Here is a 111183-nt window from a genome sequence, read left to right on the forward strand (position 1 = left end):
TACCGAACGCCATACTTCTTCGTCGACATCAACACTCCGATCAATCAGAGCGTTGCAACGACCATATGACTCTGCCGTCGACGAAGCGGCCACTTTCCGCACCTCGGTGCGTCACGCGACCAGCGCATCAGCGTGAGAGCAGGGCCTCGAGGCCCCAGGCGGCGGCATCCAGCGAGCGGATCGCCGCGATCGTCGCGCCGATCGCGGGTACCCCGGCCGAGCCCTGCGCCGTGACGAGGTGCACCGTGCGGTAGTCGGCAGCCGCCGGCGGCCTGGTCGTGACCCCCGAGGGCAGGGGCGTGGCGGACAGGGCGAGCGACGGCAGCAGCGCCACGCCGAGGCCCGCCGCGACCATGGCCAGCACGGCCTGCACGTTGTCGGTCTCGTAGCCGAGCGCGGGGGTGAATCCGGATGCCTCGCACAGCTCGATCAGGTGCCCGCGGCACCGCGGGCAGCCGGCGATCCAGCCGGCGTCGGCGAGACCCGCCAGCTCGATCGCGCCGTCGCCGAGGCCCGGCGCATCCGGAACCACGAGCAGCATCTGCTCGCGCCAGAGCGGCACGGTGGCGAGGCCCGTGGCGCTCGCCCGGTGCGGATCGTCGGGGTCGCCCGGGTAGCTGAAGGTGAGGGCGATGTCGGCCGCGTGGTCGCGAACGGCCTGCACGGCCTCGGGCGGTTCGGCCTCGAGGTAGCTGAAGCGCACGCCCGGATGCCGGCGAGTGATGTCGCCGAGCAGCCTCGGCACGACGGTCGACGACGCCGACGGGAACGCCGCGATGCGCACCAGCCCGGAGCGCAGCCCCGAGAGCTCCGACAGCTCGTCTGCCGCCGAGTCGATGGCCCGCAGCACTGTGGCCGCGTGCCGCGCGAGCACCTCGCCGGCCTCGGTGAGCTCGACGCCGCGCGCGACCCGGGTGAGCACGGGCATGCCGAGCTTCTCCTCGAGCCGCCGGATGCTCTGACTGAGCGCGGGCTGGCTGTAGCCGAGCGAGGCCGCGGCCGCCGTGATCGAGCCCCTGTCGGCAACGGCCCTGATCACGCGCAGGGTCTGCGAGTCGAGATCGGCGGCCAGGCTCGATCGGGCGGGGGGAGTGAGGGTCATGCCACGATCATAACTTCGGCTTATGTCAGCGATGCTCAAGCTGCCGTTGTTGAATGGGTGGCAAGGGCTCACGCTGGATGCATGACCACACTCGCCGAGGCCCGTGCCCAGTTCGTCGGAGGCCGACGATACCTCGGCGCATGCTCGCTGGGCCTGGCGACGTCGTCGACGCTCGAGGCCATGCGCGCCGACCAGGCGGACTGGGCTGCCGGACGCTGTTCGCCGGCCAGATACGACGCCGTGATCGACCGCACCCGCGCATCCTTCGCCCGTCTCATGGGCGTCGACGCGGGTCGCGTGGCGATCGGGTCTCAGACCTCGGCGATGGTCAGCGTGCTGGCCGCCGCGGTGCCGGCCGGCCGCGAGGTTCTGTGCGTCGACGGGGATTTCAGCTCGATGGTGTTCCCGTTCGTGGTGGCCGAGAGCCGTGGCGTCGTGGTGCGGCATGTCGCGCTCGAGGCGCTCGCGGCATCCATCACCCCGGCCACGCACCTCGTGGCGTTCTCTCTCGTGCAGTCGTCGTCGGGCAGGGTCGCCGACGTCGATGCGATCGTGGCGGCGGCCCGTGCGAACGGTGCGTTCACCCTGTGCGACACCACGCAGGCGGCGGGTGCGATGCCCGTCGACGCCTCCCTCTTCGATGCCACGGTCTGCCACGCCTACAAGTGGCTGTGCGCCCCGCGCGGCGCGGCATTCATGACCCTCGCGGAGGGCTACCAGCAGACGCTCGCTCCACTTCAGGCGAACTGGTACGCCGGCGAAGACATCTGGGGATCGTGCTACGGCCCGAATATGAGCCTCGCCGCGGATGCTCGAAGCTTCGACGTGTCTCCGGCCTGGCCCGTGTGGGTGGGCGCCCAGCCCGCGATCGAGCTCTTCGCGTCGCTCGACCTCGCCGAGGTGCACGCGCACAATGTGGCGCTGGGCGACGCGCTCTGCGACGGGCTCGGCATTCCGCGGCGCGGTCAGGCGATCGTCACGTGGCCGGATGCCGATGGTCGGCACCTCGAGGCGCTGGTAGCCGCCGGCATCGTCGCGTCGGGCAGGGCCGGATGCGCCCGCGTGGCATTCCACCTGTGGAACGACGAGCGCGACGTGGCCGACGTGCTCGCGGCGCTCGCCCTCGCCGCCTGAGCCGGCCTGCCAGCCCGCTCCCTGAGCCGGCGTGCCCGCCCGCTCCCTGAGCCGGCGTGCCCGCCCGCTCCCTGAGCCTGTCGAAGGGCATCCATCCGTCAGCGGATGCAATGATGCCGGCCGATACGAGCATCGACTGACGGATGGATCGCGCTACCCGTCGACCCGTCGCCGAATGTGCACCACCGCGGCCCCGAGCGCCCACCCCAGCACGGTGCCCGTGGTGTTCGTGATGAGGTCGTTGATGTCGGATGTGCGACCGACCTGCACGACGAACTGGCTCAGCTCGATCGTGACCGAGAGCAGCAGTCCGATGAGCAGCGCGACGGGAAACCGGATGGCCGCCGCCGCGAGCAGCAGTCCGAGCGGTACGAAGACGCCCACGTTGAGCACGGCGTCGACCACGGCGCCCGGACCTTCGAAGCTCAGGGGAACGAGGTTGAGCAGCGACCCCCTGCCCGAGCTTGGGCGCAGAGTCATGAAGAGCAGTCCGGCGAGCCACGCGGCGAGGAAGACGACGATCGCGACGCGGTCGCCGCGGGGGCTGCGAGAGCTGCGAGAGCTGTCGCGGCCGCGAGAGCCTCGGCTCGGTCGGGAGCCGCGCACCGCGAAGACGATGCCCGCGACGCCGGTCACGGCGAGCAGCGCCGCGTAGGCGAGCTCGAAGGAGAATCCGCTCACGCCGTGATGCGCAGGCTCACACGCTTCTTCTGACCTTTTTTGCCGAGGCGTTCGATGAACATGAAGATGCGGTACTCGAGGCGGTACTTGGCGAGAAAGATGCGCTCCTGGCTCGCGCGGGCCTCGTCTGAGTCGACGATCTCTGCGCGAGCGCCCACGGTCGGGGCGTCGTCGGCCACCTTGCCCATGCGATCGCAGGGGCGCAGCTCGACGCGGTCGTCGTTGCGCAGCCGCTTCACCTTGCCCGTTCCATCGGGCGTCGTCACGATGAGGGCATCGCCGTCGCGGGCGATCCACACGGGAGTCGAGACTCCCTCTCCCGTCTTGCGAAATGTGGTGAGCGACACGAACCGTTCGTCGGCGATCGAGGCGAGCCCGGCATCCAGAGTCATGCCTGAACAGTAGCCGACTCGCGGGAACGGGCGGCCCTTCGACAGGCTCAGGGAACGGGCCGGCCCTTCGACAGGCTCAGGGAGCGGGGAGGGAGTCAGTCGATCAGATTCAAGGAGGCCAGGCGCGTGAGGGTCTCGCGGCCGGCCGGAGGGCAGCGGTCGGCGTCGAGGGTCGTCACCCAGTGCACGGCGTCGACCTCGGCGGATGCGACGGGCTCGTCGGGCGTGGACGCCTGGAACACGCGCATCTCGACCAGTCGGCCCTCGGGTTCGCCGTGCGCCTGCACGGTCACGGTGAAGAGTTCGGTCACGGAGGCGCGGTCGAGGTCGACCGAGATCTCTTCGCGAGCCTCCCGGATGGCTGCATCGAACGCGGTCTCGCCGGCGTCGATCTTGCCGCCGGGCATGTAGACGACGTCGCGCCCCCGTGCGGTGACCATGAGAACGCGGCGGTCGCGCACGAGTGCCACCGCGGCGACGAGGATCGTGGGCAGCTCAGCCATCGAGCGCGTTCCGGGCGTTCCACTCCACGTCGAGGATCGCGTAGACGGCGAGGTCTCCCCACTCTCCCTTGAAGATCTCGCTGTGCACGAAGTGCCCCTCGAGACGCATGCCGAGCCGGTAGCAGAGCGCGGCCGAGGCCGTGTTGCGGGGATCGAGCTCGGCGATGACGCGGTGCGAGTGGAGCTCGTCGAAGGCCAGCGTGAGAACTCGGGATGCGGCCTCCGCCGCGTAGCCCTTGCCCTGGTACTCCGGGTTCAGCACCCAGCCGATCGTGGCCTGTCTGTGCTCGACACTCGAGAGAACCAGAGTCATGTCTCCGATGATGCGCGGTCGCGACTCCGGGTCGCCCGGGGTCGCGGGCAGCTCGACGCCGAGCACGATCACGTCGCCGTCGGAGGCGAGCGTGGTGTTCAGCCGCCTCGCCAGGTGTTCGGCCACCTCGTCACGATTTCGCCGGGGCCACGGCAGGTACCGGATGACGTCGTCGCGCCCGGCGTAGGCGAAGACGTCGTCGAGGTCGTCGAGGGTGAGCGTGCGCAGCACGAGGCGTTCGGTGCGGATGGGGTCTGTCACACGCAGCAGGGCCTCGTCGCTCACTCAGCCTCCGTGGGTGCGGTGGGTGAGAGGAAGGGTGGAGGCGACGACGGCCTCGATGGCTCCGGATGCGCCGGACGCATCGGCGGGGGAGGCCTGCAGGCCGAAGAGTGCCTCGACGGCCGCGAACACGGTCTCGGTGCCGCCCGTGCGAGCCAGCTCGCGGGCCCGCACAGAGGGAGTGTGCAGAATCACGCCGACCAGGTGCCGCAGCGCGCGCTCGGTCTCGTCCGACGAGTCGCCGCGCGAACGCGCCCGCGCGATCTCCGCGTCGAGCAGATCGAAGAGGTGCGAACGCAGCGCGACGACGGCCGGGGTGACTTCGGCCTCGGCGCGGGATGCGCGGTACTCGGCCGCGGCCTCTCCCACGAGCGCACGTGCGTCTGACTCGGCGTTCAGCTCGTCGAGCGGCGCGTGCAGGCTGACGGTCTCGAGGTCGAGCAGCTCGGTGCCCGCGACCGCCGAGACGGCGGGGTCGACGTTGCGCGGCAGGCCGAGGTCGATGACCAGACGACGCTCGACGGCCCCGGGCAGCTCGCCGGCCGCGGCGAGCTGGGCCGCCGTGAGAACGACGGTGGGCGCGGTGCTGCAGGTGACGATCACATCGGATGCCGCGATCGCCGCGACCAGCTCGGCCTTCGCAACGGCCTGCAGCTCATGCGACGCGGCGAAGTTCGCGGCACGGCCCGACGGAGAGTAGACCCGCACGTTCGTGACGCCGCGATCGCGGAGGGCGGCGAGGCTGGCGCGGGCGTAGCGCCCGGTGCCCACGAGGAGGACGGTGGTGCCGGCCCAGTCGGTGACGCGGCTCTCGGCCAGGTCGAGGGCGAGGCGCACGAGGCTGCGGCCCGCGCCGCCCAGACCCGTCTTGGTCTTGACGCCCCGCGAGGTCTTCGACGCCCGCTGGAACAGACGCTCGAGGTCGCTCGAGGTGGTGTGCTCGACGCGGGCGGTGGTGAGGGCCCGGCGAACCTGGCCGGCGATCTCGTCTTCGCCGATGGCGACAGACTCGAGCCCGCTCGACACCGAGAAGAGGTGCTCGGCCACGGTGTCGCCGCAGAGAACGGTGAGGGTGCTGCGCACGTCTTCGACGTCCACGATGGATGCCTCGGCCAGCACCTCCATGGCCTGCTCGGCCGCGAGGGCTGCCGCTGCGGTGAGGGGCTCGTCGACATCGAGGTAGGCCTCGAAGCGGTTGCAGGTGGCGAGAACCACGGCGCCCTGTATGAAGTCGCTGTCGGTGACGAGCGATGTCGCGAGGGAGGGTGCGCCGATCGACAGCTTCTCGAGAAGATCGAAGCTGGCGTTGCGATGGTTCGCAGTCAGGCAGAGCAGCACCCGCCAAGTCTACGTCGTGTAGAAGACCGCTCAGGCAGCGCAGGTAAAATCGCCCGGTGACTTCGACAACCGCCGCACCCGCCCTGCCCGCCGAGCATCCCCTGGTCGACGGGCGCACGGCATCCAGCGCCCTCGTCACCACCTACAGGGGCCGGCGTGGCGACGTCACCCCCGTGTGGTTCATGCGCCAGGCCGGACGATCGCTTCCCGAGTACCGCGAGCTGCGCGTGGGAACGCAGATGCTCGACGCCTGCCTCGACCCCGAACTCTCGAGCGAGATCACGCTGCAGCCGGTGCGTCGCCACGGTGTCGATGCGGGCATCTTCTTCAGCGACATCGTCATCCCCCTCAAGCTGGCCGGCGTCGACGTCGACATCGTTCCCGGCCGCGGTCCCGTGCTCGGCAAGCCGGTTCGCACCGCCGATGACGTGGCCGCGCTGCCGGCCCTCGACCAGGCCGCGCTCGCGCCGATCTCGGCCGGCGTCGCCCGCACGGTCGCCCAGCTCGGCGGCACCCCGCTCATCGGATTCGCCGGGGCCCCCTTCACGCTCGCCGCCTACCTCGTCGAGGGCGGTCCGTCGAAGGACCACCTGCGGGCGCGCACCCTGATGCACTCCGACCCGGATGCCTGGGCCGGCCTGCTCGACTGGGCCGCGACGGTCACGGGCCAGTTCCTGCGGGCCCAGGTTCTCGCGGGGGCCTCGGCGGCGCAGCTGTTCGACTCGTGGGTGGGATCGCTGTCGCTCGCCGACTACACCGCACACGTGCAGCGGCACTCCGCTAAGGCGCTGTCGGCAGTCGCCGACCTCGGAGTGCCCACGGTGCACTTCGGTGTGGGCAGCGGCGAGGTGCTCTCGGCCATGCACGACATCGGGGCCGACGTCATGGGCGTCGACTGGCGCATCCCGCTCGCCGAGGCCAGCCGTCGCCTCGGCGGCGGCGTTCCCCTGCAGGGCAACATCGACCCCGCCCTGCTGTCGGCGCCCTGGCCGGTGCTCGAGAAGCACGTGCTTGGCGTTCTCGAGAGCGGAAAGGCAGCCCCGGCCCACGTTCTCAACCTCGGTCATGGCGTTCCACCCGAGACAGACCCCGCCGTGCTCACCCGCATCGTCGAACTCGTGCACTCTCGATGAGCACCTCGGCTGCGACTTCGGTACTAAGTCAGCACGAATCGCTCAACACGCCGGCTGACGGCGCGAATGAGCGGCGTGGCGACACGAACGTGCTGACCTGGAGCTTCGAGTGACCGAGATAGATCCGGTCGACACCGATGTCGTGGTGATCGGAGCGGGCGTCGCGGGGCTCGTCGCGGCCCGGGAGTGCGCTCGCAAGGGCCTGCGCGTCACCGTGCTCGACGCGGCCGAGACCCCGGGGGGATTCGTCGCCACGCACACGGTCGACGGCATCCGGCTCGACAGCGGGGCGGAGAGCTTCGCGACCCGCGGCGGCGAGAAGGGCAAGCCGGGCCCCGTCGCATCGCTGATCGCCGACCTCGGCCTGGGCGACGCCATCGTCACCCCGAACCCCCGTGGCGCCTGGGTGCAGCTTCCCGACGGAGCCGCGCCGCTGCCGAAGCTCAGCCTGCTCGGAATTCCTGGCGCCCCGCTCGCCGACGACGTGCGCCGCATTCTCGGGTGGAGGGGCTCGCTGCGGGCCCAGCTCGACCGCTACATCCCCCTGCTGCGCGTGCGCCCCGAGACCGACCTCGGCGGTATCGTGCGCCGACGCATGGGCCAGGCCGTTCTCGATCGTCTCGTCACACCCATCGTCGGGGGAGTCCATTCGGCCTCGCCGACCGTCATCGACGTGCACGCCGTCGCCCCCGGCCTCACGAAGGCCATGACCAATCAGGGCTCACTGTCGGGCGCCGTGCTGGCGCTCCTCGAGGAGCGCGGGTCGAAGGTGGCCGCAGGCTCGGCCGTCGGCGGCATCGACGGCGGCATGTTCCGGCTGGTCGAGGCGCTCGTCGCGGACTGCGAGAAGTTCGGCGTCGAGTTCCGCATGTCGACGGCGGTGCAGAGCACGGGACCTTTCCCGCTCCCTGAGCCTGTCGAAGGGAACCGCCCTTCGACGAGCTCAGGGAACGGCAGCCGCTGGGTCACGACCGCGGCCGTCGACGACGAGCCCGTGCAGATCACGTCGCAGGCCGTCGTCGTGGCCACGTCGTTCCGCACGGGACTCGCGCTGCTCGGCGGCCTCGGCCTCGACACCGGCGCTCCGGAGTCGTGGCCGGAGCCCGCGTCGGTCGAGCTCGCCACCCTCGTCGTCGACGACTCCCGGCTCGACGCGGCCCCGCGCGGAACCGGCGTGCTCGTCGCGACCGGTGTTCCGGGCATCCAGGCCAAGGCGCTGACCCACGCGACCGCCAAATGGAACTGGCTGGCAGAGGCCGCCGGCCCCGGGCGCCACGTGCTGCGCCTCTCCTACGACCGCGACGTCGTCGCGCAGTCGCCGACCCGGGCCCAGGCGCTGGCCGACGCCGGCGCTCTGCTCGGGCTCGCCCTCGAGGAGAGTTCGGTGCGCGGGTTCGACGTCACCCGCTGGAACGACTCCCTGGCCTTCGCCACCGTCGGCCACCGCGCCCGGGTCGAGGCCGTGCGCGCGCAGGTTGATGCCGTTCCCGGCCTGCTGGTCGTCGGGGCCTGGATGGCGGGCACCGGGCTGGCCGCGACAATCGCGCAGTCGCGGCCCGCCGCATCCGATTTCGCTTTCGAGCTGCGCACGGGCGCGCGCTGACTGAACTGCCGAAAGCGATGGGGCGAGCAGACAAGATCTCTGATGCGCAGATCTATGCCGAGTTGTTCAAGCGCGAGGGAATCTGGCGTCTGGCCCGTGGCACGGAGTCTCCGCTCGACTACTACGTTCACGATCTGCGACCGTCGAACGGGGAGATCGACCTGGCGATCGAGCAGAGGGACGGCAAGAGGGCTCGCCTGGTCGTCGCCCTACCATCATCGGAGAGGCCTCAGTATTGGCTCTGGAGGATCCCGGAAGACGCGAATGACTGGGTAGGGCAGTTCCTCATCACGTGCTTGGATGAGGAGGTCTACACGGGCGGGCTCGGCCAGAGCCGGGCCAGGACACAGCGCGACGGCGAGAGCTACGTATCCATCGTGAACTACGGCTGGCAAGTGTCGGATGCGGAGAGACACAGGCATCTCAGTTTGTCTGCCGGCCCCCTCGGCTGGTACGACGGAGGCATGGTCTGAAATTCATCCCTCGGTTGCCGCAGGTGACGCGCCCGCGTGACGGGCCTCTAACACACTGCGGCCCGCGAAATCAGCCCGCTCGACGTTCAAGCCGCAAGGTCTACGCTTATAGCTCACGCCAACTCTTGAATGGATCGGAGTCGTTATGCGCGGCAAATTGATTTTGGTGGTCGGTCTGGCCACAGGCTACGTTCTCGGCTCGCGTGCCGGTCGGCCGCGGTACGAGCAGATCAAGGCGGGTGCGGACAAGGTCTGGAACCTCGCTCCCGTTCAGCAGGTGGCCGGAGCCGTCAGGGAGTTCGCCGGCCAGCGCGTCGACACGGTGCAGCTCAAGGCGGGCAACGCCACGAAGAAGGCCGTGCGCTCGCTGCTGCACCTCGACGACACCCCCGCGAAGTCGGCGGGCCCGGCGAAGAAGAAGTCGACCTCTGGTGCGAAGTCCTCGGCCGGCACGTCGTCGAGCACGAAGATGACTCCGGCGACCCCGGCGCCCGCCACCGCGGCGACCGACACCGACGAGTAGGCCGGTTCCATGACGAACATTACCAACCCGGCTCGCAAGAAGTCGCTCGGAGAGCTTCTCGGCGAACTGCCCGGCCAGCTCGTGACGCTCGTCAAAGACGAGATCGAAGGCCTGAAGCGCGAGATCACCTCGAGGCTCGCGAAGCTCGGGGTCGGCGCGGCCCTCTTCGTCGTGGCGGCTCTGCTCGGCTTCTTCGCCCTCGCCGTGCTCATCGCTGCGGCAGTCCTCGGACTCGCCACGGTGTTCGCGCCGTGGCTCGCCGCCCTGATCGTCGCCGGCGCGCTTCTCGTCATCGTCGCGATCCTCGTGCTCGTCGGCGTGAGAAGCATCAAGAAGGGCATTCCGCCCGTTCCCGAGGAGTCGGTCGACTCTCTCAAGAAAGACGTCAACGCGATCAAGGGACTCGGCCGATGAGCACCGACAAGACGAGTATCGACAAGAAGGCCGCTCCTGTGGACGGCGCCGCCGTTCGTGCGACCACCCAGCTCGCGAAGACCGCTCTCCAGAGCGACGACAAGCCCGAGCCCCCCAAGCGCAGTTCGGCCGAACTCTCGGCAGACATCGTGAAGAACCGCGAGGCTCTCGCCGCCACGCTCGACGCCATCGAGTACAAGCTCAACGTGCCGAAGCAGGCCAAGCTCGCGGCCGCAGACATCTCCAACAAGATCCGCGTGCTGCGCGACGAGAACCCGGTGGCCCTGGCCGCGGGCGTCGGCGGACTCGCGGTCGCCGTGGGCGGGGCCGTGTTCCTCGCCGTGCGGCTCCTCGCCCGGCGCTGACGCGTCGAGCTCATCACGGGTGCTCTGCGCCCGTGCGAACAACCCGAACCAGATGAATGAGGATCATGACTGACCCGACAGTCGACCAGACCGCCACGCCAGCCGAGGAGGTCATCGGCTACACGTTGTGGGCGGTCCTTCGACGCAACCCGGAGCGCCCCACCGCGCTCGATGGACATGATGTGGCCAACGCCGTCGGCACGCTCGACGATGCCATCGCGATCGTCGAGGCCGAGGGCGTCGTCGTTCGCGGCATCTACGACGTTTCGGGCCTGCGGGCGGATGCCGACCTGATGTTCTGGCTGCACGGCGCCGTTCCCGAGACCCTCCAGTGGGCGCTTCGCGAGCTGCGGCGCACCGGCCTGCTCGAACCCCTCCTCCCCACGTGGAACGCCCTCGGTGTGCACCGTGACGCCGAGTTCTCGTCGAACCACCTGCCCGCGTTCATGCGCGGCAAGGAGCCGGCCGCCTGGCTCACCGTCTACCCGTTCGTGCGCAGCTACGAGTGGTACCTGCTGCCCGAGGAGGAGCGTCGCGCCATGCTCGGCGAGCACGGCCGCAAGGGCAGCCAGTTCCGCAGTGTTCTCGCCAACACGGTCGCCTCGTTCGCGCTCGGCGACTACGAGTGGATCCTCGCCCTCGAAGACGACGACCTGCTGAACCTGGTCGATCTCATGCGCGACCTGCGCCAGACGGATGCCCGTCGGCACGTGCGCGAGGAGGTTCCGTTCTTCACGGGTCGCCGCATCACCACCGCCGAACTCGTCGAGGTTCTCCAGTGAGCACCTTGGTCCGCAACGCGACGCCGGCAGCGGCCGACGGCCCCGAGCACGTCACCCAGCCCACACAGTACGACGCCATCCTGCTCGCCTCGTTCGGCGGTCCGGAGGGGCAGGACGACGTCATCCCCTTCCTGCGCAATGTCACGCGCGGCCGAGGAATCCCCGAGGAGCGCCTCGAAGAGGTGGCCCACCACTATCGTGCGTTCGACGGCATCAGCCCGATCAACGCGCAGAACCGCGCCCTGCAGATCGCGTTGCAGGCCGAGATCGATCGCCGCGGCATCGACCTTCCGGTCATCTGGGGCAACCGCAACTGGGACCCGTACCTCGCCGACGCGCTGCGCGAGGCATCCGCTGCGGGTCACCGCAAGCTGATCGCCATCGCGACCAGCGCCTACAGCTCGTACTCGAGCTGCCGGCAGTACCGCGAGGACTTCGCGATCGCGCTCGAGGAGACGGGCCTCGGCGACGAGCTCGAGATCGACAAGGTGCGCCAGTTCTTCGACCACCCCGGCTTCGTCGAACCGTTCATCGAGGGGGTGCGCGAGGCGTTCGTCTCGCTCGCGGCCGAGCAGCCCGATCTCGACCTCGAGACCGAGGTCGAGGTCCTGTTCTCGACGCACTCGATTCCGTCGACGGATGCCGCCCGCTCGGGCCCGGAGGCCCGTGGCTTCGGCGAGGGCGGCGCGTACAAGGCCCAGCACCTCGCGGTCGCCGAGGCCGTGATGCTCGCAGCAGAATCGAGCGCACCCTGGCAGCTCGTGTTCCAGTCGCGCAGCGGCCCGCCCTCGATGCCGTGGCTCGAGCCCGACATCAACGATGCGATCGCCGAATTGCCGGCCCGCGGCATCCGTGCCGTCATCATCGTGCCGCTCGGATTCGTCAGCGACCACATGGAGGTGAAGTGGGACCTCGACAACGAGGCGCTCGCTTCCGCCGCCGAAGCCGGCCTCGCGGCCGTGCGGGTGCCGACCCCCGGCATCCACCCCGCGTATGTCTCGGGCCTCGTCGATCTCGTTCTCGAGCGGGCGCAGGCGACCCCCGTCGACGAGCGTCCGGCGGTGACCGAACTCGGCCCCTGGTACGACGTGTGCCGACCGGGATGCTGCGAGAACGTACGCTTGGGGTTCAAGCCCGCGATCTCCGGACTCGCCCCCTGAGCGCATCTGGCTCATCGAGTACACCCGTTTCATTCTGAAAGCATTTCTGCTGTGACCCGAACTCTTCGCATCGCCACTCGTGGCAGCGCGCTCGCGCGCGCGCAGACGGGCATGGTCGCCGAGCAGATCACGGCGGCGACCGGCGTTCCGATCGAGCTCGTGATCATCAAGACCGAGGGTGACACCTCGCGCGAATCGCTGGCGTCGCTGGGCGGAACGGGTGTCTTCGCGAGCGCGTTGCGGGAGGCGCTGGTGCGCGGCGAGGTCGACCTGATCGTGCACTCGCTCAAAGATCTGCCCACCGCGACCTACCCCGGGCTCGTCATCGGCGGGGTTCCCGAGAGGGAGGATGCGCGCGACGTGCTGTGCACGGCGGGCGGCGTCTCGCTCGCCGATCTGCCCGAGGGTGCGCGTGTGGGAACGGGTTCTCCGCGTCGGCGAGCGCAATTGTTATCACTTCGTCCTGATCTGGAGGTCGTGGATATTCGAGGGAATGTCGACACACGACTACGATCGGTTGAACGGGGAGACCTTCACGGCGTCGTGTTGGCCGCGGCAGGGCTCGAACGACTGGGTCGGCTGGCGGAGGCGTCGGAGTTCTTTGATCTTGAGCTGTGGCCGACCGCACCCGGCCAAGGCGCTCTCGCCATCGAGGCGCGAGAAGGAGACGACATCACTGAGCTGTTGAGCATCGAACACGGTCAGACACGCACCGCCGTTCGAGCCGAACGATCCGTTCTCGCCACCCTCGAAGCCGGATGCGCCGCACCGATCGGCGCGCACGCCACGATCGACGGCGATCTTCTTGTTCTCACCGCCGTGGTCTACGACCCGTCGGGCGATGCCGAACTCGGATGCACGCGCCAGGCGACACTCACCGGCATCGACGACGATGTTCTCGCGGAGGCGCTCGGCGCAGCGGTCGCCGCGCAGCTGCTCGAAGACGGGGCCGCAGATCTTGCTCCCCTCGGAGGGGCCGCATGATGACACCCTGGAGCAATAGACCGCTCGGCGGCTGGCGCGTACTGGTTCCGCGAGGCGGCCCCTGGGGCCACGGCGTGGCATCCGATCTCCGCGCCGCCGGAGCGACGCCCGTCGTCGCCCCCATGATCAACTTCGCTCCCGCCGCCGACGACGAGGCCCTGAATGTTGCCCTCGCGTCGCTCGCCTCGGGCGCGTTCGACTGGCTGACGGTCACGAGCGCCACCACGGTCGACGTGCTCTCGGCGCACCAGGCCACGGTTCCCTCGTCGACGCACATCGCCGCCGTCGGAGAGACCACCGCCGCGGCGCTCACTGCGGCCGGCTACCAGGTCGATCTCGTTCCGCCGGAGGACAACTCGGCCAAGGGTCTCTTGCGCGAGCTCGCCCAGTTCGAGCAGTACGGCGCCGAGCTGCGCATCCTCACCCTGCGCAGCGACATCGCCAAGCCCGTGCTCACCGAGGGTCTCATCGCCCGCGGCCACACCGTCGAGTCGGTCGTCGCCTACCGCACCATCGGCGTTCCCGTCGACGAGGCGATCGTGCGCGACATCCAGGCCGGAGCGTTCAAGGCGGTTCTCGTCACGTCCGGAAGCGTCGCGGAGCAGATCCAGCTGCAGTTCGGTCCTCTGCCCGAGACCATGATCGTGGCCGCGATCGGCCCGCAGACGGCCCGCGACGCGGAGGCCTACGGAGTTCGCGTCGACCTCGTGGCCAAGGAGCGCAGCGCGATATCGCTGATCGACGCGATCGTCGACGTGGCCAAGGCCCAGAAGTCCGACGACTAGCAGCCCGCTACTGGCTCTCGGCCTCGAGCACCAGGTCGAGCAGGCCGCCTGCGGCCGTATCGAGACCACCCCACCCCGTTCAACAGGACATTCTCGAATCCGCACGGCGTTTCGTCGACAGAGCGACGGCGCGTCGCCAATCCATCCTGTTGAACGGCAAACGGGGAAACATCGGCGCCCGGGTTCAGTGTCCGTTTTCCTCGAGCACGAGATCGAGCAGGCCGGGGAACCGGCGATCGAGTTCGTCTCTGCGCAGCCAGTTGCGGTGCCGGGTCCCGTGAGCCTCCTGCCTGATGATGCCCGACTCGCGGAGCACGCGCCAGTGTCGGGTCAACGCGGACTTGGTGACGCCGAAGTCTCTGTTGCCGCATCCCGTTCCCGGCTCGGCCGCGATGAACCCGACGATTGCGCGCCGCGTCGGATCGGTCAGCGCCGACATGACCTCGAACAGGTCGATGTCCTTCTCGTCGGGGATCGTGAGTGGAGTCGCCAATCTGCTGGCCATCTTGCTCCTCTCGCTGGCTCGAACTCATCGCATATGTACGCGTGAACGTGTACATGATGTACCGTCTATGTACACGTAAAAGTGTACAAGAGTACAAGCACAGGGAGACAGATGACGACCATCGGTTTGATCGGAAGCGGAAATATCGGCAGCGGCCTCGCCCGCCTGGCCGTCGCGGCGGGCTACGACGTGATCGTGAGCAACAGCCGTGGCCCCGAGACGCTCGGCGACCTCGTCGCAGAGCTCGGTCCCCGGGCTCGAGCGGCCACATCCGCCCAGGCGGCCGCCGACTCCGACCTCGCCATCGTCACGATCCCCCTGAAGGCGTACCCGCACGTGCCGGTCGCCGAGCTTCGAGGCAAGACGGTGATCGACACGAACAACTACTATCCCGAGCGCGACGGCCACATCGCAGAACTCGATGACGAGAGCACGACCACGACCGAGCTCCTGCAGAGGCACGCGCCCGACTCCCGAGTCGTGAAGGCGTTCAACAGCATCTACTTCCCGCACCTCACCTCGCTCGCGCGACCGAGTGGGTCGGCGGACCGTTCGGTGCTCCCGATCGCCGGCGACGACCCTGTGGCCAAGCAGACGGTCGCGGAGTTCCTCGACCGCATCGGCTACGACACGCTCGATGCCGGCCCGCTGTCAGAGGGGTGGCGGTTCCAGCGGGACACCCCCGCATACACGCGCCCGTACTTCAGCGGAGAGGATCCGGACCTGGGGCGGCCTGTCTCCCGTGACGAACTCGCGACGAAGCTCGCCGAGGCTCGACGCTACCGCGACATGTGAAGAGACCGGCGCGGGTGTTCACGCCGAGCGCTGTGGTTCGACCACCGCGCCGCGCGTGAACACCCGCGTTCGCGTCAGTCGGCGTGGGCGGCTTCGGCGACCTTCGCCGTGTCGACGAACTGCTCGAACCGCACGATGAGTCCGCCGCGAACAATGAAGTGGTGGGCTACCCGCACATTGATCGCCTTGCCGGTCGCCTTGTTGGTGGCGGTGTAGCGGGCGAGCACCACGACGTTCTCGCCGTCGACCACGTAGCTGTCGTCGTGCGCGGTCCATGCTGCCCAGTCCCGACCGAGGATCTCCATTACACCGGATGTGACGCCCTCGGGTGTTCGGTAGGTTCCGGCCAGAGGGAACCCGGCCATCTCGGTCCATTCGACATCGGGTGCCAGGGTCGCCCGCAGCGCATCGAGATCGCCGGCCGCGGATGCCAGATACTGGCGGCGCACGACGTCGCGAGGCGTTGTCGAAACGCTGAAGTCCTCGAGTGTCAGCCCCATGTCATCTCACCCTTCGCAACCTTCGGTCCGAGCTGGGCCGCGATGAGCATCCCCGAGTTCGGGTATGCCTCGACCAGGGCCGCAGTCGCCGACGCACCGTCTTCGGAGCGCTCGAGCACCCTCTCGAACTCTTCGAGGTACGAGCGGGTGTAGTCGATGCCCGAAGCATCGTTGGGCGTGCCGGGAAGGCGGTGCCCCGCGACCACGAACTCGGGGCGGAGAGCCGACATCTGGTCGAGGAGAGTGATCCAGTCCGCACGCTGCTCGGGTCGGGCCGTGTCCGCGGTCCACACGTGCTCCTGCTGAAAGACGAGGACCCCGCCGATGATCGCCTTCGCGTCAGGGGCCCACAGGTAGTGGCGGTCGGGCAGAAGAGTGGATGCGCCGCGCAGCTCGAGCTTGTGGCCATCGACGTCGAGATGGTCGGCGCTCAGGGGGCGGATGTCGACGAGACGCGTGGGCAGGTTGGTTCCGAGGGCGGCCCACGCCTTCAGCTTGCCTTCGAAGGAGGCCCTGATGTGATCGATCACGATGGGCGTCGCGAGAATCTGCGCGTCGGGGAATGCGTCGGCGACGACTTCGAGCCCGAAGTAGAAGTCGGGGTCGGCGTGGCTGACGAATACGGTGGTCAGCGTCTTGCCGGAGTCGAGTACGGCCGCGACGAGTCGGTGGCCGTCGGCGAGGGTGAAGCCCGCGTCGACGAGAAGCGCCTCCGTCTCGCCGGTGACGAGCGTCGCCGACTTGTTGGGGGAGCCGGCGGGGAAGTCGAGGTCGAAGACCTCAAAGGAGAGTGACATGGTGATGGTGGTTCCTTGTCTCTGGGCGCTCGGGGTGGCCGAGGCGGCAGCGCGGTGCTGCCATCGAGTGGAACAATAGCTGACTAGTCAGCTATTCCCATCATGAGGAAAGTGATCGCGACTCGGATCAGGGCATCACCGGAAGCTCGGCCGCCGCATTCTTGCTGAGCGTGCGGATGGCCTCGGCGAAGCTGCGCGCCTGGTCGGCGGGAAGGACGTCGACGAGGTAGCGCTCGATGTTGCGAACGTGGAGTTCGCTGGCCTCGAGGAGCCTCTGCTCGCCCAGGTCTGTGAGCTCCACGAGCTGCACGCGGCCGTCGGTCTGCGAGGGACGTCGTCGGATGAGGCCGAGTTCGACCGCGCGGTTCACGAGTCGGGTCGCCCCGCCCGACGTCACCACCCTCGACTGTGCGACATCCCGCACGGGAACCCCGTCGCCCCCGGCCCGCCCTACGACCAGAAGAAGCTCGTAGATGGAATGGGTGAGGCCGGTGGACTCTTCGAGCGCGTGCCCCAGAATGTACTCGAGTCGATTCGCTGCACCGAGGAGGCGCCCGAAGACCAGGATCCTCGGATCGTCGGCCGCCTGTTTCGCCGTGGTGAAAATCATCGTTCGCTCACGAGTCCACCTTAGGTCGGGGCATCCCCCGGCTCCCGCCCAGTTCACACGATTAGGCTGGAACCCATGACTTCCGGCTTTCCTGTCGTGCGCGCGCGCCGTCTTCGCGCCACTCCCGCCCTTCGACGACAGGTGGCCGAGACCCGGCTCCACCCCGCCGATCTCGTCCTCCCCCTCTTCGTGCGCGAGGGCGACGAGCCCCGCCCCCTGGGCTCCATGCCCGGAGTCGTGCAGCACACACTCGACTCGGTCAGAGGCGTCGTCGCCGAGGCCGCCGCCGCGGGAATCGGGGGAGTCATGCTCTTCGGCGTCCCCGAGCACCGTGACGCCACCGGCACCGGCGCGACCGATCCCGACGGCATCCTGAACCAGGCCACCCGCGTGATCGCATCCGAGGTCGGCGACGAGCTGGTCGTGCAGACCGACCTGTGCCTCGACGAGTTCACCGATCACGGCCACTGCGGGGTTCTGGATGCCGACGGCCGGGTCGACAACGACGCCACGCTCCTGCGATACCGCGACATGGCGCTGGCGCAGGCCGATGCGGGCTCCGCGCTGCTCGGCCTCTCGGGCATGATGGACGGCCAGGTCGCCGCCGTGCGCGATGCCCTCGACACCGCCGGCCGCAGCGACGTGGCCGTGCTCGCCTACTCCGCGAAGTATGCGAGCGCCTACTACGGACCGTTCCGCGAGGCCGTCGAGTCGACGCTCACGGGCAACCGGCGTAGCTACCAGCTCGATCCGGCCAACCGCCGCGAGGGCCTGCGCGAGGCGCAGCTCGACGTGGAGGAGGGCGCCGACATCGTGATGGTGAAGCCCGCCGGCAGCTACCTCGACGTGCTCGCCGACGTCTCGGCCTGGTCGCCGGTTCCCGTGTGGGCCTACCAGGTCTCGGGCGAGTACGCCATGATCGAGGCCGCCGCGGCCAACGGCTGGATCGACCGCGACCGGGCGATCCTCGAGTCGGTCCTCAGCATCAAGAGGGCCGGAGCCGATACCGTTCTCACCTACTGGGCGACCGAGCTCGCCACCACCCTGTCCTGATTTCCCCGTTCCCTGAGCAAGGCGTAAGGGAACTCGACGCAACTTTCCCCGTTCCCTGAGCTTGTCGAAGGGAAGTCCGCGTAACCTTCCCTTCGACAAGCTCAGGGAACGAATCTGGAGTACCCCCCATGACCCGCAACGACGAACTCTTCGACAGGGCGCGCATCTCCATTCCCGGCGGCGTCAACTCGCCGGTGCGCGCCTACCGCTCGGTCGGCGGAACGCCGCGCTTCCTCACCTCGGCGAAGGGCGCCTACGTCACCGACTCCGACGGCACGCAGTACGTCGACCTCGTCTCGAGCTGGGGTCCTGCGATTCTCGGCCACGCGCATCCCGAGGTCGTCGCGGCCGTGCGGGATGCCGCCGGTCGCGGCCTCTCGTTCGGTGCGTCGACCCCCGGCGAGACCGAGCTCGCCGAGCTCGTGCGCGCCCGGGTCACCAGCGGCGGAGCGTCGCCGATCGAGAAGATCCGCCTCGTCTCCACCGGAACCGAGGCCACGATGACGGCCATCCGCCTCGCCCGCGGGTTCACCGGGCGCGACGTGCTCATCAAGTTCGCCGGCCACTACCACGGGCACTCCGACTCGCTGCTGGCCGAGGCCGGCTCGGGTCTCGCCACGCTGGGACTGCCCGCATCCGCCGGCGTGCCCGCGGCCACCGCCGCGCTCACCCTCGTGCTGCCCTACAACGATCTCGACGCTGTGCGCGAGGCCTTCGCGCTGCATCCGGGTCGCATCGCCGCGATCATCACCGAGGCCGCGGCCGCCAATATGGGCGTCGTGGCGCCGGATGCCGGATTCAACGCCGCCCTGTCGGCAATCGCACACGAGAACGGCGCGCTGCTCATCATCGACGAGGTGCTGACCGGGTTCCGGGTGCACCCGGCGGGGTACTGGGCCCTCGAGTCCGAGGCGCAGGCCGCAGCAGGGTCGGATGCGTACAGCCCGGACCTCGTGACGTACGGCAAGGTCATCGGCGGCGGAATGCCCCTCGCAGCACTCGGCGGTAGGGCGGATGTCATGGACTTCCTCGCGCCCCTCGGCCCGGTGTACCAGGCGGGCACGCTGTCGGGAAATCCCGTGGCCGTCGCCGCCGGCATCGCCACGCTGACGCTGGCCGACGCATCCGTCTACGCGCGCCTCGACGCGACGGCCGAGCTGCTGAGCGCATCCGTGTCGGAGGCGCTCGCCGACGTGGGCGTCGCGCACTCCGTGCAGCGCGCCGGAAACCTGTTCAGCTTCGTGTTCGGCGACTACTCGCCGTCGGCCGGGGGCGCCCCGCGCACCTACGCCGACGTGCAACGGCAAGACGCGTTCCGGTATCCGGCTTTCTTCCACTCGATGCTCGACTCGGGAGTCTCGCTTCCGCCGTCGGTCTTCGAGGCGTGGTTCGTGTCGGCCGCCCACGACGACGAGGCGATCGGCCGCATCCTCGACGCGCTCCCGGCGGCGGCCCGCGCAGCGGCATCCGCGTCGCCCACGCTGGCGGTCTAGCTGCGCGTCAGCGCTTCCAGAAGCCCGAGAACGTGATGCGGCTCTTCGGCAGTCCGAGCGAGTGCAGGTGGCGGCGGCCGCCGGTGGCGAGGGCGGACTCGCCCACCACGAAACCGTAGCCGCGCGGGTCGACCGTGTTGCGCCTGCGCAGCGCATCCAGGGCCTTGCTGCCCGCGACCGCGTGCGCGTCGTCGCGGATCACCCAGGAGAGCGTCACACCGTCCGGCTTCGAGAGCTCGCGGGTATCGTGCGCCGTCGGCACCTCTTGAATGACATGGCCGACCGTGTCGCTCGGAAGCGACTTGAGGATGCCTGCGACAGCGGGCAGGCCGCTCTCGTCGGCCACGATCACCACCTCGGTCGCGTCGTCGGGCCGGTCGAACAGGATGCCCTGGTCGAGCAGCGCGAGCTGGTCGCCCGGGCGGGCGCTGCAGGCCCAGATCGCGGCCGCGCCCTCGAGCTCGCCGCCCGGGCCGCGGTGGATGACGAAATCGATGTCGATCTCGCGCTGCTCTGCGCGGTAGTCGGCCACGGTGTAGTTCGAGCAGTGCGGCCGGGTGTCCTCGGGAATCTCGAGGTATTCCTTCCACCATGTGGCGCCCGCGAGCTCGGGCATGGCGAACTCTTTCTGGTGCGGGCGGCGCATGAAGAGGCGGAACCAGTGGTCGTAGCCCATCCAGTCGAACTCGGCGAGGCCGTCACCCGTGATCGTGACGCGTTGCATGCTCGGCGTCACGGGTGCACTCGACACGACGTGCGCTCTGAAGAGCTGGGGATCGGCGGGTGCGGTGCGCGTGGCTCTCTTCGACATAAGGCAAGCCTAAGCTCGCCTCATGGGAGCCCGCGCACCGGCCGAGACTACTGAACGCGAGCTTCGGCCTCGTCGGTGTTGTCGTCGTCGGAGGCGATGTGCACGTCGACGATGGTCACGTTGACCTCGGTGACCTGCATGCCGACGAGGGTCTCGACGGCGGAGATGATCGACGTGCGAACCCCGTCGGCGACCTGCTGCAGCGGTGCCGGGTACTCGGCGACGATGGTCACGTCGACGGCGACCTGGGTCTCGCCGACCTCGACGCTGATGCCCTGCGACAGGTCGGTGCTGTTCATGGCTCCGCGGATGGCGCCGAGCGCACGGGCCGCACCGCCTCCGAGGGCGAAGACGCCGGCGACCTCGCGTGCAGCGATGCCCGCCACCTTCGACACGACGCCGTCGTTGATCACGGTCTTGCCGAGGGCGGTCTGCAGGTTGGTCGGGGTGCTTACACTGGCGGGAGTCGTGCTGGCCATGGGGTGTCTCCTTTTTCGGTGTGGAATAGTCTCGTTGATAGGTCGTATCCACTCGGCGGATCGTCACGGATCTGCCGAAAAGAAATTTTTCAGACGCTGAACAGGGGAGTTCGATGGACGCAGTTCCCTATCGCTTCTCACTCGACGAGGCCGACGACCGCACGCTCGCGGGTCGCGCGGCAGACGGCGACACCCGGGCGTTCGAGGTGCTGGCCCGGCGTTACGGGCCTTTGCTGCGTGCGTACGCCCGCCGCATCCTGGGTGCGAGCGACGAGGTCGACGACGTCGTGCAGGAGACCCTGATCACAGCATGGCGGGACCTGCCGTCGCTCAACGACGGCTCGGTGGTCAAGAGCTGGCTCATGCGCATCGCGAGCCACAAGAGCATCGACCGCATCCGAGCCCGCAAGAACCACCTCGACGTCGACGATGTCGATGCGGCCCAGCCCGAGCGGCTGTCGCCCCACGCCGTCAGCCAGGCGACGTCGCTGCACGAGGCGGTGTCGCAGGCACTGGCCACGCTGCCGATCGAGCAGCAGCGCTGCTGGGTGCTGCGCGAGGTCGGCGAACAGAGTTACGAGGAGATCGCCGAGCAGATGGGGATCCCCGCCAGTACCGTGCGCGGGCTGCTCTCGCGCGCCCGACGCAATCTCATGACCGAAATGGAGGCCTGGCGATGACCGATCTCGACAACGAGCGCGACGACCTCGACGGCCACACGATCGACGAGCTCAGCGACTATCTCGACCGCGGGCGCACGCCGCTCGACCCGTCTATCGAGGGGTCGCCGGGATGCCGCATCGCGCTCGGCTCGCTCGAGCGTCTGCGGCAGATCTCGCAGTCGCTCGTCGAGGTGGATGCCGCGGACGAAGCCCCGCGCAACGACGACTGGTTGGGCGGGATCCTCGAGAGCATCGGCCGCGAGGCGCGGGCCGGACGGGACATCCCGCTGCTGCCGCCGTCGCCCCGGGCCACCCTCTCGGTGACCGAAGGGGCGGTGCGCGGACTGATCCGAGCCGCGGGAGACCGCGCCGGTGGACTGATCATCGGGCGCTGCCGGCTCGACGGAGACGTCACCGTGCCGGGCACGCCGATCACCGTGTCGATCGACGCATCCGTGTTCTGGGGCGAGCGCATCGTCGAGACCGTCGATCGCGCCCGCGAGGCCATCTACTCGGCGCTGCTCAAGCACACCGAGCTCACGATCGCGAGCATCGACATCACGGTGCACGACGTGTACTTCGCGCAGGTCGCGGAGCCTGAGGCTTCTGCCTCGACCGATGCCCCGGAGCCCGACGCTTCGACTTCGACCGAAGGGGATGCGCTGTGACCGACGAGATGAGTGCCGCCGCCCTGACGATCGACGAGGTGGTGCGGGCGGTTCCCGGCGTCACGAGCGTCTACCCGCAGCTGCCCGAGATCCTCGGACTGCCCGCCCCCGTCGCCGACCTGGCACGCGGGGTCGCGGCGCACATCGGGGAGCCGACCCTGCGCATCCGGATCGGCATCGCCGATGTCGAGTCGTCGCGCGCCGTGTGCGAGCGGGTGCACGCGGCGGTGCTGGAGCACCTGCTGCGGCAGTCGGCGGCGAATGCCGACATCGCGGGCGTGGCCGTGCCTCCGCCGCTGATCGCCGTGAGCGTCGTCGCGATCGGCTGAGTGGGCGCGATCGGTTCAGCGGACCGAGTTCTGAGTAACCAATTCAGGAGGAGCGCGCGGCCGCCGCCACTATCCACGCGGCTACTCTCTCCTCCTGAATTGGTAGCGGCATCGCCCGTCGTAGTCAGATCGTAACGACGAGCATCCGGTGATTTACGCATATCATCAGCTATCGCGGGCAGGATAGACGCATGGCTGTTCTTCTCGTGCACACCGACCGACTCGAGATACGCCTGACCCGTGCAGAGAAGATCCTGTCGCTGCGCCGAACGAACATCGACATTCCGCTGGAGCGCATCCGCTCGGCCGTCATCACGGAGGATCCGTGGGTGTGGGTGCGTGGCATCCGGGCGCCCGGCTCGGCTATTCCGTTGACTCTGGCCATCGGCACCTGGAAGGTGCACGACGGAAAAGACTTCCTCCTCATCAAGGGCACGCGCACCTCGGTGGTCATCGACATCGATGGAGACGGCTCGGAGTTCATGCGCGTGATCCTGACCACCACGCACGCGCTCGAGCTGCTGCGTGCGCTGCGCCTGCCGCCGGCAATCGAGGATCCGGCGAAAGAGATCATCACCGACTGAGGGGCTCACCGTGACCGACGACACTGCCGTCCGCTACGCCGCCCACGAGCAGTACTTCTGCGAAGAGGCCTGGGGGCTGATCGCTCCCGGGTTCACGTCTCTCGACGAGGTGCTCGAGGTGATGATCGAACTGGTCGAGTACGACGACGACAACCCCATGACGGTGGAGCGCGCCGAGCAGATCGTGCGGCACTACTGGGCTCACCGGCAGGCCGAACTGGATGCGCCCGGCCCCCGGAAACCCAGCGACGACGAGCGGGTCACGGCCGCCTTCGCAGCGATCGCGGCGCAGGGGATCGTGGCCGAGATGAACGCCGGGTACACCACCGATGAGGCGATCACCGAGTGTGAGAGTGTCGTTGCGGCCACGGGGTCCGGGCCGGGCTTCGTGTTCTTCCATGGGCAGGATGCGGCGCGCCTCGCCTACCCCGGCGCCACCCTGTTCATCGGCTACGGAGCGGTCGTCGCGCCCGGCCCCGGCTGGGTCGAGGTCGCCGAGAAGGTTGCGAATGCGGCCGTCGCCGCGTTCCGCGAGCAGGGTCTGGATGCGCAGTGGGACGGCGAAGTCGACCACCGCATCGAGCTGCAGAACGTGGTCTGGCGCAAGCCGCTGCCGGCGTAGACAGATGTTGTATGTGTGCTCTTAAGTAGGGGTTGATCCTTAGGAGCTGGATTGACCCCCAGTTCAGGGGTCAGGCATCGCCTGCTTCCGCGTGATTCCGCGGGGGAGATATTCTCAGCTTTTTGAGGGTTAGTTTGCGGGTTGTGCTCATGTGCCGTCGTCGGTACTTTGGGCCCGAGCCTTCGGGGGAATGGCTTCCATCCCTTTCTCCTGGTCTCGAAGGCTTGCCATGTCTGTGCTCTTCCGCGCGCTCCGCGCCGTGTTCGCTCTGCTCGTTCTCGTCGGGCTGGCGCTGGTCGCTGCTCCTGCGCAGGCGGCGACTGCCGCTCCTGCTGCTTCTTATGCCGTTCCGTCGGAGTTGGGTACGGATTGCGAGGTCGAGTCGGATGCCGCGAATTGCGATATCGACAGGGATCGCATCCCCGATGTGGTCGAGCAGGTCGTCGCGGGCAGCCTGACCGGTGCCACGGGCACCGAAGATCACGATGGCGACGGCATCCCGTCGTGGACCGAGGTGCTCGCCTGCGGCACGGTCACGTGCGCGGATTCCCGCGCAGACGCAGATGACGACGGCATCCCGGACTACGCCGAGCAGTTGGCGTGCGGGTCGGAGACGTGCTCGAACAGCAAGGAAGACGCTGACGGCGACAAGGTGAGCGACTGGATCGAGTTCGTCATCTGCGGTGACCGCACCTGCGCCACGGGGCTTGAGGACTTCGACTCCAACGGGGTGGCAGATGCGGCGGAGCTGCAGGCCTGTGTGAAAGACACGTCGGGTCTGGCGCTGACCGGGTTCGGTATCGCCGGCATCCTGGCCGTCATCGCCGCGGCGCTTGTCGGGCTGGGTGTGCTGCTGCGCATCCGCCGCCGCAACGCCGCTGCCGCCACCGCGGACGCCGCGGCGGCTGCTGGTGAGGCCGAGCTGGTCGGTTCGAACCTGTGACCGGCCGCATCCGCCCCGCCATCACGGCCGGGCTCACCACGCTGACCCACAAACTCACCCGAACACCATCCACCTGGATGCGCCGCCACGGCAGAACCCTCGCACGGGGCGTCGTCACGACGACCGCTGTTATCGCCCTGACCCTCACGGTCGGCGTCACCCCGTCGATCGCATCGCCCGCCCTCGTTGCGCAGCGTCAGGCGGAGAAGACCCTCGCCGAGGTGCGCGACGCGGCCGCGAAGACCCAGCTCGCCCCCACCGAACCCGCCCCCGCCGCAGACCCCGCCGGTGAGGGGACAATCACTCCCGACCAGTCCTCCACGATCACGGCGCAGGACCCGAATGTTGAGGTCACCTTCTCGGGCCACGAGATCGACGAGAAGCTCGACGTCGACATCACGCCCCTGCCCGACGCCGCTGCGAAGTCTGCCGAGACGGAGACCGGCGGTACCGCTGTGGGAACTCCCGTCGACATCACCGCGACGACCGATGCCGGCGGTGAGGTCACGACGTTCCCGGCCGACGCGACGATCACCGACCAGGCCGATGGCACGCAGGTGGCAACGGACGTGGTTCCCGGTGTCGCGCTGGAGATGGCCGTCACCGACAAGCAGATCAAAGACCTCGACCCGTCGTCGCTGCAGATCTACACCCGCGAGAACGCGGGCGACCCGTGGGTGGCGCTGCCGTCGGTTTACGACGCGGATGCCGGCGTCGTGCGTGGCGAGTCGGGTCACCTGTCGCAGATGGTCGTGATCGGTATTCCGTTCATCGCGCCGCCCGGCCCGAAGATCGTGCTCGATCCAGACGACGATCTGGCCTATGTGACGCAGCCGGCACCCGAACTGCATGAGCTGCCCCTGAACATCCAGCTGGCACAGCAGGTGAAGCAGCGCCTCGAGACGAACTGCCGCGCCGACGTGACGATCACCAGGGAAGACCCGAACACGCCGATCGTCTCGACGCAGCTGCGGGCCGACCGTGCCGCTGCAGCCAATCCCGACGCCACGATCACTCTCGCCTTCGACGCCATCCACACCGACGAAGCCTGGGATGCCGACGGCACCGAATCGGGTGGACGCGTCTACTACCGCAGCAACCCGCAGGATCAAGCCCTGGGCGACACAGTGCTGTCGACGATGCCGGCCTATGTGCAGCGCCCGTTCAAGGCGGGAAACCTGCCCTACCTGCCCGCTCCGGAGTTCGACAATGTGCCGGGCGCGTACACGCACTTCGAGACGCTGTTTCTCGACAGCAACTACGACCGCGCCTACATCGACGATCCCGAAGGTTTCGCGTTCATCTCCGCCGGAGTGACGGCGTCGCTGAGCGTCTACCTCGCCGACCGCTTCAACTGCATCGACCCGGCCACGGGTGGTCTTCCCGGGCGTCCGACGCAGGCGCAGCTGGATCACTGGCGTGACCTCGGCTACCAGAACTACGAGATGTACGGCGCCGAGCCGGTGTCGTTCTCGACCGGAAACCTCATCGAGGCCGCGCCGCTGTTCAAGCTCTCCGGTCCGGGCAACTCCGACCTCGACCTCAACCTGATCTACAACTCGCTCGACGGCAGGGACTCACGCATCGGTGCGGGCTGGTCGTTCGCGTTCGGTGCCCGGGCGCAACGCTACGAAGACGGCTCGGTGCTGGTGGTGCGCAACGACGGGGCCACCTTCGACTTCGCCTCTGACGGGTCGGGTGGCTACATCGGCGAGCCGGGCCTGTTCCAGACGCTGACCAACGACGGCAACAACCAGCTCACGGTGACCGCCGTCGACGGCGAGTCCTGGGTGTTCGACGCCGCCGACATCGATGGAGTCGGCGAGCTCGTGAAGCACACCGACCAGCAGGGCAATGCGACGACCCTCACATACGGCGCGACCGACTGGCGGGTGAACAAGTTCGCCCCGCTGCAGTCGATCACCGACGCCGCGGGCCAGACCATAACGGTCGGGTCGGATGCCGTGGGTCGGCTCACGTCGTTCACCCACCCCGACGGCCGCACCTGGAGCCTCGGCTACGACGCGAACGCCAACCTCACCGCGATCACCAACCCCGACGGCCGGGTCCGCTCCTATTCCTACGACGACGCTCACCGCATGGTCACGGCTACCGATGCGCTCGGAGTCACCTACCTGACGAACGAGTTCGACGCCGAGGGGCGGGTCTCCAAGCAGACCGACGCCGATGGCAACGTGCGCTCGCTGAGCTACGACACCGCCGCGGGCACAACGACCTACACCGACAACGAGGGCACCGAGACGGTCTTCTCGTACGACGCGCAGCACCGCATCACGGGCAAGACGGATGCGGCGGGCAACTCCATCGCCTACGTCTACAACGACCTCGACCAGGTCACGTCGTACACCGACGAGGCCGGCCACGAGTGGGCCTACACGTACGACGCGACCGGCAACGTCGCATCCACCGTTCTGCCCGACGACACCACGACCACGTTCACCTACACGCCGACCGGCGAACTCGCATCCCAGACCGACGAAGGCGGGCCCGATGGGGCCGAGCGCACGACCAGCTACCAGGTCGACCCGCTCGGCCTGGTCACCGGCATCACCCAGGCCGACGGCACCGAACTGGCCCGCACGTATGACGGCCAGGGAAACCTCACGTCGAGCACGACTCCGTCGGGCGCCACCACGACGTATGCCTATGACAACCGGGGCAACGTCACCACGTTGATCGACCCGAACGGCAACGCCACCACCTTCGTGTACGACGGTGCCAACCGAGTCACGTCGACGACGGACCCGATGGGTGCGACGACGACGCTCGCGTGGGATGCCGGAGACCGGCTGGTGTCGAAAACGGATGCGATGGGCGGGGTCACGTCGTACACCTACGACGCAGACGACAACCTCACCAGCTCAACGGATGCGACCGGCGCCGTGACCTCGTATGCCTGGAACAACGCGTTCAACCTCGTGGCGGTCACCGCTCCCGACGGCGGAACGACGAACTACGAATACAACACCGAAGACGAACTGACGAAGACCACCGACCCGCTCGGCAACGTGACGGCGTTCGTCCTCGACGACCTCTACCGTCCCGTCACTGTGGTCGACCCGAAGGGTGGGCAGTGGGATCGCGAGTACGACGAGGTCGGCAACCTGGTCAGTCAGACCGACCCGTCGGGGGCGGAAACCGCCTACGAATACGACGAGCTGAGCCGGGCGACGAAGGTCACCGGGCCGACTGGCATTACTCAGTCGACCTCGTACGACTCGGTTGGGCGCGTGGCGAAGTCGACCGATGCGGACGGCAACAGCGTCTCCTACGTCTATGAGCTCCTCGACCGCATCACGCAGGTCACCGACCAGCAGGGCGAGACGTCCACGTTCACCTATGACGTGGACTCGAACCTCGTGGCTTCCACGGATCGGCGTGGCACCGAGACCACCCTCACCTATGACGCGAACGGGCAATTGACCGGGTCGGTCGACTCGACCGGTGCGGCAACTCAGCTCGTCTACGACCCGGCGGGTCGAGTGCAGGAGCAGATCGACGCCCTCGGGCGATCGAGCACGGTCTCGTATGACCCGCTCGGACGGGTGACGGCATCATCGAACCCGCTCGGCGACACCACGTCGTACGAGTACGACGCGGTCAGCAGGTTGACGTCGATCACAGACGCGAACGGCAACACGACAACCACCGCATACAACCCGACCGGAACCGTCGCATCGACGACGAACGCCGTCGGCTCGACCACCGCCTACGGCTATAACCTGAACGGCCAGCAAACGAACATGGTCGACGCGAACGGCAACGAGACCCGCTACTCCTACGACCCCGCCGGCCAACTCGCGAAGGTTATCGAAGGCTTCGACGCCGCCGTGGATGCGGCGGCGACGGGCACCTCGGATGTGAACGTCACGACGGTGTACGACTGGACCGAGACCGGCAACCTGGCCTCGATCCTCGACCCGAACGGCAACAAGACGCTCTTCGACTACAACGACGCTGGACAGGTGACGTCGGAGACGAACCCGCTCGGTAAGTCGTGGGACTACAGCTACGACTCCCTGGGTCGTCTGTCGTCGCAGATCGATGGCAACAGGCAGACCACGAGCTACTCCTACACGTCCCGCTCCGATCTGGCGCAGGTGTCGTACCCGGGGTCGAGTGTGTCGTTTGAGTACGACGCGAACCAGCGGCCCATCGCGATGACCGACTCTCTCGGTGTGACCGGGTGGAAGTACGACGCGAACGGGCTGATGACCGAGCAGATCGACGCCAACGGGTCATCCCTCGGCTACACCTACGACGCCGCCCAGCAGCTGACCGCGTTGACGATGCCGACCGGCGAGCAGATCGGGTATGAATACGACGACGCCGGCCGCCCGGTCGCGCAGACCTCCCCGTGGGGCAACATCGCTTACGAGTGGGACCCTGCTGGGAACCTGACGACCATGCTCCGCTCTACCGGCGTCGCTACGGACTACGCCTATGACGCGGCGAACCGGGTCACCCAGATCCAGCACGTTGCCCCGGCCAGCCCCAGCGACCCGAAGGCTGCCCCTGCGGCAACGGTCGCACCGGAGGCGGTCGCTACGAAACCGGTCACCACCGAGGTGAAGCAGTGCGTCACGGCCGCCGGGTACCTCGACAACCGGGCGATCCCCGCCGCAGGCACGACCTCGCACGAGTGTGTGAAGACGGGTGACTACCTCGACCGTCGCACCGTTCCCGCCCTGCCGAACCCGGTCGAGAACGTCGACACCATCACCTTCGACTACACCTACGACCCCGCCGGAAACGTCTCGAACGCGACTCGCACTCTCGGCGCCCTCGATGACCCGGCCATGCCCGGTGAAGGCACGGCACCGGATGCGGGAACCGTGCCGTCGGTGACGGCACCGGATCCGACACCCACATTCCCGTCGGTGCTCGAGACCCCGGATGTCGACTCCCGTGACTACGTATACGACAGCCTGAACCGGCTCATCGGAAGCGGTACCAGCAAGGGCAACACGGCCGAGTACTCGTACGACCCTGCCGGGAATCGTGTTCAAGCCACCACGACCACGGATGCGGGCACGACGGATGTGACCGCGTCGTTCAATGAGGCCAACCAGCTCACCGGCAGCACCAGCAACGGTGCATCCTCGAGCTACGCGTACGACGGAAACGGAAACCGCACCACCCAGAACGAGAACGGTGTCACCACCGACTTCACCTACCAAACCGACAACCGCCTCACTGGCGTCACCCGTAACGGGCGTTCGAGTAACTATGCGTACGACGGACTCGGCCGGCAGCTGAGCACCACCGAGACCTCGGGTCTGGGTTCGCAGACAAAGAAGAGTGTGTGGAACGGTACCTCGGTCGTGCAGCAGTCGAATCCGGCATCCGGAACCAGCACTCTGATGCGCGACGCCTTCGGTGAAGTCGCGCTGCAGACCGCAGACGGGAAAGACGCCTCCTGGGCGCTCCTCGATGGGCTCGGCACCACCGCTGCTCAGGCCGTAGGCGGTTCAGTGGCTCAGTTGTCGACGTTCGATGACTGGGGCACCCAGTCCTTCGACACCATCGGCTGGAACTCCGCTGTCAACTACACCGGCGAAACCACCGATGCGGGGTACGGGGTGAACAACTACTACTCCCGCACCTACGACCCCACCACCGGATCATGGATGTCGCAAGACTCTTGGCGCGGACTCCTAACAGAACCGCAGACCGCAGCGCGTTACGGCTACGTGACGAACTCGCCTACAACGTTTAGTGACTACCTCGGCCATTGTGCAGGCGGCGGCGGACGTGTTCCAATGTGCCCGAATCCCCGAGGCGGGCACAGCCAAGGAACCGGTGCCAGCGGGCAGATGCACTCCGTCCCCACTGCGCAGATGATCTCGCGGAACGATGATCTCGAATCGGTGAGCTGGAACAGTCCGTCCGATGACTGGACTCAAGACCCGTCAAATGATTACGAGGCCGTCCCCGTGCGCCACGTTCAAGGCTTTGACGAAGGCTTCCCGGGCTACCTGCCTGCGATCCCTGAATTCGAAGGCGGCTTCGGATCAGGCGTCAAGGGGCCTCCAGACGGGTTTGAACCGCTCGACCAGAATTCGGTCATTCGGGTCTATTTGGCGAAGCAGCCTGGCGCGCTCGGCGTGCAAATTCCGGTATTTCTCCTGCAGGGAAATCTGCGAGAGGGATGGATTCACATTCAGTCTGGACATGGAAGTGAAGACTGGGATCTAGTTTGGGCAACGCTCGAAGCTGGCGAGAGCGATCAGTATCCGACCGAAAGCATGATGATTATGGACGTCATTGGGAGCACTCTGCTAAGGCCTGACCACGTCTACAGGAAAGACAACAAGGACAGTACCGTCTACGAATCTGCGTTCAGTTACTACGACCATCGCATCGAAGTCAAGAAGACGGGTAACGTCTGCGTTATTGTCGGATCCCGTGGTCAGGTCGTCTCTGCGTACTTCAAAGATGAATGGAGAAAGGAATGTTAGGGATTACACCGGAGCAGCAGAAACTACTGGATAGCGTGCTTGAGTTTGCCGCCCTGGATCCGGATAAGACTGCGTTTCAGTCATCAACTGAGGCCGGCGTATTCGTTGAAACCGGTCGCGGGTACGTGAAGTGCATTATGGATCCGGTCGCGCTTGAGCGTGCCTTACGTGAAGTGCAGGGGCCAGACAAGGACAACCCTTGGCGCACGATGCGCGAATTCCTGGCATTGACGTCCATTCATCTCGACGAAGCGGTTGCGATCTGGCGCGGCCCAGTACTCGTGATGGAAGCGAATGGCGCTTTCTATCGTCTGCCGTCAAACGGCTAGGCGAAATGCTGATGAGGCGCCAACAAGATCTGTCCCGAGTGAGTCCAACCGACCTCTCGCTCAGACCTCGCCGAATGACGTCCTCGGAGGGTTTTCAACGATCACTCAGGCAATCAAGTGGATGATTTCGAAATCGTCGCAATTTGCAATGGGCCCTCAATTTGGGGGCTCAGGTGGTGGAGGTTTTGACTACGGAAGCTTGAACGGGTCAATCTCGGTGCCCAATGCGCGATTGTGGCCGGACCGATTGGCATCTACGGGGAAGGCGGCATTTCTGGCTCTGACACGACGTATCAGCCATATTGGTCTGCTGGCGCTGCTGGTGGTGCTGAACTTGGGTGCTCCGCTGTGGTTGGACTAACGTGGTGAGCGCATCATGCAGGTCAGGGCGCTATCAGACAAGAACGGTGCCTGCGATAAAGATGTGTAGAAGTGTCTGGTGACGCGTGGGTGAGTCTCACAATCGCTGTCGCTCTAACGGCCGCCGGCTTCTTGATATTCAGATTTCGAACGCCTTTATACGCAAAAATTGTGGAGAAGCAGCGCATGACTTTTGGCGCGAGAGTGGACAAAGTGTCGGCCTTCTCAAGCCCAAATTCGCTTATTATCCCAGCCGCCTTTGCGTGGATTTTGGCGGCCATAAATGTCGTTTCACTGATTGTTGAACTTGCAGCTGGGCCGTAGATCTGTATGGGCCTATGACGTTGGCGGGAGCACCAATAGCAAGCCAGTCGCGACGTCAGGATTCAATTGCCGCCGACACCAATCTCTTTGCCATTACTGGCAATGATGGGTCTACTTACACTCTGATCCAAGCACCGGCGAATGTGAATGGCGTTGCGGGTCGGTTCGAATGGCTGATTAGTGGCGCGGGAGAGATGACACACAGGGCATTCATCGCAGGCGGGCCAATCAACGGACGGGTGAATGCCAGATGATTTCGCTTCGCTTTGATGCCCTACGTCGTGCAGATCTAAGCATCGAAATATCCGTCGATACGGTGCCCGACAGACTTCGGCCCAATCTCTCGGAATTGAGGAGAGCGCGCGCGGGTGGCTATATTTCACAATCTGACGTCGTCGAGTTTGCATTGCGTCAATATGGATCGACGAATCAACCATCGAATTTAGACCAAATAGCTCTCTTGCTATCCGACGAGGTCAATCGCGTAGATGAACTCTTGTTCGACGGCGAAACGTCAGACAATGCAGCTGATGAGTCCAAAAAGACTCGACGCGCTTGGCTCGACCGCCGCACAAGCAGTGGGCGGATCCGTGACCCAACTGTCGAACTTTGACGATTGGGGAAATTAGTCCTTCGAAACCATCGGTTGGAGTTCTGTCGAGAACTTCACAGGCCAAAGAAGCGATCCTGGCTACTCGTTGAACAACTTCTTTGCTCGCACATACGACCCATCAACTGGATCATGGATGTCGCAAGACTCCTGGCGAGGCATGATCACGCAGCCTCAAACGGTGGCTCGCTATGCGTACGTCATAAATAGCCCAACGACCATGATCGACCACCTCGGTAACGAGCCCTACAGGCCGAGTCAGTACACCAACTCAAAACCCGGAAAGGTGAAAGGAGGGCCACCCCCGAAAACGGCTCCTGCAACCCCCGAACCAATCGCCGGTCAGATGAAGCCAACGGCTCCCGGGTCCCCAACCTGCAAGACAAACCAGCCGTGCTCGCAGCTAGACCTCATGGTCGACTGGCACCTCGTCAACTCGTTCTGGAGCCGAATATCGGCGATCAAACAAAATCCACTTATCGTTATCGGCGGGGGCCTTGCCATCCTCCTAGCCTTACTGGAAGTTGCACTCGTTGCACTCGCCGCATTCTTGATAGTCGCCGCCATCGTCTATGCAATTCAGCAGCTGATCGCATGGATTCGGGACATCAGCCGTGACATCCCGATCCACGACAAACCAATACCTACCCCAGGACCCAGCCCGGTTCCCGCACCCAGCGGCGGAGGCGGACAGCCTCCGAAAATCCCTGGTCCTCCAGCACCGGTCCTGCCGGGCGATCCCGAGGACGACGGAGGTGATATTCCCAATAAGGGAGACCTGAAAAGGGTTAACGATAAGGACTTCGAGCGCGTCATGGACGAGACTGCCCATGCGTTTAAGGATGATTTGATGGGTAAGGGAAGCAACTCGAGATTCGATATATATCAAAATGGGAAGTGGATCTATCTCGTGGAGAAGAGCACCGGAAGGGTCATTCCCACCTACACGCATTGGCTGGGATAGAAAAATGACATTGGATGCGCTGCAAGAGACCGTTGACGGTTGGCAAGACGTCTACCTCACAGTTCTGAATGACACTCTTACGCGGCCAGAGTTGGCGTCCGCGTTGCAGATGATCCCAGATGTGTCGGTCGAGGTTGGGGAGCCCACCAACAGCAAGGGGCCTCGTAAGGTCGAGGCGTTCACGAGCTGGATTGTTCACGCGAAGTCCAATCGAAATCAGATGGTCGACCTCCAGTTGGCGATGCTGTGGACAGTCGTGGGTCACCTTGCGCCTGCGATTGCCGCTCTTCCGGGTGAGACTCGGTGCTATTTGAACGTTCACCACATTATGAACGGAGGAGAGTTTCAGGGCCACGGCATCAATCTCTCATCCGAATGGATCGGCTTTCTTGCCCAGGTGCACGGAGAGTTTGACGTCGACCAGTACGTCGTCGAGGCGGAACGATTCCGGATGAAATACGTCGTTCCAGGACGCTTGGGAGATCGTTCGACGACAGGTCCGAATCTCGGGTGACGTTTACGACATCGGGTCGGGCAGGCGGTTCTTTCGTGCCAAAACAGAAGGTGAGTTCTGAGATATTGGATTTGAACTATATGGAACTTCGAGATTGGGCTGCAGTTGTCGTCGACGTTGTCGCCATTACTTGCGGCGTTCTGCTTGTGCGGCATCGTAGGTCCGCTGCGAAATTCAACGAAGAGGCGATTCGCAGCCGCGGTGGAAGGCTGAATACCAAAGTCGCGGACAGTTCAACACCGTCAATGGCAGGTTTTGCCGGCGTCGTTCTCGTGGAAATCGTTGTGGCTCCTGCGCTTCCGGGTGGCGCCCGCTTGTTCGGTCTTCGGGCGGACGTATCGACACGATTCGGATCGCGGCCGAAGTCCGTGGGGCTGTACTGATGGGGGAATCAAGGCGGAGAACGCTGCGCCGACCGTACTTGCGGTCGATGATGCTTGTCGGCACTATTCTCGGCACCGTCGCGGCAATCGGTTTCCAGTTCATTTATGTTCCGATCGCGACCGGAGTGGACCTCACCGTGGCGTTCGTCTGGGGAATCTTCTTTCTCGTATTCGAAGTGCCTGTCGGGGTAGTTATGGGGGCTTGCATCGCCGCAGTGGTCGTCGGGGTAGATGCTGTTCTCCCGGCGAAGACGCAGGCCCACTTCCGTGCCGTCGCTGCGGGAGTGGTTTCCTCAGTGACGTTCACGGTCGTCATCTGCGCGATCGAACTCATCGTTCCGGGGCCGGATGGATTCACGCTTGCCTTCTATGCATCCGTGGCGGCCACTCTCGGTGCCGTCTTCGGAATCTTTGCGTGGCAGTACTTTCGGAAGTCCGGTGAGCCGGGCTCGTGCTCGCAGGAACGGGCACAGAACTGATGAGCACACCATCCCAAACGAAGCCCACGAACGTTCTTGCCGTCGTCGCATTGAGTGTGGCTCGGTAGCGTTCTGTCTCGGCCTGACTGCGACGGGCATCCTTTTACTGTGTCGGTTACGACGTCTGTCCTGAATGGATTGCCACGACTCCCAGATTCTTCTAGACCTGACCCTTCACCAGTAATGGAGACGAGTGATGATTACCGATAGGCATGCTGAACTCCTTAGACAGTTGCAAGTTGCGGACCATCCCACCTGGGGTGAGAGGGTACTACTTACGGCTTTGGCTGACTTGGCCCTCAGCCTTGCGGACCGTGAAACATTCGGCATCGTCGATGCTTGGGCCGACGCGGATGATGCAGTTCGTTTTGTCTATCGTCCCTCTTGGGGCGACGATACCTCGGTTGGCCTCTTACGAGTTCGTCGAGATGCCCCGCTGCCGTACTACCTATACGAGGACGAAGACACACAAACTCCCGAAGAATACGGGGAGAATATTGCGCTGCTTGATCTTGGGCCGCCACTCGGTCGCACTCGAACTCGTCTGGTCTTCGATGACGAGGGCATCGGTTGGTGGGGCGATGGGTATACAGACCCTCTCGAATAACCCCAGGTACCTGCACTTTCCTGAGCGCACACTATCAAAAGGAAAGTGCGCTCGTAGGGTGGCGGCACAATGCACGAAGGTTGAGAAAAGGGCGGCAGACGAAGCGGTCGTTCTTCAGATTCGATCCCCGGAAGGAATGAATAATGCGCTTCAGCGGGTCTTCGGGTCGAGAGGGCCCGATGAGTTGCTTCGCCCGTGGCAGGTGAATCCTGTACTCGTCGCAGATGGGTCCGGCATCGAATTCTGGAACGCGGGGAAGGCTCGAGTTCAGATCGGGTGGGACTTCATCGAGCGTATTGAGATCGGAGTGGCGAGTGAGCTTGGGCGACGACGCCCCGGCCTCCTTCCTTCGAGTGATCGTCAATCCGACGGTGAAGCAGAAGCGGCAGCTGAGAAATGATGATGCTGAGGCGTGTGTGCTCGTCGCCCACCGACATCCGTCGACAGAAGAGGTTGTGGACTTCCTCGGCGCCTCGGCTCCCCGGCGTGTTCTCGGTGAACCGCTTCCAATGTACTTCTCGATCGTCGCAGATGGGGCAGGTCTTCGCCTGCTCTCGCCTCGGGATGGCGGCTCGCCCCATCTGACAGTGCCGTGGGCAGAAGTCGTAGGTATCGCTCGAGGCTCCGTCGCCATTCGCGGCGGCACCGTCGCGGCGCTGAACGTCATCGGGGAGCGGGCGTCGCGGAGCTACGAACTTTAGCTGGTGATCGGCAGCCGTCACGGCTGGGGAACCTACCCGCTTGGTACTCGCGGCGTCGACGACCTCGTCGACACCTTAAGAGTGCTGCAGTCGACGCGGGATTGAGCTCTTTGCCGCCTCACCGCGTGCACTATCGTCGAGATGTTGGGGGAAATGATCGGCAGGGGTCACCTCAATGCTCTCAACGTCTGGTTCGCTGACGCCGTTCTGGCATGGTCCGCACCTCCTGCTGTTAGCGGTGACGGTCGCAGCATGACCGAGTCCCCTCCACGTCGGCTGCGTGTGGCGTTGATCTCCTTCATGACCGCAGCGAGCGGTGCCGGCTTGCTGATCTGGGCCATGATCGGCACGGCCTACGACAGCGGTGCGACCTACATCAATCTTTATCTCGGCTTTGCCTACTTGTTGTTCCTCCCGTCGTTGTTCGCGGGAATGGTCGCAGCTCTGGGAGCCACCGCTGCCATGAATAGGACTTCTCGCTGCGGGTGGGTTTCAGAGACGGTGCGCGCGGGCCTCGGCGCGTTCGTCGCCTACACGGCGATCTCCCTTGCTGTGATGTGGGGTCTGACCCAAGGACTCTTTCCGGCGTGGATCACGCTGGTGTCGGCCTTCGTTCTCGGATCGGTCGCGAGCGCCATCGTCTACGTGTGGCGACGCAACGAAGGGAAACAGTTCGATGGGGCTCCGAACGGAAACGCACCTGTGCCCGATGGTGGTCTGGACTCGTGAGCGCATCCGTCAGTATGCCGCATCGGGTCAAGGGAGTCGTGACCGGGTGGGGTACGACGTTGCATCAGCGCAGGGGCGAGACCGACGGCGGACGAATCACGAATTCCTCATGTGGGACAGAAGCGTCCCGATGATCGCCGTCTTCGCACTCATTTTCACTGTGCCATCCATGGACGCCCTCGTCTGGCTCATCCTGCTTGTCGCGAGCCCGGACGTTCTCCGGCAGAAGTGGATCTACATCGCATCGCTTCGGGTGGGTCTCATTTGCGGCGTGGCCGTAGCAATTTGCATCTACTCGCCAGGATGGTCCCTCGTGCTCGGATCTGAGGCCGACGAGTGGCGAGGCTTCTATGGCTACATTCTCGCGTTCAACGCGATCGGCGGCACCGCGGTCACGCTCGGAGCATGGGCGGTGTCGACTCTTCTCGGACGGCCAGCTCGCGTTCCCGGAGGGCCGCCCAACCTGGTGAATCGTATTACAGGGTGGATTGAGGACCCGCCGTGGATTCCACGACGAAACGCCGACGGCGGCGCAGTTCATCCTGTTGAAGAACAACGCCACGCCGCCCACACAACTGCCGCGCCCTACAGCGTCGGGTAGTCCGTGTACCCGACCGGTCCGGCTCCGTAGAACGTCTTCGCGTCGGGCTCGTTGAGCTCCGCCTCGTCACGCCAGCGGCGCACCAGGTCGGGGTTCGCTAGCAGCGCGCGGCCCACGACGACCGCGTCGGCGAGTCCGTCGTTCACCAGGCCGCGGGCCTCCTCGCGGGTGGTCGGAGTCGTGAATCCGTTGTTCAGAATAACCGAGCCGCCGAAGCGTCCGCGCAGGTCCTGCACCAGCGACGACGCAGGAGAAGGGTGCAGGATGCTCAGGTACGCGAGGCCGAGCGGCGCGATCGCGTCGACGAGCGCCTCGTAGGTGAGGCGGGTCTCCTCGGCGTCCTTCTCGAAGACGTCCTGGATGTTGCGCTCGGGTGAGATGCGCACGCCCACCCGGTCGGCTCCGATCTCGCGGGCGACGGCGGCGATGACCTGGGCGCCGAAACGGGCGCGATTCTCGGGGGAGCCGCCGTACGCATCCGTTCGGGTGTTGCTCGTGGGCGACAGGAACTGGTGCAGCAGGTACCCGTTGGCGGAGTGCACCTCGACGCCGTCGAGCCCGGCCTCGACGGCACGGCGGGCCGCGGCCACGTGCTCCTCGATGATGCGCTGCAGCTCGTCCGGGGTGGCGGCGGTGGGCACGGGGTAGGGGAACGCGCCGTCGGGGGTGCGCACCTCGCCCTCGATGGCGGTCGCGCTGGGCGCGTAGATCGTGAGCCCGCTGTTGATGAGCGGATGCGTGACCCGGCCCGCGTGCATCAGCTGCATCACGATCAGGCCGTCTTCATCGTGCACGGCGGCGGCGACGCGACCCCAGCCCTCTGCCTGCTCCTCGGTCTCGATGCCCGGCTGGCCGGGGTAGGCCTGGGCGCCGGCCGACGTGAACGTTCCCTCGGTGATCAGCAGTCCGGCTGTGGCGCGCTGCGCGTAGTGCAGGGCGATGAGCTCGCCGGGAACGCCGTGCTCCTCGGCACGCAGGCGCGTGAGCGGTGCCATGACGACGCGGTTGTCGAGGTCGAGCGAGCCGAGCGAGACGGGGGAGAAGAGCTGCACGAGATGCTTCTTTCGGTCGAGAACGTGTGAATCCGAGGCTAGAGCGCCTCTCTGGCAAACACGTCTGTGTGACGAATTCATTCCGCATGACCAGAAAGGGGGCCCGTGTTCGCACGGATGTGCAAACACGGGCCCCTCAGTCAGCGGCGGTCGACGCTAGTCGCGCGTCAACGCCTGCGCCCTGCGCCGATACATCACGAACAGGATGCCTCCGGCCAGCAGCACAGACGCGGCCAGCGCCCAGCCGGTCACCTGCAGGCCGGTGGCCGCCAGGTCGCCGGATGTCGCATCCCGGGTCGAGCCGGAGCCCGCCGGCACCGAGGTGCCGCCGTCGCCCGAGCCCGAGCCCGAACCGGTGCCCGGAGTTCCGGGGTCTGTACCGGGCGTCCCGGGGTCGGTGCCCGGATCGGTCGGGGTGACCGGAGCATCCGGATCGAGCACCTCGAAGGCGGCGGCGAGCGTACGCGCCGAGCCGTAGCCCGTGGCGGTGTACTCGTGGGCGCCGAACTCGGCATTCGCGGGAACCACCGTCTCGAACGTGACCGTTCCGTCGGCGCTCACGAGCTGGCCGAGGGCGACCGGCTCGGAGTGGAACACGAAGTCGACCGCTTCGCCGGCGCGGAAGCCCGCTCCGGTGACGACGACCGGGGTGCCGGGAACCGCGGAGGCCGGCGTGACCGTGAGCGTTCCGGTGCCCGAGAGGGCCTCGGCGCACGCGTCGCCCTGCGTTCCGACGGGCGGCACCGAGTCGGCGGGGAGGCCCGCCGAGGTGACCACGCCATCGTCCTCACGAACGATGATCTTGCCGAACGAGTCGCCGATCGTGACGCCCTGCTGCGTGTTCGTCACGTTCGTGATGAACGAGGTCGTGGCGCTGCGGCTGGCGGCCGAATCGCCCTGCACGGGAACGCTGACGACCTTGCACTGCTCGCCGGGCGCGAAGTCGACCTTCTGCATGGTCGGCAGCACCTGGTTGGCGGCGCGCACTCCGATCGCGGAGACGTAGACCGACGAGGCCTCCTCTGCGGCGCGGGACAGAACGACGGGCAGGTCGACCGAGCCGACACCCGCACCCTCTTCCACCTTCACGTCGGGGATGGATGCGACGGGTCGGGTCGACAGCTCGGGCGTGCCGACCGTGGCCGCATCCTGCAGCGTGAGGTCGGAGAGCAGAACGCCGCCGGTCTCCCGGGGCGCCGTGAAGCGCACCTGGCGGATGTCGGCGAGGTCTGCGCCCACGAACGACTCCACGGGGATCGCGATCTGCTGCAGCAGCACCTTGCGCAGCGGGTCGGTCGACCCCGGCAGCACGGTGAGCGCGTCGCCGAACTGCGAGGCGGTGACCGATGCGGATCCGCCGGATCCGTCGACGATCGTCACCGTGAGCTCGGTGCTTCCCGCCACCGGAACGGAGTCGTCGGGCGAGACGCGGAACGACAGGCTCTCGTGCGTCGAGAAGTCCGCAGCGTCAGTCGGAACGACGACCCGCAGCTCACCCGCGGCGGCGGTGTTCGATGCCGGCGCCGTGTAGGTGAAGTGCATCGACGGCGTCGACGGCACGGATGTGGCCCGACCGTTTCCGTACGGCGCACTCAGGAAGCCGTAGTCCGGGGCCTGCGCGAATCCGAGTTTCGTCACGCAGTAGGGCAGCGTGGCCGGCACCTCGAGCGGGCTCATGCTCTCGCAGGTCGCGTAGGTTCCCGCTCCGACGACCTGAACCGTGGTGTCGGTCGTGTCGAAGTTCGTGATGTCGACGCGGTTGGATGCGGGAAGGGTCGCCGAGACGCGGACGTCGGCACGACCGGCCGAGGTGGGCTTCGCGTCGGATCCGTCGAACATCGGCAGGAACTGCTGCTCGTCGCCGAGGGTGAGGCGGAAGAATCCGGCGATGTAGGCGTTTCCGGCCGCGTACTGCTCGTCGGCGTTCAGCCGCGTCGGGGCGCTCGCCCCACACGTGGGATCGGTCTGGTTGCGGTCCATGGCCGACCAGTCGTCGCTGGTGGCGACGGGGTACTTGCCCGGCGTCCACGCCGTGTTGAAGTAGTTGTGGTTCGTTCCCATGATCAGAACAGAGGAGCGGAGCACGTCGTCGTCGTAGGCGTGGCGTGAGTCGTCGATGTACTTCTGGCCCATCTGGTCTTCGACGTCGCCGTCGCAGTAGGGCAGAACGACGGCGGTCGTGACGCCGGGAACCGTCATGCGCGTGTAGTCGGTCGGCGCGAGCGGAAGGACGCTCGTGATGCCGAACGGCTCGCCCTGCTCGGCGTTCAGCAGCGCGGCGCGCATCACGCCCTCGCCTCCGCGCGAGTGGCCCATGAGACCCACGTTGTCGAGGTCGAGCTTCCCGGTCAGCGACGCGCTGAGACCCACCGCGGTTCCGGCGTTGGCCTGGCGCAGCAGCGACAGGTGGTCCATCACGAGCTGGGCGCGGGCGGCCGCGCCGGTGTCGTCGGCGAGCGAGCCGTCGAGCGCGTTGATGGCGTTGGCCGAGATCGAGATCACGGCATAACCCTGGGAGGCCAGCATGGTGGCGGCGTCGTTGTAGCCGAGGTAGCTCTCGACGTCGACCTGGCCGGCGTAGCCCGTTGCCGGGTCGGCGGGGTAGCACGGCCAGGCGCGGGCGACCGCCCCCTGCGGAATCGCGCCGGCGCACGAGGTGTGCCGACCGTGCAGGAAGATGACGACGGGGCGCTCGCCCGTGGCGCCGACAGGCATGAACACGGCCGCGCGGATCTCGCCCTTGCGGTTGAAGTCGCGCAGGTCGACGGCCTCGTCGCCGAGGTTGTAGTCGTCGCGCTCCACGGCGTAGGGTCCGGATGCCGTGGGGTCGGCATCGAGCACGGGTGCGACCGTCGGGGCGACCAGGCTGTTGACCTGGCGGGATGCGGCGCCCGAGCGGTCTGCGGCCGAGTCGTCGGCGGCGGGGTCGCCCGATCCGGACCAGCCCTGACTGACCGAGGTGGCCGCCAGCACGCTGTCGTCGGCGGTCGTGACCGTGAGGGTCAGGCCGTCGAGCGAGGTGGTGGCCATGCCGAGTTCGACGCCGTCGGCCCAGAGGGTCGGGTAGTCGCTGCGGATCTCGATGGGCTCGGCGAGGGTCTTGGTGACCTCGTAGCCGCCGGGAACCTCGGTGATGGTCCAGTCGTCACCGCTGATGGCGACAGGGGCGACGTCCTGCGTCACTCCGGCCGCGAATGCGGGAACGCTGGCGAAGGCGGGTGTTGCTGCGATGAAGAACGCCGTGGCTATGGCCACGGCTCTCCACGGGCGCGCTGAGATGGACAAGCTGCTCCTGAGGTGAGAGGGGTCGGGTGACCCTCCTCACGCTCCGATGCGCAGTTCCCCCGGTGCGGAGCGAGCAATCGGCCCGCCGGTGGGTCGACCACACACTATCCGGCAGATTCACAGCAAAAAGCGCGTGAAATCAGATCGAAACACGAAGTTAACGAGAGGCTCGATCAGGGAGCGCCCCCGAGGTCAGAGACGGGGGCCGTCGCCCTCGAGCACCTCGGGGTCTTCGTCGTCGTCGACCTCGACACGCTCGTCCGGATCGATGGTCGTCGGCACGTCGAGCTCGTCGACCTCGAGGTCGACCTCCCGCTCGTCATCGGGGTCGGGCTCGAACAGGGGATCAGTCGTGCTGCTCACGGTGAGCTCCTCTCGTCGGTGCTTCCATCCTGCGCGCGCCGCCCCGAACCTCGCAAGAGGGCCGAACTGCGAGTGTGCAAGGCTGGATGCATCGATCGGCCGACTCGGAGAAGGAGACCAGACATGTATGACCCGCTCACATGGATTCTCATCGGACTCGTCGCGGTAGTCGTGATCGCGATCGTGGTGCTCGCGTCGATCCGCGTTTCGCGGCGTCGTCGCCTCGCGAGAGAACTGGGCGAGAGCGAGACGCTCGGGGAGTCGGAGCCCGACACCAGCGTGATCGGCGATCGCAGCGACATCCTGCACCGCGCCAGGCGTCGATTCTGATCGCACGCCAGCGAACGCGGGAGTTCGCGTCGAGCGCGCCGGTGAAACCACCGCGCAGGGCGCGAAGTACCGCGCTCGACACTCGACGACGCCGAGAGTCGGTCAGGTGACGTCGCGGCGCCAGCTCGTGAACCAGCCGAGCACGCTCACCAGAACGGCGATGCCGAGAAGCACGAGGCCTCCTTGCCACCACTCGAGCATCAGAGGATCGGCCCCGGCCAGCTGGTATGCGCTCTGCCCCACGAGCGCGTCGCTTGCGGCGCCGGGAAGGAAGCGGCCGACCTGAGCGGTCCAGTCGGTGATGCCCGAGGCCAGGCGCAGAAGCGGCTCGACGAACTGGGTGAACGCCAGCACGATCACGATGGCGGCGACCTGGCTGGGCACGAGCACGCCGAGGGCGACGCCGATGGTGGACCAGAGTGCCATGGCGATGATCGAGCGGCCGATCAGCTGCCAGGTCGCCGGATCGGCGAGCAGCGGATCGATGCCGAAGATCGCCAGCACGGCTCCGCCCGCTCCGACCGACGCGACGAGCGCGAGCACGCCGTAGAGAGCGCCGGCGCCGGTGAGAGCAAGCAGCTTGGCGACGAGAACCCTGCCCCGACGCGGGGTGGCGAGGAAGGTCGGTGTGAGCGTCTGGTGCCGGAACTCGTTCGTGGTGGCCAGCGCCCCGAGCAGAACGGCGAACACATAGCCGAGCGACGGCCCGAAGCTGTAGACGAGCCGCACGAGCGCGTCGTTGGCCAGGGGTGTGCTCGTGGGAGTTCCGAGCGAGCCGAACAGCGCCGCGAGTCCGCCCGCGCACACGGCGATGTAGGCGACCATGATGATGGCGAGGATCCACCACAGGCGAGTGGACGTGATCTTGGTGACCTCCGAGCTGAGGGCTCCGCCGAAACTGCTCACAGCGCGCCCTCCTCTCCGACGAGGTGCAGGAAGCTCTCTTCGAGACCCACCCGCTTCTGCGACAGGGCCGTCACGGCGATGCCTGCGGCGAAGGCGATGCGCCCCACCTCGGCGGCCTCCGCGTCGGCCACGAGAACGCCGCCGCGCAGCGGGCTCACGGTGTAGCCGGCCGCCTCGAGTGCCGCGGCCAGGACCTGGCGATCCGTCGCATCCACGATGACCTGCTTCTGCTCGCTCTGATCGAGGCTGGCGAGCGAACCCCGGTGGATGAGCTTGCCGTGCGACACGATGACGACCTCGTCGACGCTCTGCTGCACCTCGCTGAGCAGGTGCGACGAGATGAGCACGGTGCGCCCCTCGTCGGCGAGTTCGCGAAGGAGCAGGCGGATCCACTTGATGCCCTCTGGATCGAGGCCGTTGATGGGCTCGTCGAGTACGAGAACGCGGGGGTCGCCGAGCAGCGCGAACGCGAGCCCGAGTCGCTGACGCATGCCGAGCGAGTAGCCGCCGACGCGGCGATCGCCGTAGGCGCCGAGGCCTACCCTGTGCAGAACGAGCTGCACGCGCTCGCGGTCGATTCCCGCGGCCTGGGCGTAGGTGCGCAGGTGATTCGCGGCGCTGCGCCCGGGATGGAAGCTGGCCGCCTCGAGTGCGGAACCGACGGTGGCCAGGGGCGACGGCAGGTCGCGGTACGCGGTTCCGCCGAAGGTCGCAGAGCCCGACGTCGGCCGCACGAGACCCAGCAGCATGCGCAGGGTCGTGGTCTTGCCCGCGCCGTTCGGGCCGAGGAAACCGGTGACCTGCCCCGGCTCGACCGTGAACGACAGATCGGAGACCGCCTGCACCTGCCCGAAGGTCTTCGTGAGGCTGGTGAACTCGATCGTCACGCCCGTGGTCATAGTCGGACTTCTGCGCGCGGGCGTGGATCGAATAGTCGAGGCATCGACACCACCCTATTCGGGTGCGCGTGAGAAGTCACCGGTAATAGAGTGTGCATCCAGAGGCTTGTCGAACGAGAAGGTGCACGCGATGGTGGATGCGACGGGTTCCGTTGTGGTGATCGGCGACGCTCTCATAGACGAGTTCCGCACGCCCGAGGGCTCCGAGGATTTCGTCGGCGGCGCGGCCCTGAACGTGGCCGTCGGACTGGCCCGTCTGGGCGTCGCGACAACGCTCGTGGCGATGGTCGGAGACGACTCCGACGGCGAGAAGATCCGTACCTTCCTGAGCGAGTACGGCGTCGAACTCATCGCCACGCCGAGCCCACGCGGCACGGCCCGCGCCATCTCGGACCGAACAGACGGGGAGCCCCGCTACAGCTTCAACGAGGCATCGGTCGAGCGCTTCATCGAGTTCGACGGCCGGGTGCGCCTCGCGATCGATGCGGCGCCGTTCGTGGTCGTGAGCTGCCTGCGCTTCGACTCGGCCGAGCAGGTCGAGCTGCTCTTCAGCGCCGTCTCGGATCCGCAGACCCGGCTGCTGATCGACCCCAATCCGCGAGAGGGCATGCTGCACTCCGCCCACGACTTCGTGGCCAATTTCGAGCGCGTCGCGTCGACGGCCCTGCTCGTGAAGGTCGGCGACGAAGACGCGGCGCTGCTCTACAACGCGTCGCTTCCGATGCTCACAGAGGGGCTCATGGCGACCGGCTCGCAGACGGTGCTGTCGACGGCGGGGCGCGACGGCGCATCCATCGCCACCGCGTCGGGAATCCTGGTGCACCAGCCCATCACGCTGATGTCGGAGCCGGTGGTCGACACGATGGGCGCAGGCGACTCCACCCTGGCGAGCGTCGCGGCCAGTCTCGTCGAGGCGCGCGCTCAGGGCGGGCTGCCCGAGACCGTCGACGAGTGGCAGGCGGTTCTCGAGCGCGCCATGGCCGTGGCGGCCGCGACCTGCCGCACGAAAGGCGCGCTGCTGCAGCTGCCTCCGTCTGCAACGCTCCCGGTGTAGCCGTGTCGACGCCGCTCGACGAGCTCGAGGCCGACGAGCCCGACGCGCATCCGGATGCCGTGCGCCAGCGCATCGGCGTCGTGCGCCTGGTCGACCGTGCCTTCTTCGTGTTCGGCACCGTGGCGACCGGATGGCTCGGCTACCTGCTCGTGACCGAGTCGTTCACCCGCGGCTGGCAGAACCTCTGGTTCATCGTGATCTTCTGGGCCGTGCTGGCCTACCTGCTGCTGCCGCGCATCCACACCCTGCTCACCGTGATCTACGTGCCCGACTACTTCATCGGCCGGGCCCGCACCCGCGAGGGCCTGCTCGGCGACCCCGTGAACCTGTCGCTGTTCGGCAGCGCCGAGCAGGTGCACGCCGCGATGGAGGCGGCCGGCTGGACGCGCGCCGACGAGGTGAGCCTGACCTCCGGCTGGCGCATCGTGATGTCGACGATCATGCGCCGCAGCTACTCGGATGCGCCGGTGAGCCCGCTCTACCTGTTCGGCAACATCCAGGACTTCACCTACCAGCAGGAGGTCGCGGGCAATCCTGCGCAGCGGCACCACGTGCGCTTCTGGCGGGCACCGGAGGGCTGGCTGCTGCCAGGTGGAATCCCGACGCAGTGGCTGGCGGCCGGCACCTACGACCGCAGTGTGGGCCTGTCTCTGTTCACCCTGCAGGTCACGCACAAGATCGACGCCGACACCGACGTGGAACGCGACCACATCGTGTCGACCGTCACGGCGGCCAACCCTGCCGCGGTCGTGACCGTCATCCGCAATTTCTCGACCGGGTACCACGCCGTGAACGGCGGGGGCGACGCCATCGCGACGGATGGCGACCTTCCGCAGATCGACCTGCGGGCGCTGCCCGTCACGCCGGCGGGGGCCGCGTCGTGAAGCGGCCCATCTCGATCTATCTCGGCGTGCTGATGATCCTGCTGCGCACGGTGACGACCGTGGTCACGGCCGTGAACATCGCCCTCGACTGGAAGCAGGTCGACATCTCGCTCGACGCGGGCACCAGCGCCGACATGGCCGCCCTGTCGGGAGCCCTGCTCGTGGCTCTGATGATCTTCTTCGGCGTGGCCGTGGTCATCGACCTGTCGGTCGCGGCACTGATCTTCAGGGGGAGCAACCGCGCCCGGTTCGTGGCGATGATCCTGGCCACCGTGCTCGTGCTGGGCTCGGCCGTCGACTTCTTCGCAGACGGCACGTCGTTCACGCTCGAGAACGGAGGCCTCGTGGGCCTCTCGCTCGACATCCTCGTTCTGGTCGCCCTCTCCGATTCGGATGCGCGCGACTTCACGACCGGCAACTCCAACACGCGCAGCGACGCCCGACGCGCCAGACGAACGCTGCGTCGACGAACGGCGAAACGAGCGGCAAAACAGGTAGTCGCTACTCACGCGGCCGCGCCCTCCCCGGGAGATTCTTGACTCATGAACACGATGTACGAGCAGATCGGCGGCCACGAGACACTCCGGGTGGTGGTGGCCGTCTTCTACAAACGGGTGCTGCGTGACCCGCTGCTCGCGCCGCTGTTCGAGGGGTACGACCTCGACAGGCTTCGCGCCCACCAGGCGGCTTTTCTCGCCACGGTGCTCGATGGCCCGGATGTCTTCACCGGCCGCTCGCTGAACGTCGCGCACGCGGGCCTCGGCATCACCGACGCCGCATTCGACGCGCTGATCGCCATCCTGGCCGAGTCGCTCTCCGATGCGGGAGTCGACGCGGAGGCGGCCTCGCGCCTCACGGACTCCGCCGCCTCCTTCCGCGGCGCCATCGTGGGCGCCTGAGGTCTGCGTCGCCTCCGGCCTGGGTAGTGGGCCCTACGCCCCCTGCTTGCGCAGCTCCCGTCGACCGGAGATGCCGAGCTTGCCGTAGCTCGACTGCAGGTGGTTGTCGACCGTTCGGGCAGACAGGAAGAGCGCGGTGGCGATCTCCTGACTTGTGAGCCCCTCTGACGCGAGTTCGACGATCTCGCGCTCGCGTTTGGTGAGCACGTCTTCGACCTGAGCGCGCTGCAGCACCGGCGTGTGCGCCCCGACGCAGTTCGTGGCCAGGGCTGTGGAGCGGTGGAACAGGGCGAGCGAGGCCTGATTGTTGCCGGCGGAGCGGGCGGCGGCGCCGGCCTGGGCGAACGCCTCGGCGGCGAAGAGCTCGGCCCCGAGGCGGAGCCACTCCTCCGCCGCCTCGGCGAGGGCATCCGACGAGTTGCGGGCCAGGGCGCGGGCGTAGCGCGCTCGCGTGTGGAACAGCGTGCTGTCACCCCGCGCGGCCAACGCCTCGAGTCGTGGCGCCGCGGCATCCGCCCCGCCGATGCGCGCGACGTGGTGCAGAACGGCCGAGGCGAGATAGAGGGTGCCGCTCGATTCGTAGTGGTCGGCCAGGCGGCTGAGCGAGCGGATCGCCGCCTTCTCGTCGCCGCGGGCCGCGAGGATGAGACCCCGCGCGACCTGTGCGTGCAGATTGCCCTCGGAGCTGCTGTCGACCAGAGTGCGGAGTATCGAGTCGGCCTCGTCGAGGCGGCCGGCGTACACCAGGGCCACGGCCAGGCTGCCCCGGCTCACGCGCAGCAGATTGCGCGGGCCGAGCGCCTCGGCGCCGCCGACCGCGTCGCTGATCCAGCGGATGGCGGAGTCGATCTGCCCCAGCTCGAGCAGGGCGTGCCCGAGCAGGAGCTCGGCGTAGCGGGTCGAGATCTCGTCGTCGTGCTGGATCGACTCGTACAGCGCCCCGATCGCGTACTCGTGGGCGAGGGTTCCCGAGCCGGCCACGATGGTGGCGGATGCCGCCGTGAACAGCGCGAAGGCGCGGTCGAGACCCGACGGGATGGCGGCGAGGATCGCATCGACCTCGCGCTGCGAATCGGTGAGGCGGCCGACGGCTGCGAGCGGCATGGCCGCAGCCATCGCGAGCTGCACCCGCTGGGCCGGGTCGTGTGCGGGCACGCCGAGATGCGGCTCCACGATGGCGAGCGCGTCGCCCGCGCGTTCGATGGTGAAGAGGATCATCGCCCGGCGGAGCGCCAGCATGTCGGCGAAGGCCGGAAGCTGCGACTCGGCCTGCTGCAGCAGACTCATGGCCTCGTCGGTTCCCCCGGGCCGGTCGTGGCGGATCAGCGCGCGCGTCATGACGATCTGGGCGGTCAACAGCTCGTTCGTCGGGGTCTCCGCGTCGACCACGGCGGCCCGCTCGGCGGTGCTGAACGCCTGCTCCGCCTGGCCCATGCGCCTCTGCGCGTCGGCAAGGATGAGATAGGGCGCCGCCCCCGCGTATCCGGCGGCGATCGCTGCGCGCGACAGCGTCGCCGCCTGCGCATGGTCATGCGTGAGCTGGGCGAGGCGCGCGCCGTCGGCCAGCAGCTCGGGCTCCGACGGATGCCCGGCGCCGAGTCGCCAGACGGCGACCCGCAGGGCGTCTTCGGGGCCGTGCGAGGCGAGTTCGGCGATGTCGGCCTGCTCGAGCAGGATGTCTTCGACGCGCAGCAGAGACAACGATGCCTTCGTGAGCAGCTCGTACTGCGGCAGGGCGAGAGCCGCCACCAGAACGCCTCGCTCGTCGCGCACGACGATCAGGCCGTCGGCCTCGAGCCCGCGCAGCGCGTCGCGGGCGCCGGGCATGGTGAGCTCGCTAACGGGAAGAACGACGCACACCGCGAGCCTCTCGACCACATCGCGCTGCACCGCGGTCAGCCCCGCGAGGCGTTGCCCGATCAGCTGCTGGAGGGCATCGGTGCCCACGGCTTCGCCGAGCAGTTGCCAGACGCCCCCGACGACGACGAGCGACGAGGCGGCGACCGCCCCGCGCGTCAGCTCTCGCAGAACGAGCGGGTTGCCGCCGGCGGCACGGGCCAACGATTCGACGGAGCGGCGGGCCACCGGTCCGCCGACGAGGTCGGAGATGATCGTGCCGCAGTCGTCGGCCGACAGGGGTGCGAGATCGACCCGACGCGCCGTGTCCTGGCTCCACATCTGCAGCAGCGCATCCGGAACCGGCGCGCCCTCGCCGACCGTCGCCAGCAGTTTGGCGACGCCCGAATCGACCAGCTGGCTCACCACCGAGACCGACAACGCGTCCATCGACGAGATGTCGTCGATCACCAGCAGGATGCGGCCGGACCCCGTGAGCGAGCGTAGGCGTGCCGTCGCGAAGTTGAGAAGGGCGATCGGGTCGCCCGATACGGCGAGGAAGTTGGCGTTCTGGCCCGCGAACAGCGGCGCCAGGCCGCCGAGCGGGAGGCTCGACAGGCTGGAGCGGGCCGCGAGCCTCACCGTGGACCAGGCCTGGCCGTCGAGCGCTCTGGCGATCTCTGCGGCGAGGCTGGTCTTGCCCACACCGGATGGACCGTGCACCGTGACGGCCCGGAGCTCGGTGGCGGCCAGGGCGGCGACGACGGAGTCGACGAGCGCGTCGCGACCCCGCAGCTGCAGTCCCTCCATCTTTCCCCCGAACCCCGCACAGTGACGTCCGTCGACCACACGACGGCTCCGTTCGAACACAGTGTAGGGCTTGCCGTCCACGACGGGAATAGACCGGCGCAGCGCTGCTACTTACCCGCGGCAGGGCGGGCTCGATCACGAGCTGAGTAATCGGTACCCATGCCGCAGGAGCGCCGGGTCGGCAGAGTCGGTCGAGTCGCAATCACGACTCCACACTCCCTCTCGTAGAAAGCAGTTCTCGACATGTCCACCTCCCGCTCTCGGCTGCGTCCCCCGTCGCTCGCCGTCGTCGCGCTGGCCGCGACGCTCGCTCTCCTCGTTCCCGGTGCGCTCGTCGCCCATGCCGACGATCTCGAGACCCCGTCCGACGCGGCCGCCGTCGCCGTCGCATCCGGCGAGCCCGGGGGCGACCTCGTCGAGGCGGCGGAGCCCGCCGAGGTCACGGACCCGGTCGAGGCTGGGGCGCCGGTCGAGGCTGCTGAGCCCGCCAAGCCCGCCGAGCCCGCAGGCATCGCCGAGCCCGTAGACATCGCTGACCCCGCTGACGAGGTCGTCGACGAGGGGCCGGCGGAACCGGCCACCGAGCTGATCGACGAGGCGATCGACGAGCCGGCCGGTGAGCCCGTCGTGCCGCCGGTCGCAGAGAACGACCCTGCCTCGGCAGACGAGCAGGCACCCGCGGCTGCCCTGTCGCTGGTGGCGGAGAACCTGCCCGTCGTGACGCAGGACGACTACTACGTCATCGCGCCCGGAGCGACGCTCGCCATCGGGGCGCCGGGCATCCTGGGCAATGACAGCGACCCCGAGGACGATCCGTTCGTCGCGCAGCAGGGCAGCTTCACCACCTGGCTCGGCAACACCGGCTACATCGGCCCGAACGGGGAGTTCGGCTTCACGGCGGCCGCCGGTTTCACAGGCACCGACACCATCACCTACTTCACGCAGGACGCCGGCCACGGCGGAACAGAGGGAACCATCTACGTCACCGTGCAGGAACAGGTCGACCCCACCGAGAACCACTGGGTGAGCCCTGCCGACGACTACTACACGACGCCCAAGAACGAGACGCTGGTCATCCCATCGCACCTGGGCGTTCTTGCCAACGACATCGATGACGACGGCGATGTCATCACCACGCAGGCCAAGATCGGGATGCCGACCAACGAGGGCGGTTCGGTGTGGATCGACGCCGACGGTTCGTTCGGCTACACGCCGCCGATGGGCTTCACGGGGACCGACTGGTTCTCCTACATCGCCTACGACACCTTCGGCGGAGCCAGCTGGGCGTCCGTTCAGATCGGCGTCACCGGCACGGGGACAGTTCCCGGGGGTCCGAATCTGCCCCCGGTGGCCGGTGAGGACCACTATGTGATCGCCGACGGACACACCCTCGTCGTCGATGCCGCGCACGGCCTGCTGCTGAACGACAGCGACCCCGACGGGGGCTACGTGACCCTGCTGCCCGAAACCACGACGACGCAGATCGGGGTGTCGGTCGACGTCGCCGCCGACGGGAGCTTCGCCTACACTCCCAAACCCGGCACCTGGGGCGACGACTACTTCTCCTACACGATCACCGACGAGGCGGGTCTGACAACGTTGGGATTCGCCTCGTTCGAGGTGGCCCCGTTCGTTCCGGTGGAGGAGCCGCCGACGACCGACCCCGGCACCGTCGTGCCGATCGTCGGCGGCGGCACCGGTCCGTCGCTGCCATCGCCGCCGTCTCCCGAGGATCCCGCGCCGACCACGATCGCGACCGGATCCGCGACGTCGACCCGCGACGAGAACGACGACACCGGCCTTGCCTCGACGGGCTTCGGAACCACGGCTCCGTTGGCCGGAGGCCTGGGGCTGCTTCTGCTGGGCGCCGTCGGACTCGTGCTGGCCGTCAGGCGCCGCGCGGGCCGTTCCTGAGACCGCGCCGCGACGGCCCACCCCACACGACAGGAGATGACAGACATGTTCGGAAAGCATTGGCAGAGAGCCGAGGGCATCGTGCTCGCCCGTGACGTCGCATCCGTGACCGACGGATCGATCACCTACCGCTACATCGTGGAAGTGCGGGCCGACGGCCTCGAGCCGTTCCGCGCCATCGCGAAGCCGCCCATCATCGCGGTCGACTTCTGGCCACCCGACGTCGGACAGGCGGTCGGCGTGCTGTTCGACGCGAGGTCGCACAGGGTGCGCTTCGATCGGCACGACACGCGGCTGAGCGCTCGTGCCCACGACCGCGACAGGCGCCTGCGGTTCGACGCCACCCTGCGGGAGCATCCGCGCTCTCGACGCGCGACCGACGCCGACCGCCTCGAGCTACTCAGCTTCTGACGCCCATTACTCAATTCGAGGATTCCCCTCTGCCCGCGCTGCGAGCCCGCCCATAGGCTCACGAGCATCGGGCGAGGGGAAGCCCGATCACCTCTCACCGAGACCCAGGAGAACCATGTCCAAGACACTCATCACCCGTGCCGCCGCGATCGCCGCCGCAACGGCGATCGCCGCCACCGGCATCCTGATAGCCGCGCCGGCCAACGCCGCCGGCGAATCCATCGTGCTGGCGAACGACAGCATCCACTTCACCGAGAACGACTGGGGCGCCGGAATCTCGCTCACGGGAACCGGCTTCGGCGTGGCCGACGGAGGCGTCGCCCAGGTCGACGTGGGAACTCTCGACGGCCCCGTCTTCACGGCGTGGAACAGCACCCCGCTCGACACTCCTGTCGAGTCGGGCGGAACCGTCGCGGTGACCGGCTGGGTTCCCGACGCGCTGCCGCAGCTGCCGGCATCCGGCCTCACGCCCGCCGTGCGGGTGAGCTACGAACTCTGCGAGGGCACGAGCTGCGAGTTCTCGGACACGACGTACGTCTACGCGAACCTCGTGATCGACCCGTTCGTGCCAGGCGACCCAGGCATCACCATCACTCCCGGCTGCAACACCGTCGAGCAGATCCAGACAGACGGGTACTCCATCGTGGTCACGGGCCTCGACCAGTTCGAATCGGTCGGCGACTACGTCACCGGGCCCGATGGTGAGCAGTTCGGCGACAGCGCTCAGTTGCAGGCCGATGTCACGGGAACCGCGACCGGCGACTTCACGTTGAGTGGCGACATCCAGCTCGGCATCTACACCGAGCACGTCGTGCGATTCGGGGGTGATGCGGTCGATTTCGTCTCCGGCACCTTCGAGGTGGGAACCTGCGTGGCCCCGACGCCGACCCCGACCCCGGCTGCCGTTGTTCCCGCCGCACCGCAGCTGGCCGAGACCGGCACCTCCGACGCAGGCCTGCTCACCGGCGGAGCGCTGACGCTGCTCGTGGCCGGGGCCGTGCTGGCCCTCGCTCGTCGACGCTCGCGATCGGCTTAGCGCAGACAGTCAAGTCCCTACCGGACATCCGGGTGGAGGCGTAGTGTCCATGACACAACAGTCCATCTCCACGTCGTCTCCCCCGGACCCGGGATGCGCCGCACCAGGCCCTGGAAGGCCCGGCCGCCGCACGTTCCACCGAGGGAAGTCCCATGCAGATCGTTCAGGCCCGAATAGACGGGCAGACTTTCGTGGTCGCCGGCGGCGAGGATCTCGACGACGTCAAGGGACGCATCCTCGAGGCGGCGCGTGCTGGGGCCGGCTTCGTCGACATCGAATCGGTGGATGGCCGCCGGTTCTCGGTCCTGGTCACTCCGGCGATTCCCGTTCGCTTCGAGATCTTCGAGATCGACGACGACGGCATCACCGACCTGGGGCAGACGTTCTCGTCGTTCGACCTCGCCGACCAGTTCGAGCTCTTCGACTACGCCGACGTCGAGTCCTGAGAGACCGCCGCGGCCTCCCGGGCGAGGAGGGCGCGCTTCACGGGGATGCCCCAGGCGAATCCGGCGAGACCGCCGGCCGTGTTGACCACGCGGTGGCAGGGAACGAAGAGCGCGGGCGCGTTGCGGGCGCAGGCGCTCGCCGCGGCCCGCACGGCCCGGGCGTTGCCGGAGCGGGCAGCGAGCTCGGTGTAGGTGATGGGCGCGCCGGGAGCGATACGGCGGAGCTCCGTCCACGAGACGGTCTGCAGCGGCGTTCCGAATTGCCGCACGGCGACGGCGTCGATCGCCCGCACGTCGCCCGAGTAGAAGGCGTCGACCGCGTGACCGTTGCGGGATCGCCCGGTCCGCGCATCCGGCCGGTTCTTCGGAGCGAGGCGTGCGAGCAGCGCCTCGGCCGAGTCCGTCCAGCCCGATGAGAGCACCCGACCCTCGTCGTCTTCGAGGATCATGAACGGTCCATCGGGGGTGTCGATGGTGTCGATGATGGCTGTCGTGGTCATGGGGTCTCCTCAGGAGTAGGGGCGGGAACAGGGGTCGGGGCGGACGCCGGAGTGCCGGCTGCCGCACGCCAGAGGTGCATGCTCAGGTAGCTGCGCCACGGCGCGAAGGCGGCGGATTCGGCGACGAGCGCGGCGTCGGATTGCGCGAAGCCGAGCGCGCGCGCACCCGATCTGATCGCGACATCGCGACGCACGAACACATCGGGGTGTCCGAGCACGCGCATCGCCACATAGTCCGCCGTCCACGGCCCGATGCCGCGGATCGCGGTGAGTCTGGCCGTCGCGTCGTCGCGGGTGTCGGAGAGGTCGATCGCGAGCGACCCGTCGGCGAGTGCCGCTGCGACCCGTCGCACGGTGTCGGTTCGGGCTGCGGGTCCGCGGAGGACCTCGTGCGCGTGCTCGGCGATCGCGGCCGGGGTGGGGAAGAGGCGGGCCGCGTCCGGGCCGCTGTCGTCGCGAGCATGCGCGATCGAGAGCGGCAGCGGCTCGCCGAGCGCATCCACAAGCCTCGACAACTGCGTGCGTGCGGCCGCGACCGTGATCTGCTGGCCGATCAGCGCGCGCATGAGCATCTCGCCGGCATCGAGAGCGCCGGGCACCCGGATGCCGGGCACTCGCGCGACCTGCGCCGCGAGACGTCCGTCGTGCGAGAGCGTCGCATCCACAGCCTGCGGATCCGCGTCGAGGTCGAGCAGTCGCCGAACGCGACCGAGGAGGGCGGGCAGGTCTGCGAGGTTCTCGAAGCGCACGACGGCGTCTATGCGAGGGCGCCCGGGGGCCCGGTCGGGCGCGCTGAGGTCGACGTGTGCAGAGCCCCGCGGGAGCCGCACCGTGCGGGCGTAACGGCGCGCGCCGACGGACTCCATCGTCGGAACCGCACGCGGGGCGAACCAGCCGAAGAGGCCCTCGACGTCGAGCGGTTCGCGGTAGGGGAGGGCGAGGTGGATCGTTCCGGCGGCGTCGGCCGTTCCCGGCGCCGAGACCTGATGCGACCGGGAGCGCAGGGCCGACGGGGTGAGATCGAACACCTCGTTCACGGTGTCGTTGAATTGGCGGATGCTGGAGAAGCCCGATGCGAATGCCACGTCGGCCATCGGCATCGTCGTGCCCGTGATCAACGCGCGGGCGTTCTGCGCCCGGTGGGCACGGGCGAGCGCGATGGGCCCGGCGCCGAGCTCGGCCACGAGGATGCGGTTGAGCTGTCGCGTGGAGTACCCGATGCGCCGCGAGAGTCCGGCGACGCCGTCGCGCTCCACCACTCCGTCGGCGATGAGGCGCATGGCCCGGGCTGCGATGTCCTCACGCAGATTCCATTCGGGGCTGCCGGGCGTCGCCTCCGGCAGGCAGCGCTTGCACGCCCGATAGCCCGCGAGGTGGGCGGCCGCGCTCGTGGCGTAGAAGGTGACGTTCGACTGTTTCGGCGTGCGGGCGGGGCAGCTCGGCCGGCAGTAGATGCCGGTGGTGCGCACGGCGGTCACGAAGCGGCCGTCGAATCGCGCGTCTCGCGACTCGATCACGCGATACCGCTCTCCGAAGTCCATGCCTCAACCCTGCCGCATGGCCGAGGCGCTCGCTAGCGGAAATCGGACACGGCGGTGGACGCTCCCTATCCGCGCCCGTTCGGCGCATCCGCTGCCACTCGACTGACGGCGGATGCGCCTGGCGGGCGCGGATGCGTCTGTCAGTTCAGCGGCTGCGTTCCCTCGGGCAGGTGGCCGCCGGCAAGCAGCTCGCGGGCGGATGCCTGCAGTGCGGTGAGCGCGACGCGCTGGGTCCACGGTCCGTACGAGATGCGCGCCACGCCCAGCTGCTCGAGTCGGGCGGGGGTCAGCGAGCCGGGCACGTTGATGACGCTCACGCGGTGCTCGCCGATGCCCTCGACCAGGCGGATGACCGTCTGCTCGTCGAGCAGGCCGGGAACGAAGATGCAGGCGGCACCCGCGTCGAGGTAGGCGCGGCCGCGCTCGATGGCGTCGGCGATCACGTCGTCGAGCGGGCGATCCCCGGCCTTGACGAACGCGTCGGTGCGGGCATTGAGAACGAAGCCCACCTCCTCCTTCTCTGCGGCCCGGGTCACCTCGGCGACGTTCTCCACCGACTCGATGAGCGGCTTCATCTGGTCTTCGAGGTTCGCGCCCACGATTCCCACGCCGATGGCCCGGCGAACGGTCTCGCCCGGGTCGCCGTATCCGGCCTCGAGGTCTGCCGAGACCGGCAGGTCGGTCGAGGCCGCGATGCGGCCGACCATGTCGAGCATCAGCTCGAGCGGGATGTTCTCGCCGTCGTCGTACCCGAAGGTCGCGGCGATGCTGTGGCTGGCCGTGGCCAGGGCGGTGGCGCCGGGGAGGTCGGCGACCACCCGGGCGCTCGCCACGTCCCAGACGTTGACGACCTGGAGGATCGCGCGCTGCTCGTGGAGGTGAAGAAGCTGATGAGCCTTGTCTTTGGTGTTCATGCCGCGAGCCTAGGACGAAAACCCTGTGGATAACTCTGTGGAAACTATCCCGCTATCATGCCGACGTGCTCGGGGCATTCCGGCGCTGCGGCCGCCGCGCAGTCGGCGCAGACCACGAGCTGGGTGCGACACGACACCTCGTGGCAGTTCTGCATGCGGTTCGTGGATGCGCCGCAGCGGTGGCACTGGCCGATCACGGCGGCGTCGGGTGTGAAGTCGATCGAGACGCGGTTGTCGAAGACGTAGAGCGACCCGTCCCACAGGCCGGAGTCGCCGAAGGTCTCGCCGTAGCGCACGATTCCGCCGTCGAGCTGGTAGACCTCGCCGAAGCCCCGCGATGTCATGAGACTCGACAGTACTTCGCACCGGATTCCGCCTGTGCAGTAGGTAACTACTGGCTTTCCCTTGAGATGGTCGTAGACGCCAGAGTCGAGAACGGCCGCGAATTCGCGGGTGTTCGACACATCGGGCACCACCGCCCCCGCGAATCTGCCGATCTCGGCCTCGAAGGAGTTGCGGCCGTCGAAGAACACGACGTCGTCGCCCTTCTCGGCCACGAGTTCGTGCAGTTGGGCGGGGGTGAGCCTGGTTCCGCCGCCGAGGACGCCGGCCTCGTCGACGCGCAGTTCATCGGGAGCGCCGAAACTCACGATCTCGTCGCGCACCTTCACCACGAGCCGCGGAAAGTCGAGACTGACCCCGTGCGGAGCCTGTGGATAACTCTGTGAGGAATCGAGGCCCGATCCTTCGCTCCATTTGACGTCGAGCTGCTTGAATGCCGGGTAGTCCCGCGTTTTGCGCAGGTACTTCTTCACGGCGTCGAGCTCGCCGCCGACGGTTCCATTGATGCCGTGCTTCGAGATGAGGATGCGCCCGCGCAGCCCGAGCGACTCGCAGAGGTCGCGCTGCCACAGTCGAATGGCGTCGGGGTCGGCGAGCGGGGTGAACGCGTAATAGAGGACGACCTTCGAGACTGCCACCCGCCGATTTTACGCGGCTGCGGATCTCGATGGCTCTTCGAGAGTTTTGTGCCCGAATGCCTTCATTCTGCGCCGGCCGCGTCGCACAAATGGAGGCATTGGGGCACAGTCGTGCAGAACGCGTCCCGACAGGAGTAATAAAGCTGTCAGTTGTCGTAACAATCGCTGGATGCGGCGGGGGACTCCCTAGGCTTGAGAGGCAGCCCCTTTGCTCGTCGACGAGCTCCCTCGTTCAGATTAAGGATTCGCCATGCCCAGCATCTACAACGACATCACCGAGGTCTTCGGAAACACTCCGCTGGTTCGCCTCAACCGCGTCACCGAGGGGCTCGGGGCCACCGTGCTCGCCAAGCTCGAGTTCTACAACCCGTCGGCGAGCGTCAAAGACCGTCTCGGCGTTGCGATCGTCGATGCGGCCGAGGCATCGGGCGAGCTGCCGCCTGGCGGAACCATCGTCGAGGGCACCTCGGGCAACACCGGCATCGCGCTCGCCATGGTCGGCGCCGCCCGACGCTACAAGGTGATCCTCACCATGCCCGAGTCCATGTCGAAGGAGCGCCGGACCCTGCTCCGCGCCTATGGCGCCGAGCTCGTGCTCACCCCCGGCCCGGAGGGCATGCGCGGGGCCGTCGAGAAGGCGGCCGAGATCGTCGCCAACACCCCCGGTGCCGTGCTGGCCAAGCAATTCGCCAACGCGGCCAACCCGGCCATCCATCGCGCCACCACGGGCCCTGAGATCTGGAACGCCACCGACGGCGCCGTCGACATCTTCGTCGCCGGCATCGGGACCGGTGGAACCATCACGGGCGCCGGCAACTACCTCAAGGAGCAGAAGCCCGGGCTGCAGGTCGTAGCCGTCGAGCCGGCCGAGTCGCCGATCCTCAACGGGGGAGCCCCCGGCCCGCACAAGATCCAGGGAATCGGCGCCAACTTCGTGCCCGAGATCCTCGACCGCGAGGTCTACGACGAGGTCATCGACGTGAACATCACGCAGTCGGTCTCGATGGCCCGCCGCCTGGCCGCAGAAGAGGGAATCCTCGCCGGCATCTCGTCGGGCGCGACCGTCACCGCCGCCCTCGAGCTCGCCGGCCGCCCCGAGAACGCGGGCAAGACCATCGTGGTCGTCGTCGCCAGCTACGGTGAGCGCTACCTGTCGACGGTTCTGTACGAAGACCTGCAGGACTGACCGCGTGCCGAGGGGCGCGTCCGGGGCTTTCGCGCGCGCCCGGGAGGACATCGCGACCGCCCGCAGGCGTGATCCCGCGTCTCGCTCGAGACTCGAGGTGCTGCTGAGCTACTCCGGGCTTCATGCGGTGTGGGGCTATCGCCTCGCCCACAGGCTCTGGATGCGCGGTCTGCGTCTGCCCGCACGGCTCGTCTCTCAGTACGTGCGATTTCTGACCGGTGTCGAGATCCACCCCGGCGCGCGCATCGGGCGCCGCTTCTTCATCGACCACGGCATGGGCGTGGTCATCGGAGAGACGGCCGAGATCGGCGACGACGTGATGCTGTATCACGGGGTCACGCTCGGCGGGCGCAGCACGGCGCGCGAGAAGCGGCATCCGACCCTCGGCAACGACGTGACCGTCGGAGCGGGCGCCGTGCTGCTCGGCGACGTGGTGATCGGGGCGCACTCCGTGGTGGGCGCGCAGGCCGTGGTGGTCAACGACGCGCCCGCCTACTCGGTGATCACGGGCATCCCGGCCGTCGCGAGGAGGCGCGCGCACGCCGCGGAGCCGACGGCCGAGGCGTTCTACACCGACCCGGCGATCTACATCTGACGCCGAGCCGCGCGTCTAGCTGAGGCGCACGCCGCGAAGAACGCGACAGCCAGCGCCCCGCTGTGACGCGACCCGATAAGGCTTTCATCGGAGCCCGTCGATGCGCACGCTCGAATCTCGAAACCCCCGAGGGTGGCCCAGATATTTTCTCTGAGTTCTTCCCCGAGCACTGGGAGAAGGACTATTACTCATGTATGGAAGATGCAGAGGTGCTCTGCGACGTTTGCGTACGAACCTTGGCGCTGGATTGCTTGCAAGCGATTCAGTCGTCGGGTGGGCTCGAAGATTAATTCGGCCGCGCACGCCAGCGCGACCGGGTTCCGCATCATGGGGTGCTGGATATGTGGCGAACCGATTAGTGATGACCTATTCGGGAGGGTGGCCGAGGTGCCCGAGATCCTCTGTGCCTACGACCAGTGCTGGACAGGGCACCGAGATCCCCGAGAGGCATCAAGCGCACCAGATCTGCTCGACTCGCCCCGGCCCATCGTGCCGAGATCATCTACCGATCAGAATGTCGAGTGCAGCCAGATGGACCTAATGAGACATATGGCACATTAATCGTCGTCATCGACTGAGAGTTGTCGCAGAAAACGTGCCCCGTGGTGCTGTTCTCAGGTTGCTCAGAAACTGCTCCGAGGGATTGACGCGATCGTGTCAGCGCGGCGTGAGGTTAAAGTTCATTTACCTCGAGGGAAAGTGTTTCAAATGAACTAAGCACGTTCGCATTGCCCTCGGCTCGAAACGAACGATCGTCTCGCCCGATAGCAGTGATGTGCACGACGCCGCTCGGCACCAAGAAAGGCCAGGAGAACCTTCCTTGTCTATCTGAATAAACTGCCATCTCGGGGAACCCATATCCCGCCACCGTTGCACGTATGAGACAAATCGGACCGGGGGTGCCCTCGTGAGTGACTATGCGACCGCTCAATACGGCGCCTTGGTGTCGTTGCTCACCCATCGCTAGTAGATAATTCCTTCGATTGTTTCTTGTAGCGCGCTCGTCACTTTCACTCCGGCGTTGCTTCCAGGAAATCGTGTGTTATCTGTGCCCAAAGTATGAATTCCAATGACTTCATTTTGAAGCATATGGTCCGAGCTGTAGTACAAGACGGGTGCGCCACTTTGTCCAGCGTATGTATCGGCGGTGTGAGCAAACCGCGGTTCGATTGGGTCAACGAGGAAAATTGTGCCCGGGGCGCCCCAAGCGGTGCCTTCAGGCTTGTCGCCAGGATATCCTTCAACGTAAATGTCATTCCCCGGTTGAAATGTGTAGAGATCGTTCCCGACGAGGCGCGCACCATTGACGGCGCTGGCATTGCAGGTCAACTTCATCAGCCCCCAGTCGGCGCTCGGGTCTCCCGAATCTAGATAATTTGCGCCAGCCCATGTCTGCGTGACGCCGCACCTGACCGGGTTCCCAGTGTTCGTATTTGTGTAGCCAATCCAGGCGGAGAAAGACGGGAACCACTCCCCATACGTATAGCTGTAGAGGCAGTGAGCTGCAGTCAGGACGTAATTATTCGGGAGTAAGGCTCCTGAACAGGTTCCGAAAAGGCCTCCGTCGTAGTTGTACGTCTCGATCCATGCAAGTTTTTTGGCTCCGTTTCCTGACAACAGCACCCGATTGTCGGACCCTATAACGGTCCGTGCGGCGGGCGTCCCGGATGAGGTTGCTCTGTCTTCGTAGAGTGCTGCGATCTCGTCAAGATGCGGTTCGTCTGCCCACCAATCGGTTCCCTCTACACCGAGGTCTTCGACCTGTCCCGTCCCCTCTAGATTTTGTTCTGCCGATTCTTGACTAGCAGCGGAAACCCCGCGTGCATTTTCCGCCGTCATCGTTTCTCCGGTATTGGAAACTGCTACTACCTCATCAGGCGGCACGGATCTTGACGGAGCCGATAGTCGTTCAGTATCAAGTGAGGACGCCGTAACGGGGGTCGCAAAAAGCAACGATCCGAGAATTGCGGGCAATGCGGCTGCAGTCAATACGCGCTTTTTCTTCATAGCTCTCCCTTGTCTGGCCATGCGAGCCACAGACGTTTGGCCATCCGACCCCTGTTGACCGAACGCCCCCCACTCGGGGGTGATACAAGAATGAGCGTTGAGGTCGCTCGTGTCGAGGATGCTTTGGTACTTGGTGTACCAAATACCATCATGAGGTTTAGCCACTAAGTATGGATGCGGCCGACTGCTGCCAGCTGGTCCTGACGATTGGGCGCTGGGGAGTTTGGTCTTCCGGCGTGGATCCGGACTCACTGACCATGGACGAGATCAAAACTGCTCGGCGACGTGGTGATCGGCGCGCACTCCGTGGTGGGCGCGCAGGCCGTGGTGGTCAACGACGCGCCCGCCTACTCGGTGATCACGGGCATCCCGGCCGTCGCGAGGAGGCGCGCGCACGCCGCGGAGCCGACGGCCGAGGCGTTCTACACCGACCCGGCGATCTACATCTGACGCCGAGCCGTTCCCTGCCCCTATCGAGACCCGCTAGCTCTTGTTGCCGGTGAGGGCGAGTCCGCCGCCGAGTCCGATCATCAGAACTCCGCCGGTCGCGCCGAGCCTCGACATGCGACGGGGGTTGGTGGCGAACCAGGTTCGAGCCTGGCCCGCGGTGAGCGCGTAGATGCTGTCGAAGGTCATGGCGAAGACGAGGAAGACCAGGCCCAGCTCGGCCAACTGCAGCGGCAGCGAACCCGCACCCCGATCGACGAACTGGGGAAGGATCGCGACGAAGAACACGATCGACTTGGGGTTCGAGACACCCACGATCACGGCCTCGCCGTAGACCCGCCGCAGCGTGCGCGGCGTGGGGCGGGAGGCGACATCCGACACGTCGTTGCGGTGCCGGATCGCCTGAACGCCCAGGTAGACGAGGTACGCGGCCCCCGCGAACTTGATGATCGTGAAGGCCACGATGCTCGAGGCCACGAGCGCGCCGATGCCGGCGGCGACCGCGGCCACCTGCAGGGCCATGCCGCTCGCGTTGCCGACCACGCTGAGCAGGCCGGCCGCGCGGCCGAGCGAGAGGGAGCGTCCGATGATGAAGAGAACGCTCGGCCCGGGAAGCGCGGCGAGCGCGAGGGCGGCCAGCGCGAACGCGGCGAGGTTGTCGAGAGGCACCATGAGCCGATGCTAGCGGCGTCTCGACGGGCTCGGCGAACGGACTCCCGTTCCCTGAGCCTGTCGAAGGGCCGGCTCGACGATCAGATTCCTAAGCGGCGAGGTTCTTCTTCAGGAACGCGACCGCCTGCGTCTCGTCTTCGATTCCGCCGCCCTCGTGCCCGTTGAACGCCCACTCGGTGATCTCCTTCGGGCCGCCGTACGCGTTGAACGCGGCGTAGACCGTGGAAGCCGGGCACGTGGCATCCATCAGCGCGACCGAGAAATGCGCCGGCGCCGTCGCACGACGCGCGTGGAACACGGCGTCGAAGCTGCCGAGCACCTCGTAGACGGATGCCGCCTGGTCGCGATGGATCCGCATGTAGTCGACGATCTCGTGGTACGGATACGAGTCGGTGATCAGCGTGGCCCGACCGAAGTCGCAGAGGAACGGCACGAACGCCACCACCGCGGCGAGATCGTCGCGCAGCCCGGCCACGGCCAGCGCGAGACCGCCGCCCTGGCTTCCGCCGGCCACCGCGATGCGCGAGGCATCGACCTGGGGCAGCTGCTTCGCCGCGTCGACGGCGCGCACCGCATCGACGAACAGTCGGCGGTAGTAGTAGTCGTCGCGGTTCTGGATGCCCTTGGTCATGACCCCGGGAATCTGCGGGCCGCCCGTGCCGGCATCCGGTGTGTCGCCCGTGCTCCACGACGCGCCCTGGCCGCGCGTGTCCATGTGCAGATGTGCGAAGCCGGATGCGACCCAGGTCAGCGACTCCTCGGCCTTTCCACGCCCACCGCCGTAGCCGACATAGGTGACGACGGTCGGCAGCGGCTCTGTCGCCCCGGAGGGAACACGGAGCCACGCCTTCACGTCGGTTCCGTCGGCCCCTCGGAACGTCACGTCGAAGACGTCGACGATGCTGAGCACACTCTCGACGCGCTCGATGCGAACGTCGAGGGGAGCCTCGGCCGCTGCGGCCAGGGTCGCCTGCCAGTACGCATCGAAGTCGGCGGGCTCATCGCCCGCGATCTCGTGGCGGCGAACGGCGTCGAGGTCGGATTCGATCAGCATGGAACTCCTTTGTGCGAGTGACGACTGCGTCGAACTTTACTGATCCACGCGCTGATCGAGTAGTTCGGCCCCACCTTCTGCGGCATACAGTCGAATAATGACGACTGAGGTTTTCCGCGCGGCCCGCGACCAGCTGGTCGCGCTGCGCGACGACTACGACACCGCCCGCCGAGACTTCGTGTGGCCGGATGTCGGCACCCGCTTCAACTGGGCCATCGACTGGTTCGACGAGATCGCCAGGGGCAACGACGCCGAAGCCCTGGTGATCGTCGAGGAGGACGGGCGCCGCACCACCCGCACCTTCGACGAGCTGGCCACCCGCTCCGATCGGCTCGGCCACTGGCTCAGCGCCCGGGGCGTCGCGAAGGGCGACACCGTGATGCTCATGCTGGGAAATCAGGTGGAGCTCTGGGAGGCGATGCTCGCCATCATGAAGCTCGGCGCCGTCATCCTGCCGACGACCACGGCGATGGGCCCGGCCGATCTCATCGACCGCGTCGAGCGCGGCGCGGTGCGTCACGTGATCGTGGATGCCGCCGACGCCGCCAAGTTCGATGCCGTGCCGGGGGAGTACACGCGCATCCGGGTGGGCGGAGCGGCGGACGCGCCAGCGGCATCCGATTGGCTGACCTTCGACGACGCGTTCGCGGGCGACCCGACCGACCCGACCGACCTGAAGCAGGGCCCCCTGCCGCACCCCGGCAACGCGTCGAGCGACACCCTGCTCCTGTACTTCACCTCGGGCACGACGAGCCGCCCGAAGCTGGTCGAGCACAGCCATGTGTCGTACCCGGTGGGGCACCTGTCGACCATGTACTGGCTCGGGTTGCGACCGGGCGACGTGCACCTGGCGATCAGTTCGCCGGGCTGGGCGAAGCACGCGTGGAGCTGCTTCTTCGCGCCGTGGATCGCCGAGGCCACGATCTTCGTCTACAACTACGCGCGCTTCGATGCGGTGGCGCTTCTCGACCGCATCCGCGACGAGAAGGTCACCTCGTTCTGCGCGCCGCCCACGGTGTGGCGCATGCTCATCCAGACCGATCTGAGCGCCGGCGCGGGAGACCTGCGGGAGGCGATCTCGGCGGGCGAGCCCTTGAACCCCGAGGTGATCTCTCGCGTGCGAGAGCACTGGGGCCTCACCATTCGCGACGGCTACGGCCAGACCGAGATGACGGCCGTCGTGGCCAACACCCCCGGCTCCGACATCAAAGACGGATCGATGGGCAGGCCTCTTCCGGGCTGCCCGATCGTGCTCGTCGACCCCGTGACAGGCCTCGAGGCGAACGAGGGCGAGATCTGCGTCGATGTGCGCTCGCGGCCGGTGAACCTCATGACGGGCTACGTGGGCGACCGCGCGAAGAACGCCGAGAGCGAGCACGACGGCTACTTCCACACGGGCGACGTGGCCACGCGCGACGCCGCCGGGTATCTCACCTACGTGGGCCGAACCGACGACGTGTTCAAGGCATCCGACTACAAGATCAGCCCGTTCGAGCTCGAGAGCGTGCTCATCGAGCACCCGGCCGTGGTCGAGGCGGCCATCGTGCCGGCTCCGGATGCCGTGCGGCTCGCCGTTCCGAAGGCCTACGTCGTGCTCGCGGCCGGCTTCGAGCCGACGGATGCGACGGCGAAGGAGATTCTGCGATTCGCGCGCGAGCGGCTGGCCCCGTTCCAGCGGGTGCGCCGCATCGAGTTCTTCGAGCTGCCGAAGACGATCTCGGGCAAGATCCGCCGGGTCGAGCTGCGCGAGCGCGAGGAGCGGGTTGCGGAGGGCGTCGTCGTCGCGATGGAGTGGCGCGACGACCAGTTCCCCGAGCTGAAGGCCGTGGGCAACACGGGCGGGGCGGCCTCGTGACAGTTGGTGCTGCCGACGACGTTCTCTTCGAGGTTCGTGGTCGGCTCGCGCACATCACGCTCAATCGGCCGCGGGCGATCAACGCGTTGACGCACGAGATGGTCATCGCGATCGGAGAGACTCTCGACGAGTGGGCCCTCGACGAGTCGATCAGCACCGTTCTGCTCACGGGTAACGGCACCCGCGGTCTCTGCGCGGGCGGAGACGTGACCCAGCTGCACTCTCGCGTTGCAGGCGACGACGTGGCGGCGGCCGTCGGCTTTCTGCGCGACGAGTACCGGGTCGACAACCTGATCGCCCGCTACCCGAAGCCGTTCGTCGCCATCATGAACGGATTCGTGCTGGGCGGCGGCATCGGTCTCTCGGGCCACGCCTCTCACCGGGTTGTCACCGACGACTCGGCGCTCGGCATGCCCGAGGTCAGCATCGGACTCACACCGGATGTCGGCGGCAGCTGGCTACTGAGTCGCGCTCCCCGAGAGCTGGGCACCTACCTCGCCCTCACCGCGCGCACCGCCTCGGCCGCCGACGCGATCGAACTGGGACTCGCGGACGCATTCGTGCCCCTCGACCTTCTTCCCTCCTTCGTCGCGTCGCTCGAAGAGCTGCCCGCCGACGAGGCCGTGGCCGCCCTGCGCGCCGAGCCGCCGCGGGGCGCCCGCGCATCCGGCGATCTGATGTCTGACGCGTCGTGGATCGAGCCGGCCTTCGCGCACGACACCGTCGGCGAGATTCTGGATGCCCTGGCGGCGACACCCGAGTCGGCGGCGGCGGAGACCGCTGAGCTCATCAGAACGAAGTCGCCGACGGCGGTGGCGGTGACTCTCGAGTCGCTGCGTCGCGCTCGCGAGCTGCCCACCCTCGAGGCCTGCTTCGACCAGGAGCTCCGGATCATGGCGAACGCCCTGGCGCACCCCGACTTCCGCGAGGGAGTGCGCGCGCAGGTCATCGACAAGGACCGCACCCCGCGGTGGGCGCCGGCGGCCTTCGACGAGGTGTCGCCCTCGGTCGTCGCGTCGTTCTTCGAGGCGACGGATGCCGGGGGAGACCCGTTTCCGCAGGCTGCGGCCGCGACATGATCGGGTACCAGAGGCCCGCGCTGCCGGAGACGACGTACCTCGACGAGACGGGTGCGCCGATCCCCTACGGTTCACGGTGGCGAGGTGAGGGACCCCCGGAAGGCGCCTACTCGCGCACGGGGGATCTCGATCGATTCTCGCCGCTTCACACCGTTGCCGGCGCGCTCATCGACTGGCTCATCGCGACGTTCGATGTCACGGTCGACCGCGATGAGACGGTCGCAGCCGATGTCGGCTGGCACATCGACGACGTCGAGTCGGCTGTTCGGATCACACCCCGCGATGCCCTCGCCGCCCCGCTGACCTTCATTCTCACGCCGTTCCCTGGCGTCGCGCTTCACCTCGGTGCGCTGTTCGACGCGGCCTTTCCCGTCTGTGGCTGCGACGCGTGCGACGACGATGTGCTGTGGCTCGTCGACCAACTCGAGTGGATGGTGAGGACCGTCGTTGCTGGCGGATTCTCCGAGCTGCTCGACGCCGAGGCGGAGGGGTCGTTCGAATACACGCTGGAGAACGACACCGGGATGCAGTCCGGCCGCCGGAGCATCGGCGATCTGGCCACCGAGCGGGTGGAGGCGGCGCGTCGGATCCTGCCACCGTCCGGCCGATGGGGCGCGTGGCACCGTCGCGAGGTCTAGCGGCTGTCGGACGCGATGCCTACACTGCGGCTATGAGAGCCGATACCTTCTTTCTCCTGTCAGACGCCGCCCTTCGCAGCGTCATCGATCGAGTGCAGCCGGGCGACTTCGACAAGCCCGTTCCCGCATCATGGTCGTCTTTCGAGAACCCCACCGTCCTCGACCTCCTGAAGTCGCACGCATACGACGAGGCCTGGATCCCCGGAGTTCTCGCCGGCAGGTCCATCGCCGACGGCGATGAGCTGCGCGAGAAAGACCTGCTCGGCGACGACCCCATCGCCTCGTACGACGCGCTGAATGACGCGGCGACGGAGCGTGTGAAGGCCGGCGTCGACTTCGAGTCGACGTTCCGTTTTCAGTACGGCGACTACCCGGCCGACGAGGGGCTCTCGCACCTCGCCATGTATCGGGCGACCCAGGCGTGGATGATCGCCAAGCATCTCGGCATCCCTTTCCATCTCTCGCCCGAACTCATCGACGGGTTGAACGAGTGGGTCGTTCCTCACGCAGACGAGTGGCGCAGCTTCGGCGTCTTCCCTCCCGCGATCGAGCCGCCGGCAGGGGCAGACGACGAGACGCGGCTGCTGTGCGCGATCGGGTTCTGGGTGCCGTGGCGCTGATTGTCGCCGTTGAACCATCACCGACAATTCCTCTTCGCAAAGTTAGGATAGCCTTACTCCACTAGCGAGCCGCCCGTGAGGCTCGACTGTCTAAGGAGTTTTATGCGCGTCCCCTTGCTCTCCCGTCCTTCCCGCGTTCGCGGCAGTGCCGTGCTCGCGACCCTGCTGGTCGGTGCGGTGGTGCTCACCGGATGCTCGACCTCCGCCACGGATACCGCTTCGACGACAGATGCGGGCGCCTCCGACGGCTCGTTCCCCGTGACGATAGAGAGCGCTTTGGGCTCGGTGACCCTCGACGAGGCTCCCGAGCGGATCGCCACATGGGGCTGGTCGACCCAGGATGCGGTGCTGGCGCTGGGAATCGTACCCGTCGCCATGCCCAAGAACGTCTACGGCGGCAACGCCGACGGCGTTCTTCCGTGGGACGCTGAGAAGATCGAGGAGCTCGGAGGCGAGACTCCCCAGCTGCTCAGCGGGGGAGACACCGGCGAGGTTCCGTTCGAGGAGTTCGTCGAGGCCGACCCCGATGTGATCCTCGCCCCGTACTCGGGCCTGACCCAGGAGGACTACGACACGCTGAGCAAGATCGCTCCGGTCGTCGCGTACCCAGACAAGCCCTGGTCGCTGCCGTGGCAGGACCAGCTCACCACCGTGGCGACGGCGCTCGGCAAGACGGCCGAGGCCGAGACCCTGCTGACCGATGTCGACTCGCAGATCGCCGAACTCGCATCCGCGAACCCGGTGCTGGCCGACAAGAGCTTCATCTATGTGTCGGCCCTCGAGGCCGACAAGCTCAACATCTTCCGCTCGAGCGACCCCCGGGTCGACCTGCTCACCCAGCTCGGCATGGCCGTGAGTCCGAACGTCGAGGACCTCGACGCCGATCCGAGTGCAGGAACGTACTTCTACCAGTTGAGCTACGAGAATCTGAGCAAGATCGACGCCGACCTGATCGTCGGCTACTTCGACAATCAGGCTTCCGTCGACACCTTCCTCGCCGACCCGCTCGTCGCCGCCATGCCCGCCATTCAAGAGGGGCGTTTCGCTCCCGTGGTGGGTGAGTCCTTCGTGATGGCGAGCAGCGCCCCGACAGTCGTGTCGATTCCGTGGATGCTCGACCAGTACGTGCCGCAGCTTGCTGCCGCCGCGGAGAACGTCAACTGATTCAGTGCCCGCCACGCAGGTGACCGCTGTTCACGACGCCGTCCGGAAGACCGGCCGGCGTCGTGAACATCGCCGTGCGCACCTCACGGTCGTGTTGTGCGTCGGGCTCGTGGCGCTCGTGGCGGCCAGCCTCGCGAGCATCATGGTGGGGGCATCCGGCATATCACCCGGCACCGTGTGGGACGCCTTCGCGCAGTTCGATCCGAGCAACACCGAGCACCTCGTCGTGGTCGAGAAACGACTCCCGCGCACGCTGATCGGCCTCGCCGTCGGTGCCGCACTCGGCCTCGCCGGCGCCGCCGCCCAGGGACTCACGCGCAACCCCATCGCCGACCCGGGCATCCTCGGAGTGAACTTCGGCGCATCCCTTTTTGTGGTGCTGGGCATCGCGGTCGCCGGAGTGACCTCGTTGAGCGGTTACGTCTGGTTCGCATTCGCCGGTGCCGCAGTGGCCACGGTGCTCGTCTATTCCGTCTCGTCGATCGGTCGTGAGGGGGCGACACCCGTCAAGCTGGCACTCGTCGGCTCGGCGGTGTCGGCCGCGTTCGGGTCGATCATCACGGCCGTGATGCTGACGAGCACACAGGTGCTGAACTCGGTGCGCTTCTGGCAGGTGGGGGCCATCGCCGGCCGAGGATACGACGTGTTCTGGCAGATGCTGCCCGGCTTCGTGGCGGGAGCGATTCTCGCGCTGCTCCTGGGCAGGCAGCTCAACGGGCTCGCGCTCGGCGACGATGTGGCGAGGGGGCTCGGCCAGCGCGTGCATCTCACCCGTATTCTCGGCGCGGTCGCGATCGTGCTGCTGTGCGGATCGGCGACCGCGGCCGCGGGTCCGATCGCATTCGTCGGACTGGCGGTTCCGCATCTGGCGCGTGCCATCGTCGGATCCGACTACCGTCGGGTACTGCTCCTCTCGGTCATCATCGGGCCCGTGATGCTTCTCTTCTGCGACGTGATCGGTCGCATCGTCGCCATGCCGGGCGAACTCGAGGTGGGCATAGTGACCGCCTTCATCGGTGCCCCGTTCTTCATCGCGCTCGTGCGTCGTCGAAAGCTGCCCAGCCTGTGACCCGCGATCTGCTCAGCTCGTCGACGATCCGGCGTGCTCGACGACGGCGCTCGGTTCTGATGGTCGTGGGCCTCGGGATGCTCGTGGTCGCGCTGGGTGCTCTGTCTCTGCTTCTCGGCAAGGCATCTCTCACGCCCGCCGAGGTGGTCGGCGCGCTCGTGGGTCAGGGCGACCGGATGACCGGCTTCGTGATCGGTGAGCTTCGTCTGCCCCGCCTGCTTACTGCGGTCGTCGTCGGCGGATGCCTCGGTATGGCTGGAGCTCTCTTTCAGGCGACGCTTCGCAATCCGCTCGCGAGTCCCGACATCATCGGGGTCACGGCGAGTGCCAGCGTCGTAGGGGTTCTCGGCATCGTGTCGTTCGGGCTGAGTGGTTACGGCCTCGCGCTCACCGTCGTGCTGGGGTCGCTTCTCGCCGCCGCAGTGATGTACCTGCTCGCGTGGCGAGACGGGTTGAGTGTCTATCGTCTTGTTCTGGTCGGCATCGGCATCGCGGCCATCTGCGCCGGAATCGTGTCCTTTGTGCTGAGTCGCAGCGACATCCGTGATGCCCAGCTGGGCCTGGTGTGGGTCACGGGCAGTCTCAACAATTCGAGTTGGGACGCCTTGATCCCGGTCGGCGTGAGCGCCGCTGTCATCATGGCGCTGGTCGCCGTTCTCCGCCGTGCTCTCTCTGTGCTCGAACTCGGTGACGACACGGCGGCAGGTCTCGGTGTGCCCATCGAACGCACCCGTCTGGCGGTCATCGTCTGTGCCGTCGCCCTGACCGCCGTCGCCGTATCCATCTCCGGACCGGTGGCATTCGTGGCGCTGGCATCCGGACAGATCGCGCGCCGGATGCTGGGGCGAGGCGGCGCCGGCATCGTCCTGTCCGGGTTCGTGGGGGCGGTCGTTCTCCTCGCCTCCGACCTCGTCGCCCAGTTCGCTTGGCCCTCCCTCACGTTTCCTACGGGGGTGGTCACCGGGCTGGTGGGTGCACCCTTCCTCATTTGGCTGCTCGTCCGTGGCAGAACCCGCTCCGAAGGCTGACCGATGACCGCAGACCGAACAACGCCGCCGCATTCCCTTGCGGCATCCGAACTCTCGCTGGGCTATCGAGACCGGCCGATCATCGACGGGCTCACCGTCGAGATCCCGGATGCCCGGATCACGGCGATCGTCGGACCGAACGCCTGCGGCAAATCGACCCTGCTGCGCGGGCTTTCCCGGCTGCTCGCTCCCGGCGCCGGCCAGGTGCTGCTCGACGGACGCGACATCCACAGCATGGCGACCCGTGACGTCGCGACCCTCCTGAGCCTCCTTCCTCAGACGCCGCAGGCGCCCGACGGCATCAGCGTCGCCGACCTGGTGGGGCGGGGTCGCTACCCGCATCAGGGCTGGTTCCGAAAGTGGACCGATGACGACGACGACATCGTCGAGTCGGCGATGGAGGCGACCGGCGTACGCGATCTGGCCGATCGCAGCGTCGACGAACTGTCGGGCGGGCAGCGGCAGCGCGCGTGGATCGCGATGGCGCTCGCCCAGCGCACCGATCTGCTCCTGCTCGACGAACCGACGACGTACCTCGATATAACCCACCAGATCGAGGTGCTCGACCTGCTCGTCGATGTGAACGCCTCCGGCACCACGGTGGTGATGGTGCTGCACGACCTGAACCTCGCGTCGCGCTATGCCGACCATATGATCGCGATGCGCGATGGCCGCGTCGTGGCCGAGGGTGCACCGGGCGAGGTCGTGACCCCGCAGCTCATGCGCGACGTCTTCGAGCTCGACGCACTTGTGCTTCCTGACGCTGTCACGGGGTCACCCACCGTCGTGCCGCTAGGGCGCCACCACCGGTGAAGGCTGCGATTCCTTCGCTGCCTCGGCGAACGCGTTCACCCCGGTGAGCTCGGCCGACAGTGTCCACAGCCGGGCGGCGTCGTCGCGGTCGATGGCGTGGGCATCCACCCCCGCGAAGCGGGCCGTCGGGCTGCCGGCGACGGTGGGCTCGGCGATGTCGCAGTCCTCGCAGTAGACGCCGCCCATTCCCTCGAGCTGCGGTGACGTCGCGGCCCACGTCGAGGTGGCCGCGCCCTGGGCGGGAGTCTTGAAGCGCTCGTTCACGGTGCCGTCCTCGGTGATCCAGCCCGAGGCGATCATCTCCTCGCGGGGCAGGTGCCGCTGCAGCTCCGTCATGATGCCGCCCGGATGCGCCGCGAAGGCCCTGACGCCGAACGGCGCCCCCAGCGCATCCAGCTGCACGGCGAACAGGCTGTCGGCCGTCTTCGCCTGGCCGTACGCCTGCCACTTGTCATAGCCCGACGTGAACTGCGGGTCGTCGAAGCGCATCGGGCTGAGCTTGTGGCCGAATGACGAGAGCGCCACGACGCGGGCTCCTCCGCCTGAGACGAGGGCGGGCCACAGCAGGTTGGTGAGCACGTAATGGCCCAGGTGGTTGGTGGCGAACTGCGACTCCCAGCCGTCGCCCACCCGCGCCTCGGGCGAGGCCATGATCGCCGCGTTGTTGATGAGGATGTCGAGGCCCTGCCCCGAGGCGAGGTAGCGCTCGGCGAAGGAACGCACGCTGGCCAGATCAGACAGGTCGAGGCTGTCGACGGCCACGCCCATAAGACCGCGCTCCTCGAGGGTCTGCCGGGCCACGTCGGGGCGGCGGGCCGGAACGACCACCTGCGCACCGGCATCCGACAGCGCAGCGACCGTCTCGATGCCGAGCCCCGAGTAGCCGCCCGTGACGACGGCCGTCTTGCCGGTGAGGTCGATGCCCGCCAGCACATCGCTCGCCGTCGATCGGTCGGTGAATCCGGAGGGAAGCGCGTGCTGGGGAGTCGTTGTCATTGGTCAAGCGTATGCCTGTTTCGGGGGCTAGATTCGGGGGATGCACCTCTTCTTCCGCACGGTCTGGTACCAGTGGCGCGCCCGAACGAGGCGTCGCGTCGGAACGTTCGACGTCGCATCCACCCCGTTTCGCGTGCTGCCCAGCGACCTCGACCTCTTCAGGCATATGAACAACGGCGTCTACCTGTCGATCCTCGACCTGGGCAGGCTCGACATGCTCGTGCGCAGCGGCATCTGGGCGATCGTCAACGGCCGCGGCTGGTACCCGGTGGTCGTCGCCGAGACCATCAGCTTTCGCAAGTCGCTCACCCTGTGGCAGCGCTTCGATGTGGAGTCGCGCGTGCTCGGCTTCGACGACAAGGCCGTCTATGTGGAGCAGCGCTTCACCGTCGACGGCGAGATCTGCGCGCAGGCGTTCATCCGCGGCCGGTTCCTGAAGCGCAGCGGTGGCGTGGTTCCGATGCACGAGCTTCTGGATGCCGTGGGCCCGATCCCTGCGGAGGTCACGGTTCCGGAATGGCTGCACGAGTGGGGCCAGACCACGGCGCTCCCCGCCACGAAGGCTCCCGCCCCGAGCAAGTGGTGACGCGCGGGGTGAGAGGTACCGCTGCGGTCAGTAGTCCCCGGTGCGCCGGTACCTACTGTCCGCGGCAGGGACAGTCAGCTGCGAGCCCCGCGCGACTAGTCTGGGTGGCACATCGCATCCGCTTCGTCAGGGGAGAACAATGAGCACGATTCCAGGGATCGACCCGTCTGCGCCGCCCAGCGGCACCGGATGTGTGGAGTGCCTCGAGACCGACGACCAGTGGTGGTTCCACCTGCGTCGCTGCGCCCAGTGCGGCCACATCGGATGCTGCGACAGCTCGCCCAACCAGCACGCCTCGAAGCACGGCGCTGACACGGGGCACCCGATCATCCAGAGCTTCGAGCCCGGGGAGGACTGGGTCTGGAGCTTCGAGACCAACGAGTACTACGACGGGGCGCCGAAGCTCGCCGATCCCGACAGTCATCCCCTCGACCAGCCCGTTCCCGGGCCCGCCGGGCGTGTGCCGGCGAACTGGCAGGAATTGTTGAACCAGTAGGGGAGTTGGTCTCCTCGTTCCCTGAGCCTGTCGAAGGGGACCGGTTTGGAGGATTCCCTTCGACAGGCTCAGGCAACGGCAAAGAGGGAGGGCGCGATGGAAGACTCCGTCGTCACGATCATCTGGATCGTCTCGTTCGTGGTGGTCACCGTCACCGTCAGCGGCCTGACCCGGCGCATCGGCTGGTCTGCCCCCGTGTCGCTGGTGCTCGTCGGCGCCGTGGCCTCGTTCATCCCCGGTGTGCCACACCTCGAGATCGAGCCCGACCTCATCCTCTACGGACTGCTGCCCCCGCTGCTCTTCGCGGCGGCCATCCGCACGTCGTTCGTCGACGTGCGCGCCCGGCGCGACGGCATCCTGCTTCTGTCTGTCGGCCTCGTCGCCTTCACGGTGGTCGTCGTCGGGTTCACGGCCTGGCTGATCATCCCGGCGATCACGCTCGCGGCGGCGTTCGCGTTCGGCGCCGTGGTCGCGCCGACCGATGCCGTGGCCGTCACCGCCGTCGCCGGTCGGCTCGGTCTGCCACGGCGACTCGTGACCGTGCTCGAGGGCGAGAGCCTGCTGAATGATGCCACCGCCCTGGTCGCCCTCAACGCGGCGGTGCTGGCGATGGTCAGCATCATCAATCCGTGGATGGTGGCCTTCGATTTCGTGGTCGCCGTCGTGGTGGGCGTGGCCGTGGGTCTCGGTGTGGGATGGGTGCTGGCCAAGATCCGGCAGCAGCTGCGCGCCCCCGTGCTCGATACGAGCCTGTCGCTGGTCACGCCGTATCTCGCGTTCATCCCCGCGCAGCTGTTCCACGGTTCCGGCGTGCTGGCCGTCGTCGTGGCCGGACTGTTCCTCGGCTACCGCTCGCCGGTCATCCAGACGGCCGAGGCGCGCATCGCCGAATCGATCAACTGGCGCACCATCCAGTTCCTGCTCGAGAACGCCGTCTTCCTGCTCATGGGCCTCGCGCTGGCCGAGATCTTCGACGGCGTCGTCGACTCGGGCCCCGGATTCTGGCCCACGGTGGGCATCTCGGCCATCATCCTGCTCGCACTTCTCGTGTCGCGCGTGGTCTGGATGCTCATCACCACCTCGGTCTATCGGTTCGGCCCCCAGTGGTTGCGCGGCCGGGGATGGAGCTGGCGCACCGGGATCGCGGTGTCGTTCGCGGGCATCCGGGGTGTGGTCACGCTGGCGGCCGTGTTCCTGCTGCCGGAGGAGACGCCGAACAGGGAGTTCCTGCAGTTCCTCGCGTTCGTCGTCGTGGCGGGCACGCTGGTCGAGGGGCTGGGGCTGCCCTGGCTCATCCGCCGACTTCGCCTCCCTCCGCCCGACGTCGAGCAGGAGCGCGGAGAGACGCAGCGGCTCATGGTCGAGGCGCAGACCGCGGGGCTCGACCTGCTCGAGCAGCAGGAGCTCGACGGCGTCGAGCCGGGCGTCGTCGAGAGGCTGCGCACGAACGCGCGCTTTCTCGCCGAGGCGCTCGAGAACCCGCCCGAGGGAGATCGCGAGACGCGGCCCGCGTCGTACAACAGGCTGCGCCGGCTGATGGTGCAGGCCGAGCGGCAGGCGGTGCTCGACGCCCGGGCGGAGGGTCGCTACCAGGAGCGGGCGGTGAAGACGACGCTGGCGTTCATCGACGCGGAGGAGTCCGCGCTCGACATGCACAAGCCGCCGAAGCCGGGCTCGAACCTCACCTGAGGGCGCCCGCCGCTCGCGAGTGTTGCTCGGGGCGACGGATGTTGCCGGTCGCCCGGCAACATCTGTCGCGATAAGCAACAGTCGCCTACGGCCTGAGGAGTTCGGCTTGGGCTGCCGCTGCGCCGTGCACGTCAAGGGACCAGTCCGGGCGGGCGAAGTTCTCTCGCTCGAGGCGGAGCTTCTGCATCGTGTTGCGCTCGCCCGGGCGGGGCTCGACCTCCGTTTGTCCATCGTCGAGATAGCCCAAGCGGTGCGAGACACCGAGCGAGGATTCGTTCCACGTGGCCGCACTCGACTCAGCCGCCTCGACGGCGAGATGGTCGAAGGCGAAGAGCAGGATGGCGGCCCGCATCTCGGTTCCGAACCCCTGGCCCTGCGCTGACCGCGTGAGCCAGGAGCCCGACGAGATGGTCTTCGTGCGGGCGAGGTTCTCGGCCCGAACGTCCTGCATGCCGATGACGCGGCCTTCGTGCAGAACGACGAAGTCGAGGGTCCAGGTGCCGGGCTGCACGGTGGTGCGGAGGTGCCAGTGGTACTTCGCGAAGTCACGGGCGAGCTGCTCGGGCTCGGCGTCGGTCCACGGCGAATCGAACGGCATGCGATCGGCAGGGTGGATGCCCGCCAGCACGGCCTCGACGACGGCCGGAAGATCGTCGTCGCGCATCAGCCGCAGCTCGAGCCGGGGCGTGCGGAGCCGCAGGCCGAAGAGGGGCCACACGTCGTCGAGGGTCAGCATGGTGCCCCAGAGTACTCGACGCCGCGGGCGTCAGGCGGTCGCGCGGTGACGGCGGATGCGGCGAACCACGAGCCATACGACCACGCCGGCGATCGCCGCGTAGACGACGTAGTTGAGATAGTCGCTGTACTTCTCGATGAGCTCGTACTGCGTTCCGAGGGCTGCGCCGAGGCCGATCAGCAGGCCGTTCCAGATGGCGCTGCCCGCGATCGTGAAGATGCTGAAGCTCACCAGGTTCATGCGCTCGGCGCCGGCGGGAAGGGAGATGAGGCTGCGCACGCCCGGAATGAACCGGCCGAAGAACACGGCCGACTTGCCGTGCCGTGAGAACCACGACGCGGCCTTCTCGAAGTCCTCTTTGTCGACGAGCGGCAGCTTCGACAGCCCCGCGATCGCCCTGTCCATGCCGAGCTTGGCGCCGAGCCAGTACAGAACGAGCGAACCCACGTAGGCGCCCAGCGTGCTGGTGATCACCACGAGCACGATGCTCAGCTCGCCGCGCTGCGCCAGAAAACCCGCGAGCGGCAGGATGACCTCGCTCGGAATGGGCGGGAAGACGGTCTCGATCAGGGTGAAGAGCCCCACGCCCCACTCGCCGATGCCTTCCATCAGGGTGAGCGCGAAGCCGGCGAGCCCGCCGAGCTCGGTGGGGTTGCCTGCTGTTCGAATCATCTCTTCAAGGGTGGCATGCCCGCGACAGCCCAGCCTCCTAAGGGGCTGGGAACAGCGCGCCCCGAAGCGCGGCGGCCTGCGCCCGCCAGAACCGTCGCGAGACGGGCTTCTCTGCGAACAGCACGTCGAAGCCGTGGAACGCCCCTTTCACCACGGTGCTCTCGCAGGGCACGCCGGCCTCGCGCAGCCTGCGCGCGTACTCGAGATCCTCCTCGAGGAAGAGGTCGAGCGACCCCACCCCGATCCACGCGGGCGGCAGACCCGAGAGGTCGTCGCGCCGCGCGGGCGCCGCGTAAGGCGAGATGCCGGGACCGCCGGGGGCGGTGCCGAGGTACGACGACCAGCCGTAGCGGTTGCTGCCCGGGGTCCAGATGCGCACGGAGCGGGTGTCGAGATCGTCGCGCAGAGCCGTGCGGTCGTCGAGCATGGGATACACCAGCAGCTGGAAGGCGGGAGTGATCTCGCCCCTGTCATGCGCATAGAGGGCGAGTGCCGCGGCGAGTCCGCCGCCCGCGCTCGCGCCTCCGATGGCGATGCGCTCGGGGTCGACCCCCCGCTCGACCGCATGCTCGGCGAGCCAGCTGAGGCCGGCGTAGGCATCCTCGATCGCGGCGGGCGACGGATGCTCGGGGCCGAGCCGGTAGCGCAGGCCTACCACCGTGATCCCCAGCGTACGGGCGAAGTCGATGCTGGAGCGCTCATCCTGGACGGGGTCGCCCTGGAGGAAACCACCGCCGTGGATCCAGAACAGCGCGGGCGCCGGCCCGGTCAGCGTTCTCGGTCGGTACACCCGCAGCGAGACGGCAGGACCTCCGGGAGCGCCGGGCACCGTGATCTCGTCGATCAGCATGTCCTCGGGCGTGGTCGGCGTGCGCTGCGGAACGCGGCTCATCACCGACACCACTCGCGGCCCGAACGAGAACCGCGGAATGAAGCGGCCGATAGCGAGATCCGGGTGAAAGGCGCTCATGAGTCCTCCTCGATTGACGCAACCGTACAACAGTCTCCGGTACGAGCTCAGCTCGAGATCATCGCGATCCGCACCGTGACGTCGGCCTGCACGCTCGTGCGGGCGAGCAGGTCGACGATGTGGTCGTGGGCTGCGCGACCCGTCTGGTGGGCGGGCACGCGCTCGTCGACGCCGATGACCGCGGTGACGGTCGTACCCTGCTCGCCCGCCTCCACACTGATCAGCGGGGCCGGAACGGCGGGTGCGGGGACGACGGCTGCGCCGACCTCCTCGGCGACGACCTCGACGATGGGGGCGCTCGAATAGATGGCGGTCACGCCGTCGACATCACGGAGGGCCTTCTCGATCTCGACTGCGAGCGCGCTCGCGGGGGAATCGGCCATGCGGGTGTTCCTCTGCATCAGGCTCGGGTCGAACTCCCCCGAGCGGGTTCGGCATGCAGCCGTTTCTCAGCTTTTTCGCACGCCTGGGGCGTGACGATCGGGCGTCGACATGCGTCCTACGGGTAAGAGTCGCACACACGGATTTCTTCATCGAAGTCTTGACAGGAGTCGATGTCGTCGGTTTCGACATCGACCCGCGAACGTGGACGACTCCCGCCGGCCGCACCCGCGAACCGGGCGAACCCGAGAAGAACAGGAACGACATCATGAGCGCAGCAGACAAGATCCAGAACGCCGCCGAAGACCTCAAGGGCAAGGCGAAGGAAGCACTCGGAAACCTCACCAACGACGACAGCAAGGTCGCGGAGGGCAAGGCCGACCAGGCCAAGGCCGACGCCAAGAAGGCCGGCGAGAACGTCAAGGACGCCTTCAAGCACTGATCGCATCACACAGCACCGTCTTCGACCCCGGCCTCGTCCACGAGGCCGGGGTCGAAGCATCCGAATCACCGACAGGACCCTGATGGGAAAAATCATCTATGGCAACTCGGGGGTCGAAATGATCCTCGACGACAGGCCGCTGAACCACGTGCGCGTGGTCGTGCTGGCCAAACTCCGACGGGGCGAGAGCTTCGCCCTCTCGTGGGAGAACGACCGCGGCCACCACATGATGTGGCTGCATCCCGCGATCCCGCTCGCGTTCAGCTTCTCTGGCAAGAGGCACCCGGCGCTCAACCGCGCCTGGGTGGATGCGCTCATGCGCACGGCGAACTCGGCCACCGGCCTCGAGGTCGTGCCCGAACCGTCTGAGACAGAACGGTGAGGCGCCGTCCGCGGAGCGTGTGGTTCGCGCTCGGCACGGGAGTCGTCACGACGATCATCGTCGCGGCGGTCGTGCTCGTGCCGGTCGCGGGGCTCGTCGCCTCCGCAGCGGCGGCGGCCCCGTTCGTCGACTTCCCCGTCACGAGCATGACCGTCGCCGTCCTCGGCGGCTACGCGCTGGCCGCCGGATTCCTGGCGCTCATCCTGCGCATCCGTCGCGGTGCGCTCGCCTGGATCTGCGCCGTCGCCGCTGTGATCGCCGCGCTCGTCGTATCGGTGTATCCGCTGGCCGCGGGCGCCGGAGCGGCCGCGGCAGAGGCCGGCGAGGCGATCCCCACCATCGTCGACTGGGTCGGCAGGCTGCAGCAACTGCTGCCCTGACCGACCGAACTCGCGGCTCCCGACAGACGCGGAAAAGATTTTCGGATTCTTTCGTGACGAACGGGCCGCAGCACACGTCCTATCCATGAAGCAGCACGAAGCCCCGGAGCACCCGGGCACTCATACCAAGGAGATCATCATGGCCACCACGCCCACACCCGCCACTCCCGCCGCCGCGGCGACCGCCCTGCCCGTGTCGAGCACCCTCGGCAAGACCACCATCAACGATGGAGTCGTCGCCAAGGTCGCCGGCATCGCCGCCCGCGAATCCCGCGGTGTCTTCGCCCTCGGAGGCGGAGCGGCCCGTGCGTTCGGCGCCATCCGCGAGGCCGTCGCCGGTGCAGACCAGAGCCAGGGCATCAACGTCGAGGTCGGCGAGAAGCAGGTCGCCGTCGACGTCACCATCGTCGCCGAGTACCCCGCGCCCCTGCAGGACGTGGCCGACGGCGTTCGCGACAACGTCATCCGCGCCGTCGAGACGATCGTCGGGCTCGAGGTCACCGAGGTCAACGTGACCGTCAACGACGTGCACCTGCCCTCCGACGACAACAACGACGACGCAGCAGAGGCACGAGTCCAGTGACCACCTCGGCAACCCGCACGGGCATCATCATCGGCGCGGTCCTCGCGCTCACCTGGATCGTGCTCGGATTCTGGGCGTTCTTCTTCGTCGCCATCGCGATGGCCATCGGCGCCCTCGTCGGCCGCGTCATCGAGGGCAAGCTCGACGTGACCAGTCTTGTCGACGCATTCCGCGGCAAGCGCTCCTCGTCATGAGCATCGGCTCGACGACCGAGACCGGAGCGGCACAGCGCGGTCGCACCCGTGTCACGTCGAAGGCCCTGAACAAGGTCGTGTCGGCGGTCACCGCCGACGCCCTCGGGGTCGACGCCGCGCGCGTGGGCGTCGAACTCGCCGACCACACGGGTGCGCTGGCCCTGGTCGTGACCACCCCCATCCGGATCGTCTCGCTCGATCGAGTGAGCACCGACAACTCGGTCGTCGCACGATCGGGCGGAACGATCCTCGACAGGGCCGGCCAGGCGCAGACGACGATCCGCGACCGGGTGAGTGCGCTCACCGGGTCTGAGATCGCCCGCGTCACCGTGAAGGTCTCCGGCGTCACCATCCAGCCAGAGGAGAGAGTGAAATGAGTTCCGACAACAAGGCTCTCTACGCTCGGATCAGTCGACGCGAGACCCACTCGCCGCGGTCGTTGCTCGCCATCGTTCTCGCGGTCGTGCTGATCGTCGTGTTCGCCTGGGTGGGCACCGAGGTCGTGATCGCCCTGCTCGGGCTTCCCGCACTGCTGGTCGCGCCATCCGACATGTTCACGTCGGCCCTGGGCCTCGCCGAGCAGCCGGCAGCGATCGTTGCGGCCGCGGGAATCGTCGCAGCGGTGATCGGCCTCGTGCTGATCATCCTGTCGCTCTCGCCTGGCCGCCGTGCCCGGCACGTGATCGACACCGAGCGTGCGGCGACCGTCGTCGACAACGAGGTCATCGCATCCGCCCTGGCCCGGCACGCGTCGTACGCGGGCAATGTCGACCCCGACAACACCACCGTGTCGGTCTCCCACCGCCGCGCCGTGGTGGACCTCACCCCCACATCCGGGATCCCGGCCAATCGCGACGACGTGACCGAGGCCGTGACAGCCCAGCTCGACGCATACGGCCTGCGCCCAACCGTTCGGGCACGGGTTCAGATCGCAGAGAAAGCGAAGGTAGGCGCATGAACAGCACCAATCGCGCAGCCAACAGGCTGCTGATCTTCGTCTGCGGCCTGCTGCTGCTCGTCGTCGGTGCGGCCGCGGCCGCCGCCGTGCTCGTCCCGTTCGTTCGGGATGCCTGGAAGGACACGAGCGGGCAGGTCACCGACCAGGTGGCGGGCTGGCTCGAGCAGACCCAGCTCGCAGGTATCGGAGTGAGCTGGTTGCTCATCGCCGTCGTCGCGCTGCTGGTGATCGCCATCGTCGTTCTGATCGTGTTCATCTCCCGACAGGGGCGCGGCCACACCGGAATCGCGCTGACCGACCCCACGAGCGAACACGGGTCGACCGTGATCGAGTCGTCGGTCGCAGAGCACGCCCTGAAGGACGCGCTCGACGCGCACTCCGAGTTCGTCGGCTCCCACGTCTCGACGTACAAGGTGCGCCGCACCCCCGTGCTGAAGGTGTCCGTCACCTGCCGACGCGGCGTCTCCCCGAAAGACGCGGCCGCGATCGTCGAATCCAAGCTTCACGCGCTCGACGAACTGCTCGGCCGCGAGCTGCCCGCCCTGATCCAGATCAGCGGCGGCTTCCGAGCCCGGGTCACCAAGACCACCCGCCTGCAGTAACCCTTGAGAAAGAAGAAGAACATGCCCAAACCCCTCGTGTGGCTCGTCGTGATCGCCGTCGGCACAACCGCCTACGTCGTCGGAGCCAAGGCCGGCCACGGCCGCTACAAGGAGATCAGCGAGACGGCGAAGGCCTTCTGGAACGATCCCGCCGTGAAGAAGGCCCGCGCCCGCGCCCAGAAGAAGACGCAGAAGGCCGCCAAGAAGGCCGTGAAGAAGATCTCGAAGTAACTGCGCTCGTCACCTCCCGCCCCACCACGCAAGGAACGCACATCATGACCGAGAAATCCCCGAAGCACACCGCCGACGACGTCATCGACACGGCTGCAGACACCGCGCACGACCTCGCCGACAAGGCCGGCGCGAACGACAACGTGAAGAAGACCGTCGACCGGGCATCCGATGCCGCCAAGGATGCCGCCGGCACATCGTCCGACGTGGCCGAGGACATCGGTCGAAAGGCCGAGAAGACGGCCGACGATGTCGTTTCGTCGGCCCGGGACTTCGCCGATGAGGGCAGCAGCCGCATCCGGTCGGCCTATGAGGACAACCCGACCCGGTTCGTGACCGTCGCCGCGCTCGCGGGCGCCGCTGTCGTCGCGCTCGTGGTGGCCCTGGCCAAGCGCAGGTAGCCGCCAGCCCCTCGAGCTTTTGTGCCCGAATAGCTCCATTCGCGACACCCGTGCGCGAGCAGATGGAGGTATTCGGGCACAGTCATGTCAGGCCGAGCCGTCGACGTAGACCCAGGCTCCGTCGACGCGGCTGAAGGTGCTGATCTCGTGCTGAACGCCCGACGATCGGCCCTCCGGCGCATCCACCCGGTACTTCGCTCGGAATTCGACGACACCGTCGGCGTCGCGTTCGGCGCCGCGCTCGGTGCGCACGATCTCGAGCCACAGCCAGCGCGTGTCGGCGTCGAGCTCGAGCGTCGCCGGGCGGGTAGCCGGATGCCACGACCGCAGCAGGTACGCCGGGTCGCCCACCGCGAACGCCGAGAACCGCGACCGCATGAGCCGCTCGGCCGTCGGCGCGGGGGAGACGCCGAGGTGGAGCGGGCGACAGCACTCGCCGTAGCTCAGGCCGGAGCCGCAGGGGCAGCGCGCATCCGGTTCCACCCCTCCATTATCGCTGGGGCGGCACGGATCAGTGGAACTGCGGAATGATCAGGTACAGCCCGTAGAGCACCGCCGCGACGCAGACGGCGAGGCAGGCGAACGCGCCGACGGTCGCGCCCAGAGGCCGTGAGCCCCGGGCGGTCGACACGATCGATCCGTCGGCCCCCGTGTCGTCGTCGGAGCCGACGGCCAGCAGGCGCAGTCCCAGGGCGAAGAACACGACGATCGCGACGGCGGCCCCGAAGGCCACGACGAAGACGATGCCGAAGGCGGCCCAGTCGACGCCGAGGAACTTCTCCGAGCCCTCGGCGGCCGCGACGAGGGCGGCGGCGGTCGAGTCGATCATGATCAGGCCTTTCCGGTCGAAGCGGTCTCGGGCTCACGCGATTCCGAGTCGACGTCGTTCACGTTGTCGTGGGTGACGGGATGCCGGCGCGCGAGGAACACGAACGCCAGCCCGCCGGCGAGGGCGAGCACGGCCACGACGATCAGTCCCACGGTGCTGGTGCTCGCGATCCAGGCGGCGAGTCCTCCCACGAGGGCGGCGGCCGGCAGGGTGAACACCCAGGCCATGGCGATGCGTCCGACGACTCCCCAGTGCACGGTGGCGAGCTTCTTGCCGAGGCCCGAGCCGACGACGGCGCCGGACGTGACCTGCGTGGTCGACAGGGCGAAGCCCAGGTGCGACGAGATGAGGATGGTGGCGGCCGAACTGGTCTCTGCGGCGAAGCCCTGAGCCGGCTGCACGTCGGTGATGCGCTTGCCGACCGTGCGCATGATGCGCCAGCCGCCGAGATAGGTTCCGAGCGCGATGGCCAGACCGCAGGATGCGACGACCCAGAACTGCGGGCCCGTTCCCGCCCCCTGGTAGCCGGCCGCGATGAGCGTGAGCGTGATGACGCCCATGGTCTTCTGGGCGTCGTTGGTGCCGTGGGCGAGCGAGACGAGGGAGGCCGAGATCGTCTGCCCGTGCCGGAAGCCGGCATCCGCCCCGCGTGAGCGGGCCTGCTTGGTGATGCGGTAGGCGGCGTAGGTCGCCACCAGCGCGACGAGGCCGGCCACGAGCGGAGAGAAGAGCGCGGGCAGCACGACCTTCGAGAGCACGACGCCGAAGTCGACCGATCCGAAGCCGGCGCCTATGATCGCCGCTCCGATGAGGCCCCCGAAGAGCGCGTGGGTCGAGCTCGACGGCAGCCCGAGGTACCAGGTGCCGAGGTTCCACAGCACGGCGCCGACGAGCCCGGCGAAGATCATCGTGGGCGTGATCTGCACGCCGCCGTCGCCCTCCTTGATGATGCCCTGCGAGATGGTCTTCGCCACCTCGGTCGAGAGGAAGGCGCCGACCAGGTTGAGCACGGCCGAGATGGTGACCGCCACCTTCGGCTTGAGTGCGCCTGTCGCGACCGAGGTCGCCATGGCGTTGGCCGTGTCGTGGAAGCCGTTCGTGAAATCGAACACGAGGGCGATGGTCACGACGAGCAGAACGGTGATGAGAACATCCACGCTTTCGTCCCTTCGAATCGGGCACTGCCGGTGATCGGGAAGCGGTTCGTTCGGCGATCGCGGGCGACGGTACGCCCCGACGGTTAAATCGGGATGAACAACCCGAAAGCGAAATCTCAGCAGCCGTTAACCTCGGCGGCGCACCCTGAACGGCATGTCGATGTCAGAGCCATTCGAACCCCGGATCGAGCGCCACCCCGCAGACCGAGACGAAGATCTCGACCTGCACGACGGACCGGTCGACGGCCCGGACACTCTTCCCGGCAGCGATGCCGGCGAAGAGGGCACGCTGCAGCAGCACGAATCCACGAAGGACATCCCGTTCCGGCGTCCGACGCCCGGCGAGCACCTCACTCCGGAGCAGCTCGAGGCCGAACTCGACGAGTGAGACGCCGTGGACCGGGCTCGCGTCAGCGCAGCGGGGTCGGCACCACGTCGCGGCGCTGCCAGCGCACCGAGATGCTGCGCCTGAGGTCGGAGCGGCCGAAGCCCTGCTGCAGTTCGTGAACGACGGCCGCCATCGACGCGGCGAGTGCTTTCTCGTCTGCCGCGACGACGCTGACGGTGAGTGACCTGCCCTCCTGCCTCACCAGCGCACGCCCCGCGACGGGAATCGACACGATGAAGCCCTGGGCATCCACCGGCATACGTCGATACCGGGCGAGCCGATCGGTGAAGACCGAGAGGGCGTGGGGGGAGTCGAATGCGGTGAGGATCGCCGTTGACGTCTGCATGGGTGCACCCTCGCAGGTCGGGGTGACGGGGCGGTGAACGCGCCGTGACGGGAGATCGTCACGCGTCGATGCGATGAATGTCCGAACCTCGGGTTAGCCTGCCGTCACCATGACTCTCGAAGCGCCCCGCACCACCGTCGACACGGTCGGCGATGACGTTGCCGTCGATCACGTCGCCGCCGGTGCCGCTGTGGCCACGGTCTATGCGCCGGCGCACGAGGTCGACGTCGCGCGCACGATGGGCGTGCACTCCCGGGGCACGGGAGACCCGACCTGCCGCTCGACGCCCGAGGGGTTCTGGCGCACGGTGCGCACACCCGAGGGAGCAGCCACACTGCTGATGCGCCAGCGACGGCACGGCGTCGAGGCACGAGCCTGGGGGCCGGGCGCGCACTGGGTGATCGGTCGGGTGCCCGCTCTTCTCGGTGCCGACGACGACTGGTCGGGGCTCACGCTGCACTCCCATCCGGCGCTCGCCGAGGTGCGCCGCCGCAATCCGGGCATGCGCCTCAGTCGCTCAGGTCTCATCATGGAGGCGCTCGTGCCCGCGATCATCGAGCAGAAGGTCACCACGCTCGAGGCTCACCGGGCCTGGTACCGGCTCATCCGCATCTACGGCGAGGTGGCGCCCGGCCCCGCGCCGGCGGGCATGCACGTCGCGCCCAGCGCGGAGACGTGGCGCGGCGTTCCCTCGTGGCAGTGGCATCGTGCCGGCGTCGATCCGCGCCGCAGTCGCACCGTGGTGTCGGCATGCCAGCTGGCCACGGCCCTCGAGCGCGCGGCGACGGTGGATGCGGAGACGGCGGCGACACGGCTGCAGACCCTGCCGGGCATCGGCCGGTGGACGGCGGCCGAGACGACCCAGCGCAGCCACGCCGACCCCGACGCGGTGAGCGTGGGCGACTATCACCTCGCGGCGCACGTGGGCTACGCGCTCACGGGCTCGCCCGTCGACGACGACGGCATGCTCGAACTGCTCGAACCGTGGCGCGGACACCGTCAGCGCGTCGTGCGGCTCATTCTCGCCAGTGGCTTCGCCAAGCCGAGACACGGTCCGCGCATGACGATCCAGGATCACCGCGGGCACTGACCGGCAGGCAGCGGGGCCAGCGGACTACCTCAGCACGGCCTTCGAGTGGTCGGCCGGGTTCACCAGCACGCCGACTTCGATTCCGGGTTGCCACTCGAACTGCGCCTTCTCCGGAATCAGCTGACGTTGGTGGAGCTCATAGACCTCGACCCCCTCGAGGTCGATCTCGAGCGTCACGTCGAAGAACTCGTTGCGGTCGACCCACTCGCCCGTGCGGTTGACCGAGACGATGGTGGCGGTGCCCGCCAGCCAGTGTCGCATCAGCCCCGAGTCGACGTCGAACGGATTCTCGATGTCGTCGAAGCCCCCGTCAATCATTGAGCCATCGTAGCCACAATGACTCAGTGAGAGTCAAGAGTATTGAGTAACGATCAGCTACTGGCGGGCGCCTGCGAACGAAGCTCGAGAACAGCCATCGCCGCGTTGTGGCCTCCGAGGCCGCTCACGGCTCCGCCGCGGCGGGCGCCCGAACCGCAGAGCAGGATGCGGTCGTGACCGGTCGCGACACCCCAGCGCTCGCCCGGGCTCTCGAGCGCGGCACCGTCATCGACGAACGGCCACGACAGCGGTCCGTGGAAGATGTTGCCGCCCGGCATGCCCAGCGCGCGTTCGATGTCGAGCGTGGTCTTGGTCTCGATGCAGGGCCGTCCCTCTGAATCGAGCAGCAGGCATCCCTCGATCGGCTCGGCGAGCACGCTGTTCAGCGACTCGATGACCGCCGCCTGCAGACGATCGCGCATCTCGTCGTTGTTCTCCGCGGTGATCAGGCGAGAGGGCACGTGCAGGCCGAACACGGTGAGGGTCTGGGCGCCGGATGCCTGCAGCTCGGGCGACAGGATCGACGGATCGGTGAGAGAGTGGCAATAGATCTCGGCGGGCAGCGGCGACGGGAGAGCGCCCGCCTCCGCCGCATCCACGGCGCGGTCGAGCTCGGCGTAGCCCTCGTGGATGTGGAACGTGCCCCCGAAGGCGGCCTCGGGAGACACGCTGTCGTCGAGCAGCTTCGGCAGGCGCGAGAGCAGCAGGTTGACCTTCACCTGGGCGCCCTCCGGTTTGGGGTGAACGGTCGCGCCCTCGGCGCCGGCCTCGCCGAGCAGGCGGTCGAGCACCCAGGGGGCGACGTTCGACAGCACCTGGCCGGCGTGCGCGACCCGCTGCGACCCGCCGAGGGTGAACGACACGGTGCCATCGGGGTCGACCGCCGTGACCTCCGCGCCTGTCACGATGGTGGCGCCGGCCTCGGTGGCCGCGTGCCAGAGCGCGCCGCTCACGGCGCCCATGCCGCCGACGGGCACATCCCAGTCTCCGGTTCCCCCGCCGATCACGTGATAGAGAAAACAGCGGTTCTGCGAGAGGTCACCGCCGGATGCTCGGGCGAATGTTCCGATGAGCCCATCGGTCAGCAGCACACCCCGCACGAGGTCGTTCTCGACGTCGGCCTCGATGGCTCCGGCGAGGGGATGCTCGATGAAAGCGTTCCAGGCGTCGTCGTCGCCGACCAGAGCGCGGGCTTCCGACCGCGTCATCAGCGGCTCCGTGAGGCTCGGCCACAGCGTCTCGGCGAGTCGCGCCGCGCGACCCTGGAACCGCGCGAGACCCTGCGCATCCGGTTCGGCCCCGATCGCCGCGAACGACGCCGCCGTGGCCTCGGAGTCGCCGGTGTCGATGAGCAGGCCTGTCGAGGTGCCGGGCAGCGGAGTGTAGGAGGAGTAGCGGCGGCGCAGCAGGATGAGGTCGAGGCCGAGGTCGTCGATGATGCGCTGGGGAAGCAGGCTCACGAGGTAGGAGTAGCGCGAGAGCCGCGCGTCGTGGCCCGCGAATGCCTGCGCGGAGACGGCCGCCCCGCCCGTGTGGTCGAGTCGTTCGAGCAGCAGCACCTCGAGGCCCGCCTTGGCGAGGTAGGCGGCCGCGACGAGGCCGTTGTGGCCCCCGCCCACGATCACGATGTCGGCCGAATCGGGAACGGCTGCAGTGCTCATGCGTCGAGCATAGTTGCGGGGTGCGCTCCGCCTCCGGGCGTTGGGGGCACCCACGCCATATCCTCGGAGGGTGACCTCTGCGAACCCGAACTCGCCCGAATTCGAGGCCGACCCGAGCCTCACCCCCGTCGATCTCGCGGCGCCGGCGATCGCCCTCGTGCGCCGCTGGCTCGACGAATCGAAAGACGTGGCTCCCGACCCCTCGGCCGAGCGCCTCGCGGGGGTTCTCGAAGATCCCGACGGCCTCGCCTTCACGGTGGGCTTCGTCGACGGTGTCGCCCGCCCCGAAGACCTGGCGGTCGCCGCCAAGAACCTGCAGGCCCTCGGCAGCCGAGTGCCCGCCTTCCTGCCCTGGTACCTGCGCAGCGCCGTCGCGGCAGGAGGGGTCTTCGGCGAGGTCGTTCCCGGAGTGGTCGTTCCCGCGGCGCGAAAGGTTTTGCGGCAGATGGTCGGACACCTGGTGATCGACGCGACCCCCGCGAAGCTGGGCCCGGCGATCGGCAAGCTGCGTGCCGACGGCTCGCGGTTGAACCTCAACCTGCTCGGCGAGGCGGTTCTCGGCTCGGCCGAGGCCCGGCGTCGACTCGAGGGCACCGAGAAACTGCTCGCCAGAGACGACGTCGACTACGTGTCGGTGAAGGTGTCGGCGGTCGCCAGCGACCTCTCGATGTGGGCGTTCGACGAGACGGTCGAGCGCGTCGCCGAGACCCTGCTGCCGCTCTACCGCATCGCTCTGCCGTCGAACAAGTTCATCAACCTCGACATGGAGGAGTACCGCGATCTCGACCTGACTCTCGCGGTCTTCATGAAGATCCTCGACCGTGAGGAGCTGCTCGGGTACTCGGGTGGCATCGTGCTGCAGGCCTATCTGCCGGATGCGCTGGGCGCGATGCAGCGCCTGCAGGAGTGGGCGGCCGCCCGTCGGTCGCGGGGCGGGGCCCCGATCAAGGTGCGCGTGGTGAAGGGTGCGAACCTCGCCATGGAGCACGTCGACGCGGCCCTCCACGGCTGGCCGCTCGCCACCTTCGACAGCAAGCGCGAGACCGACACGAACTACAAGCGGGTGCTCGAGTGGGCACTGACTCCCGAGCGCACCGACGCCGTGCGCATCGGCGTCGCGGGCCACAACCTGTTCGACATCGCGCTCGCGTGGCTGCTCGCCAAGCACCGCGGCGTGACCGACAGCATCGACTTCGAGATGCTGCTCGGAATGGCCACCGGCCAGGCCGACGCCGTGCGCCGCGAGGTGGGCGCGCTGCTGCTGTACACGCCCGTGGTGCAGCCCAAGGAGTTCGACGTGGCGATCAGCTACCTCGTTCGCCGCCTCGAAGAGAATGCGAGCGACGAGAACTTCATGTCGAGCGTGTTCGACATCGCGGCCAGCGACACCGTGTTCGAGCGTGAGAAGAACCGCTTCCTGGCCTCTGTCGATGCGTGGGAATCGGAGCCGTTCCCTTCGACAGGCTCGGGGATCGGGACAGGCTCGGGAAACGGGAGCGCGGCCAAGCGCACGCAGGATCGCGGAGACCTCTCCGAGCTCGCCCGCGCGAGCGACTTCGAGAACACCGCCGACACCGACCCGTCGCTGGCGGCCAATCGCAGCTGGGGCCGTCGCATCCTGTCTCTGGTCGGGCCCGGCAATCGCATCGGCGTCGAGACGATCGACGCGGCGAAGGTGACCGATCCCGGGGTTCTGGATCGCATCATCCACTCGGTGCGCGAGGCGGGGGCCCGCTGGGGTGCGCAGACCGGTGCCGAGCGCGCCGCCGTGCTGCGCCGGGCCGCCCTGGCGCTCGAGGCCAACCGCGACAGGCTCATCGAGGTGATGGCCTCGGAGACCGGCAAGACCATCGCGGAGGGCGACCCCGAGGTGAGCGAGGCTGTCGACTTCGCCAACTACTACGCCGCCCGCGCGGAGGAGCTCGACACGGTCGACGGGGCCGTGTTCGTGCCGTCGGCGCTCACCGTCGTGACGCCTCCGTGGAACTTCCCCGTGGCCATCCCCGCGGGCGGCGTGCTGGCCGCCCTCGCCGCCGGCAGCGGAGTCGTCATCAAGCCCGCACCGCAGGCACGCCGATCGGCCGCCGTACTGGTCGAGGCCCTGTGGGAGTCCGGCATCCCACGCGAGCTGCTCGCGCTCGTCGACATCGAGGAAGGCGACCTCGGCCGCGGGCTGATCTCCCACGAGCTCGTCGACCGCGTGATCCTCACCGGCGCCTACGAGACCGCGAAGCTGTTCCGCTCGTGGCGACCCGAGCTGCCTCTTCTCGCCGAGACGAGCGGCAAGAACGCCATCGTCGTGACGCCGGCGGCCGACCTCGACCTCGCGGTGGCCGACATCGTGAAGAGCGCCTTCGGCCACGCCGGACAGAAGTGCTCGGCCGCGTCGCTCGTGATCCTCGTGGGGTCGGCGGCGCGTTCCGAACGTTTTCACCGGCAGCTCGTGGATGCGGTGTCGTCGCTGCGGGTCGGCTACGCGTCCGACCCCCTCACCGAGATGGGCCCGCTCATCGAGCCCGCCGAGGGCAAGCTTCTCGAGGGGCTCACCACGCTCGGGCCCGGTGAGAAGTGGCTCGTCGAGCCGGTACGGCGCAGCTCCGACGGCCGACTCTGGACCCCGGGAGTGCGCGAGGGCGTGCTGCCGGCCTCGCCCTTCCATACGACCGAGTACTTCGGCCCCGTTCTGGGCATCATGCACGCGTCGACGCTCGAGCAGGCCGTCGAGTACCAGAACGGCACCGACTACGGGCTGACCGCCGGGCTGCACTCCCTCGACCCGGCCGAGGTCGAGCAGTGGCTGGCCACCGTCGAGGCGGGCAATCTCTACGTGAACCGTGGAATCACCGGTGCCATCGTGCAGCGCCAGCCGTTCGGCGGGTGGAAGCGCTCCGCCGTGGGCGCGGGCGCCAAGGCCGGTGGCCCGAACTACCTCGTTCACCTCGGATCGTGGGTCACCGAGCCGGGCGAGCCCAGCGAGGGGCTCAGCAACGCGGGGCTCGACGGTCGCGTCGGCGCTCTGCTCGACTCGGCACAGGCCGGCCTCGACTGGAGCAGCTTCGACCTGGCCCGGCGCGGAGCGAAGAGCGACGCGGTCGCGTGGTCGCAGTCGTTCGCGCCCGTCGACCGTTCGGGCCTCGGCGTCGAGCGCAACGTGCTGCGCTACCGCCCTGTTCCGGTCACGGTGCGCCTCTCCGACGACGGCGAGCGGCACGAGCTGCTGCGCGTGCTCTCGGCGGCCACGCTGGCCCGGTCGAAGGTCACCCTGTCGTCGGCGCACAAGCTCCCTCGTCCGATGCGGGCGCTGCTCAAGGAGTGGGCCGTTCGCGTGGTCATCGAGAACGACGAGGCGTGGCTCGCCCGCGTGACGGCGGAAGGGGTCTCGACCCCGCGCATCCGGCTGATCGGCGGCTCGGCCGAGCGCCTGGCATCGGCGTTGGGCGACGAACCGGATGTCGCGGTGTACGCCGGCGAGGTCACTCGCGCCGGCCGCATCGAGCTGCTGCCGTTCCTGCGCGAGCAGGCGGTGTCGATCACGAACCACCGCTTCGGCAACCCGAGCACCCTGAGCGACGGACTGCTGTAGTTCGACTTCGAGTTGCCGTTTGCGGTCAGGCGAAGTGGCATCGTGGCGCGGTCGAGCGGCGCGAAGTGTCACCTCGGCGGGGTGGGCGCGTGCGGGATGATGGGGGCATGAGCTCCGGCACCTTCGACTTCTTCGCACAGGACGAGCTGCCGGGGCCGGCGCTCACTCTCGACGAGGCGCAGCGCATCGCCCGCGAGAAGTTCGGCATCGTCGGCGTCGCCAGCGAACTGGGCAGCCAGCAGGATGCGAACTACCTGCTGATCGACGAACGGGGCGAGCGCGCCGTGCTCAAGATCGCGAACCCCGCGTTCTCCCGTCTCGAGCTCGAGGCGCAGGATGCGGCGACCCGCCATCTCGCCGAGCAGCAGCCCGGGCTGCGGCTGCCGGTGTCGCGGCCCGGGGCATCCGGCGCCACGATCGAGACGGTCGACGTGGGCGGCGAGCCCCTGCTCGCGCGGGTCATCGAGCACCTCGGCGGGGGCACGCTCTCGGGAGGCGGCTACCTTCCTCCGGCGGTCGTCGCGAGCCTCGGCGAGGTGGCCGCTCGCGTGTCGTCGGGCCTCGCCGATTTCGCGCATCCGGGCACCGAACGAGTCCTGCAGTGGGATCTGCGGCACGCGGCGGCGGTGGTCGAACGGCTCGCCCCCTACATCTCCGACGACGCGAGGCGCGCGGCGGTCGTGGATGCCACGGTCCGGGCCTCGGCGATCGTCGGCACGCTCGTCGATCGGCTTCCGGTGCAGGCGATCCACGGCGACGTGGCCGACGACAACGTGGTGTGCGGAGTGTCGGCCGAGGGCTACCGTGTGGCCGACGGCGTCATCGACTTCGGCGACGTGATGACCTCGTGGCGTGTGGCCGAACTGGCCGTCGCGATCTCGTCGGTGCTGCATCACGCGGGCGCCTCCCCGCTCACGGCGCTGCCCGCGGTGCGCGCCTTCCATGCGATCTCGCCGCTCACGAGCGACGAGATCGACGGCCTCTGGCCGCTCGTCGTTCTGCGCGGCGCCGTGCTCGTGGCCAGCGGAAACCAGCAGGCATCCATCGACGAGGGCAACGACTACGCGACCGGCGCCGTCGAGCACGAGTGGCGCATCTTCGAGGTCGCCGACAGCGTTCCGCTCGCCGTGATGACGGGCGTTCTGCGCGAGGCGCTGGGTATGGATGCCGGGGGTCAGGCGACCCCGCCGGCGACGGTTCCGCCCGTGGTCGCGCCGCTTCTGCCGGCGCTCGATCCCTCCGCGCCGGCGGTGCTCTCGCTCTCGAGCGACTCCGATGAGATGAACGAGGGACGCTGGCTTCTCCCCTCGATAGAGTTCGACGCGGCCCGGCGCCTGCTCGCGGCGGGGGCGGATGCGGTGATCACCCCGTATGGAGAGCGTCGGCTCTCGCGGTCTGTCGCCCTGTCGCCGGAGGCCCCCGCCGTGGCCGCGCTGTCGACCTCGGTGTTCCTGGCGGTGCCGACCGCCGTGCACGCTCCCTGGTCGGGACGCCTCGAGCGACGCGACGACGCGGTCGAACTGGTGTCGAGGGGAGTCCGGCTCGTGTTGCGCGGCGTCGACACGGGGGCCGCCTCGGGAACGCAGCTGCGGGCGGGCCAGCAGCTCGGAACGACGGCTCTCGTCGCAGACGGGCTGTCTGCGCTGTCGGTGCAGCTCGTGACTGTCGACGGGGCCACCCCGGAGTTCGTGCAGAGCGCGCTGTTCACCGGGTGGAGCCTCGTGAGCCCGGATGCGACGTACCTGCTGGGCCAGTCGTTCGCCTCGTTCCCTGAGCCTGCACACCCTTCGTTCCCTGAGCCTGTCGAAGGGGAAGGGGCAGTCGACACGGGTTCCCTTCGACAAGCTCAGGGAACGGAGAAGTCGCTGCTCGAGCGCCGCGCCGCCGTCTTCGCCGACGTGCAGGAGCACTACTACGCCGACCCACCCCGCATCGAGCGCGGGTGGAGGCACACCCTCGTCGACACCGACGCCCGCTGCTATCTCGACATGGTGAACAACGTCGCCTCGGTCGGCCACGCGCATCCGAGAATCGCCGAGGCAGCGCACCGGCAGCTGCAGCGGTTCAACAGCAACTCGCGTTTCAACTACACCTCTGTCGTCGAGCTCTCCGAGAGGCTCTCCGCCTTGCTCCCCGAACCACTCGACACGGTGTTCCTCGTGAACTCGGGCTCGGAGGCCGACGACCTGGCGCTGCGCATCGCCTGGGCGTGGAGCGGCAGGCGCGACGTCGTGGCCGTGCGCGAGGCGTACCACGGCTGGACCTTCGCGACCGATGCCGTGTCGACCTCGGTGGCCGACAACCCCGACGCCCTCGAGACGAGGCCCGACTGGGTGCACACGGTTCCGGCCCCGAACGCCTACCGGGGCGAACTCCGCGGTGCCGGCGCGGCCCACTACGGAAGCCGAGCGGCCGCCGAGGTCCGCGAGCTGACGGCATCCGGTCGCCCGCCCGCCGCGTTTCTCGCCGAGGCTTTCTACGGAAACGCGGGAGGGATGCCCCTGCCCGACGGCTACCTGGCCGAGGTCTACGCGGCCGTGCGCGAGGCCGGCGGGCTGGCGATCGCCGACGAAGTGCAGGTGGGCTACGGCCGACTGGGCGAGTGGTTCTGGGGTTTCGAGCAGCAGGGGGTGGTTCCCGACATCGTGACGATCGCGAAGGCGATGGGCAACGGGCATCCGCTCGGAGCGGTGATCACGAGCCGCGAGGTGGCCGACAACTACCGCAACCAGGGGTACTTCTTCTCGTCTGCCGGAGGATCGCCGGTGTCGAGCGTCATCGGCCTGGCCGTTCTCGACATCCTGCGCGACGAGGGGCTGCAGCAGAACGCTCGCGTCGTCGGAGGGCACCTGCGCTCACGCCTCGCCGCGCTCGGAGACGCGCACGAGCTGGTGGGCACCGTGCACGGATCAGGCCTCTACCTCGGCCTCGAGTTCGTGACGTCGCGCGAGACCCTCGAGCCGGCGACGCGCGAGACCGCGGCGATCTGCGAGCGGATGCGCGAGCTCGGCGTGATCATCCAGGCGACGGGCGACAGGCAGAACATCCTCAAGATCAAGCCGCCGCTGACGCTCACGATCGAGGCGGCCGACTACTTCGTCGACATCCTCGGCCGGGTCCTCGCCGAGGGCGTCGGCTTCGACGAGAGGCGCCGCTCGGCCTGACACGTGCAGCGATCCGTGTTCACGCGCGTGCGCTAGCGTGCCCCCGTGAGTTCACCGCGATTGACCCGTCGACTCACGCTGGGCGACGCGGTCTTCATCGGTCTCGGATCGATGATCGGCGCCGGTGTCTTCGCCGTGTTCCAGCCGGCCGCGCAGACCGCGGGCGTGGGCCTGCTCGTGGGACTGGTGATCGCGGCCGTCGTCGCCTTCTGCAACGCGCACTCCTCGGCGCGGCTCGCGGCGCAGTACCCCTCGGCCGGCGGAACCTACGTCTACGGCCGCGAGCTCCTCGGTCCGTGGTGGGGGTTCGCCGCCGGCTGGAGCTTCGTCGTCGGCAAGACCGCCAGCTCGGCCGCCATGGCGATGACCTTCGCGGCCTACGCCGTCCCGTCACCGTGGTCGCGCCTGGCCGCGGTCGCGGTGGTGGTCGTGCTGGTCACGGTGAACCTCTTCGGCATCACGCGCACCGCGTTTCTCACCCGGCTGATCGTGGTGCCGGTGCTGGCCCTGCTCGCCGTGGTCGTCGCATCCGGGGTTCTCGGCGGAGCGACAAGCGGAGCGTTCGTGCCCGAATCCCTCCAATCGTGGTTCGGCGCGGGCGCAGAATGGCGGCATTCGGGCACGAACACGGGCAGCCAGGGCGGCCCGTCGGGTGACGCCTTCGCCGTGCTGCAGTCGGCGGGCCTGCTGTTCTTCGCCTTCGCGGGGTACGCGCGCATCGCCACCCTCGGCGAGGAGGTGCGCGACCCGGCCCGCACGATTCCGCGGGCGATCGGCATCGCCTTCGCGGTCGTGGTGGTCGTCTACGCCGCCGTCGGCGTGACGGCGCTCGGTGCGCTCGGCGCATCCGGTCTCGCGGCCAGCGACAATCCGCTCGTCGACGTCGTGACGGCCAATGGATGGGCGTGGGCCTCGCCGCTGGTGCGTATCGGGGCCGCTCTCGCCTCGCTCGGTGCGCTGTTGGCGCTCATCACGGGAATCGGCCGCACGAGCTTCGCCATGGCGCGCGAGGGCGATCTGCCGCGCTGGTTCAGTGCCGTGCATGCCCGCTACAGCACGCCGTATCGGGCGGAGATCGCGGTCGGCGTCGTGGTGGTCGTGCTCGTGCTCATCGCCGATCTGCGCGGAGTGATCGCCTTCTCGTCGTTCGGCGTGCTGCTGTACTACTTCGTGGCCAACGTGGCGGCATTCCGGCAGCGGCGCGAGTTCACGGGTAAGCGGGCGCGCACCCTCGGGCGTGCGGTGAGCGTCGTGGGCGCGATCGGCTGCGCGGTGCTCGTGGTCACGCTGCCGCTGCCGGCCGTCGTGACCGGTGCCGCGGTCGTGCTCACGGGCTTCGCGCTGCGGGCCGCTCGGCGGGCACGTGTCTGATTCAGGAGGAGCGCGTCACCGTGTGCATAGTGGCGTCGGCCGCGCTCTCCTCCTGAATCAGTTACGGCTGCTGGCGCGAACGAGGCGTGAGCCCTGCCGCTGCACCCTGTTCTGCGAGAGGGCGAGCTCGAGGCCGCGCTCGATCCACGCGCGGGTCGACTCGGTGAGTCGCGAGTAGCCGAGCACCGACGCCGTCTCGCGCAGCAGCTCGTCGGAGTCGATCGAGAGCGACTCGGCGAGCAGCAGCTCGATCGCATTCGAGATCTCCTGCGGGCTCACGTCGGTCACGGGCCGCACGGCGGTCGAGGAGGTGCGACGCGCCCCTCGCCAGGTCGACGCGTCGAGCCCGGCGGGCCACGCGAAGTCGTCGGGCGAGATCGCGAACGCCCCGCGCACGGTCTGCTGCAGCAGTTCGCGCTTGGCATCGCCCACGCGGCTGTAGTCGAAGCGGCGCGCGATCGTCGACACCAGTCGGTCGACCGGTATCGGCCCCTCCACCTCGAGGATGCTCGCGGCCTCGGTCTCGATGATCGGCACGGCGTCGAGGTTGTCGAGCTTCGACTGCGAGTACACCGCGGTGTCGTCTGCAGGCTCGAAGACCGGCAGTTCGCGCGCGAGGGTCGAGGTCGACGCGGTCGTGGGGAACGCCCTCTCCGCCCGCGCGTCCTCGGCGGCCCGGTCGGCAGCCTTGCCGGCGTCGCGTGCGGCCTCCACCGCATCCGCGTCGGGCAGGCGTGCGCTCGCCGGGTGATCGACGGCCACGACGATCCGGGCGATCAGCGCGCTGCGGTCGCGGATCCAGGCCGGTAGCCACGCGCGGATGACGGCGGGCCACGACATCACATCGACGAGCAGGTTCGGCGCTCCGTCGCGGTCGCTCACGGTGGGGCGCGACGCCCAGCCGGGCCCGTCGACCATCACGGCGACGGCCCACGACGACGCTCCGCGGTGCCGCACCGCGAGGTCAACGGTGAACGAGGAGAGTCCGAGGCCGGTCTCCACCTCGAGTCCGCGGTCGCGCAGTGCGGTGGCGAGCTCGTCGACGAAGCGTCCCTGGTTGCCGGTGACGGCATCCTGCGCCCCGCCCCGGCCGCCGCCGGGGAGCGCGCCCGCGCTGCGGGTCGCCGCGAACTCCAGATACGACTTGAGGTCGGCGATGCCCTGCGCGCGCGAGCGGGTGAGCTGGATGTCGGCCGCGTCGAACGAGCTGAACAGCACCACCTGCCGCTTCGCGCGGGTGACCGCCACGTTGAGCCGGCGCTCGCCGCCGGGCAGGTTGAGCGGCCCGAAGTTCAGGGGCAGGATGCCCGTGGCCGGGTCTTTCGAGAACGCGAGCGAGAACAGGATGGTGTCGCGTTCGTCGCCCTGCACGTTCTCGAGGTTCTTCACGAAGAGCTCGGAGCCGGGGGCGGCGAGCAGTGCCTTCTGGATCACCGGATCGGTGCTGTCCTCGAGCTTGTCGAGAATGAGATCGCGCTGCTGCACGTTGAAGCACACGACGCCGATCGACTCGCGCATCGTGGCCGGTGCCCGCAGCCGCGACACGATCTCGTCGACGATGGCCTGCGCCTCGACCTCGTTCGTGCGGGTGCGCCCGCGGTCGAACGTGCCGTCGACGCGGCGCCAGCCGAGTCCGGTGCCGGCGGTGCCGGTGCCGCTGCTGCCGGCCGCGGCTCCGCTGCGCGGCGACGGCAGGCTCACGAGCTTGTTGCCGTAGTACGCCGCGTTCGAGAACGCGATGAGGCTCTCGTCCTGGCTGCGGTAGTGCCAGTTGAGCCAGAGCTGCGGCAGCCCGGATTCCACCGACTCGGTGAGGATCGACTCGAGGTCCTCGACCACCAGCGGTTCGTCGCGTTCGGGGGCCGGGGTGTCGGGACCCGTCGCATCCACCTGCATGATGCGCGTGGGAGGCATCTGCTTCGAGTCGCCCACCACGATCACGGCCTTGCCGCGCCCCATCGCCCCGATGGCCTGCGGCACCCTGATCTGCGACGCCTCGTCGAAGATCACGAGGTCGAACTCGATGCTGTCGGGGTCGAGGAAGTGCGCCACCGATCCCGGGCTCATGAGGAACACCGGCACGATCGACGTGAGCGCGCGCGGGTAGCGGCGGGCGACCTCGCGGAAGGCGAGGCCTCCGCGCTTGCGCTCGATCTGGCGGGCGAGCTCGGCGACCTCGCCGCGCAGCTCGTCGGCGTCGAAGGGCCGCGCCGCCAGCAGCTCGGCGGCCAGTTCGCCGCGCAGCTGCTCGCGCACGAGCGCGCCCTGGTCGCGGTAGGCCGACACGTGCCGATCCTGCGCGTCGCCGTCGAAGGTGTCGAGATTCGCGGCCGCGAGGCGCTCCTCGAGCGATGCGGTGGCGAGACCCCGCATCAGGGCCTCGGATGCGTCGGTCGGCTCGATCTGGCCCGTCGCCAGCTGAGTGCTGAAGCCGGCCAGGCCCAGTTCGCGCAGGTGCTCGAGCTGGCGCCTCGTCTCGGTGAAGCGCTGCAGCTGCAGCAGCCCGGTGGCGCGCACGTCGATGAGCCACGAGACCTCGTCGGTCGCCCAGGCCGAGACCCAGTCGCGGCCGTGAGCCCACTGGCGCACGGTCAGCCCGGTCGCCCCGACGGCCGAGAGCCAGCGGTTCCAGCTCGCGTCGATGTCGCGCACGATCGCCGCGTCGGCGTCGGTGGTTCCGGGGGCGTCGGCACCGGCGCCGGCACCCGCGCCGGAGGAGACCCAGCCCCATGCCCTCGGCGTGCGCTTCGCCAGCCAGACCGAGCCGAGCGAGGTGCGCACGGCCGTGTCGAGGATGGTCTTCGCGTCGGGCGAGTAGGGCTGCCAGCCGGCCGGAAGGACGAGACCCGCCAATGCCGACGCCTGGCGCTGCAGTTCCTGCGCATCCGATCGGGCCGCCTGCAACGCCACGAGCAGCGGGGTCACGGCCTTGCCGCTCGGCTCGAAGCCGGCGCGCAGCAGGGGCCGCAGGGCGGACCGGATCGAGCGGCGGCGCAGCTCGGGAAGGAACCACGCGCCGTCGAGCGCGGTCGAGCGCTCGGCCCATTCGTCGAGCCGGGGCGCCTCGATGGCGGCGGCCGAGGCGTCGGCGAGAGCGGCTGCGTGCCGCTCGAGATAGTCGGCGAGGCCCGTTCGCAGCGCATCGGATGCCTCGCGCCAGCTCGTGCGGTCGATGGCGGTGAGCGCGTCGGCGGGCGGCAGAAGACCTCGCGAGCGGGCGTCGAGCAATCGGGATGCGACGGGCAGCTCGGTCGCCGGGCGCAGGTCTCCGAGAACGAGGCGTGCCTCGGGCGACAGCTCGTCGAGCCGGGGGCGCACGGCGGCGAGATCGCGCAGCGAATCCGTGACCGGTGCGACCTGCAGCCGGGCGGGATCCGTCGCCCCGACGACGAGCCACGGGTGCGCGGGGCGCAGGCCGAAGCGCTGGGCTGCCTCACGGAAGTCGCGGGCGATGATGGTGGGACTCTCGTCGGGAGTGGTGGTGAGCCAGCCCGTGGGCACGGCCGCGGTGGGGCCCTCCCCGAGTGAGGCCAGGGCGTCGTAGGCCGACCACGCCGTGTAGCCGAGCGCGTTCGGCGAGTGCACCCGTGTGGGATGCCGGTCGAGCTCGGAGATCGCCGCGCGCAGCCGGGTGTCGGCCAGCGCCCACGCGTGCGGATCGGTGGCCACGCGCAGCCGCAGCGACTCGCGCAGCTGCTCGCGGATCGTGTTCATCGACTGCTTCGCGCCGTGCAGCTCGAGGCTGAACGCACCGAGTCCGATGGCGTCGAGCCGTCGCTTGACCACCTCGAGAGCGGCCTGCTTCTCGGCCACGAACAGCACGGTCTTGCCCTCGGTGAGCGCGTGCGCGATGAGGTTCGTGATGGTCTGCGACTTGCCCGTGCCGGGAGGGCCCTCGAGCACGAAGGACTGGCCGCTCGTGGCGCGCACGACGGCGGCCATCTGCGATCCGTCTGCCGCGATCGGCAGCCGCAGGGCAGCCTCGTCGATCGTGGGCCGAGCCTCGCCGGCCGGTTCCACGAACGTCTCGCCCGGACGCTCGACGAGGTGCCTGACCACGGGGTTCGAGAGCAGGGAGCGCCAGTTGCTGTCGATGTCCTTCCAGATCTGGAAGGTGGAGAAGCGCAGGATGGCGAGGCTCACCGACTCCTCGAGTCGGTAGGGCAGCTCGGCCTCCGCGAGCTGGCGGCGGATTCCCTCGAACACCGCCTCGATCGCGAGGCCGGAGTCGTCGATCGCCGGCGAGCTGAGCTCGGTGAGGTCGAGCCCCTGCGTGGTCTGGAACCACTGCAGCAGGCACAGATTGGGCTGCGCGAGGTCGTCGCCGTCGGCGGCGAGGAAGTAGGGGGTGAACGACAAGCCGCCTGTGAGCCGCACCGGCATAAGAAAAAGGGGAGCGCGCGCCTCGCGCCCATCCGGTCTCGTGTGGACCAGCGTGCCCAGCGTGAGGTACAGGTAGTTGCTGCCGGTCTCCTGCTCGAGCGACTCGGCCTCGCGCTTCATGGCGCGCAGCTGCTTGCGGTGCTTCTCGTCGTCGAGCTGTGAGAACAGGGTGCGAGAGGTGCGGAAGACGGCGCTCAGCTCGTCGTGCGCGAGGGGCGTGTGCGAGTCGATGCCGTCGACCCGCTTGCGGCCGGATGCGTCGAGGCCGCTCGAGAGGCGCAGCTTGCGGCCCGCATGCACCGCGTCGTCGATCGAGGGAAGGAGGCCCGGAGGCACCACGAGGTCGAGTACCTTCTGGGTGCGCGGCATGTTGAGCAGAGGATTGCGCAGGGTGAGGTCGAGCAGGTCGCGCTTCCAGTTGCGCACGCGGGCGGGGGAGTCGTCGAGGCGCTCCAGCCTGCTCAGCACCTCGGCGTCGGCTGCGTCTTCGACGGGGTTCTGCGGGGCGTCCTGCGGGGCGTCCTGCACGGCATCCTGTACGGGGGCTTCGATCACAGCGTCGTCGACCGGGGCGTCGCCGTCTTTGATCGGTCCTGCGTGCCTGGCGCGCCTGACCGGCTCGTCGGTGTTCATGTTCATGGTGCGTGTCTCCCCTTGCATCCAGTGTCGCCTCTGTGTGCTGGAGGAAAGATGTGCCGAGCCGTGCAGGGCGAAACCGGGAGGGGACTGCCGTGGTTTCCATGGTCGCGGGGGGTCTGTCAAGGCGGGGTGGCCGCGGAGGGAACATCCCTACCCTCGAAGCATGAAGCACATCATGTACGCAGAGAAGACACTGATGATCGGCGACGACGCGGCCGACCTGGCGATCGAGTATGCGGCGGTGCTTGCCAACCTCAGCAAGGCCGACACGATCACGCTGAACGCCTTCGACGGCGACGGGGACACCGTCGAGGCGAAGCTGCTGCTTAACTCGGGAACCAATATCGTCGCGGCCACGAGCCACAACAGCCTCGAAGAGCCCGACAACTCGGAGGCGATCGCATACATCCGCGAGCAGATGGTCGCTCTGAGCTCTCCCCGCTACGCGATGCCGCACGCCGGCGGCGACGGCTCCGACGCGGTGGACATCGACATGGATCTGGACGGCATCGACCGCTAGCGCCGCTCACCCGCGCCGGTCGAGTCGTGAGGAACGAGCGTATCGAGACCATCACCCGGTGATCTCGATACGCGGGCTCCTTCGTCGCGCCGCTACTCGATCGGCGAAAGTGGTTTCGCGACCAAGTGAGGACAACGTTGTTGCCTCGGACAAAACCGGTGGTTCGAGGTGCCTTACGAGAGGTTTGTCCTCACTTCAACAGGACAGATTGTCGGGCTGCGGCGTGTCGGCGTGCGCCACGCCGACGCGGGCGCGATCTGTCCTGTTGAACCGCGCCGGAGCACGGGGGAGGTCAGCGGAGCTTGAGGGCCTGCGCTACCAGTTCGAGGGCCTCGTCGGGGGCCAGGCCCAGCGAGCGGGTCTTCGCGGCGTAGTCCGCGGCGGCGTGCTGGGCCGCCCGGTGCGCGGCGTCGCCCTGCGCCGATACCAGGGTGCCTCCCCGGCCATGGGTCTCGACGATGCCATCGGCCTCGAGCTCCTTGTACGCGCGGGCCACAGTGTTCGCCGCGAGGTCGAGGCGTTCGGCCAGGGCGCGCACCGGCGGCAGCCGGTAGCCGGCGGGCAGCTCGCCCGAGGTGGCCAGCTCGAGAACGTGAGCCCGCAGCTGCTCGTACGGGGGTGTGCCGCCTGCGGCATCCACCGACCAGTCGCCGGGGAACCCGGCGTCAGGCATCGGATGCCTCGGGCTGCTCGGGCGCGTCGGTGTCGGCCCGCCCACGATCGGCCAGCGACTCGAGCAGCGCCTTCGGAACGATGAGCCGCTCGAGGTCGCCGAACGGAACCGCGCCCTCGTCGGCCCGGTCGTCGGCGCTGTTGCTGAGTGCCCGCACCTGCGTGTGCAGGTTCTGCATCTTCAGGTCGAGGCGGTTCGCCGTGTCGGCCGCATCTTTCAGCTCGTCGAGCAGCGTGGCCGGAACCTCGCGGTTGTACTTGTAGTAGATCTTGTGCTCGAGGCTGGCCCAGAAGTCCATGGCGATGGTGCGGATCTGGATCTCGACCGGAACCTGCTCCACTCTGTCCGACATGAAGACGGGCACCGACACGATCAGGTGCAGGCTCGTGTAGCCGTTGGCCTTGGGGTTCGCCACATAGTCGCGCTCGGCGATCACCGTGAGGTCGACCTGGCTCGCGAGCATGTCGCGGATCTTGTAGATGTCGCTCAGGAAGCTGCACGTGATGCGGATTCCGGCGATGTCGTGGATGCAGTCGCGGATCACCGCGGTGTCGATCGCGACCCCCTTGCGACGCGCCTTCTCGAGAATCGAATCGGGCGATTTGAGCCTCGAGTTCACGTGCTCGATGGGGTTGTAGTCGTGCACGTGGTTGAACTCCTCGCGCAGGATGTTGATCTTCGTCATCACCTCGTCGATGCCGAACTTGTACGACATCATGAAGCGCGTGAACTCGGCCCGCAGGTCGCGGATCTCGGCCTCCGTGCGGGGCGGCTCGGTGACGGGCGGGGTGTCTGAAGGGGCGTGCACAGCCGAAGTCTGCCAGTGCTACCTGCGGATCAGGTTCGAGAGGACTATGGCGCTGCGGGTGTGGTCGACGTTCGGCGCGATGCGCACCTTCTCGAGAGCCAGCTCCAGGCTCGGGATGTCGCGCGAGCGCATGTGCACGATCGCGTCGGCGCTGCCCGTGACGGTTCCCGCATCGACGACCTCGGGCACAGACGAGAGGATGCGTTTGAGCTCGGCGGGCGCGACCGTTCCGCGGCAGAACAGCTCGACATACGCCTCGGTCACGGTGCCGTCGAGAGTGGGGTCGAGCTGGATGGTGAAGCCGCGGATGATGCCGCTGCCCACGAGCCGGTCGATGCGTCTCTTCACAGCAGAGGCCGAGAGCCCGATGACCTGTCCGATATCGCCGTACCCGGTGCGGGAATTCAGCTTGAGCAGGTCGAGAATCTTGTAATCCAGGGCGTCCATACCCCGAGGATACGCGGAATTGTTGCACGGGCAGGGAGTTCGCGCACAAGAACTGCGTTGAACGATCGTCACGCGCGGATTGCCGCATGCAAGACTGGTCTCAGGCGTGCCCGGCTGTGCAACAGGCCTGGGCCACTGGACTCAGTCCGCCTCCCGTGACAATCCTCGGAGGAACTCCCCATGACGTCCACTCTCGAAACCTCAGGCCAGTCCGCAGCTCCCGCCCGCGTCGCCACCCCGCGGCACTACCTCATGTGCCGCCCCGACCACTTCACCGTCGCCTACCGCATCAACCCCTGGATGGACCCGGCGGTTCCCACCGACACCTCGCTCGCCGTGGCCCAGTGGAACACCCTCTACGAGACCTACCTCTCGCTCGGCCACACGGTCGAACTGATCGACCAGATCCCCGGCCTGCCCGACATGGTCTACACGGCCAACGGCGGATTCGTCATCGACAACGTCGCCTACGGCGCCCTGTTCACGCACCCGGAGCGCCAGCCCGAGGGGCCTGCCTTCATGGAGTGGTTCCGCGAGCACGGCTACGAGGTCGCCGAGCCGCAGAACGTCAACGAGGGCGAGGGCGACTTCCTGCTCGTCGGAGACGTGATCCTGGCGGGAACCGGGTTCCGCAGCGCATCGAACAGCCACGAGGAGATCGGCGCCCTCTACAACCGCGAGGTCGTCACGCTGAACCTCGTCGACCCCCGCTTCTACCACCTCGACACCGCGATCTCCGTGCTCGATCCGCTCACGGGCGACAGCTCGGCGAACATCGCCTACCTGCCCAGCGCGTTCGACACCGCCAGCCGCCTCGAGCTCGAGAAGCGCTTCCCCGACGCGATCCTGGTCAGCGAAGAAGACGGGGCCATCCTCGGCCTCAACTCCATCTCCGACGGCTACAACGTGGTCATCGCGAACCGCGCGGTGGGCTTCGAGAAGCAGCTGCGCGAGCGCGGCTACAACCCCATCAAGGTCGACCTCTCCGAGCTGCTGCTCGGCGGCGGCGGCGTCAAGTGCTGCACTCTGGAACTCCGCCCTTCGACAGGCTCAGGGACCGAAAAGTGATCACGGACAGCACTCTTTCAGTTGCCCAGGCGGCGGCCATCCGACTCGTCGACGAGCATGCCGCGCACAACTATCACCCGCTTCAGGTGGTTGTTGAGTCGGGCGATGGAGCGTGGGTCACCGACATCGACGGGCGCCGCTACCTCGACTGCCTCGCCGCGTACTCGGCCGTCAACTTCGGCCACTCGAACCCGATGCTGATCGACGCGGCCAAGGCGCAGCTCGACCGCATCACGCTCACGTCGCGCGCGTTCCACTCCGACCGGCTCGGGCCGTTCGTCACCTCCCTCGCCCAGCTCGCCGGCAAAGACATGGTGCTGCCCATGAACACGGGTGCCGAGGCCGTCGAGTCGGGCATCAAGGTCGCCCGCGCGTGGGGATACCGCGTCAAGGGCGTCGCCCCCGAGCAGGCGAACATCATCGTCATGGACGGCAACTTCCACGGCCGCACCATCTCGATCATCAGCTTCTCCGACGACGCCACGGCCCGCGACGGCTTCGGCCCGTTCACGCCCGGTTTCCGCAGCGTCGCCTACGGCGATGTGGATGCCGTGGCGAACGCCATCGACGAGAACACGGTCGCCGTGCTGGTCGAGCCGATCCAGGGCGAGGCGGGCATCGTGGTTCCGCCCGCGTCGTATCTGCCCGCGCTGCGAGAGCTGTGCACGGCGCAGAACGTGCTGATGATCGCCGACGAGATCCAGTCGGGCCTCGGTCGCACGGGAGCCACCTTCGCGTGCGATCTCGTGGGCGTCGTCCCCGATCTCTACCTGCTGGGCAAGGCTCTCGGCGGCGGAATCGTTCCCGTCTCGGCCGTGGTCGGCAACGCCGATGTGCTCGGGGTGCTGAATCCCGGCGAGCACGGATCGACCTTCGGAGGCAACCCGCTCGCCGCCGCGGTCGGGCACGCCGTCGTCGACCTGCTGGCCACCGGCGAGTACCAGGCCCGCGCGGCCGAGCTCGGAGCGCACCTGCACTCGCGTCTGCTCTCGCTCGTGGGTCGCGGCGTGGTCGAGGTTCGCGGGGCCGGCCTCTGGGCGGGCATCGACATCGATCCCGAGCTCGCGTCGGGACGCGAGGTCTGCGAGGCGCTGCTCGCCCGCGGAATCCTGGCGAAGGACACGCACGGGTCGACCATCCGTCTGGCCCCGCCGATCGTCGTCTCGAGGGAAGACCTCGACTGGCTGGTCGACGAGCTCGAGCTCACGCTGGAGTCGCTCGCGGCCTAGCTCCTCTGCGTCGGTCGAGTAGCGAGGAACGAGCGTATCGAGACCACCCTCGACGATGGTCTCGATACGTCGTGCTCGTTCCTCGCGCGTCTACTCGACCGGCGCATCCGCGCTCGGCGCGTACACGCTCTGCACGAACGACTCGAAGGCGCTCGCGTCATCGAGTGCCCCGGTGTAGGCGGTTCCGTTCACCACGACGAGCGGCGCGTCATCGAGGGCCGCCACGTCCGAGTTCGGAACCGACGCTCTCGCCCGCGCCGTGGCATCCACGACCCAGTCGTCGAAGGCGCCCGACGTGATGCAGTCGGCGACCCCGGTGTCGGTCACGCCTGCGGTCTGCACCAGCGAGACGAGGTCGTCGTCGGAGAGCCCCGATGCTCCCGCGGTCGACTGTGCCGTCGCCAGAGCCGTGTTCACCACCGGAACCGTGTCGGGCGACGCATCGGCGACGCAGGCCACCGCGTTCGCCGCGCGCGTCGAGTAGTTCTGGTTCACCGAGTCGTCGAGCGCGACGGGGTGGAGTTCGAGCGTCGCGTAGCCCGACGTGACCCACGACAGCAGGGCGCTGCCGTTCGTGGTCTCGAACAGCGCGGAATCGGCGCTTCCGTAGTCGGCATAGACGACCACGTGCAGAAGCTGGTCGCTCGTGTCGAGCGTGCTGGCCACGGGCGTCGCATCCGCCTCCTGGGCCGCGGCGGTCGCCGCGGTGACCGTGCTGCCGTCGCCCGAGAACAGGATGCCGTCGCTCGCCATGTTCATCGGCCCGAGCGCGGGGGCCGGCTGCAGGGCGGACACGATGGTGACCGTTCCGACCGAGAGCACGGCAACTCCCACGACGGCGAGGCTCGTCCTCCAGGCGATGCGCCTGTGCCTGCGCCTGCGGGCCGCCTCCTCGCGTTCGAGTCTCGCGAGTTCGCGGGCCAGGGCGCGGCGGTCCTTCTTGACGAGTCCGGTGAACAGGGTCTTGTCGGCTCTCATCGGCGTGTCTCCTCGGCGGTGCACGGATCGGCGGTGCACAGATCGAACGGCCCGACGCTATTCACGCGACCTTCGACGTCGCTATGACTGCGCTCGCAAAACGCTGGGCAGAATGGACCCATGGCATTCGAGAGTTTTCCTCTGCGCCGTGCCCACGAGCATCCACTCGAGCCGATGCCGCGCGGCGCGTGGCCCGCGACGCTCGCGCCCGTCACCCATCTGCTCGACGAGGGAATCGACTTCGCGCCCGTCACGGTGTTCGTGGGCGAGAACGGCTCGGGCAAGTCGACCCTCGTCGAGGCGATCGCCCAGGCCTACGGACTCTCGCCCGAGGGCGGCTCCGTGAACGCCATGCACTCGACCCGGTCGACCGAGTCCGGCCTGTGGCGGCACCTGCAGCTCGTGCGCAACGCGGGGGCGTCGAAGCGCGGCTACTTCCTGCGCGCCGAGACCATGCACGGCTTCTACACGTACCTCGAGCAGAATCCGGGCGCGCGCGCCGAGCCGCGCTTCCACGAGCTGTCGCACGGGGAGTCCTTCCTCGAGCTGGTCGTCGACCGGTTCAGGGGGCCCGGCCTGTGGGTGCTCGACGAGCCCGAGTCGGCGCTCTCGTTCACCGGCTGCCTGTCGTTGATCGGCATCCTCAAAGACCTCGTTGCCTCGGGGGACTCGCAGGTGATCCTGTCGACACACTCGCCGGTGCTCGCCGCGTTCCCGGATGCCGACATCCAGGAGGTGGGGGAGTGGGGCCTGCGTCGTTCGGAATGGGCCGACCTCGACCTGGTGCGCAACCTGAAGCTGTTTCTGGATGCCCCGGGCCGGTTTCTGAGGCATGTGTAGCTGTGTCGGTTGCGGACAGGAGTGACCGGTGTGCCGGTACCCATAGTCCGCACGGGCAACTCCTGGCCGGCACTAGACTCGACCAAAACCGAGTAGCCGCTTGGTTTTGCCGACGACGCCTAGGATGCCACTGATGCCAGCCTCACTCGCCCGACTCCGCGATCTCGTTCCCGCCCGTGCGCGCGTGATCATCGACAACGACTTCTCCGGCGATCCAGACGGTCTTCTGCAACTCGCCCACCACCTGCTCTCGCCCTCGGTCGACATCCGCGCCGTCATCGGCTCGCACCTGCGCCCGGGCGACCCGTTCGACCCCAGTGAGGCCACGGCAGACAACGCCGCGCGAGAGGCTCTGGATGTCGTGACGCGGCTCGGCCTCGACGGCCGCGTTCCGGTGGTGGCCGGCTCGAACGTCGGCCTGGCCGATCGGGCGACGCCCATCCGGTCGGCGGCGACCGACACGATCATCGCCGAGGCGATGCGCGACGACACCGACCTGCCCTTGTATCTCGCGTTCGGAGCCGGGCTCACCGAGCTGGCCAGCGCCTGGCTGCTCGAGCCGCGCATCGCCGACCGCCTCACGCTGGTGTGGATCGGCGGGCCCGAGCATCGTGGCCTCGCGGTTGCCCCTCCCGGGTCGACGGGGCCGGAGTACAACCTCAACATCGATCTGACCGCCGGCCAGGTGGTCTTCGGAGATTCCGGCATTCCCATCTGGCAGATCCCGCGCGACGCCTACCGCCAGACGCTGCTCTCGACCGCCGAGCTCATCACGCGCGTCGGGTCGGCGGGGACGCTCGGCGAGCATCTGGAGCGCGCGATCACCCGGGTGTCGACGATGGCTGGCCGCCACGGGATCCTGCTGGGCGAGACATACATCTGCGGCGACAGCCCGCTCGTCCTGCTCACGGCGCTGCAGTCGGCGTTCGAGCCCGACCCGTCGTCGAGCGACTACGTCGTGCGGCCCACGCCCTCGTTCGACGACGAGGGCGGCTACATCGAGGCAGCCGGCGTGCGCGACATGCGCGTCTACACGCGGCTCGACGTGCGGCTGATGTTCGACGACCTGTTCGCCAAGCTCGACCTCTTCGCGGCGACCGAGCGATGAGGAATCGCATGCTCGGCGACCTGTCGGTGTCGTCGATCGCCTTCGGCGGGGCCGGTCTCACCTTCGCGGAGCATCTCGACGACGCGCGGCGCGAGGAGCTGCTGCGCGTCGCGGTGGATGCCGGGTTCACGCTCATCGACACTGCGCTCGCCTACTCGACGGCCGACGAGAGGCATCACAACGAGCGGCTCGTCGCGCGGGCGCTCGGCTCGTCGATCCGTGACGGCTCGGTGACCGTGATCTCGAAGGGCGGCCACTACCGCGACGGCGACCGTTTTCCGGTCGACGGGCGTCCCGAGGCGATCGCCGCCGATTGCCGAGGCAGCCTCGAGGCGCTGGGCGTCGACGCCATCGACCTCTACCTGCTTCACAAGACCGATCCCGAGGTTCCTCTGGAGGAGAGCGTCGGGGCGCTCGCGGCACTGCGTGAGCAGGGCCTCGTGAAACGGGTCGGGGTGTCGAACGTGAGCCGAGACGAGCTCAGGCGCGCCCAGTCGGTCACGGTGATCGACGCGGTGGAGAACCGGCTCGACCTCTCGCGGCACGACTCGTGGGCGGTGCTCTCGTATGTCACGAAGATCGGTATGCCGTATCTGGCATATTCGCCTCTGAGCGTCGTCTCGGACTGGTCGCGCTTCGCCGCGAACGAGTTCGTCAGAACGCTTGCGACGGAGCGAGGCGCGTCGCCCCAGCAGCTCGTTCTCGCCTGGCTGCTCGTTCAGGGAGCGACCGTGATTCCCATCACCGGGGCGACCCGCGAGGAGACGATCCGCTTGTCGGCCGCGGCGAGCGAGATCCAGCTCACCGCGGAGCAGGCGGTCCTGCTCGGCGACGAGATCCGGGCGAGCGCCGCTTAGAGCGGAACGGTGAGCAGCGACTGCACGTAACGCCGGGTCTCCTCGGCCATGTCGATCGAGTCTTTGTCGAGAAGCCATTGCACTTGCAGGCCGTCCATCAGGGCGACCAGAGACCGCGCGGCGCTGGCCGGGTCGACGCCGACCTCGAGCCGACCCTCGTGTCTCATGTTCTCGAAGGCCGCGGTCGTGAATCCGACGACCCATTTGTACCGATTGATGAAGTACCTGTGGGCGGGATGGTCTGCCGACGTGGCCTCGGCGGACAGAATGCAGTGCAGTTCGACAAGGCCGGGAACGCTGGCGTTGTATTCGACAAGGGAGACAAGGCCACGAATCTGCTCGAGACCGTCGGGGTTGTCCATGTTCGTCAGTGTGCGCGACTGGTCGTCTCGCAACTCGAGCACGCCGGCGAGGAGCTCGTTCTTGTTCGAGAAATGGTGCAGCAGCCCGGCCTGGCTCATGCCCACCCGCTCGGCGATCTCCCGGATCGAGCCGCTGCGGAAGCCGTTCGACGAGAAGACCTCGATGCCGGCCTCGAGTATCTCTCGTCGCCGGGCAGCGGTCTTCGCGTAGGTGCCGCGGGGCTTTCCGGTAACAGTCATGGGGGCGACTCTACCGGCGAAAATAACGATCCGGTCAAAACCTAGTGGTCACTCGCTTTTCGTGTTAGCGTCGCTCCAGACGTAGCCCAATGGGGGTCTACATGCACCCGAAAGAGACAATGATGTTCCGATGGAAGAGATTGGCGGCGGTCGCTGCCGTCGTCGCACTGGGCCTGACCGGCTGCTCCGCCTCATCCGGTGGTAGCGAAGACTCTGGAGGGACGCTGACCCTCGGTC

Annotated in this window: 117 protein-coding genes (1 of these 117 only partly in view); 75 read left to right on the forward strand and 42 right to left on the reverse strand. The window is 67.9% G+C overall.

The window, feature by feature from the left end; all coding sequences use genetic code 11:
• Nucleotides 1-127 precede the first annotated feature (127 nt).
• Nucleotides 128-1102, reverse strand: a complete 975-nt coding sequence (locus tag QCD70_RS06010; RefSeq protein ID WP_301214242.1) for a LysR family transcriptional regulator — start codon at nucleotides 1100-1102, stop codon at nucleotides 128-130.
• An 81-nt stretch (nucleotides 1103-1183) separates the two neighbouring features.
• Here QCD70_RS06010 and QCD70_RS06015 point away from each other — a divergent pair, with 81 nt between their 5' ends.
• Nucleotides 1184-2236: an aminotransferase class V-fold PLP-dependent enzyme gene (locus tag QCD70_RS06015; RefSeq protein ID WP_301214243.1), complete on the forward strand. Its 1053-nt coding sequence runs from the start codon at nucleotides 1184-1186 to the stop codon at nucleotides 2234-2236.
• A 153-nt stretch (nucleotides 2237-2389) separates the two neighbouring features.
• Here the strand turns inward: QCD70_RS06015 and QCD70_RS06020 are convergent, their stop codons facing one another.
• From QCD70_RS06020 to QCD70_RS06040, 5 genes are all read right to left on the reverse strand, one after another.
• Nucleotides 2390-2917, reverse strand: coding sequence for a VanZ family protein (locus QCD70_RS06020; protein WP_301214244.1), 528 nt, complete (start codon nucleotides 2915-2917; stop codon nucleotides 2390-2392).
• Nucleotides 2914-3309, reverse strand: a complete 396-nt coding sequence (locus QCD70_RS06025) for a PPOX class F420-dependent oxidoreductase (RefSeq protein ID WP_301214245.1) — start codon at nucleotides 3307-3309, stop codon at nucleotides 2914-2916. Before QCD70_RS06025 ends, QCD70_RS06020 begins: the two co-directional genes overlap by 4 nt.
• Before the next feature lie 95 nt (nucleotides 3310-3404).
• On the reverse strand, nucleotides 3405-3812 hold the full coding sequence (locus tag QCD70_RS06030) for an NUDIX hydrolase (RefSeq protein WP_301214246.1): 408 nt from the start codon (nucleotides 3810-3812) through the stop codon (nucleotides 3405-3407).
• Nucleotides 3805-4410, reverse strand: coding sequence for a GNAT family N-acetyltransferase (locus QCD70_RS06035; protein ID WP_301214247.1), 606 nt, complete (start codon nucleotides 4408-4410; stop codon nucleotides 3805-3807). Before QCD70_RS06035 ends, QCD70_RS06030 begins: the two co-directional genes overlap by 8 nt.
• Nucleotides 4411-5745, reverse strand: coding sequence for a glutamyl-tRNA reductase (locus QCD70_RS06040; RefSeq protein WP_301214248.1), 1335 nt, complete (start codon nucleotides 5743-5745; stop codon nucleotides 4411-4413).
• A 56-nt stretch (nucleotides 5746-5801) separates the two neighbouring features.
• Between QCD70_RS06040 and hemE the strand changes: the two genes are divergently transcribed.
• The 10 genes from hemE (at nucleotide 5802) to QCD70_RS06090 (ending at nucleotide 13967) form a co-directional block, all read left to right on the forward strand.
• The gene (hemE, locus tag QCD70_RS06045) at nucleotides 5802-6878 is read left to right on the forward strand and encodes a uroporphyrinogen decarboxylase (protein WP_301214249.1); all 1077 of its coding nucleotides are present in this window, start codon (nucleotides 5802-5804) and stop codon (nucleotides 6876-6878) included.
• Between the two features lie 109 nt (nucleotides 6879-6987).
• Nucleotides 6988-8481, forward strand: a complete 1494-nt coding sequence (locus QCD70_RS06050) for a protoporphyrinogen/coproporphyrinogen oxidase (protein ID WP_301214250.1) — start codon at nucleotides 6988-6990, stop codon at nucleotides 8479-8481.
• Nucleotides 8482-8498: 17 nt separating this feature from the next.
• Nucleotides 8499-8954, forward strand: a complete 456-nt coding sequence (locus QCD70_RS06055; RefSeq protein WP_301214251.1) for a hypothetical protein — start codon at nucleotides 8499-8501, stop codon at nucleotides 8952-8954.
• 145 nt (nucleotides 8955-9099) lie between these two features.
• Entirely contained in the window at nucleotides 9100-9477 is a 378-nt protein-coding gene (locus QCD70_RS06060; RefSeq protein WP_301214252.1) for a YtxH domain-containing protein, read from the forward strand.
• Between the two features lie 9 nt (nucleotides 9478-9486).
• Nucleotides 9487-9891, forward strand: coding sequence for a phage holin family protein (locus QCD70_RS06065; protein ID WP_301214253.1), 405 nt, complete (start codon nucleotides 9487-9489; stop codon nucleotides 9889-9891).
• Nucleotides 9888-10256, forward strand: coding sequence for a DUF3618 domain-containing protein (locus QCD70_RS06070; protein WP_301214254.1), 369 nt, complete (start codon nucleotides 9888-9890; stop codon nucleotides 10254-10256). Before QCD70_RS06065 ends, QCD70_RS06070 begins: the two co-directional genes overlap by 4 nt.
• Before the next feature lie 65 nt (nucleotides 10257-10321).
• Nucleotides 10322-11038 carry a hydrogen peroxide-dependent heme synthase gene (gene hemQ, locus QCD70_RS06075; RefSeq protein WP_301214255.1) on the forward strand — a complete coding sequence of 239 codons (717 nt, stop codon included), beginning with the start codon at nucleotides 10322-10324 and terminating at the stop codon, nucleotides 11036-11038.
• Nucleotides 11035-12198, forward strand: a complete 1164-nt coding sequence (locus QCD70_RS06080) for a ferrochelatase (protein ID WP_301214256.1) — start codon at nucleotides 11035-11037, stop codon at nucleotides 12196-12198. Before hemQ ends, QCD70_RS06080 begins: the two co-directional genes overlap by 4 nt.
• A 51-nt stretch (nucleotides 12199-12249) precedes the next feature.
• Nucleotides 12250-13182 carry a hydroxymethylbilane synthase gene (gene hemC, locus QCD70_RS06085; protein WP_301214257.1) on the forward strand — a complete coding sequence of 311 codons (933 nt, stop codon included), beginning with the start codon at nucleotides 12250-12252 and terminating at the stop codon, nucleotides 13180-13182.
• Complete coding sequence (locus tag QCD70_RS06090; protein WP_441004924.1) at nucleotides 13182-13967, forward strand: uroporphyrinogen-III synthase; 786 nt, start codon at nucleotides 13182-13184, stop codon at nucleotides 13965-13967. The genes hemC and QCD70_RS06090 overlap by 1 nt, the downstream gene beginning before the upstream one ends.
• Nucleotides 13968-14151: 184 nt before the next feature.
• On the opposite strand, the gene QCD70_RS06095 is transcribed toward QCD70_RS06090, so the two are convergent.
• Nucleotides 14152-14472, reverse strand: a complete 321-nt coding sequence (locus tag QCD70_RS06095; RefSeq protein ID WP_301214259.1) for an ArsR/SmtB family transcription factor — start codon at nucleotides 14470-14472, stop codon at nucleotides 14152-14154.
• Between the two features lie 111 nt (nucleotides 14473-14583).
• On the opposite strand from QCD70_RS06095, the gene QCD70_RS06100 reads away from it, so the two are divergent.
• A complete protein-coding gene (locus QCD70_RS06100; protein ID WP_301214260.1) occupies nucleotides 14584-15267 on the forward strand; it encodes an NADPH-dependent F420 reductase in 684 nt (227 codons plus the stop codon).
• Nucleotides 15268-15341: 74 nt separating this feature from the next.
• Here QCD70_RS06100 and QCD70_RS06105 read toward each other — a convergent pair whose 3' ends face one another.
• The 3 genes from QCD70_RS06105 to QCD70_RS06115 form a co-directional block, all read right to left on the reverse strand.
• The gene (locus QCD70_RS06105) at nucleotides 15342-15767 is read right to left on the reverse strand and encodes a nuclear transport factor 2 family protein (protein ID WP_301214261.1); all 426 of its coding nucleotides are present in this window, start codon (nucleotides 15765-15767) and stop codon (nucleotides 15342-15344) included.
• The gene (locus tag QCD70_RS06110; RefSeq protein WP_301214262.1) at nucleotides 15758-16564 is read right to left on the reverse strand and encodes an MBL fold metallo-hydrolase; all 807 of its coding nucleotides are present in this window, start codon (nucleotides 16562-16564) and stop codon (nucleotides 15758-15760) included. Before QCD70_RS06110 ends, QCD70_RS06105 begins: the two co-directional genes overlap by 10 nt.
• A 127-nt stretch (nucleotides 16565-16691) precedes the next feature.
• On the reverse strand, nucleotides 16692-17174 hold the full coding sequence (locus QCD70_RS06115; protein WP_301214263.1) for a MarR family winged helix-turn-helix transcriptional regulator: 483 nt from the start codon (nucleotides 17172-17174) through the stop codon (nucleotides 16692-16694).
• Between the two features lie 75 nt (nucleotides 17175-17249).
• On the opposite strand from QCD70_RS06115, the gene hemB reads away from it, so the two are divergent.
• Both hemB and hemL read left to right on the forward strand, forming a co-directional pair.
• Entirely contained in the window at nucleotides 17250-18227 is a 978-nt protein-coding gene (hemB, locus tag QCD70_RS06120) for a porphobilinogen synthase (RefSeq protein WP_301214264.1), read from the forward strand.
• Nucleotides 18228-18355: 128 nt separating this feature from the next.
• Nucleotides 18356-19720: a glutamate-1-semialdehyde 2,1-aminomutase gene (gene hemL / locus QCD70_RS06125; RefSeq protein WP_301214265.1), complete on the forward strand. Its 1365-nt coding sequence runs from the start codon at nucleotides 18356-18358 to the stop codon at nucleotides 19718-19720.
• A gap of 7 nt (nucleotides 19721-19727) precedes the next feature.
• Here hemL and QCD70_RS06130 read toward each other — a convergent pair whose 3' ends face one another.
• Nucleotides 19728-20531 (reverse strand): siderophore-interacting protein, encoded by an 804-nt coding sequence (locus QCD70_RS06130; RefSeq protein WP_301214266.1) that lies wholly within the window; start codon nucleotides 20529-20531, stop codon nucleotides 19728-19730.
• Nucleotides 20532-20578: 47 nt separating this feature from the next.
• A complete protein-coding gene (locus tag QCD70_RS06135) occupies nucleotides 20579-21010 on the reverse strand; it encodes an Asp23/Gls24 family envelope stress response protein (protein WP_301214267.1) in 432 nt (143 codons plus the stop codon).
• 113 nt (nucleotides 21011-21123) lie between these two features.
• Here QCD70_RS06135 and QCD70_RS06140 point away from each other — a divergent pair, with 113 nt between their 5' ends.
• The 16 genes from QCD70_RS06140 to QCD70_RS06215 all read left to right on the forward strand — a co-directional run bounded on the left by QCD70_RS06140 (nucleotide 21124) and on the right by QCD70_RS06215 (nucleotide 37901).
• The gene (locus QCD70_RS06140) at nucleotides 21124-21690 is read left to right on the forward strand and encodes an RNA polymerase sigma factor (protein ID WP_301214268.1); all 567 of its coding nucleotides are present in this window, start codon (nucleotides 21124-21126) and stop codon (nucleotides 21688-21690) included.
• Complete coding sequence (locus QCD70_RS06145; protein WP_301214269.1) at nucleotides 21687-22340, forward strand: hypothetical protein; 654 nt, start codon at nucleotides 21687-21689, stop codon at nucleotides 22338-22340. Before QCD70_RS06140 ends, QCD70_RS06145 begins: the two co-directional genes overlap by 4 nt.
• Nucleotides 22337-22669, forward strand: a complete 333-nt coding sequence (locus QCD70_RS06150) for a hypothetical protein (protein ID WP_301214270.1) — start codon at nucleotides 22337-22339, stop codon at nucleotides 22667-22669. Before QCD70_RS06145 ends, QCD70_RS06150 begins: the two co-directional genes overlap by 4 nt.
• A gap of 191 nt (nucleotides 22670-22860) precedes the next feature.
• Nucleotides 22861-23253: a hypothetical protein gene (locus QCD70_RS06155; protein ID WP_301214271.1), complete on the forward strand. Its 393-nt coding sequence runs from the start codon at nucleotides 22861-22863 to the stop codon at nucleotides 23251-23253.
• Nucleotides 23254-23263: 10 nt separating this feature from the next.
• Complete coding sequence (locus tag QCD70_RS06160; protein ID WP_301214272.1) at nucleotides 23264-23875, forward strand: DUF6891 domain-containing protein; 612 nt, start codon at nucleotides 23264-23266, stop codon at nucleotides 23873-23875.
• A 229-nt stretch (nucleotides 23876-24104) separates the two neighbouring features.
• On the forward strand, nucleotides 24105-24818 hold the full coding sequence (locus QCD70_RS06165; protein ID WP_301214273.1) for a hypothetical protein: 714 nt from the start codon (nucleotides 24105-24107) through the stop codon (nucleotides 24816-24818).
• Nucleotides 24815-31300, forward strand: a complete 6486-nt coding sequence (locus QCD70_RS06170; protein ID WP_301214274.1) for a DUF6531 domain-containing protein — start codon at nucleotides 24815-24817, stop codon at nucleotides 31298-31300. Before QCD70_RS06165 ends, QCD70_RS06170 begins: the two co-directional genes overlap by 4 nt.
• On the forward strand, nucleotides 31282-31629 hold the full coding sequence (locus QCD70_RS06175; protein ID WP_301214275.1) for a hypothetical protein: 348 nt from the start codon (nucleotides 31282-31284) through the stop codon (nucleotides 31627-31629). The genes QCD70_RS06170 and QCD70_RS06175 overlap by 19 nt, the downstream gene beginning before the upstream one ends.
• A 1325-nt stretch (nucleotides 31630-32954) precedes the next feature.
• Complete coding sequence (locus tag QCD70_RS06180) at nucleotides 32955-33887, forward strand: RHS repeat-associated core domain-containing protein (protein WP_301214756.1); 933 nt, start codon at nucleotides 32955-32957, stop codon at nucleotides 33885-33887.
• A 4-nt stretch (nucleotides 33888-33891) separates the two neighbouring features.
• Nucleotides 33892-34401 (forward strand): DUF4279 domain-containing protein, encoded by a 510-nt coding sequence (locus QCD70_RS06185; RefSeq protein WP_301214276.1) that lies wholly within the window; start codon nucleotides 33892-33894, stop codon nucleotides 34399-34401.
• A 35-nt stretch (nucleotides 34402-34436) separates the two neighbouring features.
• A complete protein-coding gene (locus tag QCD70_RS06190) occupies nucleotides 34437-34784 on the forward strand; it encodes a hypothetical protein (RefSeq protein WP_301214277.1) in 348 nt (115 codons plus the stop codon).
• Nucleotides 34785-34831: 47 nt separating this feature from the next.
• Nucleotides 34832-35263, forward strand: coding sequence for a hypothetical protein (locus QCD70_RS06195; protein WP_301214278.1), 432 nt, complete (start codon nucleotides 34832-34834; stop codon nucleotides 35261-35263).
• Between the two features lie 193 nt (nucleotides 35264-35456).
• A complete protein-coding gene (locus QCD70_RS06200; RefSeq protein ID WP_301214279.1) occupies nucleotides 35457-35870 on the forward strand; it encodes a hypothetical protein in 414 nt (137 codons plus the stop codon).
• Nucleotides 35871-36190: 320 nt separating this feature from the next.
• A complete protein-coding gene (locus QCD70_RS06205) occupies nucleotides 36191-36571 on the forward strand; it encodes a hypothetical protein (RefSeq protein ID WP_301214280.1) in 381 nt (126 codons plus the stop codon).
• Between the two features lie 252 nt (nucleotides 36572-36823).
• A complete protein-coding gene (locus QCD70_RS06210; protein ID WP_301214281.1) occupies nucleotides 36824-37300 on the forward strand; it encodes a hypothetical protein in 477 nt (158 codons plus the stop codon).
• Between the two features lie 130 nt (nucleotides 37301-37430).
• Nucleotides 37431-37901, forward strand: a complete 471-nt coding sequence (locus tag QCD70_RS06215; RefSeq protein WP_301214282.1) for a hypothetical protein — start codon at nucleotides 37431-37433, stop codon at nucleotides 37899-37901.
• Here the strand turns inward: QCD70_RS06215 and QCD70_RS06220 are convergent.
• The 3 genes from QCD70_RS06220 to QCD70_RS06230 all read right to left on the reverse strand — a co-directional run bounded on the left by QCD70_RS06220 (nucleotide 37886) and on the right by QCD70_RS06230 (nucleotide 42601).
• Nucleotides 37886-38953, reverse strand: coding sequence for an alkene reductase (locus QCD70_RS06220; protein WP_301214283.1), 1068 nt, complete (start codon nucleotides 38951-38953; stop codon nucleotides 37886-37888). The genes QCD70_RS06215 and QCD70_RS06220 overlap by 16 nt on opposite strands.
• A 156-nt stretch (nucleotides 38954-39109) precedes the next feature.
• Nucleotides 39110-42238 carry a hypothetical protein gene (locus QCD70_RS06225; protein WP_301214284.1) on the reverse strand — a complete coding sequence of 1043 codons (3129 nt, stop codon included), beginning with the start codon at nucleotides 42236-42238 and terminating at the stop codon, nucleotides 39110-39112.
• Between the two features lie 192 nt (nucleotides 42239-42430).
• Nucleotides 42431-42601 carry a hypothetical protein gene (locus QCD70_RS06230; RefSeq protein WP_157411989.1) on the reverse strand — a complete coding sequence of 57 codons (171 nt, stop codon included), beginning with the start codon at nucleotides 42599-42601 and terminating at the stop codon, nucleotides 42431-42433.
• Nucleotides 42602-42724: 123 nt separating this feature from the next.
• On the opposite strand from QCD70_RS06230, the gene QCD70_RS06235 reads away from it, so the two are divergent.
• Nucleotides 42725-42931: a hypothetical protein gene (locus tag QCD70_RS06235; protein ID WP_301214285.1), complete on the forward strand. Its 207-nt coding sequence runs from the start codon at nucleotides 42725-42727 to the stop codon at nucleotides 42929-42931.
• Between the two features lie 102 nt (nucleotides 42932-43033).
• Here the strand turns inward: QCD70_RS06235 and QCD70_RS06240 are convergent, their stop codons facing one another.
• Together QCD70_RS06240 and QCD70_RS06245 are read right to left on the reverse strand one after the other, a co-directional pair.
• Nucleotides 43034-43837 (reverse strand): ABC transporter permease, encoded by an 804-nt coding sequence (locus QCD70_RS06240; protein WP_301214286.1) that lies wholly within the window; start codon nucleotides 43835-43837, stop codon nucleotides 43034-43036.
• On the reverse strand, nucleotides 43834-44736 hold the full coding sequence (locus QCD70_RS06245; RefSeq protein WP_301214287.1) for an ABC transporter ATP-binding protein: 903 nt from the start codon (nucleotides 44734-44736) through the stop codon (nucleotides 43834-43836). Before QCD70_RS06245 ends, QCD70_RS06240 begins: the two co-directional genes overlap by 4 nt.
• A gap of 106 nt (nucleotides 44737-44842) precedes the next feature.
• Between QCD70_RS06245 and QCD70_RS06250 the strand changes: the two genes are divergently transcribed.
• The 4 genes from QCD70_RS06250 to QCD70_RS06265 are packed head-to-tail and all read left to right on the forward strand — an operon-like array spanning nucleotide 44843 to nucleotide 47573.
• Nucleotides 44843-45790, forward strand: a complete 948-nt coding sequence (locus QCD70_RS06250) for a PfkB family carbohydrate kinase (protein WP_301214288.1) — start codon at nucleotides 44843-44845, stop codon at nucleotides 45788-45790.
• 2 nt (nucleotides 45791-45792) lie between these two features.
• Nucleotides 45793-46674, forward strand: a complete 882-nt coding sequence (locus QCD70_RS06255) for an LssY C-terminal domain-containing protein (RefSeq protein ID WP_301214289.1) — start codon at nucleotides 45793-45795, stop codon at nucleotides 46672-46674.
• Nucleotides 46671-47213 (forward strand): hypothetical protein, encoded by a 543-nt coding sequence (locus tag QCD70_RS06260; RefSeq protein ID WP_301214290.1) that lies wholly within the window; start codon nucleotides 46671-46673, stop codon nucleotides 47211-47213. Before QCD70_RS06255 ends, QCD70_RS06260 begins: the two co-directional genes overlap by 4 nt.
• 3 nt (nucleotides 47214-47216) lie before the next feature.
• On the forward strand, nucleotides 47217-47573 hold the full coding sequence (locus QCD70_RS06265; protein WP_301214291.1) for a truncated hemoglobin: 357 nt from the start codon (nucleotides 47217-47219) through the stop codon (nucleotides 47571-47573).
• Between the two features lie 33 nt (nucleotides 47574-47606).
• Here the strand turns inward: QCD70_RS06265 and QCD70_RS06270 are convergent, their stop codons facing one another.
• Nucleotides 47607-50258: a helix-turn-helix transcriptional regulator gene (locus QCD70_RS06270; RefSeq protein ID WP_301214292.1), complete on the reverse strand. Its 2652-nt coding sequence runs from the start codon at nucleotides 50256-50258 to the stop codon at nucleotides 47607-47609.
• A gap of 204 nt (nucleotides 50259-50462) precedes the next feature.
• Between QCD70_RS06270 and QCD70_RS06275 the strand changes: the two genes are divergently transcribed.
• The 4 genes from QCD70_RS06275 to QCD70_RS06290 all read left to right on the forward strand — a co-directional run bounded on the left by QCD70_RS06275 (nucleotide 50463) and on the right by QCD70_RS06290 (nucleotide 54026).
• Complete coding sequence (locus QCD70_RS06275; protein WP_301214293.1) at nucleotides 50463-52133, forward strand: Ig-like domain-containing protein; 1671 nt, start codon at nucleotides 50463-50465, stop codon at nucleotides 52131-52133.
• Nucleotides 52134-52178: 45 nt separating this feature from the next.
• Nucleotides 52179-52544, forward strand: coding sequence for a hypothetical protein (locus QCD70_RS06280; protein WP_301214294.1), 366 nt, complete (start codon nucleotides 52179-52181; stop codon nucleotides 52542-52544).
• 115 nt (nucleotides 52545-52659) lie between these two features.
• Nucleotides 52660-53580 carry an LPXTG cell wall anchor domain-containing protein gene (locus QCD70_RS06285; protein WP_301214295.1) on the forward strand — a complete coding sequence of 307 codons (921 nt, stop codon included), beginning with the start codon at nucleotides 52660-52662 and terminating at the stop codon, nucleotides 53578-53580.
• 152 nt (nucleotides 53581-53732) lie between these two features.
• The gene (locus tag QCD70_RS06290; protein ID WP_301214296.1) at nucleotides 53733-54026 is read left to right on the forward strand and encodes a hypothetical protein; all 294 of its coding nucleotides are present in this window, start codon (nucleotides 53733-53735) and stop codon (nucleotides 54024-54026) included.
• Here the strand turns inward: QCD70_RS06290 and QCD70_RS06295 are convergent.
• The 4 genes from QCD70_RS06295 to trhO form a co-directional block, all read right to left on the reverse strand.
• Nucleotides 54005-54526 carry a methylated-DNA--[protein]-cysteine S-methyltransferase gene (locus QCD70_RS06295; RefSeq protein WP_301214297.1) on the reverse strand — a complete coding sequence of 174 codons (522 nt, stop codon included), beginning with the start codon at nucleotides 54524-54526 and terminating at the stop codon, nucleotides 54005-54007. The two genes, QCD70_RS06290 and QCD70_RS06295, sit on opposite strands and share 22 nt — an antisense overlap.
• Nucleotides 54523-56067, reverse strand: coding sequence for an AlkA N-terminal domain-containing protein (locus QCD70_RS06300; RefSeq protein WP_301214298.1), 1545 nt, complete (start codon nucleotides 56065-56067; stop codon nucleotides 54523-54525). Before QCD70_RS06300 ends, QCD70_RS06295 begins: the two co-directional genes overlap by 4 nt.
• A 140-nt stretch (nucleotides 56068-56207) precedes the next feature.
• Nucleotides 56208-56981 carry an isocitrate lyase/PEP mutase family protein gene (locus QCD70_RS06305; RefSeq protein ID WP_301214299.1) on the reverse strand — a complete coding sequence of 258 codons (774 nt, stop codon included), beginning with the start codon at nucleotides 56979-56981 and terminating at the stop codon, nucleotides 56208-56210.
• Nucleotides 56982-57025: 44 nt separating this feature from the next.
• A complete protein-coding gene (gene trhO / locus QCD70_RS06310) occupies nucleotides 57026-57961 on the reverse strand; it encodes an oxygen-dependent tRNA uridine(34) hydroxylase TrhO (protein WP_301214300.1) in 936 nt (311 codons plus the stop codon).
• 250 nt (nucleotides 57962-58211) lie between these two features.
• Between trhO and cysK the strand changes: the two genes are divergently transcribed.
• Together cysK and epsC are read left to right on the forward strand one after the other, a co-directional pair.
• Nucleotides 58212-59147 (forward strand): cysteine synthase A, encoded by a 936-nt coding sequence (gene cysK, locus QCD70_RS06315; RefSeq protein WP_301214301.1) that lies wholly within the window; start codon nucleotides 58212-58214, stop codon nucleotides 59145-59147.
• 4 nt (nucleotides 59148-59151) lie between these two features.
• A complete protein-coding gene (epsC, locus tag QCD70_RS06320; protein WP_301214302.1) occupies nucleotides 59152-59742 on the forward strand; it encodes a serine O-acetyltransferase EpsC in 591 nt (196 codons plus the stop codon).
• 963 nt (nucleotides 59743-60705) lie between these two features.
• On the opposite strand, the gene QCD70_RS06325 is transcribed toward epsC, so the two are convergent.
• Nucleotides 60706-61749, reverse strand: a complete 1044-nt coding sequence (locus QCD70_RS06325) for a trypsin-like serine peptidase (protein WP_301214303.1) — start codon at nucleotides 61747-61749, stop codon at nucleotides 60706-60708.
• A 285-nt stretch (nucleotides 61750-62034) separates the two neighbouring features.
• Here QCD70_RS06325 and QCD70_RS06330 point away from each other — a divergent pair, with 285 nt between their 5' ends.
• Nucleotides 62035-62199, forward strand: coding sequence for a hypothetical protein (locus QCD70_RS06330; protein ID WP_301214304.1), 165 nt, complete (start codon nucleotides 62035-62037; stop codon nucleotides 62197-62199).
• 33 nt (nucleotides 62200-62232) lie between these two features.
• Here the strand turns inward: QCD70_RS06330 and QCD70_RS06335 are convergent, their stop codons facing one another.
• Together QCD70_RS06335 and QCD70_RS06340 are read right to left on the reverse strand one after the other, a co-directional pair.
• Nucleotides 62233-62868 (reverse strand): LysE family translocator, encoded by a 636-nt coding sequence (locus tag QCD70_RS06335; RefSeq protein WP_301214305.1) that lies wholly within the window; start codon nucleotides 62866-62868, stop codon nucleotides 62233-62235.
• An 88-nt stretch (nucleotides 62869-62956) separates the two neighbouring features.
• Nucleotides 62957-63922 carry an acetylxylan esterase gene (locus QCD70_RS06340; RefSeq protein WP_301214306.1) on the reverse strand — a complete coding sequence of 322 codons (966 nt, stop codon included), beginning with the start codon at nucleotides 63920-63922 and terminating at the stop codon, nucleotides 62957-62959.
• A 97-nt stretch (nucleotides 63923-64019) separates the two neighbouring features.
• On the opposite strand from QCD70_RS06340, the gene QCD70_RS06345 reads away from it, so the two are divergent.
• The 8 genes from QCD70_RS06345 (at nucleotide 64020) to QCD70_RS06380 (ending at nucleotide 72188) form a co-directional block, all read left to right on the forward strand.
• A complete protein-coding gene (locus QCD70_RS06345; protein WP_301214307.1) occupies nucleotides 64020-65777 on the forward strand; it encodes an AMP-binding protein in 1758 nt (585 codons plus the stop codon).
• Nucleotides 65774-66856, forward strand: coding sequence for an enoyl-CoA hydratase/isomerase family protein (locus tag QCD70_RS06350; RefSeq protein WP_301214308.1), 1083 nt, complete (start codon nucleotides 65774-65776; stop codon nucleotides 66854-66856). Before QCD70_RS06345 ends, QCD70_RS06350 begins: the two co-directional genes overlap by 4 nt.
• Complete coding sequence (locus tag QCD70_RS06355; RefSeq protein WP_301214309.1) at nucleotides 66853-67494, forward strand: DUF6226 family protein; 642 nt, start codon at nucleotides 66853-66855, stop codon at nucleotides 67492-67494. The genes QCD70_RS06350 and QCD70_RS06355 overlap by 4 nt, the downstream gene beginning before the upstream one ends.
• 32 nt (nucleotides 67495-67526) lie before the next feature.
• Nucleotides 67527-68114: a hypothetical protein gene (locus tag QCD70_RS06360; RefSeq protein ID WP_301214310.1), complete on the forward strand. Its 588-nt coding sequence runs from the start codon at nucleotides 67527-67529 to the stop codon at nucleotides 68112-68114.
• Between the two features lie 102 nt (nucleotides 68115-68216).
• Nucleotides 68217-69278 carry an iron-siderophore ABC transporter substrate-binding protein gene (locus tag QCD70_RS06365; protein ID WP_301214311.1) on the forward strand — a complete coding sequence of 354 codons (1062 nt, stop codon included), beginning with the start codon at nucleotides 68217-68219 and terminating at the stop codon, nucleotides 69276-69278.
• Nucleotides 69279-69282: 4 nt separating this feature from the next.
• Entirely contained in the window at nucleotides 69283-70347 is a 1065-nt protein-coding gene (locus QCD70_RS06370; protein WP_301214312.1) for a FecCD family ABC transporter permease, read from the forward strand.
• Nucleotides 70344-71375 carry a FecCD family ABC transporter permease gene (locus QCD70_RS06375; protein ID WP_301214313.1) on the forward strand — a complete coding sequence of 344 codons (1032 nt, stop codon included), beginning with the start codon at nucleotides 70344-70346 and terminating at the stop codon, nucleotides 71373-71375. The genes QCD70_RS06370 and QCD70_RS06375 overlap by 4 nt, the downstream gene beginning before the upstream one ends.
• Before the next feature lie 3 nt (nucleotides 71376-71378).
• Nucleotides 71379-72188, forward strand: coding sequence for an ABC transporter ATP-binding protein (locus QCD70_RS06380; RefSeq protein WP_301214314.1), 810 nt, complete (start codon nucleotides 71379-71381; stop codon nucleotides 72186-72188).
• Here the strand turns inward: QCD70_RS06380 and QCD70_RS06385 are convergent.
• Nucleotides 72168-73184 carry an SDR family NAD(P)-dependent oxidoreductase gene (locus tag QCD70_RS06385; RefSeq protein ID WP_301214315.1) on the reverse strand — a complete coding sequence of 339 codons (1017 nt, stop codon included), beginning with the start codon at nucleotides 73182-73184 and terminating at the stop codon, nucleotides 72168-72170. The genes QCD70_RS06380 and QCD70_RS06385 overlap by 21 nt on opposite strands.
• Before the next feature lie 40 nt (nucleotides 73185-73224).
• Here QCD70_RS06385 and QCD70_RS06390 point away from each other — a divergent pair, with 40 nt between their 5' ends.
• The 3 genes from QCD70_RS06390 (at nucleotide 73225) to QCD70_RS06400 (ending at nucleotide 75955) form a co-directional block, all read left to right on the forward strand.
• Entirely contained in the window at nucleotides 73225-73770 is a 546-nt protein-coding gene (locus QCD70_RS06390; RefSeq protein ID WP_301214316.1) for a thioesterase family protein, read from the forward strand.
• Between the two features lie 139 nt (nucleotides 73771-73909).
• On the forward strand, nucleotides 73910-74266 hold the full coding sequence (locus QCD70_RS06395; protein WP_301214317.1) for a UBP-type zinc finger domain-containing protein: 357 nt from the start codon (nucleotides 73910-73912) through the stop codon (nucleotides 74264-74266).
• Between the two features lie 96 nt (nucleotides 74267-74362).
• A complete protein-coding gene (locus tag QCD70_RS06400; protein ID WP_301214318.1) occupies nucleotides 74363-75955 on the forward strand; it encodes a Na+/H+ antiporter in 1593 nt (530 codons plus the stop codon).
• Nucleotides 75956-76040: 85 nt separating this feature from the next.
• Here QCD70_RS06400 and QCD70_RS06405 read toward each other — a convergent pair whose 3' ends face one another.
• Genes QCD70_RS06405 through QCD70_RS06420 form a run of 4 tightly spaced genes read right to left on the reverse strand, consistent with a single transcriptional unit; the run spans nucleotide 76041 to nucleotide 78716 of the window.
• The gene (locus tag QCD70_RS06405) at nucleotides 76041-76691 is read right to left on the reverse strand and encodes a GNAT family N-acetyltransferase (protein WP_301214319.1); all 651 of its coding nucleotides are present in this window, start codon (nucleotides 76689-76691) and stop codon (nucleotides 76041-76043) included.
• Between the two features lie 30 nt (nucleotides 76692-76721).
• The gene (locus tag QCD70_RS06410) at nucleotides 76722-77363 is read right to left on the reverse strand and encodes a DedA family protein (RefSeq protein WP_301214320.1); all 642 of its coding nucleotides are present in this window, start codon (nucleotides 77361-77363) and stop codon (nucleotides 76722-76724) included.
• Between the two features lie 37 nt (nucleotides 77364-77400).
• Complete coding sequence (locus QCD70_RS06415; protein WP_301214321.1) at nucleotides 77401-78333, reverse strand: alpha/beta hydrolase; 933 nt, start codon at nucleotides 78331-78333, stop codon at nucleotides 77401-77403.
• Between the two features lie 47 nt (nucleotides 78334-78380).
• A complete protein-coding gene (locus QCD70_RS06420) occupies nucleotides 78381-78716 on the reverse strand; it encodes a hypothetical protein (protein ID WP_301214322.1) in 336 nt (111 codons plus the stop codon).
• 158 nt (nucleotides 78717-78874) lie between these two features.
• On the opposite strand from QCD70_RS06420, the gene QCD70_RS19295 reads away from it, so the two are divergent.
• The 10 genes from QCD70_RS19295 to QCD70_RS06470 all read left to right on the forward strand — a co-directional run bounded on the left by QCD70_RS19295 (nucleotide 78875) and on the right by QCD70_RS06470 (nucleotide 82887).
• Nucleotides 78875-79156 carry a CsbD family protein gene (locus QCD70_RS19295; protein ID WP_441004921.1) on the forward strand — a complete coding sequence of 94 codons (282 nt, stop codon included), beginning with the start codon at nucleotides 78875-78877 and terminating at the stop codon, nucleotides 79154-79156.
• An 82-nt stretch (nucleotides 79157-79238) separates the two neighbouring features.
• Nucleotides 79239-79538 carry a DUF7882 family protein gene (locus tag QCD70_RS06430; protein WP_301214323.1) on the forward strand — a complete coding sequence of 100 codons (300 nt, stop codon included), beginning with the start codon at nucleotides 79239-79241 and terminating at the stop codon, nucleotides 79536-79538.
• A gap of 17 nt (nucleotides 79539-79555) precedes the next feature.
• Nucleotides 79556-79918 (forward strand): hypothetical protein, encoded by a 363-nt coding sequence (locus tag QCD70_RS06435; protein WP_301214324.1) that lies wholly within the window; start codon nucleotides 79556-79558, stop codon nucleotides 79916-79918.
• Nucleotides 79919-80057: 139 nt separating this feature from the next.
• Complete coding sequence (locus tag QCD70_RS06440; protein ID WP_301214325.1) at nucleotides 80058-80501, forward strand: Asp23/Gls24 family envelope stress response protein; 444 nt, start codon at nucleotides 80058-80060, stop codon at nucleotides 80499-80501.
• Nucleotides 80498-80695 (forward strand): DUF2273 domain-containing protein, encoded by a 198-nt coding sequence (locus QCD70_RS06445; RefSeq protein WP_301214326.1) that lies wholly within the window; start codon nucleotides 80498-80500, stop codon nucleotides 80693-80695. Before QCD70_RS06440 ends, QCD70_RS06445 begins: the two co-directional genes overlap by 4 nt.
• On the forward strand, nucleotides 80692-81072 hold the full coding sequence (locus QCD70_RS06450) for a hypothetical protein (RefSeq protein WP_301214328.1): 381 nt from the start codon (nucleotides 80692-80694) through the stop codon (nucleotides 81070-81072). The genes QCD70_RS06445 and QCD70_RS06450 overlap by 4 nt, the downstream gene beginning before the upstream one ends.
• Entirely contained in the window at nucleotides 81069-81653 is a 585-nt protein-coding gene (locus QCD70_RS06455; protein ID WP_301214330.1) for a DUF6286 domain-containing protein, read from the forward strand. The genes QCD70_RS06450 and QCD70_RS06455 overlap by 4 nt, the downstream gene beginning before the upstream one ends.
• Nucleotides 81650-82255: a hypothetical protein gene (locus QCD70_RS06460; RefSeq protein WP_301214332.1), complete on the forward strand. Its 606-nt coding sequence runs from the start codon at nucleotides 81650-81652 to the stop codon at nucleotides 82253-82255. Before QCD70_RS06455 ends, QCD70_RS06460 begins: the two co-directional genes overlap by 4 nt.
• 21 nt (nucleotides 82256-82276) lie before the next feature.
• Nucleotides 82277-82486 (forward strand): hypothetical protein, encoded by a 210-nt coding sequence (locus QCD70_RS06465; protein WP_301214334.1) that lies wholly within the window; start codon nucleotides 82277-82279, stop codon nucleotides 82484-82486.
• Between the two features lie 44 nt (nucleotides 82487-82530).
• Nucleotides 82531-82887: a hypothetical protein gene (locus tag QCD70_RS06470; protein WP_301214336.1), complete on the forward strand. Its 357-nt coding sequence runs from the start codon at nucleotides 82531-82533 to the stop codon at nucleotides 82885-82887.
• Between the two features lie 87 nt (nucleotides 82888-82974).
• On the opposite strand, the gene QCD70_RS06475 is transcribed toward QCD70_RS06470, so the two are convergent.
• The 3 genes from QCD70_RS06475 to QCD70_RS06485 are packed head-to-tail and all read right to left on the reverse strand — an operon-like array spanning nucleotide 82975 to nucleotide 84873.
• Nucleotides 82975-83370, reverse strand: a complete 396-nt coding sequence (locus QCD70_RS06475) for a YchJ family protein (protein ID WP_301214338.1) — start codon at nucleotides 83368-83370, stop codon at nucleotides 82975-82977.
• Between the two features lie 28 nt (nucleotides 83371-83398).
• Nucleotides 83399-83716: a hypothetical protein gene (locus tag QCD70_RS06480; protein ID WP_301214340.1), complete on the reverse strand. Its 318-nt coding sequence runs from the start codon at nucleotides 83714-83716 to the stop codon at nucleotides 83399-83401.
• A 2-nt stretch (nucleotides 83717-83718) separates the two neighbouring features.
• The gene (locus QCD70_RS06485) at nucleotides 83719-84873 is read right to left on the reverse strand and encodes an inorganic phosphate transporter (RefSeq protein WP_301214342.1); all 1155 of its coding nucleotides are present in this window, start codon (nucleotides 84871-84873) and stop codon (nucleotides 83719-83721) included.
• 154 nt (nucleotides 84874-85027) lie between these two features.
• Between QCD70_RS06485 and QCD70_RS06490 the strand changes: the two genes are divergently transcribed.
• Nucleotides 85028-85261 (forward strand): hypothetical protein, encoded by a 234-nt coding sequence (locus QCD70_RS06490; protein WP_301214344.1) that lies wholly within the window; start codon nucleotides 85028-85030, stop codon nucleotides 85259-85261.
• Between the two features lie 22 nt (nucleotides 85262-85283).
• Here the strand turns inward: QCD70_RS06490 and QCD70_RS06495 are convergent, their stop codons facing one another.
• Complete coding sequence (locus tag QCD70_RS06495; protein ID WP_301214346.1) at nucleotides 85284-85607, reverse strand: hypothetical protein; 324 nt, start codon at nucleotides 85605-85607, stop codon at nucleotides 85284-85286.
• 109 nt (nucleotides 85608-85716) lie between these two features.
• On the opposite strand from QCD70_RS06495, the gene QCD70_RS06500 reads away from it, so the two are divergent.
• Nucleotides 85717-86697 (forward strand): DNA-3-methyladenine glycosylase family protein, encoded by a 981-nt coding sequence (locus QCD70_RS06500; protein WP_301214349.1) that lies wholly within the window; start codon nucleotides 85717-85719, stop codon nucleotides 86695-86697.
• A 24-nt stretch (nucleotides 86698-86721) separates the two neighbouring features.
• On the opposite strand, the gene QCD70_RS06505 is transcribed toward QCD70_RS06500, so the two are convergent.
• Nucleotides 86722-87015 (reverse strand): hypothetical protein, encoded by a 294-nt coding sequence (locus tag QCD70_RS06505; RefSeq protein WP_301214351.1) that lies wholly within the window; start codon nucleotides 87013-87015, stop codon nucleotides 86722-86724.
• 53 nt (nucleotides 87016-87068) lie between these two features.
• Nucleotides 87069-88676: a phytoene desaturase family protein gene (locus tag QCD70_RS06510; RefSeq protein WP_301214353.1), complete on the reverse strand. Its 1608-nt coding sequence runs from the start codon at nucleotides 88674-88676 to the stop codon at nucleotides 87069-87071.
• Between the two features lie 70 nt (nucleotides 88677-88746).
• Between QCD70_RS06510 and QCD70_RS06515 the strand changes: the two genes are divergently transcribed.
• The 3 genes from QCD70_RS06515 to QCD70_RS06525 all read left to right on the forward strand — a co-directional run bounded on the left by QCD70_RS06515 (nucleotide 88747) and on the right by QCD70_RS06525 (nucleotide 96794).
• Nucleotides 88747-92259, forward strand: a complete 3513-nt coding sequence (locus QCD70_RS06515; protein WP_441004922.1) for a proline dehydrogenase family protein — start codon at nucleotides 88747-88749, stop codon at nucleotides 92257-92259.
• A 107-nt stretch (nucleotides 92260-92366) separates the two neighbouring features.
• Nucleotides 92367-95423, forward strand: a complete 3057-nt coding sequence (locus QCD70_RS06520; protein ID WP_301214355.1) for an aminotransferase family protein — start codon at nucleotides 92367-92369, stop codon at nucleotides 95421-95423.
• A 45-nt stretch (nucleotides 95424-95468) separates the two neighbouring features.
• Complete coding sequence (locus tag QCD70_RS06525; RefSeq protein WP_301214357.1) at nucleotides 95469-96794, forward strand: APC family permease; 1326 nt, start codon at nucleotides 95469-95471, stop codon at nucleotides 96792-96794.
• Nucleotides 96795-96851: 57 nt separating this feature from the next.
• Here the strand turns inward: QCD70_RS06525 and QCD70_RS06530 are convergent, their stop codons facing one another.
• Nucleotides 96852-101816: a DUF4011 domain-containing protein gene (locus QCD70_RS06530; protein ID WP_301214359.1), complete on the reverse strand. Its 4965-nt coding sequence runs from the start codon at nucleotides 101814-101816 to the stop codon at nucleotides 96852-96854.
• Nucleotides 101817-101979: 163 nt separating this feature from the next.
• On the opposite strand from QCD70_RS06530, the gene QCD70_RS06535 reads away from it, so the two are divergent.
• On the forward strand, nucleotides 101980-102336 hold the full coding sequence (locus QCD70_RS06535; RefSeq protein WP_301214361.1) for a hypothetical protein: 357 nt from the start codon (nucleotides 101980-101982) through the stop codon (nucleotides 102334-102336).
• Nucleotides 102337-102628: 292 nt separating this feature from the next.
• Here the strand turns inward: QCD70_RS06535 and QCD70_RS06540 are convergent, their stop codons facing one another.
• Genes QCD70_RS06540 through QCD70_RS06550 form a run of 3 tightly spaced genes read right to left on the reverse strand, consistent with a single transcriptional unit; the run spans nucleotide 102629 to nucleotide 104264 of the window.
• Nucleotides 102629-103009 (reverse strand): GntR family transcriptional regulator, encoded by a 381-nt coding sequence (locus QCD70_RS06540; protein WP_301214363.1) that lies wholly within the window; start codon nucleotides 103007-103009, stop codon nucleotides 102629-102631.
• On the reverse strand, nucleotides 103002-103817 hold the full coding sequence (locus tag QCD70_RS06545) for a GTP pyrophosphokinase (protein ID WP_367316698.1): 816 nt from the start codon (nucleotides 103815-103817) through the stop codon (nucleotides 103002-103004). The genes QCD70_RS06540 and QCD70_RS06545 overlap by 8 nt, the downstream gene beginning before the upstream one ends.
• Nucleotides 103818-103835: 18 nt before the next feature.
• The gene (locus QCD70_RS06550; protein WP_055925222.1) at nucleotides 103836-104264 is read right to left on the reverse strand and encodes an Lrp/AsnC family transcriptional regulator; all 429 of its coding nucleotides are present in this window, start codon (nucleotides 104262-104264) and stop codon (nucleotides 103836-103838) included.
• 180 nt (nucleotides 104265-104444) lie between these two features.
• On the opposite strand from QCD70_RS06550, the gene ddaH reads away from it, so the two are divergent.
• Together ddaH and rocD are read left to right on the forward strand one after the other, a co-directional pair.
• Nucleotides 104445-105332, forward strand: a complete 888-nt coding sequence (gene ddaH / locus QCD70_RS06555) for a dimethylargininase (RefSeq protein ID WP_301214368.1) — start codon at nucleotides 104445-104447, stop codon at nucleotides 105330-105332.
• Nucleotides 105332-106561, forward strand: a complete 1230-nt coding sequence (rocD, locus tag QCD70_RS06560; protein WP_441004925.1) for an ornithine--oxo-acid transaminase — start codon at nucleotides 105332-105334, stop codon at nucleotides 106559-106561. The genes ddaH and rocD overlap by 1 nt, the downstream gene beginning before the upstream one ends.
• Nucleotides 106562-106651: 90 nt before the next feature.
• Here the strand turns inward: rocD and QCD70_RS06565 are convergent, their stop codons facing one another.
• Nucleotides 106652-107539, reverse strand: a complete 888-nt coding sequence (locus tag QCD70_RS06565; protein WP_301214373.1) for a DsbA family protein — start codon at nucleotides 107537-107539, stop codon at nucleotides 106652-106654.
• A gap of 120 nt (nucleotides 107540-107659) precedes the next feature.
• Here QCD70_RS06565 and QCD70_RS06570 point away from each other — a divergent pair, with 120 nt between their 5' ends.
• The 3 genes from QCD70_RS06570 (at nucleotide 107660) to QCD70_RS06580 (ending at nucleotide 110344) form a co-directional block, all read left to right on the forward strand.
• Entirely contained in the window at nucleotides 107660-108379 is a 720-nt protein-coding gene (locus QCD70_RS06570; RefSeq protein ID WP_301214375.1) for an ATP-binding cassette domain-containing protein, read from the forward strand.
• 133 nt (nucleotides 108380-108512) lie between these two features.
• Complete coding sequence (locus tag QCD70_RS06575; protein ID WP_301214377.1) at nucleotides 108513-109487, forward strand: nucleoside hydrolase; 975 nt, start codon at nucleotides 108513-108515, stop codon at nucleotides 109485-109487.
• 8 nt (nucleotides 109488-109495) lie between these two features.
• Complete coding sequence (locus QCD70_RS06580; protein WP_301214379.1) at nucleotides 109496-110344, forward strand: aldo/keto reductase; 849 nt, start codon at nucleotides 109496-109498, stop codon at nucleotides 110342-110344.
• Here the strand turns inward: QCD70_RS06580 and QCD70_RS06585 are convergent.
• Nucleotides 110341-110946 (reverse strand): TetR/AcrR family transcriptional regulator, encoded by a 606-nt coding sequence (locus QCD70_RS06585; protein ID WP_301214381.1) that lies wholly within the window; start codon nucleotides 110944-110946, stop codon nucleotides 110341-110343. The two genes, QCD70_RS06580 and QCD70_RS06585, sit on opposite strands and share 4 nt — an antisense overlap.
• A 101-nt stretch (nucleotides 110947-111047) precedes the next feature.
• Between QCD70_RS06585 and QCD70_RS06590 the strand changes: the two genes are divergently transcribed.
• A protein-coding gene (locus QCD70_RS06590) for an ABC transporter substrate-binding protein (protein ID WP_301214383.1) crosses the window boundary here: on the forward strand, nucleotides 111048-111183 show its beginning. The gene runs 1403 nt beyond the window's last position; only the first 136 of its 1539 coding nucleotides appear in the window; it begins with the start codon at nucleotides 111048-111050; its stop codon lies beyond the right edge, outside the window.

Source organism: Agreia sp. PsM10, assembly GCF_030433855.1.
Taxonomy (GTDB): Bacteria; Actinomycetota; Actinomycetes; order Actinomycetales; family Microbacteriaceae; genus Agreia.

Excerpts from the sequence above, each read along its gene's own strand:
- QCD70_RS06010 (WP_301214242.1), bottom strand. The coding sequence starts at position 1,102 with ATGACCCTCACTCCCCCCGCCCGATCGAGCCTGGCCGCCGATCTCGAC.
- QCD70_RS06015 (WP_301214243.1), top strand. The coding sequence starts at position 1,184 with ATGACCACACTCGCCGAGGCCCGTGCCCAGTTCGTCGGAGGCCGACGA.
- QCD70_RS06025 (WP_301214245.1), bottom strand. The coding sequence starts at position 3,309 with ATGACTCTGGATGCCGGGCTCGCCTCGATCGCCGACGAACGGTTCGTG.
- QCD70_RS06030 (WP_301214246.1), bottom strand. The coding sequence starts at position 3,812 with ATGGCTGAGCTGCCCACGATCCTCGTCGCCGCGGTGGCACTCGTGCGC.
- QCD70_RS06055 (WP_301214251.1), top strand. The coding sequence starts at position 8,499 with ATGGGGCGAGCAGACAAGATCTCTGATGCGCAGATCTATGCCGAGTTG.
- QCD70_RS06060 (WP_301214252.1), top strand. The coding sequence starts at position 9,100 with ATGCGCGGCAAATTGATTTTGGTGGTCGGTCTGGCCACAGGCTACGTT.
- QCD70_RS06065 (WP_301214253.1), top strand. The coding sequence starts at position 9,487 with ATGACGAACATTACCAACCCGGCTCGCAAGAAGTCGCTCGGAGAGCTT.
- QCD70_RS06070 (WP_301214254.1), top strand. The coding sequence starts at position 9,888 with ATGAGCACCGACAAGACGAGTATCGACAAGAAGGCCGCTCCTGTGGAC.
- hemQ (WP_301214255.1), top strand. The coding sequence starts at position 10,322 with ATGACTGACCCGACAGTCGACCAGACCGCCACGCCAGCCGAGGAGGTC.
- QCD70_RS06090 (WP_441004924.1), top strand. The coding sequence starts at position 13,182 with ATGACACCCTGGAGCAATAGACCGCTCGGCGGCTGGCGCGTACTGGTT.
- QCD70_RS06095 (WP_301214259.1), bottom strand. The coding sequence starts at position 14,472 with ATGGCCAGCAGATTGGCGACTCCACTCACGATCCCCGACGAGAAGGAC.
- QCD70_RS06100 (WP_301214260.1), top strand. The coding sequence starts at position 14,584 with ATGACGACCATCGGTTTGATCGGAAGCGGAAATATCGGCAGCGGCCTC.
- QCD70_RS06105 (WP_301214261.1), bottom strand. The coding sequence starts at position 15,767 with ATGGGGCTGACACTCGAGGACTTCAGCGTTTCGACAACGCCTCGCGAC.
- QCD70_RS06110 (WP_301214262.1), bottom strand. The coding sequence starts at position 16,564 with ATGTCACTCTCCTTTGAGGTCTTCGACCTCGACTTCCCCGCCGGCTCC.
- QCD70_RS06115 (WP_301214263.1), bottom strand. The coding sequence starts at position 17,174 with ATGATTTTCACCACGGCGAAACAGGCGGCCGACGATCCGAGGATCCTG.
- hemB (WP_301214264.1), top strand. The coding sequence starts at position 17,250 with ATGACTTCCGGCTTTCCTGTCGTGCGCGCGCGCCGTCTTCGCGCCACT.
- hemL (WP_301214265.1), top strand. The coding sequence starts at position 18,356 with ATGACCCGCAACGACGAACTCTTCGACAGGGCGCGCATCTCCATTCCC.
- QCD70_RS06130 (WP_301214266.1), bottom strand. The coding sequence starts at position 20,531 with ATGTCGAAGAGAGCCACGCGCACCGCACCCGCCGATCCCCAGCTCTTC.
- QCD70_RS06135 (WP_301214267.1), bottom strand. The coding sequence starts at position 21,010 with ATGGCCAGCACGACTCCCGCCAGTGTAAGCACCCCGACCAACCTGCAG.
- QCD70_RS06140 (WP_301214268.1), top strand. The coding sequence starts at position 21,124 with ATGGACGCAGTTCCCTATCGCTTCTCACTCGACGAGGCCGACGACCGC.
- QCD70_RS06145 (WP_301214269.1), top strand. The coding sequence starts at position 21,687 with ATGACCGATCTCGACAACGAGCGCGACGACCTCGACGGCCACACGATC.
- QCD70_RS06155 (WP_301214271.1), top strand. The coding sequence starts at position 22,861 with ATGGCTGTTCTTCTCGTGCACACCGACCGACTCGAGATACGCCTGACC.
- QCD70_RS06165 (WP_301214273.1), top strand. The coding sequence starts at position 24,105 with ATGTCTGTGCTCTTCCGCGCGCTCCGCGCCGTGTTCGCTCTGCTCGTT.
- QCD70_RS06175 (WP_301214275.1), top strand. The coding sequence starts at position 31,282 with ATGGAGAAAGGAATGTTAGGGATTACACCGGAGCAGCAGAAACTACTG.
- QCD70_RS06185 (WP_301214276.1), top strand. The coding sequence starts at position 33,892 with ATGACATTGGATGCGCTGCAAGAGACCGTTGACGGTTGGCAAGACGTC.
- QCD70_RS06195 (WP_301214278.1), top strand. The coding sequence starts at position 34,832 with ATGATGCTTGTCGGCACTATTCTCGGCACCGTCGCGGCAATCGGTTTC.
- QCD70_RS06210 (WP_301214281.1), top strand. The coding sequence starts at position 36,824 with ATGACCGAGTCCCCTCCACGTCGGCTGCGTGTGGCGTTGATCTCCTTC.
- QCD70_RS06215 (WP_301214282.1), top strand. The coding sequence starts at position 37,431 with ATGATCGCCGTCTTCGCACTCATTTTCACTGTGCCATCCATGGACGCC.
- QCD70_RS06235 (WP_301214285.1), top strand. The coding sequence starts at position 42,725 with ATGTATGACCCGCTCACATGGATTCTCATCGGACTCGTCGCGGTAGTC.
- QCD70_RS06245 (WP_301214287.1), bottom strand. The coding sequence starts at position 44,736 with ATGACCACGGGCGTGACGATCGAGTTCACCAGCCTCACGAAGACCTTC.
- QCD70_RS06265 (WP_301214291.1), top strand. The coding sequence starts at position 47,217 with ATGAACACGATGTACGAGCAGATCGGCGGCCACGAGACACTCCGGGTG.
- QCD70_RS06275 (WP_301214293.1), top strand. The coding sequence starts at position 50,463 with ATGTCCACCTCCCGCTCTCGGCTGCGTCCCCCGTCGCTCGCCGTCGTC.
- QCD70_RS06280 (WP_301214294.1), top strand. The coding sequence starts at position 52,179 with ATGTTCGGAAAGCATTGGCAGAGAGCCGAGGGCATCGTGCTCGCCCGT.
- QCD70_RS06285 (WP_301214295.1), top strand. The coding sequence starts at position 52,660 with ATGTCCAAGACACTCATCACCCGTGCCGCCGCGATCGCCGCCGCAACG.
- QCD70_RS06290 (WP_301214296.1), top strand. The coding sequence starts at position 53,733 with ATGCAGATCGTTCAGGCCCGAATAGACGGGCAGACTTTCGTGGTCGCC.
- QCD70_RS06295 (WP_301214297.1), bottom strand. The coding sequence starts at position 54,526 with ATGACCACGACAGCCATCATCGACACCATCGACACCCCCGATGGACCG.
- QCD70_RS06300 (WP_301214298.1), bottom strand. The coding sequence starts at position 56,067 with ATGGACTTCGGAGAGCGGTATCGCGTGATCGAGTCGCGAGACGCGCGA.
- QCD70_RS06305 (WP_301214299.1), bottom strand. The coding sequence starts at position 56,981 with ATGAACACCAAAGACAAGGCTCATCAGCTTCTTCACCTCCACGAGCAG.
- cysK (WP_301214301.1), top strand. The coding sequence starts at position 58,212 with ATGCCCAGCATCTACAACGACATCACCGAGGTCTTCGGAAACACTCCG.
- QCD70_RS06325 (WP_301214303.1), bottom strand. The coding sequence starts at position 61,749 with ATGAAGAAAAAGCGCGTATTGACTGCAGCCGCATTGCCCGCAATTCTC.
- QCD70_RS06335 (WP_301214305.1), bottom strand. The coding sequence starts at position 62,868 with ATGGTGCCTCTCGACAACCTCGCCGCGTTCGCGCTGGCCGCCCTCGCG.
- QCD70_RS06340 (WP_301214306.1), bottom strand. The coding sequence starts at position 63,922 with ATGCTGATCGAATCCGACCTCGACGCCGTTCGCCGCCACGAGATCGCG.
- QCD70_RS06345 (WP_301214307.1), top strand. The coding sequence starts at position 64,020 with ATGACGACTGAGGTTTTCCGCGCGGCCCGCGACCAGCTGGTCGCGCTG.
- QCD70_RS06355 (WP_301214309.1), top strand. The coding sequence starts at position 66,853 with ATGATCGGGTACCAGAGGCCCGCGCTGCCGGAGACGACGTACCTCGAC.
- QCD70_RS06360 (WP_301214310.1), top strand. The coding sequence starts at position 67,527 with ATGAGAGCCGATACCTTCTTTCTCCTGTCAGACGCCGCCCTTCGCAGC.
- QCD70_RS06365 (WP_301214311.1), top strand. The coding sequence starts at position 68,217 with ATGCGCGTCCCCTTGCTCTCCCGTCCTTCCCGCGTTCGCGGCAGTGCC.
- QCD70_RS06380 (WP_301214314.1), top strand. The coding sequence starts at position 71,379 with ATGACCGCAGACCGAACAACGCCGCCGCATTCCCTTGCGGCATCCGAA.
- QCD70_RS06385 (WP_301214315.1), bottom strand. The coding sequence starts at position 73,184 with ATGACAACGACTCCCCAGCACGCGCTTCCCTCCGGATTCACCGACCGA.
- QCD70_RS06390 (WP_301214316.1), top strand. The coding sequence starts at position 73,225 with ATGCACCTCTTCTTCCGCACGGTCTGGTACCAGTGGCGCGCCCGAACG.
- QCD70_RS06395 (WP_301214317.1), top strand. The coding sequence starts at position 73,910 with ATGAGCACGATTCCAGGGATCGACCCGTCTGCGCCGCCCAGCGGCACC.
- QCD70_RS06400 (WP_301214318.1), top strand. The coding sequence starts at position 74,363 with ATGGAAGACTCCGTCGTCACGATCATCTGGATCGTCTCGTTCGTGGTG.
- QCD70_RS06405 (WP_301214319.1), bottom strand. The coding sequence starts at position 76,691 with ATGCTGACCCTCGACGACGTGTGGCCCCTCTTCGGCCTGCGGCTCCGC.
- QCD70_RS06410 (WP_301214320.1), bottom strand. The coding sequence starts at position 77,363 with ATGATTCGAACAGCAGGCAACCCCACCGAGCTCGGCGGGCTCGCCGGC.
- QCD70_RS06415 (WP_301214321.1), bottom strand. The coding sequence starts at position 78,333 with ATGAGCGCCTTTCACCCGGATCTCGCTATCGGCCGCTTCATTCCGCGG.
- QCD70_RS06420 (WP_301214322.1), bottom strand. The coding sequence starts at position 78,716 with ATGGCCGATTCCCCCGCGAGCGCGCTCGCAGTCGAGATCGAGAAGGCC.
- QCD70_RS06430 (WP_301214323.1), top strand. The coding sequence starts at position 79,239 with ATGGGAAAAATCATCTATGGCAACTCGGGGGTCGAAATGATCCTCGAC.
- QCD70_RS06440 (WP_301214325.1), top strand. The coding sequence starts at position 80,058 with ATGGCCACCACGCCCACACCCGCCACTCCCGCCGCCGCGGCGACCGCC.
- QCD70_RS06450 (WP_301214328.1), top strand. The coding sequence starts at position 80,692 with ATGAGCATCGGCTCGACGACCGAGACCGGAGCGGCACAGCGCGGTCGC.
- QCD70_RS06455 (WP_301214330.1), top strand. The coding sequence starts at position 81,069 with ATGAGTTCCGACAACAAGGCTCTCTACGCTCGGATCAGTCGACGCGAG.
- QCD70_RS06460 (WP_301214332.1), top strand. The coding sequence starts at position 81,650 with ATGAACAGCACCAATCGCGCAGCCAACAGGCTGCTGATCTTCGTCTGC.
- QCD70_RS06465 (WP_301214334.1), top strand. The coding sequence starts at position 82,277 with ATGCCCAAACCCCTCGTGTGGCTCGTCGTGATCGCCGTCGGCACAACC.
- QCD70_RS06470 (WP_301214336.1), top strand. The coding sequence starts at position 82,531 with ATGACCGAGAAATCCCCGAAGCACACCGCCGACGACGTCATCGACACG.
- QCD70_RS06480 (WP_301214340.1), bottom strand. The coding sequence starts at position 83,716 with ATGATCGACTCGACCGCCGCCGCCCTCGTCGCGGCCGCCGAGGGCTCG.
- QCD70_RS06490 (WP_301214344.1), top strand. The coding sequence starts at position 85,028 with ATGTCGATGTCAGAGCCATTCGAACCCCGGATCGAGCGCCACCCCGCA.
- QCD70_RS06495 (WP_301214346.1), bottom strand. The coding sequence starts at position 85,607 with ATGCAGACGTCAACGGCGATCCTCACCGCATTCGACTCCCCCCACGCC.
- QCD70_RS06500 (WP_301214349.1), top strand. The coding sequence starts at position 85,717 with ATGACTCTCGAAGCGCCCCGCACCACCGTCGACACGGTCGGCGATGAC.
- QCD70_RS06505 (WP_301214351.1), bottom strand. The coding sequence starts at position 87,015 with ATGATTGACGGGGGCTTCGACGACATCGAGAATCCGTTCGACGTCGAC.
- QCD70_RS06510 (WP_301214353.1), bottom strand. The coding sequence starts at position 88,676 with ATGAGCACTGCAGCCGTTCCCGATTCGGCCGACATCGTGATCGTGGGC.
- QCD70_RS06520 (WP_301214355.1), top strand. The coding sequence starts at position 92,367 with ATGAGCTCCGGCACCTTCGACTTCTTCGCACAGGACGAGCTGCCGGGG.
- QCD70_RS06530 (WP_301214359.1), bottom strand. The coding sequence starts at position 101,816 with ATGAACATGAACACCGACGAGCCGGTCAGGCGCGCCAGGCACGCAGGA.
- QCD70_RS06535 (WP_301214361.1), top strand. The coding sequence starts at position 101,980 with ATGAAGCACATCATGTACGCAGAGAAGACACTGATGATCGGCGACGAC.
- QCD70_RS06540 (WP_301214363.1), bottom strand. The coding sequence starts at position 103,009 with ATGCCTGACGCCGGGTTCCCCGGCGACTGGTCGGTGGATGCCGCAGGC.
- QCD70_RS06550 (WP_055925222.1), bottom strand. The coding sequence starts at position 104,264 with ATGGACGCCCTGGATTACAAGATTCTCGACCTGCTCAAGCTGAATTCC.
- ddaH (WP_301214368.1), top strand. The coding sequence starts at position 104,445 with ATGACGTCCACTCTCGAAACCTCAGGCCAGTCCGCAGCTCCCGCCCGC.
- QCD70_RS06565 (WP_301214373.1), bottom strand. The coding sequence starts at position 107,539 with ATGAGAGCCGACAAGACCCTGTTCACCGGACTCGTCAAGAAGGACCGC.
- QCD70_RS06570 (WP_301214375.1), top strand. The coding sequence starts at position 107,660 with ATGGCATTCGAGAGTTTTCCTCTGCGCCGTGCCCACGAGCATCCACTC.
- QCD70_RS06575 (WP_301214377.1), top strand. The coding sequence starts at position 108,513 with ATGCCAGCCTCACTCGCCCGACTCCGCGATCTCGTTCCCGCCCGTGCG.
- QCD70_RS06580 (WP_301214379.1), top strand. The coding sequence starts at position 109,496 with ATGCTCGGCGACCTGTCGGTGTCGTCGATCGCCTTCGGCGGGGCCGGT.
- QCD70_RS06585 (WP_301214381.1), bottom strand. The coding sequence starts at position 110,946 with ATGACTGTTACCGGAAAGCCCCGCGGCACCTACGCGAAGACCGCTGCC.